Below are 114,093 nucleotides of genomic sequence, written 5' to 3' on the forward strand. Positions count from 1 at the left end.
GGCAAGCCATGCGCTCGCGACATCAGATAGAGTTCGAGTGCGACCAGCTCGGGCGTGCCGAAATCATAGGCCTGGGCGCGGACACCCGTCATGCAACTGCGTAGCCGCCGCTCCAGCGATCCCAGCGTCTGCCATTCCAGGCGATAAAGCGGATAGCCGGTCGGCTGTCCCTGCGTGATCGGCGCGCCGGCAAGCCGCTTGTTGAAATTGTCGTCGTGGCAATTGGTGCAGGCAAGGTTGAGCTGGCCCTGGCGCTGCATGAAGAGGTCGCGGCCCTGTTCGACGAATGGCTTCAGTTGCGGATCGTCGCCGGCCGTGATCGCGACCCCGCGCGATTGGTGCGCGACGAAGGCGGACAGGGCCAGCAGGTCGCGGCTCTCGTAGGGGAGCGCCGTTGCCTGCTGATGATTGCTGCGGCACAGATTGATGCGCTGGTCGAGCGTGACCGGGCGCGCCAGCGCCTTGTCGAAGGCCGGATAGCGCGCCGCGACGCCTTTCATGCTGCCGCGTGCATCGCCATGGCAATCCGCGCAGGCCTTGTCGGCACCGCCGGTCCTCTTCGTCCACAACGCCTCACCGTCGAGCACGAACAGCATGCCGGGATTTGAGCTGTCGTCATCCTGCATCGCGCGCGTGTCGGGCCCCATGAATGAATAGCCGGAGCGGCGCGCGTCCGGCGGAATCTCGCCGGCGAGCAGGGCAGGGGCCGTGGCGAGGAGCGCCGCGGCCGATATCGCGCGCCAAAAACTCATTCGACCGTGATCGACGCCGAGGCGCTGGACGAATAGCCGTTGTCGCCGATCCATTCGAACTCGAACTTGCCGCTCTCCTTCGCGAGCGTGAAGAACGACAGATAGGGATTGGCTGCTATCGCCGGAAAGAGATCGGCGCGAAAAATTTCGGTGCCGTTGTAGCGGCACGTGAAGCTCGTGATGATGTCGCGCGGTACCAGCGCGCCGTCCGCGGTGTGGCGGAAGCCGGTCTCCATGATGTGCGAGGTCAACGTGCGGATCTCGATGATTTCGCCGCGTCTGGCTTTCGCCGGGACGTTGATGAGTGCGGCCATCAATTCATCTCCTCGGTGCAGGCGGCCAGCGTCACGACGATTTCGGTCGTGACCTGCCAGAACGTGTCGTCGGAAAGGCGCGCGATCGCCACCACCTTCTGGGTGTCGGCGAGCCGGATCCGCGTCGAGACCTGGGCGCGGCCGGAGGAGGGGCCGAGATGGAAGTTGCCGATGTTCGGCTGCGGGTTCTTCTCGTTGAAGACGTGGATGCTCTTGACGTAGTCGTTCGCCGTCATCGGGCTCGCGACGCTCACGGTCAACGGCACCGTGTTGCCGTTCTCGACCAGCGGCGGAATGTCGAGCTTCACCTTGCCAGTGCGTACAGGTGCTTCGCCGACGACGTTACGGATCGCGGCGGTGAGCGTCGCCGGTGTCGCCTCGAGCGGCCGCAGCGTGACGATCGGGATCGTCCCGGCGACCGTCACGCTTCCGGCAAGGTTCAGGAATTGTCGTCGCGTGGTCGGCATGAACAGTCCTAGTCCCGAAGTGTTGCGAGAAAAGCCACGATGTCCTCGATCTCGGCGGCGGACAAGATCGGTTTGCCGACGAAATTTCGCCCGACCCGCACGAGGTGATCGGTCCGATAATAGGACGGCATGATGGTCTCCGGGTTGAAGCGCGCCGCATCGACCAGTCGAAGCCGCAACTGGCTCACCGTCCAGCGGTTCCCCGCACCCGAGAGGTCAGGCGCGAGGTTGCCCTGGAATCGGGTCTCCGGGAAGGGGCCGGAATGGCAGAGAATGCAGGTCGTCGTGCGCGCGAGCACGAGCGCGCGCCCGCGCGCGGCATCGCCGGGCGCGCCGGTGAGCGACTCCGCAATGCCGTCGCCGGCGATGTTGTAGGGCCGGAGTTGCTCGGCTCCCGCATGGCAGGCGAAGGCGACAATGGCGGCGATCAGCGCTGCGATATGGACCGATGTTCTAGCCAAAGGTATCTGCCGTGATGGTTTGAAACCAGCGCTCGGCTTCAGTCGCCTCGCGGGCGCGCAATTCGCGCGGCGCATCGACGGGGCTGGTCGCTCCGCCCTCGACCTCGGCGAAGATGTCGCCCCTGGGCTGGTAATTGCCCGCGAGTGAAAAGCCGTAGCCGGGTGCGACAATGTTGTAGCAGACGCCTGTCAATCGCGGCGTTTCTGGCGCGCGGCCACCAAGGAGGTTCACGATGGCGGCGGCGCAGGCCTTGCCCTGTGCGCTTGCCGCGGATGCCGATTTGGGAATGCCTCCGCCGAGGCAGGCATCGCCGATAACGTGGATGTTCTGGACAAGTTTCGATTCGAAGGTGACGGGATTGATCGGGCACCAGCCGGTCGCATCCGCAGCGCCCGCGATCTGGGCAATGCGCGCGGCGCGTTGCGGCGGAATGACGTTGGCGACGTCAGGCGTGTAGTTGCCAAATTCGGTGACGATGGTTCTTGTCGCGGGATCGACCCAGGTCACGCGGCCCCCTTGCGACAGAGCGATGCGTTCGATCATGTCGCCGTAAAGCTCCTTCCACGCCCTCTCGAACAGTCGCTGCTGGGAGAAATTGTCCTTGGCGTCGAGGATCAGGACCTTTGAGCGCGGCTTCTTCGTTTTCAGGTAATGCGCGATCAGGCTTGCGCGCTCGTAAGGCGCCGGCGGACAGCGCGAGGGATTGGCGGGGATCGCAATGGCGACAGTGCCGCCGTCCGGCATGGCCTCCAGCTGCCGACGCAGCAGCAGCGTCTGTGCGCCCGCCTTCCAGGCGTGCGGCATTTTTTCTGATGCCGCGTCGTCGTAGCCGGGCAGAGCCTCGAAATGGAAGTCGATGCCGGGAGAGAGGACGAGACGATCATAGGGCAGCGCAACGCCATCGGCCGTCACGACGCTGCGCAGCTGCGGCTCGATTGTGGTTGCGGCCTGGTTGATCACCGTGACGCCCTCGGCGGCGACCTTGTCATAGCCAAACTGCTGCGTGTCGATCTCGCGCAGACCTGCGATCACCTCGTTGCTGAACGGACAGGAGGTGAAGACGGTACTGGGTTCAATCAGGATGACTTGCAAGTTTGCCTGCGCGCGCTTCAGCGCGCGGGCGCACGCCGCACCGCCAAAACCGCCGCCGACCACGACGACGCGGCCCGCCGATTGCGCGCGCAGGATCGAAGGAACGGCGAATGATGTAGCCGCGGCGGCGATGCCGAGGACGGCATCCCGCCGTGTCACCGACGCATTCATGAGTCTTGTCCGGAAAGTGTACCGCGGCGAGCGTTACGACCGCCGCGGCGTTTCTCAGGCGAAGGTGATGTTCTGATCGCGTAGCGGCACCGAGCGGATGCGTTTGCCCGTCGCCGCGAAGTACGCATTGAGCACCGCCGGCGCCGCAACGCCGATGGTCGGCTCGCCGACACCGCCCCAGAACCCGCCGCTCGGCACCATCACCGATTCGACCTTCGGCATCTCGTTGATGCGCATCGAATTGTAGGTGTCGAAGTTGGTCTGCTCGATCTTGCCGTCCTTGACGGTGCAGCCGCCGTAGAACAGCGCGGAGAGGCCATAGACGAAGGAGCCCGCGATCTGCCGCTCCACCTGTGCCGGATTGACGACGTAGCCGGGATCGGTGGAGGCGACGATGCGGTGCACCTTGATCTTGTTGCCATCGGTCACCGAGATTTCGGCGGCGCCGGCGACATAGCTGCCATAGCCCATCACCTGCGCGATGCCGCGATAGATGCCCTGCGGCGCCGGGGTGCTCCAGCCGATCTTCTCGGCCACGGCATTGAGCACCGCCAGATGCTTGGGGTGATTGCCCATCAGCTTGCGGCGGAATTCGAGCGGGTCCTGGCCTGCGGCCTGGGCCAGCTCGTCCATGAAGCATTCCATGTAGATCGCGTTGTGATTGACGTTGACGCCGCGCCAGAAGCCGGGCGGAACGTGCGGGTTGCGCATCGCATGCTCGACCAGGAGGTTCGGCACGGAGTAACCGAACGCGGCTTCGCCGGACTGGGCGACGCCCTGGAATGCGGCCGGATCCATGCCGTTCTGCAGCGCTTCGGGACGCAGCGAGAACAGGATCGATTGCCCGGACAGGCGGTAGTGCAGCGCGACCAGATTGTTGTCCGCATCGAACGCGCCGGTCATCTTGCACTGGGTGATCGGATGATATCGGCCGTGCGCCATGTCCTCTTCGCGCGACCACAACAGCTTGATCGGCGTGCCAGGCATCTCCTTGGCGATCAAGACGGCCTGTCGGACATAGTCGGTCTGGCCGCGCCGGCCGAAGCCGCCGCCGGGCATCACCTTGTGCACGTCGCACTTCTCCGCCGGCAGGCCCGACGCTTCCAACGTGGCCGCGAAGGCCGCCTCGCCGTTCTGCGTGCCGCACCAGACCTCGCACTTGTCCGCCGTGTAGAGCGCCGTGGCGTTCATCGGCTCCATGGTGGCGTGGTTCTGGTAGGGATAGCTGTAGACCGCCTCGATCTTCTTGGCGGCGCCGGCAATCGCCGCCTTCGCGTCGCCGTTCTTGTTGCCGACATAGGCCGGCTGCGCGTTGTCGAGGCCCTCCGTCAACCATTTCGCGATCGACTCGCTGGAGACCTTGGTGTTGTCGCCCTCGTCCCAGACGATCGGCAGCGCCTCCAGCGCGGTCTTGGCGTGCCACCAAGTGTCGGCAACGACCGCGACCGCGGTATCGCCGACCTTGACGACCTTCTTGACGCCCTTCATGCCGGTGATCTTGGCTTCGTCATAGCTCTTCAGCTTGCCGCCGAACACCGGGCAGTCCTTGATCGCGGCGTTCAGCATGCCAGGCAGCTTGACGTCGATGCCGTAGATCATGGTGCCGGTGGTCTTATCGGCGGTGTCCAGCCGCTTCACGCCCTTGCCGATCAGCTTCCAGTCCTTGGGGTCCTTCAGCTTGACGTCGGCCGGTGGCGTCAGCTTGGCCGCAGCCTCGGCGACCTTGCCATAGGTCGTGGTCTTGCCGGACGGCGTGTGGGTGATGACGCTGTTGGCGGCCGCGCATTCGGACGCCGGCACTTTCCACGCCTCGGCGGCGGCCTGGATCAGCATCACGCGTGCGGTGGCACCGCCCTTGCGGACATAGTCTTGCGAAGACCGGATGCCGCGGCTGCCGCCGGTCGAGAAATCGCCCCAGACGCGCTTGCGGGCGACGCTCTGGCCCGGTGTCGGATATTCGGTCGAGACCTTCGACCAGTCGCATTCGAGTTCCTCGGCGACGAGCTGGGCGAGGCCGGTGAGCGAGCCCTGGCCCATTTCGGAGCGGGCGATGCGGATGACGACCGTGTCGTCGGGCCTGACCACGACCCAGGCGCCGATCTCGGGGGAGCCGTCGGCCGCGCGGACCATTGCGGGGCCGCCGAAGGGGATATCGAGGCCGATGGCGAGACCTGCGCCGACCGCGGCGGTGCCGATGACGAAGGCACGGCGGTTCATCTTGGGAGAGACATGCTTGTTCATGGGGCGGCTCCTTACGCGCTTGCGATCGTGTGGATCGCTTCGCGCACCTGCTGGAAGGTGCCGCAGCGGCAGATATTGGTGATGGCCTCGTCGATGTCGGCGTCGGTCGGCTTCGGCTTCTCGCTCAGCAGCGCCGCCACCGCCATGATCATGCCGCTCTGGCAATAGCCGCATTGCGGCACGTCCTGAGCGATCCAGGCTTCCTGCACCTTGTGCAGTGCATTGCCGGAGGCGAGCCCTTCGATGGTCGTGATCTTCTTGCCTGCGGCCTCGCCGACTGAAACGCCGCAGGAGCGGGTGGCGACGCCGTCGATGTGAACGGTGCAGGCGCCGCATTGTGCAATGCCGCAGCCATATTTCGTACCGGTCAGGCCGGCATTCTCGCGGATCGCCCACAGCAGGGGCGTATCCGGCTCGACGTCGAGCGTGAAGGTTTTTCCGTTGATTGTTAGGTTTGCCATCGCAGTCCCCTGATTGGCCCAATCCACCGATTGGACTCAGCGGCGCAATGTGTCCGGCAAATTGGAAACGTTCAAATCAATAGTCCGAGGGGTAGCCGCCGGTGAGACCCTTCCTGGCGCTCGGCGGCACGGCTTGGGGCGACGTCTACCGGCTTCCGCGCCGATGGCCCTGGAACCGAGAGCGACAGTTTGTCCCTTTTGCCGGGGTGCAAGTCGACAATGCTCTGCTACAGTGGAATCAGCCAAAAAGAGGTTCCATGAACGTACCGCAGCCTTGCAAAGTCCTGATGCTCTATCCGCTGTTCTCGGCAGAGTCCTTCTGGAGCTTTGGCGAATCCTGCAAAGTGTTGGGCGTGAAGCGCCCCGCGGCCCCTTTGGGGCTGATCACGGTTGCCGCGATGTTGCCCGAGAGCTGGACGGTCCGGCTGATCGATTGCAACACGGATTCCTTCAGCGACGAGGATCTTTCCTGGGCCGATGTCGTCTTCACCGGCGGAATGATGCCGCAGCAGGCCGACACGCTGCGCCTGATCGAAATTTGCCGCGCCGCGGGCAAGCCAGTGGTCGTCGGCGGTCCCGATCCCACCTCGAGCCCCCATATCTATGGGAGGGCCGACTTCCAGGTGCTCGGCGAGGCCGAAAGCGTTCTCCACGAATTCGTCGCGGCCTGGGACCGCGGCGCACGCTCCGGCGTCTTCATCGCGCCGAAATTCCAGGCCGACGTCACCAAGACGCCGGTGCCGCGTTTCGACCTGCTGAAGTTCGAGGACTACCTTTATCTCGGCGTGCAGTATTCCCGCGGCTGCCCGTTCACCTGCGAGTTCTGCGACATCATCGAGCTCTATGGCCGGGTGCCGCGAACCAAGACGAATGAGCAAATGCTGGTCGAGCTCGACAGGCTCTACGCCATGGGTTACCGCGGCCATCTCGACTTCGTCGACGACAATTTCATCGGCAACAAGAAGTCGCTGCGGCTGTTCCTGCCCCAGCTCGCCGAATGGCAGCGCGCCCACGGCTATCCCTTCGAATTGTCGACCGAAGCCTCGGTCAATCTGGCCGATGATCCCGAGCTATTGGAGCTGATGGGAGCGGCGAATTTCTTCGCCATCTTCGTCGGCATCGAAAGTCCGGATCCGGCGACGCTGGTCGCGATGCGGAAGAAGCAGAACACGCGGCGCAACATCGCCGAGAGCATCCACAAGATCTACGCCGCGGGCATGCTCGTCACCGCGGGTTTCATCGTCGGCTTCGACAATGAGAAGCTCTCGATGGCGGATGCCATGATCGACTTCATCGAAGAGGCGGCGATCCCGGTCAGCATGGTCGGCCTGCTCTATGCCTTGCCAAACACGCAGCTGACGCGCCGCCTGGAGCGCGAAGGCCGGCTGCATCCGGGCCACGATTTGGCGCCGACCATCGGCGCCGATCAGTGCACCGCCGGGATCAACTTCGATCCGGTGCGCCCGTTGCGCGACATCCTGACGGACTACAAGCGCGTGCTGGAGCACATCTACAGCCCGGCCGCCTATGCAAGGCGTATCGACCGCCTGATGACGCTGCTCGACCGCTCTCGCCAGCGCCAGGAGCTCGCGGAAGGCGATATCCGCGCCCGGATCGGCGCGATGGAAACGGTGCACAAGGTGGTCACAGCCCTTCCCGAGGCGCGCGGGCCGCTGTGGCAGACTTTCATGAACTGCGCCAAGCGCGACACTACATCGGCGCGGATCGCCGTGCAGATGATCGCGGCCTATGCGCATCTCGGCCCGTTCTCGCGCAAGGTCATCGCTGCCATCGATGCGCGCCTCGCAGCACTCGACGAGAAGACGGTCATTCCGGTCGCGACTGTCGAGGTGACGGCAGCCCAACATCTGGCTTGACGGTCTACTTCACCGCCAGTCGCAAAAAGCTCATCACGCTGCCGAGCGCGGCAAAGCCGGCGCCAAGTGCCAATGCCACGACTGCGCCGTCGTGACCGGCCAGCGAGAAGCAGAGCGCGGCGAGCGCCGCCCCTGTCGTCTGCCCCGTCAGGCGTGCGGTGGCAACGATGCCGGAGGCGCTGCCGCTGCGATGTGGCGGTGCGCTCGACATCACCGCCTTCATGTTCGGCGCCTGGAAGAAGCCGAATCCCATGCCGCAGATCACCATCCGCCAGATGATGTCGGGGATCGCAGGATTGGCCGGCAGCATCGCGAGCAGCGCCATGCCGAGACCGAGCAGCACGAGGCCGATGCCGCCGAGCAATCCGGCCGCATGCCGGTCGGAGAGGCGTCCGGCGATCGGCGCCATGATGCCGACCACCAGCGGCCACGGGGTCATGAAGAAGCCGGTCTCGACCTGCGAACGCCCCAGCACGTCCTCGAAATAGAACGGCAGCGAGACGAAGGCCAAGCCCTGCACGGCAAAGGAGCACACGGCCGTCGCCGCCGACAGCGCGAACATCGGCCGGCTGAACAGGTCGATCGGCAGCATCGGCGCCGGATGGTCGGCATGGCGGCGCGTCAGGATGAAGCCGAGCGCGAGAGCCGTGACCAGCTCGATGCCCACGACCACCGGTGAGAGATTGTGCGCGGCACTGCCGATGCCCGTGATGAACAACCCGAGACAGGCCGACGCGAGGGCCGCGCCGAGAAAGTCAAAGCCGTGATCGGCGCGCGGCGTCTTCGGCAGCATCGCAAATCCGATGCTGATCGCGACGAGGCCGAACGGAATGTTGACGGCGAACAGCCATGGCCACGGCCCGAGCGCAAGGATTGCCGAGGCGATCGAGGGACCGAAGGTGAAGGCGGTCGCGACCACCAGCGCGTTATGACCGAAGCCGCGGCCGAGCATCCGGCCCGGATAGACGAAGCGCACCAGCGCTGTGTTGACGCTCATGATGCCGCTCGCACCCAGCCCTTGCAGCGTGCGCGCAACGAGCAGGCTCTCCAGCGACCAGGCCACCGCGCAGAACAGCGAGGCGATGGTGAACAGGATCAGGCCGCCGAGATAGATACGCTGGTGCCCGACGATCTCGCCGAGTGCTCCGAGCGGCAGCAGCGTCGCCACCAGCGCGATCTGATAGACATTGACCACCCAGACCGACTGCTCCGGGCTGACATGCAAGTCGCCGGCTATTGCGGGCAGCGCGATGTTGGCGATCGCGGTGTCGAGCGAGGCCATCGCCAGCGCGGTGAAGATCGCGGCGATGGCCCAGCGCCGCTGTGCGGCCGGAAGTCCGTCGGACAGGGTGTGGTCGGGCTTGCGCGCGCCGGCAGGTAACGTGATTGTCATTGCGTTAGCGCGTTGCTCCGACGGCCGGCTCCAGGGGGACTTGGCATGTACTACGGCGCGGCCGCCTTCCACAGGCATATGCTTGCATGCAGTGTATGCGCGAAGGCTGGGCGATGATTCCGGGCGCCGGCGTATGATCGCACGAACTGCTGCAATGTCAGGGGAGCGCCATGCACATCGTCGTTTTGCCCGGTGACGGCATCGGGCCCGAGATCACGACCGCGACATCAGGCGTGCTGCGCGCGGCCTCCGAGCGCTTCCAGCTCAATCTGCGCCTGGAGGAGCACGCAGTTGGCCATGCGAGTCTCAAGCAGTTCGGCACGACGGTGCGCCCCGCACTGCTCGGTATCGTCCGCGCCGCCGACGGCCTCATCCTCGGGCCGACCGCGACTTTCGACTTCAAGGACGAGGCCCATGGCGAGATCAACCCCTCGCGGCATTTTCGCAAGAACCTCGACCTCTACGCCAATGTCAGGCCCGCACGCACCTATGCGGGGCTGTCCGGCCGGGTCGGCGATTTCGACCTCGTCGTGGTGCGCGAGAACACGGAAGGGTTTTACGCCGACCGCAACATGGAGCAAGGCAATGGCGAGATGCTGGTCACATCGGATGTCGTGATCTCGCTGCGCCGGATCACGCGCCTTTGCTGCGAGCGCATCGCGCATGCGGCGTGCCGGCTGGCGATGAAGCGGCGCAAGCATCTCACCATCGTGCACAAAGCCAATGTGCTCAAGCTCGGCGACGGCATGTTCCTCGACATCTGCCGCGAGGTGGCGAAGGCCTATCCCGGCCTTGGGATCGATGACATCCTCGTCGACGCCATGATGGCGCATGTGGTGCGCAACCCCGACCGCTTCGACGTCATCGTCGCCACCAACATGTTCGGCGACATCCTGTCCGATCTCACCGCGGAGCTCTCCGGCAGCCTCGGTCTCGGCGGCTCGCTCAATGTCGGCGACAGCTTCACCATGGCGCAGGCCGCGCACGGCTCGGCGCCTGACATCGCTGGACAGGACGTCGCCAATCCGGTCTCGCTGATCCTGTCGACGGCCCTGCTGCTCGGATGGCACGGCGAGAACAGCGGCGCGCTGCGCTACGAGGAAGCCGCACGTGCGATCGAGGCTGCGGTAGCGAAGGCGATCGGCAAGGGCCGAGCGACGCGCGATGTCGGCGGTAAGCTCGGCACGATCGCGGCGGGGGCGGCGATTGCGGAGATCTTGCAGGCCGGGTGAGTGGTCGTGTGCATGTTTTTTTTAGGGGCTCAAAACAAAAAACGCGAAAACAACCCCATGCACAGTAGAAGGCCCCTTGATAAATAAGGGATTTCCGAAACGCGCAGCGACGACATCCGCCGCGGCCATGACGTTGACGCGTCGGGCAAAACACTGGCAGGATGCCAGGATTGCACCGGTCGGCAAAAGACCATGTGTGCTTCCCGTGAGTCAGCGATGTCCGCTTCCTGTGGTGAAGCAGATCTAGGCGTGCAGCTCCGGCATTCCGCTTTCGAAGTGCTAAGTTTCTTTTTCTTTTTCGCTGATTTTGCTCGATACATTTGCAGAGGTTTATTGCCATGAAAATGTCTGTGCCGATTTTGTGGGCAGCCGTGATCTTCACCGCGACCGCCGCCTTGGCGCAGAATGGGCTTCCGGCCTGGGCGTTCTTGTGGGACCCGACCGTCAAGGTGCCCCCGGCTGACGACAAGCCCAATCAACTCGCCGGTAGCAACGCCGCGTTCAGCTGGAAGCAGGCGCGCGATCTTTTCTTTGCGCCTGATTGGCATCCGGACGACCACCCGGCCATGCCGGAAATCGTTGCCAACGGACGAAAGCCGGATGTCCGCGCTTGCGGATCGTGCCATCGCGTCGAGGGCACCGGCGGTCCTGAAAATGCGAGTCTCGCGGGCTTGCCGGCGAGCTATCTCGTTCAGCAGCTGGCTGATTTCAAAAGCGGCGCGCGAAAGATGTCGGGGCCGGAGAGGCCCTCCACACAATTGATGATGGCGTCAGTCAAAGCCATGACCGACGCCGAGGTGCGCGCTGCGGCAGATTATTTCTCTGCGCAGAAGCCCAAGCAGATCATCAAGGTCGTCGAAACCGAAAGCATTCCAAAGACGGGGCCGTCCCGCTTGTTCTACGTCAAAAGCCCGGAGGGCGGCTCCGAAACCCTCGGCCCGCGCATCGTCGAGGTACCGGACGATGTAGATCAGTTCGAGCTTCGAGACTCCCGGGCGACCTTCACAGCCTATGTTCCGGTTGGAAGTCTGGCGAAGGGAGAAACACTCGCCAAGACGGGCGGATCGGGAATAACCGTTGCCTGCGGGAGCTGCCACGGTCCGGAGTTGAAAGGCGTCGGTGATATTCCGCCAATTGCCGGGCGCTCGCCGACCTACATCGTGCGCCAGCTTCATGAGTTTCAAAGCGGGGGCCGTGTGGCAAGCGCAAGCTCGCTGATGCAACAGACTGTCGAAAAGCTGTCGCAGAACGACATGGTCGCGCTGGCTGCCTACGTGGCGTCGCTCTCGCCATGATCCAAGCCGCTGCTGCGGCGAATGACGTCGCTCCCTGGCGTGGAGCGTCGGTTTGCGTGGGCATCGGCAGGTCCGGAGTCTGAGTAGAGCAGAAGTCATCGCTCCGGTGCAGACTGCCGCCTTTGCCTCGACCCGGTTATTGGTTCGCTTGGACCAACGTAGAACAAGCCTGTTCTGGGCCGGGCTGTATGAGATTGGATTGGTAATGAAACGACGAAAATTCCTGACTCTGGTTGGCGGTGCGTCTGCGTTGCCGCTGGCAGCGCGAGCACAGCAAGCGAAGCGAATGCCGCGAATTGGCCTTCTCCTCCCCCCACCGCGGAATTTGGAAGTCGACGCGTTCCTCAAGGGGCTCAGCGATCTCGGTTGGGTTGACGGCGTGAACGTTCATGTCGAATACCGCGACGCCGGTGGCGACGACGCCAGGCTGCCGGCGCTTGCGAATGAACTTGTCGCTCTTGATGTTGACGTTCTCGTCACAGCCACATTTCCCGGGATTCTTGCCGCTCACAACGCGACAACAAAAATTCCGATCGTGATGATCGTGGGCCCCGATCTGGTGACCATAGGGCTTGCAGCCAGCATGGCTCATCCTGGCGGCAACATCACGGGGCAAACCTTTTTCCTGACAGAACTGGCTGCAAAGCGCTTGGAGATTCTCGCAGGCTTGGCTCCCTCGACGAGACGCGTAGGGGTGCTCATGCAGCGAGGAAATCCACTGAACAACGCCACAATGAGCACCATGAGGAACGCAGCGCAGGGATTGAAGATGGAGCTACTAGCCATCGAGGTCGACGTCCCCGGCGATCTCGAAAGCGCGCTGTCACTTGTCGGCTCTAACCCGATGGACGGCCTCGTGATCACGGACGCAAACGCGTTTGTCACCAATACGTCCATGGTCGCCGCGATTGTGGACAAGTGCCGGGTGCCATCGGTTGCCGCACCCATTGTCGCCTCCCGCGGCGCGGCCCTGATGGGTTACGGGGTGGACTTCACCGCAATGTTCCGCCACGCGGCTGTTTTCGTCGACAAGATATTGAAGGGTGCCAACCCCGCCGAGATTCCCATCGAGCAGCCGACGCAGTTCAAGACCGTCATCAACCACAAGACCGCAAAGGCGCTCGGCGTGGAGATACCTCCGTCGTTGCTGGTGCGCGCAGACGACGTGATCGAATAACAGCGGCGATCTCTTCGGCAAGCGGGCGAGCCAATTCGCCCCTAAAACTGATACCTCCTCAGCCCCCCATCCACCGGGATCACCGTGCCCGTGATGTATCTTGCCACGGGCGACGCCAGAAACACCGCGAGCGCGGCGAGGTCTTCCGGCTCGCCCCAATAGCCGACGGGAATCTCTTCCTCCGCGAAGCGCTCGCGATAATCAGGCGCGTAGTTGCGGCGGATCTGTTCGCTCATGATGCGGCCGGGCGGGATGCAGTTGATGGTGATGCCGTGCTCGCCAATCTCGCGGGACAGGCCCTTGGCCCAGGCGTGCACGGCGGCTTTGGCGGCGAACGCGGCGTTGAGGCCTTCCGGCTCGGACTTGCCGGTGATGTTGACGATGCGGCCCCATTTGCGTTCGATCATCTGCGGCAGCAGCGCATGCGCGATGCGGCGGTAGCTCGTGAAATTCAGCGCGATCGCCTCGTCCCATTGGCTGTCGGGCGCATCGACGGGGAGGGGACGGCTGCCGCCGGCATTGTTGATGAGGATGTCGACATGGCCGAGTTCTTTGAGCGCGAACGCCGAAATCTTCTCGGCCGCGTCCTTGGCCATCACGTCCTGCTCGAATGGCGTGATCAGACCGGAGCCGACTTCGCTCACCAGCTCGGCGAGCAGGTCGGTTCGCCGTGCCACGCCGACGACGCGCACGCCTTCGGCAGCCAAGCCCTTGGCGATGGCACGGCCGATGCCGACGCTCGCTCCGGTGACGACGGCGGTTTTCGATGTGAGCCCGAGATCCATGGTGACACGCCCTCTTGTTTGCTTTTCTGCTTGTCGCTGTTCGCTTGGCTGTTCGTTTTTCTGTTCGTTTCCTGCCCTGGCCCCGTCGGCCTGATTTGCCCGACCGGGACGAGCAGTGGTAACCAAGAGCCGCGTTGAAGGAAACACGAAAAAGAAAAGGCGCCGAGCGATGGTCTGGGATCCGCAGCAATATCTGAAATTCTCCGGCCACCGGCTCCGGCCCGCCGTCGATCTCTTGATGCGGATTCCGGATGCTGGTCCGGGTGCGGTTGCCGATCTTGGCGCCGGTGCCGGCAACGTCACCAAGCTGATCAAGGAGCGTTGGCCGGACGCGACGGTGACCGGTGTCGAGGGTTCGGCCGAGATGGTCGCCGCCGGCCGCAAGGCGGCGCCGGACGTGGAATGGTCACACGAGGACCTCGGCCACTGGCGCCCGACGAAGCAATATGACGTCGTCTACTCCAATGCCGCGCTGCACTGGCTGCCCAATCATGGGGCCCTGTTTCCGTCGCTCATGGAGAAGGTGACGCCCGGCGGAATGCTCGCGGTGCAGATGCCGCGCAACTTTCTGGCGCCCTCGCATGTGCTGATCGGCGAGACCGCGTTGAACGGTCCCTGGCGGTCCAAGGTCGAGCATCTCGTCACGCCGCCGCCGGTCGAAGCGCCGGCCTATTATCACGGGCTTCTTGCTCCGATGTCGGCCAATATAGACATCTGGGAGACCGAATATCTGCAGGTGCTGGAAGGCGAGAATCCCGTGAAGGAATGGACCAAGGGGACCTGGCTGACGCGATATCTCGACATCTTGCAGGGCGACGAGAAGGCCGCGTTCGAAGCCGCTTACGGGATGCGGGTCGCGAAAGCCTATCCGAAGAACGCCGCGGGACAGACGCTGTTTCCGTTCCGGCGTCTGTTCATGGTCGCCCAGCGCAACGGCTGACCGCACTGCCGCAATGCGACATAAGCGCTCGCTTCCGGGAACGGCAGCAGGAGCCGGGTTGCGCAAGATAGCTTGGCTGCGGCAAATTGGGCTTAGGTCTAGTTGTTCGGGTGGCGGATTGCTGTCAGTACTGAAATCGGAAAACAAAAAAGACCCGGTTTTAGAGGTCGTTGGGAGGTTCGTTCATGCGCAAGCTGCTTCTTGCGGTCGCCGCCGCAGCTGTTCTCGTGGGTCCCGCCGTTGTCGAGGCCCAGAGCCCGATCGTCATCAAATTCAGCCACGTCGTTGCCAACGACACTCCCAAGGGCAAGGGCGCCCTGAAGTTCAAGGAATTTGCGGAGAAGTACACCGACGGCAAGGTCAAGGTCGAAATCTACCCGAACTCCACGCTGTACAAGGACAAGGAGGAGATCGAGGCGCTGCAGCTCGGCTCCGTGCAGATGCTAGCGCCCTCGACCGCGAAGTTCGCACCGCTCGGTATCAAGGAGTTCGAGGCGCTCGACCTGCCCTGGCTGTTCAAGGACGACCAGACCTATTCCAACGCGATGAAGGGCACGCTCGGCAAGTGGCTGTTCGAGAGGCTCGAGACCAAGGGCATCACCGGGCTCGCTTATTGGGACAACGGCTTCCACATGCTCTCCGCCAACCGTCCCCTGATGAAGCCGGCCGATTTCCAGGGGCTCAAATTCCGCATCTCCGGATCGAAGGTCGCGGACCAATATCTCCGGATCATGGGCTCGATTCCCCAGATCATGGCGTTTTCCGAAGTCTACCAGGCTTTGCAGACGGGCGTGGTCGACGGCTGCGAGAACACCGCGTCCAACTACCTGACGCAGAAGTTCTACGAGGTGCAGAAGGACATCACGGTGTCCTATCACGCGCACCTGCAGTATGCCGTCATCGTCAATTCGAAATTCTGGTCGGGCCTGCCGCCCGACATCCGCGCCCAGCTCGAGAAGGCAATGAACGAGGCGACCGACTACACCAACTCGATCGCTCGCCAGGAAAACGAGGATGCGCTGGCCGAGATCAAGAAGACGGGCAAGACCACGCTGCATTATCTGACTGACGCGGATCGCAAGGCGTGGCAAGAAGCGATGCAGCCGACCTACAAATGGGCGAAGGGGCGGGTCGGGCAGGAGGTGCTCGATCTCGTCGCCAAGGAGCTCGACGTCAAGATGAACTGACGCCGGCGCGCTTTGAGAACAACCATGAACGGTCGGGGGTGATCGCACTCCCGGCCGTTGCTCTTGAATGATGAGCCAAGCTGAGGGGACCAAGTTGCTGCGTGCATTGAATCGTGTGCTCAATCATCTCGAGGAATGGCTGATCGCGACGATGATCGCGGCCGCGACATCGCTCATCTTCGTTGCCGTGCTGCACCGGTATGGCGCCGGGCTGTCGATCGACATCGCCAAATGGGCGGAGGCGCGCAACCTGGCCTTCCTGGCCGTCCCCATGCGAGCCGCGTTCGTCTGGCTTGCCGCTCTCGACCTGTCCTGGGCGCAGGAACTCTGCATCTACATGTTCATCTGGATGGCGAAGTTCGGTGCGGCCTACGGGGTGCGCACCGGCATCCATGTCGGCGTCGACGTCCTGGTCAATATTCTTCCCGGCGGATCGCGCCGCCGCGTCATCACGTTCGGCCTGATGTGCGGCGCCCTTTTTACTGCCATCGTGTGCTATTTCGGGGCCGCGTTCGTCGGCCAGATGTGGCAGACCGGCCAGCAATCCAACGATTTGGAAGCGCCGATGTGGCTGGTGTATCTCACCATCCCGCTCGGCTCCGGGCTGATGTGCTTCCGCTTCCTGCAGGTCGCCTGGTCGTTCTATCACACCGGCGAGCTGCCGCATCATGACGTGGCCGGCGTCGAAGGCGTCGAAATAGACCCGGTCCATCCGGCCCCGGTCACGCGCAGTCAGGTCGTCCGCGACGAACGCAGTCCGCTCGGCTGGGTCCTGATGCTGTTGCCGGTCCTGATCGTCGCCGTGTGCTTCGCCCATTCCGCGCATGTGATCACGCTGCCGCAGGGCCTGCGTGTCGCCGTGGTTTTCGGCCTTCTGCTGTCGTTGATGCTCACGGGCATGCCGATCTCGATCGCGCTCGGCCTGACCGTGCTCAGCTTCATGTTCACGCTGACCGACGTGCGAACGGAATCGGTGGCGCTGAAGCTGTTTACCGGCATCGAGAGCTTCGAGATCATGGCGATCCCGTTCTTCATCCTTGCCGGCAACTTCCTGACCCATGGCGGCGTGGCGCGCCGGATGATCACGTTCGCGACGTCGCTGGTCGGCCATTGGTACGGCGGCCTTGCGCTCTCGGGCGTGGTCGCCTGCGCGCTGTTCGCCGCGATTTCCGGCTCCTCGCCGGCCACCGTGGTGGCGATCGGATCGGTGATCCTGCCCGCGATGGTCGCGCAGGGATTCCCGAAGAGGTTCGGGGCGGGCGTGATCACGACCTCGGGCTCGCTGGGAATTCTCATTCCACCCTCGATTCCCATGGTGCTTTTTGCCGTCTCCACCAACACCTCCGTCGGCAAGCTGTTCATCGCCGGCATCGTGCCGGGAATGGTGCTCGCCATGCTGCTCGGCGCCACGACATTCTATCGGGCCTGGCGTAACGACTATCCGAGGATGCCGAAAGCAACCCTCTACGAGCGCTTCGATGCGTTCCGAAAGTCGATCTGGGGTATCCTGCTGATCGTGATCGTGATCGGCGGCATCTACAGCGGCCTGTTCACGCCGACCGAAGCTGCGGCCGTCAGCGCGGTGTACGCCTTCATCGTCGCCGTGTTCATCTACAAGGATCTGAAGCTGCGAGACGTGCCGCGCGTGCTGCTGTCGTCGGCAAATCTTTCGGCGATGCTGCTCTACATCATCACCAACGCCGTCTTGTTCTCGTTCCTGATGACTTACGAGAACGTGCCGCAAGCGCTGGCGCAGTGGATGATTGACCAGGGCCTCGGCTGGATCGGCTTCCTCCTGGTCGTCAATCTCCTGCTGCTATTGGCCGGCAACGTGATGGAGCCGTCCTCGATCATCCTGATCATGGCGCCGATCCTGTTTCCGGTGGCGATCAAGCTCGGCATCGATCCGATCCATTTCGGCATCCTGATGACGGTCAACATGGAGGTCGGGCTGTGCCATCCGCCGGTCGGCCTCAATCTCTACGTGGCCTCAGGCATCGCCAAGATGGGTATCACCGAGCTCACAGTCGCGGTGTGGCCATGGCTGCTGACGATGCTGGCGTTCCTGGTGGTCGTGACCTACTGGCCGGGCCTGTCGCTGTGGTTGCCGAGATTGCTGGGCATGTAGCTGCGAACACGCTGCTTCTCTCCACCTGTGGGCGCGGGGCTACGCATTGCTGCGTCCTCCCGCCATGGCAATCGGCCGCGAGATGCGGTTAGATGCCGCGCAACAGGCGGGGAGGAGATCAAGATGACGGACACGTCCAGCAACGAGCCGAAGGGCGCAACGCCGTCCGTCATCGCGCAGCAAACGGCGATGCTGAATGCGTTGCCGTTCTCCGACACCCGGGATTTCGACGATTCCGCGCGCGGCTTTCTCGGCACGATCGAGAATGCGGCGATCACCAATCCGCAAGGGCGGACGGTCTGGAGCCTCGAGCCTTACGGCTTCCTGTCGACTGAAGAGGCGCCGGCCACGGTCAATCCGAGCCTGTGGCGGCAGTCGCGGCTCAACATGCAGCACGGACTGTTCGAGGTCGTGCCCGGAATCTACCAGGTGCGTGGGCTCGACATCGCCAACATGACGCTGATCGAAGGCGACAGCGGCGTCATCGTCGTCGACACCCTGACCTCGATCGAGGGCGCACGCGCCGCGCTTGATCTCTACTACAGGCATCGCGGCCAGCGACCGGTCGCGGCCGTGATTTTCACCCACACCCACACCGACCATTGGGGCGGCGCGCGCGGCGTGCTGGAGGAGGATGCGCTCGCGAGCGGCCGCGTACCGATCATCGCGCCGAACTTGTTCATGGAGCATGCCGTCTCCGAGAACATCATCGCGGGACCTGCGATGCTGCGCCGGGCGCAGTACCAGTTCGGGCCTCTCCTCGCCAAGGGCGCGCGCGGGCAGGTCGATTGCGGCCTCGGCAAGTCGATGGCAGCAGGTTCGGTGGCGCTGCTGCGGCCGACCGATCTAGTCATGGCGACCGGCGACCGGCGCGTGATCGACGGCGTCGAGTTCGAATTCCAGATGGCGCCGAACAGCGAAGCGCCGGCGGAAATGCATTTCTTCATCCCGCGCTACAAGCTGTTGAACCTCGCCGAGAACTGCACCCACAATTTCCACAATCTGCTGCCGTTCCGCGGAGCCGACGTGCGCGACGCGCTGGCCTGGTCGAAATATCTGGGCGAGGCCTTGCAGCTCTGGGATGGCAAGGCGGAGGCGATGTGCGGCCAGCATCACTGGCCGGTGTGGGGACACGAACGCATCGGCACGATGATCCGGCAGCAGCGCGACCTCTATAAGTTCGCGCATGACCAGACCATCCGCCTGATGAACCACGGCCTCACCGCGGCCGAGATTGCCGAAACGATCCAGCTGCCCAAGAGCCTCGAGGGCGCCTGGCACGGCCGCGGCTATTACGGCCACATCCGGCACAATGTGAAGGCGATCTATCAAAAGTACCTGGGCTGGTACGACGCCAATCCGGTCAATCTCGATCCGCTGCCGCCGGTGGAGTCGGGCAAGAAATATGTGGAGTACATGGGCGGCGCCGGCGCCATCCTCGCGCGGGCGCGTGTTGATTTCGACAAGGGCGAATTCCGCTTCGTGGCGCAGGCGCTCGGCCATCTCGTCTTTGCCGAGCCGGACAATCAGGCTGCGCGTGCGTTGCTGGCGGATACGCTGGAGCAGCTCGGCTACGCCGCGGAAAGCGCGACCTGGCGTAATGCCTATCTGTTCGGCGCGCAGGAATTGCGCCAGGGCATGCCGAAAGTGCCGGCACGCCCGCCGATGCCGCGCGAGACATTGGCGGCGCTGCGCACCTCACAGCTCTGGGACGTGCTCGGCATCCGCCTCAACGGACCGAAGGCGGAAGGAAAGCACATCGTGCTGAACTGGAGCTTTTCCGACACCGGCGAGACCTTCGTGCTCAATCTGGAGAACTGCGCGCTCACCTACACAGAGGGCATGCAGGCGGAAAGCGCCGATGCCAGCTTCACGCTCGCGCGGTCGACGCTCGACGAGGTGATCGCGAAACTGACCAGCTTCCCGGAGGCCGTGGCCGCCGGCAAGGTCAAATTCGCCGGCAACCCGATGCGCCTCGCCGAGCTGATGGGCCTGATGGACGAATTCCCGCGCATGTTCGAGATCGTCGAGCCGAAGCGGGCGGTGGTAAGGTAGGGCAGCCGTCACCGCGTTCCCACTGTCATCGTCCGGCTTGACCGGACATCCAGTACTCCGCGGCGGGAGTTGCGTGAACAAACTGCTGCCGCGGCGTACTGGATGCCCCGCCTGCGCGGGGCATGGCAGTCGCTACTCCGCGCTGCTCACCAGCTTGATCCGCGGCGCCTGTTCCTCGCCAAGGCTGCGATAGGCCGCGAGATAATCCAGCGCCATGCGCCGCGCCGTGAAGCGCGTCTCGAACTGCTTGCGGATGACGGAGCGGTCGAGTTGCGGCAGGCGACCGACGACGCCGGCTGCGCTGAGGACGTCCTCGACGACGAAGCCGGTGAGGCCCTCGTCGATGATCTCCGGCACCGAGCCGCGGTTGAAGGCGATGACCGGCGTTCCGCAGGCCATCGCTTCGATCATCACGAGGCCAAACGGCTCCGGCCAGTCGATTGGCAGCAACAAGCCCAGCGCGCCGCTCAAGAAGTCCGACTTCTCGTGATCGCTGATCTCGCCGATGAATTCCACCAGCGGATTGTTCTCGATCATGGGCCGGATCAGCTCGTCATAGTAATCCTGGTCGGCACGATCGACCTTGGCGGCGATCTTGAGCGGAATGCCGCAATGCGTCGCGATCTTGATGGCGCGATCGACGCCCTTTTCCGGCGCGATGCGGCCGAGCACGGCGAGGTATTCCTGTTTCGCCGGCTTCGGGGTCAGCAAATTCTCCGGCAGGCCGTGGTGGATCGTCCTCACCCAGTTCGCCTGCGGTACCGGCCGGCGCTGCGCATTCGAGATCGAGATGACGGGGACCTTCGAGAAGGTGTTGAAGACCGGTTGATGCTCCGGCAGGTCGAGCCGGCCGTGCAGCGTGGTCAGGAACGGCGTCGGCTGCCGGTAGAACAGCGACCAGGGATAATAATCGAGATGGAAGTGGAGGAAGTCGAACTCCTCGTCGTCGCATTTCTGCCGCACCCGCTCCAGCATCACCATGTGCAGCGCATTGGGATCGCGCACGGAACCGTCGAGGCGGAGCGCCCGCGGCCATAACGCGTCCAGCTTTGCCGAGGTTTGCGAGTCGCCGCTCGCGAACAGCGTCACATCGTGCCCAAGGGCCACCAGCTCTTCCGTCAACCAATGCACCACCCGCTCGGTGCCGCCATACAGCTTGGGTGGAACAGCCTCCGTCAACGGAGCTACCTGCGCGATGCGCATCTCACCATCTCCTCTGTGCGATCATGATTGTAGAAAGCCCCCGCCTGTTCAGCACCGGCACGCCAGACAAGGGAACGTTCCCGCACTTGCGAAGTTCCTCCTTCCGAACGTTACTTATTCGACACGTCGAATGCCCGTCGCGATGCTGCCATCACATCATCGCAGAACGCCCGCATCCGCATGTCGTGATGAGTGTGCCCGGGAACCGAGGCGAAGTGGTCGATGTTCAGTCGACTAACAGAAAAATTGAAAACATCACGACGGGGTCGATAGTCACATGGATCATCTTTCTGGGTATGCGCACCGGCCGTTTGCCTTTGTTTTGCGCTATCTCCGGCGTCGGCTCGCGTCGCATCTCGTGATTCTAACCGCAGTCGTCGCGGCCGTTGCCTGCTCCGTAGGCACTCAGTATGGCGTCAAATCCCTCGTCGACAGCTTGTCGGCCGGCGCTTCGCATGGTGGAAGCGTATGGCTGGCATTCATTTTCCTCATGACGCTAATCGCCGCCGACAATTTCCTTTGGCGGATCGCGAGCTGGACGGCCAGCTTCACCTTCGTCCGTGTCACGGGTGATTTACGCCGTGACATATTTCGTCATCTGACCGGCCACGCGCCGAGCTACTTCTCCGATCGCATGCCCGGCATGCTGACCAGCCGCATCACGGCGACGTCGAATGCGGTGTTCACGGTCGAGAACATGTTCGTCTGGAATGTGCTGCCGCCGTGCATCGCAACGGTTGCGGCAATCGCGCTGATTGGAACCGTCAGTCCCTGTATGGCACTGGGCCTGATGGTGATCGCCGGCGGCATGGTGCTTGCGATGTTCCGCCTCGCGGCCGCGGGAAAACCGCTGCATGACGACTTCGCCGACAAGGCCGCCGTCGTCGACGGCGAGATGATCGACGTCATCAGCAACATGCCGCTGGTGCGCGCCTTCTGCGGCATCGGACACGAACATGAGCGGTTCGATGCGACCGTGAACCGGGAGCTCACCGCACGCGGCCGCAGCCTGCGCTATCTGGAGAAGCTGCGGCTTATCCATGCCGGCGTCACTGTCGTGCTCACGATCGCCCTGATGGCCTGGGCGATCATGCTCTGGCAGGATGGCCGGGCGACCACGGGCGACGTTGTGCTGGTCTGCACCCTCGGTCTCTCCATTCTGAACGCGACGCGCGATCTCGCGGTGGCGTTGGTCGACGTCACCCAGCACGTTGCGCGGTTGACCGAGGCAATCGCCACGCTGCTGGTGCCGCATGAATTGCGCGACCACCCCGAGGCCGAGCCGCTGGTGAAGAGCGGCGCCGCGATCGCGTTCAACAATGTCACCTTCGGCTATCCCGGGGCTGAAAAGATCTTCGAGCGCTTCAGCCTGCGCCTGCAACCCGGCCAGCGCGTCGGCCTGGTCGGCCAGTCCGGTGGCGGCAAGTCGACGCTGTTCACGCTGTTGCAGCGCTTCTACGATACCGACGAGGGCAGTATCACCATCGACGGCCAGGACATTTCCAAGGTGACGCAGCAGAGCCTGCGCGAGGCGATCTCCGTCGTGCCGCAGGACATCTCGCTGTTCCACCGCTCGATTCGCGAGAACATCCGCTATGGTCGCCCGAACGCGACCGACGACGAGGTGCTGCGTGCCGCGATTGCGGCGCGCTGCGATTTCGTCGAAAGCCTGCCTGGTGGTCTCGACACCATGGTCGGCGACCGCGGCGTCAAGATGTCCGGCGGCCAGCGCCAGCGCATCGCGATTGCGCGCGCCTTCCTGAAGGACGCGCCGATCCTGCTGCTGGACGAGGCGACCGCCGCGCTCGACAGCGAATCCGAGGAGGCGATCCGCGAGGCGTTGTCGCGGCTGATGCGCGGCCGCACGGTCATCGCGATCGCGCATCGCCTCGCGACCCTGCGCAATTTCGATCGCGTGGTCGTGTTGAGGGGTGGTAAGATCATCGAGGACGGGTCGCCCGAGCGTCTGATGCAGGGCCACGGGCCCTATCGTGAGCTGGTCACGCAGGAAATGAGCCGGCTCGCCCAGGCCGCCGCGTAAACCAACAGTCGCGTTCGAGTCGGTTGCGTGTCGAAACAAGCGCAGGGGAGCTGCTGATGTCGGCTGAAGCCGTTACCCAATTCGTCTCCGTGACGCGGACCGTGGACCAGGTCGCGGAGCAGCCTTTCTATATCCCGATGACGGGACCGTCGGCGCGGCCGCGGCGTTCGCTCAAGCACGACGACACCTTTATCGTGCTCGACAGCCATGGCGACATCGGCGCTTCGGCCGGCGGGCCCGACGGCCTGTTCCATCACGACACGCGCTACCTCGCGAGGCTCGAGCTCGTGCTCGACGATCTCCAGCCATTGCTGCTGGGCTCGAACCTGCGCGACGACAATTCAGCCCTGACCGTTGATCTCACCAATCCGGACATCTACCGGCAGGGCAGCCTCGTGCTGCAAAAGGACCTGCTGCACATCGTGCGCACGATTTTCCTGTGGCGCGGCACCGCCTATCAGCGCATCGGCGTGCAGAACCACGGCGACCGCCCGGCCGGCTTCGCGCTGACGCTGTTGTTCGACAACGATTTCGCCGATCTGTTCGAGGTCCGCGGCGAGCGGCGCCCGCGCCGCGGCATCGGCTCGAGCCGGCTGTTGGGACCGACCGACGTGTTGTTCGACTACCGCGGTCTCGATGACGCCGAGCGCACCACGGGCCTGCATTTCGATCCGCGCCCGACGAAGCTGTCGGTGAATGCCGCGACCTGGCAGCTCGAACTCGACCCGCATGAGTCGAAATCCCTGTTCGTGGCCGTGTCCTGCAATCGGCCGATCGCGGAGAAGCCGGCGCGCTTTTTCCAGAGTTTGCTCGCCCATCGCCGCGAGATGCGGCAATCGACGATGGGGGCCGCCAGCATCGAGACCTCCAACAACATCTTCAACGAGGTGCTGTGCCAGGCCATGGCCGACCTCAACATGTTGATGACGGAGACGCCGCAGGGCCGCTATCCCTATGCGGGGATTCCCTGGTACTCGACGACGTTCGGCCGCGACGGGCTGATCACCGCGTTGCAGATGCTGTGGGTCGATCCGCGGATCGCCAAGGGCGTGCTGCGGCGGCTCGCCCATTTCCAGGCCAAGGCGGTCGATCCGCTCGCCGACGCCGCGCCGGGAAAGATCCTGCATGAGATGCGCGGCGGCGAGATGGCGGCGCTGGGGGAGGTGCCGTTCGCGCAATATTACGGCAGCGTCGATTCCACGGCCTTGTTCGTCCTGCTGGCGGGAAGCTATTTCGAGCGCACCGGCGACGAGAAGACGTTGACCGAGCTGTGGCCGGCCATCGAGGCGGGGTTGGCCTGGATCGACGGCCCCGGTGATCCCGACAAGGACGGCTTCGTCGAATATCAGCGCGCCACGGAAAAGGGCCTCGCCAACCAGGGCTGGAAGGATTCCTACGACGCGATCTTCCATGCCGATGGCCAGCTTGCGGAAGGCAATCTCGCGCTGGCCGAGGTGCAGGGTTACGTCTTTGCCGCCAAGCGGCTCGCCGCGCGCTGCGCGCTCCGGCTCGGCAAGCCTGATCTCGCCAGGAAGCTCGAGGCCGAGGCCAAGACGCTGGCCGAGCGTTTCGAGGCCGCGTTCTGGTGCGAGGAGCTCGGCACCTATGCGCTTGCGCTCGATGGCAAGAAGCGGCCCTGCAAGGTGCGGACCTCGAACGCCGGCCAGGTCCTGTTCAGCGGCATGATCCGCGAGGATCGCGCTCGCCTCGTCGCCGCCGATTTGATGCGGCCGCACTTCTTCTCGGGCTGGGGCATCCGCACCGTCGCTGTCGGCGAAGTGCGTTATAATCCGATGTCCTATCATGACGGGTCGATCTGGCCGCACGACAATGCGCTGATCGCGCTCGGGCTCGCGCGCTACGGGCTCAAGCATTCGGTCGCGCATGTGTTCAAGGGACTGTTCGAGGCCGCGACCTACATGGACCTGCGCCGGTTGCCCGAATTGTTCTGCGGATTCCGGCGCGAAAAGCGGCGCGGCCCGACGCTCTATCCGGTCGCCTGCGCGCCGCAGGCCTGGGCCAGCGCCACGGCGTTCACGCTATTGGAGGCGGCGCTGGGCATCGAGTTCGACGTGGCGCGCGGCGAGATCCGGCTGCGCAATCCGCATCTGCCGGCGTTCCTGCACGAGGTGATCTTGCGCGATCTGCGTCTGGGCGAGTCCAGCGTGGACCTGCGCGTCAGCCGCCATGGCGACGACGTGGCGCTGGAGGTGTTGCGCACGCGTGGCCAGATCCAGGTCTCGATCGTGCTGGCGCGCTAGCGGCGCGCCGGAAGGAGGGTGCATGCGTACCGCCGGATGGTTGGCCTTGGGCGTCGTGATCGTCTGCGGAATGACGCTCGCCGTGTCACGCGCCGCGGAGGAGGCGCCCGCACCCTCGACCGAAGCCAATGCACCGCCGACGGTGCAGCCGCCGGCGTCATCGGTCCCCGTCACGCCAAAGAATGCCGCGCCACCGCCGTCGGTCACGATCATCGGCGCGAGCGATGCGCACGGTGTGCTTGGCCGTGACGTGCTCAGCGCGGCGAACGAGGACATGGGCCGCATCGTCGACATCATCGTCGACCGGAGCGGGCACGTGCGCGCCGCCGTGATCGATTTCGGCGGCTTCCTCGGCGTCGGCAGCCGCAAGATCGTAGTGGACTGGAACGCGCTTCGATTCGGCAAGATCACCAACAAGAAGGACAGCATCACGCTGGAATTGACCAAGGCACAGGTCGCAGCTGCGCCGGAGTACAAGGAGGACACGCCGATGGTGGTGCTCGGCGCGTCTGGCAGCCTGCAGCCGCTGCAAGCTGTTCAGTGAGGCGCGGGGAGGGATGGCCGCCGGTGCTGTTGTCGAGGAAGCCGAATCGTGCGGATCGCGAGGACCCCGTTGAGCAGGACAAATTTGCGGCGCCGTCGCCTGCCGGCATTCCGGCGCCGTCGCGCCAGAGCCTGCGCGGCCTCGACTGGTTCATCTTCTTCCTCGCCGACGTGCAGACTGGATTCGGGCCGTTCATCGCGGTCTATCTGACGACCCAGAAATGGACCCAGGTCGAGATCGGCCTCGTGCTGTCGATCGGCGGCATCGTTGCCCTGATCGGCCAGATGCCGGGCGGCGCCATCATCGATGCCGCGAAATCCGAGCGGCTGGTCGCCGGCCTCGCGATCGCCACCATCGGCTGCTGCGCGCTCGCCTATGCGGCGATGCCGATCTTCCCCGTGGTGGTGGCTGCGGCCACCTTGCACGCGGCGGCGAGCTGCGTACTGGGACCGGCGATCGCGGCGATCAGCCTCGGTCTGGTCGGCCCGTTCGCGATCGGCGAGCGTCTCGGTCGCAACGCGCGCTTTGCCTCGCTCGGCAACGGCGTTGCGGCCGCCGTGATGGGTACTGCCGGCTATCTGCTGTCGAGCCGCTCGGTGTTTCTGGTCACCTTCCTGCTCGCAATTCCCACTTTGATCGCACTCTCTCGCATCCGCGAGCACGAGGTCGACATCGCGCGCTGTCACGGCGAGATGCCGCGCGAGGCGGAGGATCGGGGCGACACCAATATCTGGCATTTGATCCGGCAGCGCCCGCTCATCGTCTTTGCGCTCAGCGTGCTCTTGTTGCAGCTCGCGAACGCCTCGATGATGCCGCTGATGGCAAGCGCGGTGACGGCGCGATCGAGCGAGTGGGCGACGGTGCTCGTCGCCTTTTGCATCGTCGTGCCGCAGGCGATCGTGGCGTTGCTGTCGCCGGGCGTCGGGCGCAAGGCGCAAGCGTGGGGCCGCCGGCCACTGCTGCTGATCGGATTCGCGGCGCTGACGATTCGCGGTCTGCTGTTCGCGACCGTGCGCGATCCGTATCTGCTGGTGCTGGTGCAGGTGTTCGACGGCCTGACCGCGGCGGTGTTCGCGGTGATGATCCCGCTGATCGTGGCCGACGTCGCCTTCGGCAGCGGCCATTTCAACCTCGCGCAGGGCATCGTCGGCACGGCAATGGGCATCGGCGCGTCACTGAGCACCGCGCTCGGCGGCTATGTCAGCGATAAATTCGGCAATGCCATGGCGTTCACCGGACTGTCCGGCGTCGCGGCGACGGGACTTCTGCTGATTCTGCTTGTGATGCCGGAGACGCGGCGCAAGGGCATGATCGCAGCAAAAGAAATGGCCGGCTGAACCAATTCAGCCGGCCATAAGTGGGTGGGGAGAGGGGAGATCAGGCGTCGAGATTGTGCAGGCGTGCCCGGTTGCGCAGCACGATCTGGCGGGCGCCCGAGAAGCCGAGAATGCCCTGGGCGTGAAGCTGCGACAGCGCGCGCGAGACGGTCTCGAGCGTGAGACCGAGGTAGTCGCCGATGTCGCGGCGGCACATCGGCAGCGCCATCATGCCGGCAACCGCGAGGCGGCGGTCCATTTCGAGCAGAAAAGTTGCGACGCGCTCCATCGCGGTCTTGCGGCCCAGCAGCAGCATGTGGTCTTCGGCGTGGCGAAGCTCACCGGCGGTCATGGCCCAGAGCTTGCGAGCGACCTGCACGTCGGTGGCTGCGGCCTTCTCGAGGCTCGCGCGCTTCACGAGGCGCACCGTGGTGTCGATGATGGCTTCGGCAGCGAGGCGGTGGGTGGTGCCGGATTCGAGGCCGAATACGTCGCCGGCAAGGTGGAAGGAGCCGATCTGGCGGCGGCCGTCGGAGAGAAGCTTGTAGCTGCGCACGGCACCGGTGACGACCTGATAGACATACTCGGCCGGCTCGTCCTCACCATAGATCTCCTCTTCCTTGCGGTAGGAGAATTCGGTGGCAACAAGGCCGACATGGCCGGCAATCGCGCCGAACTGGTCCGAGACAGGATGGGCGGGTGCGATCTTGCCACCGATCGGGGTGTTGATCGCCGGGGTGTTGAAGGTCTGGGTCAGCATCTGCGCCATCTCCGTTGTGATGACGCTTTGGTACGCGGTATCGGGTGCCTCGAAAATTTCGCGAGATATCTTAAGGGGGGGGCCTTACGTAGAATCCCGTAGGTCAGCTATGGACCCGGTTCTGGATGGCGTGGCGGATGCGTTTGACCAGGTTTTCGTCCAGAAGCGGCTTCAGAATCACTTCATTCACGCCTGCGGCCGCCGCCCGGGCCGCGATATTCGTGTCGGGATAGCCGGTGATCAGGATTACCGGGGTATCGCCCCGGGACTGGCGCAGTCGCCCGGCCAGCTCGATGCCGTTGATGTCGGGCATTTTGTAGTCGATCACGTAACAGTCTGCACCGGACGGGCTCGCCGCATTGAGCAGCGCCGTGGCGTTCCTGAAGGTCCGCACGGCAAAACCGTCGGTTTCCAGCAAAAACTTCAGCGAGCCGAGCACAGCGGCGTCGTCGTCGACCACATAGACGGTTGGCTTTGCAGGTGACGACATCGGGAGCCGCTCAGGATGGGAGCTGATCGCAATCATTCCGATCTGGTAGCACAGGGCGAGCGACCGGTTTTGACTTGCCTCAATCCTGGTGACTTCAATCGTTGAGCATTCCAGCCCGCATGGCCAGCCGCACCAGTTCCGACAGGCTGTTGGCCTGCATCTTGGTCATCACATTGGCCCGGTAGACCTCGATGGTGCGTGGGCTGATGTCGTACTCGCGGGCGATCAGCTTGTTGGAGAGGCCCGCGATCAGCCCCTCCATGACCTGGCGTTCCCTGGGGCTCAGGGAAGCGACGCGAGCGGCGACGTCCTGCGCGATGGCGTCGTTCTTGGCCGCCGGCTCGCCCTCGCGGATCGCGGATTCGATCATGGCGACGAGGCGGTCATCTTCGAACGGCTTTTCCAGGAAATCCATGGCACCGAGCTTCATCGCCTCGACCGCGAGCGGCACGTCGCCATGGCCGGTCATGATCAGGATTGGAAACCGGCTGCGCTGCGCCTTCAGGCGCTTGAGAAGCTCGATGCCGTCGATGCCGGGCATCCGCACGTCGGAGACGACGCAGCCGAAGGCGAGGCCGGGTAGGGCGTCGAGAAAACTCTGCGCGTTGTCGAACAGTGTGACGCCGAAGCCAGCCGAATCCAGCAGGAAATTCAGCGAGTCCCGCATCGCCTCGTCGTCGTCAATGACGTAGATGATTCCCTTGGTCGTCATGGATCAGTTCTCGTCGGCTGCCGGCAACGTGAAGCGGAATGTCGCTCCACCCGATGCGTTGCTCTCGGCCCACATCCGGCCGCCGTGAGCCTCGATGATCGAGCGGCTGATGGATAGTCCCACGCCCATGCCGGTGTCCTTGGTGGTGAAAAAAGTCTGAAACAGGTTTGGCATGACGTCGTCCTGGAAGCCGGAGCCGGTATCGGAGACCTCGATCTCGATCATGTCGTCGGCGACGCGGGTGTTGGTGACGACGAGCTCGCGCCGAGGTGACTGCGCCATCGCTTCCAGCGCGTTGCGGAACAGATTGACCAGCACCTGCTGGATTTGCACCCGGTCGGCGAGCACGAGATCGGCATTGGGATTGAGGCTGAAGCGAAGCTGCACGTCCTGCTCGCGCGCGCCTGCCAGCCCGAGGGCGCCGGCCTCTTCGATCAGCTTGGACAGGCTCTCGATCCTTTTCTCCGACTCGCCGCGGGAGACGAAGTCGCGCAAGCGGCGGATGATCTGGCCGGCGCGCAGCGCCTGCTCGGCGGCGCGGTCCAGCGCGCTCTCGATCTTCGGCGTATTCGGATCCTGGCTTCCGGCGAGCAGCCGCCGCGACCCCTTCATGTAATTGCTGATCGCTGCCAGCGGCTGGTTGAGCTCGTGAGCGAGGGCGGACGCCATTTCGCCCATCGCGCTCAGCCGCGAGACGTGGACAAGTTCAGACTGTAGTTCCTGGAGCCGCGCCTGGGTTTTCTGATGCTCGGTCAGATCGCGCACGAAACCGGTATAATAGGGCTCGCCGCCCGACTGCATCTCGCCGATCGACAGGTGCATCGGGAAGGTGGTGCCGTCGCGGCGCTTGCCGGTCACGATCCGGCCGATGCCGATGATGTGCGGGTCGCCGGTGGTGCGGTAGCGCGCGATGTAGCCGTCGTGACGTGAGCTGTCGGGCTCCGGCATCAGGATGCGGACGTTCTGGCCGATCGCCTCCGACTCGACCCAGCCGAACAGGCGCTCGGCCGCCGCGCTGAAGAGCTGGATGATGCCATGGCCGTCGATGACGATCATGGCATCGGGAATCGTCTGGAGAATCGAGCGGAGGTGACTCTCGCGGGTGCGCAGGGTCTGCTCGACCTGCTTCTCCTCGTCGACGTCAAGAAAGATGCCGCTGAGATGTCGAGCGGCGCCGGCGTCGTCCCGAATCAGCCCCGCGCGGGCGCGGATCCACTGCGCTCTGCCCGACGCCCCCGTGACCCTGAAGGACACGTCGAAGCTGCCGCCCCGTTCGGAGACGCGCCGGATCGCGATCTCGACCCGCTCGCGGTCGTTCGGCTCCAGCCGGGACAGGAACAGCGCGTAACTCACCGATTGGCCGGATTCGATTCCGAACAGGATTCTGGCCGTCTCCGACCACTCCAATTCCAGTGTCTTGAGATCGAGATCCCAGGTCCCGACGCCAAATCCCTCGATTCGAACCCGGAAATGTTCGCCCCGGCCGTCATCTTGCGGATGAATCACACGGGTCGGCGCCACACGATCACTCCCATTCTGATGCGGGGAACCGCACAGCGTTACCATCGGCAATGTACCCAAGGAGGGGCCAGAGGCAAGTTCCGATGTCTTATACCATTGGCAGATTTCGGGCCCGCGCGGTGATCCCAGGTTTTGATCTATCTCATCCTGCCAGGCGGCGGCGGGCTTACGATCGGATCAAAGCTCATTGCCCCGGAGACTCCGATGACATACGCGACCGTGATGGTCAGCCTGGCGCTCGATCAGCCCAATGAGGCGCGGCTTCAGGTGGCGGGCGAGCTTGCCGAACGATTTGAGGCGTCGATCATCGGCGTTGCTGCGGCGCAGTTCGCCCCGCCGCTCTACTTCAGCGACGGCGCCGCAGCGCAGGGACTGATCGATGAGGGAGAAGCCTCGGTCAAGCGACGCCTGGGCGAACTCGAGGCGCAATTCCGCGCCGCGATCAGGAATCGCGGCGGACATGTGGAATGGCGCAGCGCCATGGATTTCCCGGCGCGCTTTATGTTCACCCAGGCGCGTTGCGCCGACATCATCGTCACCGGCGGGCAGAGCCCGGCCTTCTCCGACGCCTTCGCGCTCGCGAGCCCCAAGGATTTGGTGATGCAGGCCGGCCGTCCGATCCTGGTCGTGCCCGACGCCGTCAACTGGCTCGACCTGCGCAGCGTCCTGGTGGCGTGGAAGGATACGCCGGAAGCGCGGCGGGCGCTCGCCGATGCGCTGCCGATCCTACGCAAGGCCAGGGATGTCACCGTCCTCGCAATTCCCGAAGGCGACGACGACCGGCCCGCCGCGGTCGCTGGCGTGACCGACGTAACGGCGTGGCTTGCCCGCCACGGCGTGACCGCGATCGCGCGCGTTTCCGAAGCGGCCCGGAACGAAACCGTCGCCGGGCAACTGGAGAAAATTGCCGGCGATGTCGGCGCCAGCCTGATCGTCGCCGGTGCCTACGGTCATTCGCGCTTCCGCGAGCTGATCCTCGGCGGCGTCACCCAATATCTGGTCACTCAATCTGCCCGCTGCGTGCTGCTGTCGCACTGACGCGGGAGCGATGCAAGACGAATCAAAGAGGACGCGCCGTGTACAGATTTCTTGAACAGACCGTCGACGGCCACATGACGCACGACGTCAGGACGGTAAGGCGCGACCTCGACCTGCTCGCGCTGAGCGAGATGTTCGAACGCGACGATTTCAATTCCTATCCCGTCGAGGACGACGGACAGGTCGTCGGCATCGTCACCAAATTCGACATCCTGAAGTGTTTCGCCTTCACGCCGAGCCAGATGCTGCCGCGCTATCGCGACCTGATGAGCCGCAAAATCGGCGACGTCATGACGCCCGACTTTATCTATGTCAGCCCGGACACGCGGCTGACGCGCGTGCTCCAGATCATGGTCGAGCACCGCATCAGGAGCATCATCGTGCTCAACGGCGCGCAGAAGCTGGTCGGAATCGTCGCCCGCGAGGACGTCATCGCAGCGCTCAAGGCGACGGCGCGGGAGTGATTGCTTTCCCTTCTCCCCTTGCGGGAGAAGGTGGCGCAAAGCGCCGGATGAGGGGTATGTCTCGGCATATCCAACTGCGAGAGTTGTGGTTGCGGAGAGATACCCCTCACCCAAAAGAGATTGCCGTACCGCCCTCGCTGCCCTCTCCCACAAGGGGAGAGGGCACTGCAACTGGCGCCGCATCACCCACATTAACAGAAATCCACCTAGCTTGATTTCAATCAATTCGCCGCGAGGGTGAATGTGGTTTCTGGCCCTGTGTTCTTTCAGAGAGAATCCGCATGAGCCAGCCCTCCATCTCCAAGTCCATGACATCAGGTGAAAGCGGCCTGGCTGTCGTGTTCGCGGTCACCGCCTTCCTCTGCGTGATTGCCTCGGCCAAGGCGCTCGATGCGCCCTTCGCCTTCCATGCCGCGCTGAGCGCGGCGGCTAGCCTCGCGGCGGTCTTCTGCATCATCAACCGTTACCTCGACCGGCCGGCGGCGCTGCCGCCTGCGGAGATCAACGGCCGGCCCAATTACAACATGGGCCCCATCAAGTTCTCCTCCGTCATGGCGATGTTCTGGGGCATTGCCGGCTTTCTCGTCGGCCTCATCATCGCCTCGCAACTGGCGTGGCCGGCGCTGAACTTCGATCTGCCCTGGACCAGCTTCGGCCGCCTGCGTCCGCTGCACACGTCCGCGGTGATCTTCGCTTTCGGCGGCAACGTCCTGATCGCGACCTCCTTCTACGTCGTCCAGAAGAGCTGCCGCGTTCGCCTCGCAGGCGATCTCGCGCCATGGTTCGTCGTCGTCGGCTACAATTTCTTCATCCTGATCGCCGGCACCGGCTATCTGCTCGGCGTCACCCAGTCGAAGGAATATGCCGAGCCGGAATGGTACGCCGATCTGTGGCTGACCATCGTCTGGGTCACCTATCTGCTGGTCTTTCTTGCCACGATCATCAAGCGCAAGGAACCGCACATCTTCGTCGCGAACTGGTTCTATCTCGCTTTCATCGTGACGATTGCGGTCCTGCATCTCGGCAACAACCCGGCGCTGCCGGTCTCGGTGTTCGGCTCGAAATCCTACATCGCCTGGGGCGGCATCCAGGACGCCATGTTCCAGTGGTGGTACGGCCACAACGCGGTCGGCTTCTTCCTGACCGCCGGCTTCCTCGCCATCATGTACTACTTCATCCCCAAGCGCGCCGAGCGGCCGATCTATTCCTACCGTCTCTCGATCATCCACTTCTGGGCGCTGATTTTCCTCTACATCTGGGCCGGCCCGCACCATCTGCACTACACGGCGCTGCCGGACTGGACCCAGACGCTCGGCATGACCTTCTCCATCATGCTGTGGATGCCGTCCTGGGGCGGCATGATCAACGGCCTGATGACGCTGTCGGGCGCCTGGGACAAGCTGCGCACCGATCCCGTGCTGCGCATGCTCGTGGTCTCCGTCGCCTTCTACGGCATGTCGACCTTCGAAGGCCCGATGATGTCGATCAAGGTGGTCAACTCGCTCAGCCACTACACCGACTGGACCATCGGCCACGTGCACTCCGGCGCGCTCGGCTGGGTCGGCTTCGTTTCCTTTGGCGCGCTCTACTGCCTGGTGCCCTGGATCTGGAATCGCAAGGGTCTCTACAGCCTCAAGCTCGTCAACTGGCACTTCTGGATCGCGACGCTTGGCATCGTCCTCTACATCTCGGCAATGTGGGTGTCCGGCATCCTCCAGGGCCTGATGTGGCGCGCTTACACCTCGCTCGGCTTCCTCGAATATTCCTTCATCGAGACCGTCGAGGCGATGCATCCCTTCTACATCATCCGCGCAGCCGGCGGCGGGCTGTTCCTGATCGGCGCGTTGATCATGGCCTATAATCTCTGGATGACGATTCGCGTCGGCGAGCAGGAAGTCCAGATGCCCGTCGCTCTTCAGCCGGCGGAATGAGGAGTTTTCCATGTCGTTCTGGACACGCCACCAAATCTTCGAAAAGAACTCGATCATTCTGATCGTTGGCATCCTGCTGGTGATCGCGATCGGCGGCCTCGTCGAGATCACTCCGCTGTTCTACCTCAAGAGCACGATCGAGGCGGTCGACGGGATCAGGCCGTATACGCCGTTGGAGCTCGCCGGGCGCAACGTCTACATCCGCGAGGGCTGCTATCTCTGCCATTCGCAGATGATCCGCCCCTTGCGCGACGAGGTCGAGCGCTACGGCCATTTCTCGCTGGCCGCCGAGAGCATGTACGACCATCCGTTCCAGTGGGGCTCGAAGCGCACCGGTCCCGATCTTGCCCGCGTCGGCGCCAAATATTCCGACGACTGGCACGTCACCCATCTGACCAACCCGCGCGCAATCGTGCCGCAGTCGGTCATGCCTGGCTATCCGTTCCTCAGCAAGACCGAGGTCGATCCGGACACGATCGCCGACCACATGCGCACGCTGCGGACCGTCGGTACGCCCTACACCGACGACCAGATCGCCAATGCGAGCGCCGACATGAAGGCCCAGGCCGATCCGGACAATGCCGGCTCCGACGCTTTCACCAAGCGCTACGCCAAGGCCGTGGTGCGCAACTTCGACGGCAAGGCCGGCACGCCGACCGAGATGGACGCGCTGATCGCCTATCTCCAGATGCTCGGCACGCTGGTCGACTTCAAGATCTACAACGAGAAAGCCAATCTTCGCTGAGAAGGCACCAACGATGAAAGCCATCCTGACCCTCGACAATCTCGCGTCCGGTCTCGTGACCACGATCTGGACGCCGGTGTTCGTCGCGATCTTTCTCGCGATCATCGCCTACGCATTATGGCCCCGTAACAAGGCAGCTTTCGACGAAGCGGCACACCTGCCGTTGCGGGAGGAGTAAGAGATCATGACCGATCATCATAGCGACATCGATCCCGTCTCCGGCAGGTCCACGACCGGACATGAGTGGGACGGCATCAAGGAGCTCAACACGCCGCTGCCGCGCTGGTGGGTAATCACCTTCTACCTCACCATCGTCTGGGCGATCGGCTACTGGATCGTGTATCCGGCATGGCCGCTGATCTCCAGCAATACCACGGGCCTGTTCGGCTACTCGACGCGCGCCGACGTCGCGGTCGAGCTCGCCAACCTCGAGAAGATCCGCGGGGCCAAGATGGTTGCGCTGGGCGCGGCCTCGCTTGCCGACATCGAGAAGGATCCGGCGCTGCTCGCGCTCGCGCGCGCCAAGGGCAAAACCGTGTTCGGCGACAATTGCGCACCATGCCACGGTTCAGGCGGCGCGGGTGCCAAGGGCTATCCGAACCTGAACGACGACGACTGGCTGTGGGGCGGATCGCTCGACCAGATCATGCAGACCATCCAGTTCGGCGCACGTTCCGGCCACGCTAAGGCGCACGAAGGCCAGATGCTCGCCTTCGGCAAGGACGGCGTGCTGAAACCGGACGAAATCGTCACGGCCGCCAACTATGTCCGGGCACTGTCGGGCCTTCCGACCCGCAAGGGCTATGACGCGGCCAAGGGCGAGAAGATCTTCGCGGAGAATTGCGTCGCCTGCCATGGCGACGGCGGCAAGGGCAATCCGGAGATGGGCGCTCCCAATTTGACCGACAAGATCTGGCTCTATGGTTCGGACGAGGCGTCGCTGATCGAGACCATCAGCCAGGGCCGCGCGGGTGTGATGCCGGCCTGGGAAGGGCGGCTCGATCCCGCCACGATCAAGGCGATGGCAGTTTACGTCCACTCGCTCGGCGGCGGAAAATAGCCAATTCGGAACAAGCGGGGGCGAACAAAAAACGCCCCCGCTTGCGCTGGATCAACTGACGCGGCGGCGTCGGGTCTAGGTTTTATCGCACCTCTCGAAAGCTGCAGGCGATGAACAGGCCCGTGAACCCAAAAGACCTCCCAATAGACGATGACAACGGGCCGCTCTATGTGGCCCAGAAGAAAGTCTATCCCCAAAGCATCTCCGGCACCTTCCGCCGGATCAAATGGGGCCTGATGGCGTTCTGCCTCGGCGTCTATTACTTCCTGCCGTTCGTGCGCTGGAACCGCGGCCTCGGTGCTCCGAGCCAGGCGGTGCTGATCGATCTTCCCAACAGCCGCTTCTATTTCTTCTTCATCGAGCTGTGGCCGCAGGAGGTCTACTACTTCACCGGCCTGCTGATCGTTGCCGCGGTGGCGCTATTCCTGATGAACTCGGTCGGCGGCCGCATCTGGTGCGGCTATCTCTGTCCGCAGACGGTGTGGACGGACCTGTTCTATGCCGTCGAGCGTCTGGTCGAGGGCGACCGGCGCGAGCGGATGAAGAAGGACAAATCGTCCGACCCGATGAAGCTGGAGCGCATCTCCGAGATCGTGCTCAAGCATTCGATCTGGCTCTTGATCGGGTGGTGGACCGGCGGCGCCTGGGTGCTCTATTTCAACGACGCACCGACGCTGGTCAGGGAACTCGTCACCTTCCAGGCGCCGATGATCGCCTATATCTGGATCGGCATCCTGACGGCTACGACCTACGTGCTCGCCGGCTTCATGCGCGAGCAGGTCTGCACCTATATGTGCCCGTGGCCGCGGATCCAGGCCGCGCTCACCGACGAATGGGCGCTCAACGTGACCTATCGTTACGATCGCGGCGAGAAGCGTACGTCGGTGAAGAAGGCGGCCGAGCTGCGCGCGCTCGGCGAGCAAGTCGGCGACTGCGTCGACTGCTATCAATGCGTTGCCGTGTGCCCGACCGGCATCGACATCCGCAACGGACCGCAGCTCGAATGCATCCAGTGCGGGCTCTGCATCGATGCCTGCGACAACGTGATGGCGAAAATCGGCCGGCCGAAGCGGCTGATCGGCTATGACAACGACGTCAACATCCAGCGCCGCCAGGAAGGCAAGGCGCCGATCTACCGCATCGTCCGGGCTCGCACCGTCGCCTACAGCGCGATCATCGCGGCGGTCGGCGGCATCATGATCTATACGCTGGCGACCCGCAGCCTGCTCGACGTCAACGTGCTGCACGACCGCAACCCGGTCGCGGTCAGGCTTAGCGATGGCTCGATCCGCAACGCTTATACGGTGCGGTTGCTCAACAAGAGCGGCTACGACCGGGTCATCGCGATCGACGCGAACGGTCCGGTCAATGCGACGATCCATGTCATCGGGGTCGATTCCGTGACGCCGGACCGGCCGATGATCGTGGTTCCGCGCGACTCCACCAGCGAGCTGCGGCTACTCGTGACCGCGCCGGCGGAGGGCAATCCGGAAAAGTCGATCCCGGTTCGCTTTCACGTCACCGATATCGGCCTCGGCGAAGTCGCCAGCGCCACCGACAATTTCGTCGCGCCGTAGGATCAGGAGCCCGCCATGGCAACCAAGCCGCTGACTGGAACCAAGGTGTTTCTGATGCTGGTCGCCTTCTTCGGCGTCGTGATCGGCGTCAACGTGACCATGATGAAGCTCGCGATCGCGACCCTGCCGGGCACGGACGTCGACAGTCCCTATGCCGCGGGGCTCGCCTATGACCGCGAGATCTCGGCGGCCCAGGACCAGACCGCGCGCAAATGGAAGGTCAACGCCCATGTCGAGCGCCGCGCCGATGGCGGCGCCGTGCTTCAGGTCGAGGCGCGCGACGCGAGCGGCCAGCCGATCACCGGACTGAAATTCGGCGGCCGCCTGGAGCGGCCGACCGACAAGCGCGCCGATCTCGCAATCGAGCTCTCCGAGGCCGGTATCGGCCTCTATCGCGGCAATGCTGCATCGGTCGCGCCGGGGCAGTGGGACCTGGTGATCGAGGGTGAGGCGCGGGGGACGCGCGTGTTCATGTCGCGCAACCGCGTGATCCTGAACTGAAGGATTTTGCCATGCACGTCTCGCGGGATTTTTCGCATTACGTTCGGACTGCGGGCGAGGGCGTCCAGCACATCGATCTCGCGGTCGAGGGCGTTCACTGCGCCGGCTGCATGGCCAAGATCGAGCGCGGGCTGTCCGCGATTCCCGACGTCACGCTGGCGCGCGTGAACCTCACCGACCGGCGCGTTGCGCTGGAATGGAAGGCGGGCACGCTCGATCCGACCCGCTTCATCGATCGCCTCGAGGAGCTCGGCTACAAGGCCTATCCTTACGAGACCGAGAGCGCGGAGGCGAGTGAGGTCGCCGAATCACGCTTCCTGCTGCGCTGCCTCGGCGTCGCCGCGTTCGCCACCATGAACGTGATGATGCTGTCGATCCCGGTGTGGTCCGGCAACGTCTCGGACATGCTGCCGGAGCAGCGCGACTTCTTCCATTGGCTGTCGGCGCTGATCGCATTGCCGGCGGCGGCCTATGCCGGCCAGCCGTTCTTCCGCTCGGCCTGGCGCGCGCTGTCGGCCAGGACCACCAACATGGATGTGCCGATCTCGATCGGCGTGACGCTGGCGCTCGGCATGTCCGTGGTCGAGACCATCAACCACGCCGAGCACGCCTATTTCGACGCGGCGATCATGCTGCTCACTTTCCTCCTGGTCGGCCGCTTCCTCGACCAGAACATGCGGCGGCGCACCCGCGCGGTCGCGGGCAATCTCGCCGCACTCAAAGCGGAGACCGCGGCCAAGTTTGTCGGGCCTGACGAGATATCCCAAGTGCCGGTGGCCGCGATCTATCCCGGCGACATCGTGCTGCTGCGACCCGGCGAGCGCTGTGCGGTCGACGGCACCGTGATCGAGGGCCGTTCCGAAATCGACCAGAGCCTGATCACCGGCGAGACGCTCTATGTCACCGCCGAACAGGGCACGCCGGTCTATGCGGGATCGATGAACATCTCAGGGACCTTGCGGGTGCGGGTCTCGGCGGCCTCCGAGGCGACGCTGCTCGCCGAGATCACGCGGCTGCTCGACAATGCGCTGCAGGCGCGCTCGCGATACATGCGGCTCGCCGACCGCGCCTCGCGTCTCTACGCGCCCGTGGTGCATGCCACCGCGCTCGTCACCATCCTCGGCTGGGTCATCGCCGGCGCCGGCTGGCATGATGCGATCGTGACCGGCGTCGCGGTGCTGATCATCACCTGTCCCTGCGCCCTCGGGCTCGCTATTCCGACGGTGCAGACGGTGGCTTCGGGCGCGATGTTCAAGGCGGGTGTCCTGCTGAATTCCGGCGATGCCATCGAGCGTCTCGCGGAAGCCGATCACGTCATCTTCGACAAGACCGGCACGCTGACGCTGCCCGATCTCGAAGTGATGAATGCGGCCGATATCCCCGCTGATATCTTCGAGCTTGCCGGGCGGCTTGCGCTGTCGAGCCATCATCCGGTCGCCGCTGCCGTCGCGCAGGCCTCCGACGCCAGATCGCCGATCGTCGGCGCGGTGGAGGAGGCCGGACAGGGCGTGCGCGCCGTGGTCGATGGCATCGAGATTCGCCTCGGCCGTCCGTCCTTCTGCGGCGCCGAGACGCTGGTCTCCGACGTGACAAATCTCGATCCTGAAGCCTCCGTCGTGGCTTTCAGCAAGGGCAGCGAAAAATTCCTGCTCTCTGTGCGCCAGGGCCTCCGCCCTGATGCGCAAGCTGTGATCGCAGCGCTGAAGGCGCGCAATATCGGCATCGAGATTCTCTCCGGCGACCGTGAACCGGCGGTGATCGCGGCGGCCCATGCGCTGGGCATCTCCGAATGGTGGGCTGGGGTGACCCCGGCCGACAAGATCGCGCGGATCGAGGTCTTGAAGCAGCGGGGCATGAAGGTCCTGATGGTCGGCGACGGCATGAACGATGCGCCTTCGCTGGCGGCCGCCCACGTCTCGATGTCGCCGATCTCGGCCGCGCATTTGAGCCAGGCGACCGCCGATCTCGTCTTCCTCGGCCGGCCGCTGGCCCCGGTCGTCGCTGCCATCGACGCGTCGCGCAAGGCGCTGCATTTGATGCGGCAAAATCTCTGGCTTGCGATCGGCTACAATGTCCTCGCGGTGCCGGTCGCGATCAGCGGCGTCGTGACACCCCTGATCGCGGCTGCCGCCATGAGCGGATCATCGATCCTGGTGATGCTGAATTCGGTGCGTGCGCGCAGCGCCTCGCGGGAGATCAAGTGATGGAAATCCTGGTCATCCTGGTGCCGCTGGCGCTGATGCTCGGTCTCGCCGGTCTCGTCGCCTTCCTCTGGTCGCTCCGCAGCGGCCAGTATGACGATCTCGACGGCGCCGCCTGGCGCGCCATCGCCGACGACGAGCCGCCGCAGGAGGCACCGGCCAAGCGCTAGCGCTTCAAGGCGAGCGTCAGCAGGGCCGCGATCGCGAGCGCCAGGCCCACTCCGGCCACGCAGGCATGCCAGCCATACGCGTCGAACAGCCGGCCGAGGACGGCGGTGCCGATGAGGCCGCCGCAGAAATAGCAGGCGAGATAGGTGCCGCTGGCGATGCCGCGGTTTTCAGCCGCAGCCTGTCCGACGAATCCTGTCGCAGCCGCTTGCGCGGAAAAGGTGCCGATTCCGACCAGAACCATCCCGGCGAGGACCGCGCCCAGGTATGGAGCCAGCATCAGCGGTAGGCCGATCCCTGCGATGGCGAGCGAGCCCCAGATCGTCGGACGCGTTCCGAGGCGCGACGCCACTTTGCCGGCCAGCAACGTCGTGACCACCGACGGCAGGAAGACGAAGTAAACGAAGCCGAGGTCCATCATGCCCAGCGACAGCGGCGAGCGAACCAGAACGAAATTGACGAATGTGAAGGTGCCGATGAATGCGAACAGGATGCAGAAGCCGATGACGTAGGCGGCACGCAGCCGTGAATCCCGCCACTGCGCGATCGTCGCGGCAAGCGCCGATGCCGCAGGCGCCGTTGCGCGCGTCGGCTGTACACGCGCAATGGTGAAATAGACCAGGGCGGCGCCGGCGAGATTGAGGGCCGCGAAGAAATAGAAATTCCATGCCAGGCCAAGGCTATCGGCGATCGCGGCCGAGACCAGCCGGCCGACGAGATTGCTGGCGACGTTGCCCGTGATGTAAGCGGCAAACGCGCCGCCAGATTCGATTGCGCTGCATTGCTCGCCGAGATGAGCCAATGTCAACGCGAAGGCGGATGCCATGCAGAGGCCCTGCGCGACCCGCAGGCCGGTGAAGACGGCAAGATTGGGCGCAGTCGCCAGCAGGCTCGTCGGAATCGCGAGAAGGGTCAGGCTAAGCAGGATGCCGGTCCGCCTGTCGATGTGCGGGCTGAGAAAGCCGACGACGAGGCCTGCGACGGCCATGCCGAACGTGCTGGCGTTGACCGCCAAGCTCATCGCCGCCGGCGTGACGCCGTAGTGACGTGTCAGCGAGGGCAGGATTGCCTGTGTCGCGAACAGGTCGACGACGGTGAGGAAGGCAGTGAGGCCGATGACGAGAGAGCGAAGCGCGAGACCTGGTGAATGCGCGTCCATCGTCATCGCGGTCGGCTTGATCGGCGCGGAAAGATCGGTCATGGCAGGCCTCCCTTGTGATGAATGTGGCGCCCGCATGCGGGGCAGCATGGGGATCGCGGGCGCCACATTCCGTCACGCGTGCGCTGGGGTCGCGCGCCCGTTACATGTTGTGGTCGTGCGGGTCCTTGCGGACGTCGCCGACATAGAGAATGACCGTTTCCTTGCCGAGGTTCTTCCACCAGTGCGAGGTGCCGGACACCTCCGGACGGATGTCGCCGGCCTTGTGCACGATCGGATCGACGCAGTTGGAGGCGTGTTCGACGATCTCGCCCTGCTGCACGAAGATCAGGGCAGGGCGGTCGTCATGGCTGTGCCAGGGCACGATACCGCCGGGCTCAATGGTCAGCTTGCGGAAGCGCAACTCGCGGCCCTCGATGTGTGCTGGCTGCTTGCTGAGGTCGATGGCGCCGAGCGTGACGTCGGTGACGCCGACCGGCTTGTAGTCGACCATCTGCTGCGCGTTCGGCTTGATCTTGTCGGCCGGACATTCGCCGGCGGAGACTGGCTGCACCGAGAGCGTCAATACGCCGAGGATGGCGAGGCCGGGCCAGACCGCGCGCGACAATGTGTGATGCTTGAACATCGGGACGTCTCCTGTGTTGGCCGCAACCGCAATGGTCGCCGGCTATGTCGGGACTTTCGTCGAGAGAGCGCTCGTTCTGAAATGCTCTTTCGCTCTCGCTGCGATAGACCGGCGCTATCGGCCCCGATACGCGCTCGCTATCGAACCGATTGGGGATCGGCATTTCCGCTTCCCGAGCGTGTGGTGTTCGATGGCAGGGCGCCCGATTGGCGGGCGTTCACGTCGATCCGGAGGAGCATCTCATGACGAAATTGTCCAAGACCTTGATTGCCACGGCTGCGTTCGCGGTCATCGCCACATCGGCCTTCTCGGAGGCCACATGGGACTTCAAAGCCGGCATGGCCTACATGTATGGCGGACCCGGCAAGATGTCGGCGATGGCCATGGCCCCGGCGGAGAAGAACCACGAGGCCATGATGAAGAGCGCCAAGAAGGTCCCCGACAAAACCGTCTTCTTCATGAACAACGGATCGCTGTATTCCACCTCGGGGCGGCTGGATCCGACCGGCAATTTCTACGTCAACTGATCGCGCGCGCATGACGGCCGCCCCTTGCGGGCGGCCGGATCGGGCACCTAATATTCGTCCCCTGAACGCTGGAGCGCAAGATGACCTCTCTCTCGTCGGCCGATGCCGAGCGGCTCAAACTCGCCTTCCAGCGCTGCCGTGACATGGATGGCACGCTGAACGAGCAGCTCCGCGCTTATGCCGCCGCCAGCCGCGAGGTGTTCCCGGCCTATGGCGACGCCGTCGACCATCTGGTGACCAGGTTGAATGGAAACGGCGGCGGCGAGACCGCGCCGCGTCCGGGCGACGCAATGCCGCCGTTCATGTTGCCCGACGAGAACGGGCGTCTCGTCGCGCTGTCCTCACTGCTGGAGAGCGGCCCGGTCGCCGTGATGTTTTTCCGCGGCCATTGGTGCCCCTATTGCCGGCTCAATGTCCGCGCGGTGGTCCAGGCGCTGGATCGCATCGAGTCCTTGGGTGCGCGCATCGTCGCGGTCATGCCGGAGACGCAGGAATACACCCGGCATCTCAAGGCGGAATCTGGTGCGCCATTTCCGATTCTGACCGACCTCGACAACGGCTATGCGCTGTCGCTCAATCTCGCGATCTGGCTCGGTGCCGAGATCCAGAGCCTGTTGTCCTATCAGGACATGGCGAAATTCCACGGCAATGATGGCTGGATGCTGCCGATCCCGGCCGTGTTCGTCGTCGGTCGCGACGGTCTCGTGAAAGCCCGCTTCGTCGATCCGGATTTTCGCAAGCGAATGGAGATCGATGATCTGCTCGAGGCGTTGGAAGGCGCGAGCAGGGAGGCCAAAAAGGGTTAGCAGCGGCGTCGCTGCTAGCCCGCAATCTCCCGCCAATCCGCACCGCGCAGCATGCGCATCACGGCATTGGCCACCGCCGTGCGCTGCCGGCCGGCCACCCCGTACAGACTGACGGTGCGACGGGCGTCCAGCCCAGCGACCGCAGCGCGCGTCAGTGTCTCCGGAACGGGCGAGGTGTGCGGCACCATGGCGACGCCGATGTCGGCCTCGACCAGCTCGATCAGGTCGCGCTCGTTCGAGATTTCGTGCCCCTGTTCGACCGCGATGCCGTGCTCGCGCAGGCTCGCCGAGATACGGGCGGAATGCTCGCAAAACGTCCGGCTCAGCAGTTGCTCCGCGCGCAAATCGTCCAATTCGATGCTACTGCGGCCGGCCAGGCGGTGTCCGTCGCTGACCACGAGCTCGAAGCTCTCGGTGAACAGCGGCCAGACATCGAGCCGCTCCCAGGCCTCGTCGATGTCGGCGGCAATCCCGAGCTCGGCCTCGCCCTTCTTCAGGAAATCGGCCACTTCACGACTCGAGCCGCGCAGGAAGCGGAATTCGAGCCGGTTGAACTGTCGTTTGATCTGGTTGAGATGTGGGATGAGGAGCGACAGGTCGATCGAATGCGTCAGCGCGACGCGGAGCGCGCCGATCTCGCCGCTCCGGAACGAGGAGGCCAGCGAGCGTGCGCCGGTGGCCGCATCAAAACACTGCTTCAGCAGCGGATGCATGCGCTGGCCAAGCTCGGTCAATTGCGCCGCGGGCCGTTCGCGGCGAAACAGATCGCCGCCTAACTCGGCTTCGAGCTGTTTGATCGCGCGCGTCAGCGAAGGCTGCGTCACGTTGCAGTCCTCGGCGGCACGCGTGAAGTTCAAGAGCTGCGCCACCGCGAGGAAATAGCGGACCTGGTGCATTTCCATTGGATCGGCTCTCCAGCAAGACCAGGCGGAGGCTAGCCGATCGGAGCGGAGAATGACATCCCGGCCGCAATAGCGCACGGGCATGGTTTCGGAAGCCAACGGGCATTTCCGTCAAACCGGGGGATGCTTCACAGTCGGCTCAACACCAGTCGTCATGTCGGAGGATTTTGCCAGTGAATATGTCCGTCAAGCCGCAGACCTCCGCCGCCCGGGCGCTCGCGGGCAAGGTTGCGCTGGTCACGGGCTCAACCAGTGGCATCGGCCTCGGGATCGCGCGGGCACTTGCCGCGGCCGGCGCCGACATCGTGCTGAACGGCCTTGGTGTGGCGGCCGAGCTCGACCGGACGCGCGAGCAGATCGCGGCGGAGTTCGGCGTCAAGACAAGCTTTTCGCCGGCCGACATGACCAGGCCGAATTCGATCGCCGAGATGATCGCGGCCACGGTTGCGCAGGGCGGCCGGCTGGATATCCTGATCAACAATGCCGGCATCCAGCACGTCGCGCCGCTGGAGCAGTTTCCGGTCGAGAAATGGGACCAGATCCTCGCGATCAATCTGTCGTCGGCCTTCCACACCACGCGGCTCGCGCTGCCCGCAATGCGACAGAACGGGTTCGGCCGGATCATCAACATCGCCTCCGCGCACGGCCTGGTCGGCTCGCCGTTCAAGGCGGCCTACGTCGCCGCCAAGCACGGCATCGTCGGGCTCACCAAGGTGACCGCGCTGGAGACGGCAGAAGAGGGCATTACCTGCAACGCGATCTGTCCCGGCTATGTCTATACGCCGCTGGTCGAGGCGCAGATCGATGGGCAGGCCAAGGCGCATGGAATCTCGCGTGACCAGGTGATCCGCAACGTGCTGCTGGCGCAACAGCCCAACAAGCGCTTCTCGACCGTCGAGGAGCTCGGCGCGCTCAGCGTATTTCTGTCGACCGACGCAGCGGCCACGATCACCGGGATTGCGCTGCCCGTCGACGGAGGCTGGACCGCGCATTGAAGGGGAGCGCGCAACAAAACATCGCGAGGAGCGAACATGGCAAGGATACGGGCTCTCAGGGAGCAGGATATGAACGGTGTGAAGCGCGATACCAACGTGTCGAAGGATTTGCCCGGACAGGTGGTGCTGGTGCTTCAGGGTGGCGGTGCGCTCGGCTCCTATCAGGCCGGGGTGTACCAGGCGCTGCACGAAGCCGGCATCGAGCCGGACTGGATCATCGGCACCTCGATCGGCGCCATCAATGCCTGCCTCATTGCGGGCAACGCGCCCGACCAGCGGCTGCAGCGCCTGAAGGAGTTCTGGAAACGGATGGAGCAGAATCCGGTCTGGAATCTGCGCACCGCGTTTCCCGGCTTCAATGACAAGCTCGCCTATTGGTCGACCGTGACCCATGGCATTCCCGGCTTCTTCCGTCCCAATCCATTGGCGCATGCGGGCGATTCCTATCCGCTCGGAGCCGATCACGCCGGCTTCTATTCGACGGCGCCGCTTGAGCGGACGCTGCTCGAGCTCGTCGATTTCGGTCGGATCAACCGCTGCGCGCCACGGTTGACGGTCGGCGCCGCTCACGTCCGCAGCAGCCAGATGCGCTATTTCGACAGCCGCGACGGCGAGCTGACGGTGAAGCATGTCATGGCGTCGGGCGCGCTGCCGCCGGCGTTTCCGGCGGTACGCATCGATGGCGAGCTCTATTGGGACGGCGGCATTCTGTCGAACACGCCGACGGAAGCGGTCTTCGACGACAATCCGCGCAAAAATTCGCTGATCCTCGCCGTGCATTTGTGGAATCCCGCCGGCGCCGAGCCGACCACGATGGCGGAGGTGCTGAACCGGCACAAGGATGTGCAATATTCCAGCCGGATCGCGAGCCAGATCACGCGCCAGCAGCAAACCCATCGCCTGCGCCACGTCATCAACCAGCTCGCCGCACGACTGCCCGAGAGCGAGCGCAGCGATCCGGCGGTGAGGGAATTGGCCAGCTATGGCTGCCCGACCAGGATGCATGTCGTGCGCCTGCTGGCGCCGCAGCTCGACCGCGAGAGCCACACCAAGGATATCGACTTCAGTCCGTCCGGCATCATGCGGCGCTGGGATGCCGGCTATTCGCACACAAAGTCAGTGCTGGAGCGAAGGCCGTGGGTCGGCGAGTTCGATCCGCTCGCGGGCGTGGTGCTGCACGAACATATGGACGTCATGCCGATTGCGGCGGAGTGAGGGCTTCGTCCGTCATTGTTTCTCGCAGTGACGATTTCACGGGAAGGCGGTCCAGGTTATTGTTGCCCGCTGTCGTCGTCGTGGGGGCCTTGCAATTGGTCGCTGAGAGAGATCTGGAACTGGCGCTCGATCAGGTTCATGCTGATATGGCGGGACCGGTTGCCGGCGTGTTCGGTCCTGACACGGTGACCTGGCGGATCGACCGCGAGGCCGTGATCTTCCTCGGTGCGGGCCGGGCGCTGCTCCTTCAACTCGCGCATCCCTGGGTCGCCGCCGCCATCGCCGAGCATTCGAAAACCTTTGCTGATCCGATCGGACGATTTCACCGCACCTTCGACATCGTCTTCGCCATGGTGTTCGGCTCGCTTGACCGCGCGCTGTTGTCGTCGCGGCAATTGCACCGGCGCCACAGCATGATCGTCGGCGAGATGCCGGAGACCGTCGGTCCGTTCGCGGCAGGCTCGCGCTACCGTGCCAACGACATCCCGTCGCTGCGCTGGGTTCACGCCACGCTGGTCGAGACCGCGCTGATGGCGCATGATCTGATCTTGCCGCCGCTCTCGGTGGAGGAGCGCGAACGCTACTGGATCGAGAGTCGGTTGTTCGGTGCGTTGTTCGGGTTGACGGCGCACGATCTGCCCGCGGACTGGTCGCACTTTGCGGCCTACACCGCGACAATGACGCAATCGGATACGCTGACTGTCAGTCCGGCCGCGCGCGAGATCGCCGCGCAGATCTTTGGTGGAGCGCGCCCGTGGTTGCGTCCGCCGCGCTGGTATCGCGCGCTTACGGCATGCCTGCTGCCGGAACGCCTGCGGGTGGGATTCGGGTTCGAGCTTGACGAACGCGACAAGAGGGCAGCCGACAATGCGCTACGATGGATAAAACGCGTCTATCCGAAATTGCCGGATCGCTTGCGCTATGTCGGTCCCTACCAGGAAGCGCAAGCGCGGCTGCGCGGCGAGCCGCAGCCGGACTGGATGACGCGGTGCCTCAACCGTGCCTGGATCGGCCGCCCGCAGATGGATCAGCGCGGGAGGGGGTGAAGTCCTCCGCCATTGCCACAAACCACCGCCATTGCGAGGAGCCCTTGCGACCAAGCAATCCAGGCTGCTGCCACGGAAACAGTCCGGATTGCTTCGCTACGCTCGCAATGACGAGGAAACGCAGGCCTCACACCGCCGCCAGCTTCCGGTACAGCGCGTTGTAGCTGCCGGCCGGGATGCTCCAGGAGAACGAGCGTCCCATCGCACTGCGACGCATGGTGTCGAGCTGGTCCTGTGCCACGAAGGCGGAGAACGCCCGGCGGATGCCGCCGAGGAAGGATTCGTGGGAAGGTTTTGAGAACAGGAAGCCGGTTTCGCCGTCGGTGATGGTCTCGGCGAGGCCGCCGGTCTGGTGGCCGATCGGCAGCGAGCCGAAGCGTTGGGCGTACATCTGGCTGAGCCCGCAGGGCTCGAAGCGTGACGGCATCAATGTGAAGTCGCTACCGGCGAAGATGCGGCGCGCCTGGGCCTCGTTGAAGCCGATCACGACCCCGATCGCGTCAGGGCGCCGGCGATGCGCGTCGATCAGCGCCTGCTCAAGCGCCGGCTCGCCGGAGCCGGTGACCACGATCTGCCCGCCGGCATCGACGATCTCATCGGCCGCCGCCAGCACGAGGTCGATGCCCTTCTGGTGCACCAGCCGGGCGACGATGCCGAACATCGGGCCGCGCGATACCGCAAGCCCGAACTGCTTGCGCACATAGTCTGCATTGGCCTTCTTGCCGACCCAGTCGCCGGCGCCGAATTGCTGGGCAAGCTGGGCGCAGGAACGGGGGTCCCAGCTCTCGTCGATGCCGTTGAGGATGCCGGTGAGCTCGGCCGCGTCGGAGCGGACTCGAAGCAGGCCTTCGAGACCGCAGCCGAATTCATCCGTGGTGATCTCCCGCGCATAGGTGCCGCTGACGGTCGTGAGATGCGATGCGTAGACCAGCCCGGCCTTGAGGAAGGAGAGCTGGTCGTAGAACTCGACGCCGTCGATATGGAAGGAGCTCTCCGGTGCGCCGATCCGCCGTAGCGAGTCCTTCGGGAAGAGGCCCTGATAGGCAAGGTTGTGAATGGTCAGGATCGACGGCAGCTTGGAGCCGCGCCAGGCGAGGTAGGCCGGCACGAGCGAAGCCTGCCAGTCATTGGCATGGATCAGGTCTGCTGCCCAATCCTTGTCCAGCGTGCCCATCGCGAGCTCAGCGGCTGCTGAGGCAAAGCGCGCGAAACGGATGTCGTTGTCGGGCCAGTCGCGCCCGGACTCGTCGCCATAGGGGTTGCCGGGCCGGTCGTAGAGTTGCGAGCACAGCAGGACATAGACCGGCAGGCCGTCCTTGGTCGCGGCCCGGCCGAGGGAGCAGGCCGGCATCTCCGCGAACGCCGGACAGCGGCCAACGATCTGAATATGCGTGAGTTGTTCGATGATGTCGCGATAGCCGGGCAGCATGACCCGGATGTCGGCGAAAGGACGGAGGGCTCGGGGGAGTGCAGCGGAAACGGCTCCGAGTCCGCCGACGCGGACAAAGTCGTCCATCTCTGTCGTAACGAACAAGACCCTCAAGAACTGCTGCCCTCTGCCGGAGCCCGATTGCTGCTATGCAAGAACGGGTCCAGTTGCCCCGGAATTCCCAAGGCCGCCCGCCAGACGCGTCCGTTCGGTAAAGACTTTCCTACTCAGCCGCCGCCCTCTAGGGTCGGCGCACGAACAACAAAGAACTTCGATAGTTCCTAACTGACCCGAGGACGCAAGCAGGCATGCAGCTATCAGATAAGCATGAGGGAACGACGACAAAGGCCTTCGCCGGCCTCAGGGTCCTGGATTTTTCAACCACCATTGCCGGTCCCCATTGTGCGCGGATGCTCGCCGACATGGGCGCCGAGGTCATCAAGATCGAGACCGACGGCGGCGAGACGATGCGGACACGGCCGCCACTGCGCAAGGGCTGCAGCACTGTATTCGGCCAGCTCAATGTCGGCAAGAAGAGCGTCGTGCTCGACCTCAAGTCCGAGCACGGCAAGGAGGCGGTCTGCCGGCTGGCCGCGACGGCCGACATCCTGGTCGAGAACTTTCGCCCCGGCGTGATGCACCGGCTGCGGCTCGACTATGACAGAATGCGCGCCGTCAACCCGAAGCTGATCTACTGCTCGATCTCCGGCTACGGCCAGAGCGGCCCGTCGGCCGAGCTGCCGGCTTACGCGCCGGTGATCCATGCGGCGTCCGGCTACGACATGGCGCATCTCGCCTACCAGCCCGGCCGCAGCCGCCCGGATTACTGCGGCATCTACCATGCCGACGTCGTCACCGGCACCTACGGGTTTGGCGCGATCGCGTCGGCGCTCTACCAGCGCACGGTCACCGGCCTCGGCCAGCACATCGACGTCTCCATGCTGGAATCGATGTTGACGCTGACATTGATCGAGTTACAGAACTCGCAGTTCACCGTGAAGCCGCCGCCGCGCCCGATGTTCGGGCCGACCGAGACGGCGAGCGGTTATGTCATGATCACGGTCGCCAGCGAGAAGACGTTTCAGGGACTGATGGGCGTGATCGGCCGCCGCGAATGGATCTCCGATCCGCGCTTTGCCACCTACGCCGCGCGTCGCGACAATTGGGCCGACTTGATGGACGGTGTCGAGGCCTGGTCGCGGCAGCTCTCGACCGATGTCTGTCTTGTCGCGCTAGGTGCGGCCGGCGTGCCGGCCTCGGCCTACCGCACTGTGTCCGAGGCACTGGCCGATCCGCAGCTCGCGCATCGTCAGGCCCTCTCGTCTGTGGAGGACGAAGGCGGTTCGTTCCAGGTCCTCAATCTGCCGTTCCGGATGACGGGTGCCGATACGACACCGGCCAAGACGATGGCCGTGCTTGGCGAGCACACCGACCGGTTGCGCGCGGAGATCGGGCTCACCGACGGTGGACCAATTCCGTCAGGCAAAACAGCCGCGCAAACCTGACGGCAAGGTTGACGGACAGCTTCGTGCAGCGAGCAATGCGGCTTTGCGCGTGGCCGGCTTGCCATCATCCGTCGGCCTCAACTAGACAGGTCCGAGTTTGTCTCGTCCTGCCGCCCATGCCATGGTGGCGACGACAAGAAAAGTATCCGGGAGGACGCCAATGAAAAGTTTCAAGGTCGCCGATTTCAAGGCGCCGCTGCAGGAGTTCGACGAGGCCACGCCGCAGCCGTCCGGCACGCAGGTGTTGATCAAGGTGAAGGCCGCCGGCGTCTGCCACAGCGACCTCCACATCTGGGAAGGTGGCTACGATCTCGGCCACGGTCGCAAGCCGTTGTCGCTGAAGGACCGCGGCATCAACTTGCCGCTGACGATGGGGCACGAGACCGTCGGTGAAATCCTCGCCTTCGGCCCCGACGTGAAGTCGTCGGACCAGGGCGACGTGAAGATCGGCGATGTCGGGCTGGTCTATCCCTGGATCGGTTGCGGCAAATGCGCGACCTGTCTCGCCGGCGACGAGAACATGTGCCTGACGCCGCGCTCGCTCGGCGTCTATTGCGACGGGGGTTATGCCGACCACATGCTGGTGCCGCATCCGCGCTATTTGCTCAATCTGAGAGGCCTCGATCCCGCGTCGGCCGCACCCTACGCCTGCTCGGGCGTCACGACCTACAGCGCGCTGAAGAAGCTCGAGCAGCACTTCGACACGCCGATCGTGATGTTCGGTGCCGGCGGACTTGGCCTGATGGCGCTGTCGCTGCTGAAGGCGATGGGCGGCAAGGGCGCGATCATGGTCGACATCGACGCGAAGAAGCGCGAAGCCGCGGAGCAAGCCGGCGCGCTCGCGACCGTCGATCCCAAGGCGCCCGACGCGCTGGAGCAGCTTGCCAAGAAAGCCGGTGGTCCCATCCGCGCCGTGCTCGATCTGGTCGGCAACGCCGCCACCACGCAACTCGGCTTCGACTGCCTGACCAAGGGAGGCAAGCTCGTCATCGTCGGCCTGTTCGGCGGCGGGGCGACCTGGGCGCTGCCGCTGATTCCGATCAAGGCGGTGACGATCCAGGGTAGCTATGTCGGCAATTTGCGCGAGACGCAGGAGCTGCTCGACCTGGTGCGAGCGAAAAACATAGCGCCGATCCCGGTGACGCGGCAGCCGCTCGCCAAAGCCAACGACGCGCTGGTGCAGTTGCAGCAGGGCGCGGTGGTCGGCCGCACGGTGCTGACGCCGTAACCAACGCTCTATCCTCCGTCATTGCGAGCGTAGCGAAGCAATCCAGAAATCCCTCCGCGGATACAGTCTGGATTGCTTCGTCGCAAGAGCTCCTCGCAATGATGAGTCTCTCTCCTTCATTCGGAAGCCCCATGTCCGCAAATAACGCCTTCCACATTGCCGTGCTCGCCGGTGACGGCATCGGCCCCGAAGTCATGGCGCCGGCCATCGAAGTCCTGCGCAAGATCGAGACGAAATCCGGCTTGAGCTTCCGCTTCACCGAGGCGCCGGCGGGCGCCAATCATTATCTCGCCGCCGGCAAGTCGATGCCCGATACCACCATCAAGCTGTGCGAGGAGGCGGACGCGATCCTGCTTGGCGCCTGCGGCCTGCCGTCGGTGCGCTATCCCGACAACACCGAGATCGCGCCGCAGATCGAGCTGCGCTTCATCTTCGATCTCTATGCCGGTGTGCGCCCCGCGCGGCTCATTCCGGGCGTGCCGAGCCCGATCGTCGGCGCCGACCAGCGCGGCATCGATCTGGTCGTGATCAGGGAGTCCACCGAAGGCCTGTTCGCCTCGATGGGCAAGGGCGTCGTCACCCATGAGGAGGCGCGCGAGACCATGGTGATCACGCGCAAGACGTCAGAGCGCCTGTTCGAGTTCTCGTTTCGCCTCGCCGAGCGGCGCAAGGCGCGCGGCAAGCCGGGGATGCTGGCCTGCGTCGACAAGGCGAACGTGTTCAAGGCCTTTGCGTTCTTCCGCGGCATCTTCGACGAGATCGCCAAGCGTCATCCGGAGGTGAAGACCGACCGGCTCTATGTCGATGCCTGCTCGGCGATGCTGGTGAAGCGTCCCTGGGATTTCGATGTGATGGTGATGGAGAACATGTTCGGAGACATCGTCTCCGACATCACCGCGAGCCTGATCGGCGGCCTCGGCATGGCGCCGTCGGCCGACATCGGCGACAAGTACGCGGTGTTTCAGCCGTGCCACGGCACCGCGCCCGACATCATGGGGCAGGGCAAGGCCAATCCCACCGGGATGATCTTGTCTGCTGCAATGATGCTGGACTGGCTCGCCGACAAGCACGGTGTCGAGGGCGCCGCCGAGGCCGGCGAGCAAATCGAGCGCGCTGTGGACAAGGTCTACGCCGGCGGCCTCAAGCCGATGGAGTTCGGCGGCAGCAATGGCACCGCCGACATCACGAAGGCAGTGCTCGCGGCGCTGTAGTCAAGGAAGAGGGGCCTCGCGGCCCCTCGCAATTCACCAGCGACGCCAGTGGTGGCGGTGGCCCCAGCCCCACGGACGCGGACCGTAGAAGCGTCGTGGGCCGCCGTAAAAGCCGTAGGCGCCATAATAGTTCGGACGCCAGAAGCAGCGACCCCAGGGGTTGCAGACCCAGCGCACCTGATCGACGTTCGCTGCCGGGCCGCTCGCGATACGGTCGGCCTGCGGAATGCCGTTCGGCATCGCCGCCAGTGCCTGTCCCGACATGAGCGCTGCGCCGCCCAGGGCAGCCAGACCAACAACAGCAAATTTGAGTTTCATCGCAATCTCCCTCTTTTGATGGCGAGAGAACTTCCAGCAAATCAGCTGGTTGCTATGGTGTTGCAGCGGCGTGGGAATTTAATCTTCCTGAATGCATGTTCACGTTGGCTGCCGTCGTCGCGAAGAGCCAGGCGGGGAAGCAGGCAGAGGCACTCTGGATTGTTTCATTTTGCTCGCTGGCGACGGAATCACCGTCCCTGGAACTGCGGCTTGCGCTTCTCCATGAAGGCCTGCCGGCCCTCGCGAAAATCCGCGCTGTCCATGCAGGCCGTGCCGGCTGCCCTGATCGCGTCCATGTCGCGCCCGCTTTCGTCCTTGAGGACCTGAGCAATGGTGAGCTTGGCGGCCTTGAGCGCGAGTGGCGCATTTTGCGAGATCGTCTCGGCGATGCCCATGGTCTCGCCCCAGAGCTGATCCTCCGGAACCACGCGCTCGACCAACCCGATGCGCAGCGCTTCCGACGCATCGATGCGCATGCCGGTGTACATCAGCAGCCGCGCCCATGACGGGCCGACCAGCGACACCAGATGCTTCAAGCCGTCGTAGCCATAGGCAATGCCGAGCTTCGCCGCGGGAATGCCGAACTGGCTGTCATGGGAGGCGATGCGGATGTCGGCAAGCATCGCCACCTGCATGCCGCCGCCAAGACAAAAGCCCTGGATGCAGGCAATGGTCGGCTTTGGATAATCGGCGAGCAGCGCGCGCTGGGCGGCGCTGCGTTTTGCGTATTCCTCGGAAGCGGCGGCGTTATGGCGGGTCTTCTCGAACTGGCTGATGTCGGCGCCCGACACGAACGCCTTGCCGCCGGCGCCGCGCAGGATCACGACGCGCACCGCATCGTCGTCGCGTAAGGCCGTCAACGCCTCGCCAAATCCCTCCCACATCTCCAGTGACATCGCGTTGCGCTTGTCGGGATTGTTGAAGGTGATCACGCCGACGCCACCGGCGGTGTGCTTGAGGATCTTGCCGTCGGCGTAGGGAATTTCGGTCGTGCTGGACATATCGGACATCGCGCTCATTTTCGTTGGCGAGGCGCAATGTTCGGCCGGGGCGAGGCCAGGGTCAACCGCGGCAACGGACGTGGCTTTGCAGTCACCTGTGCCGCGATTGCATGGCGCCGTCTATCTCGTCATGTGCGCGGTCAGCGGATGGCTGCCGGCATTGCTGAAGAAGGCCGCCTCTTCGGCGGTCGCCTCCAGCAGCTGCTCGTCCTGGTGGTAGACGTCGTTGCGGAACTGGACGGTCTGATCCTTGGTCATCCACGCCGTGAGATAGATCCAGGCCACCGGGACCTTCTTCACCATGGCGACGTCGAGATGCTGGCCGCTAGCGATTTCCGCGTCGATCGCGGCGCGGCTCCATTTCGGCTGGTCCTTCAAGAGCCAGGCGGCGAGATCGCGCACATTGTCGACGCGCGAGCAGCCATGGGAATCGAAGCGGTAATCATCGCTGAACAGATTGCGCTGGTTGGTGTCGTGCATGTAGACCGAATAGGAATTCGGCATGTCGATCTTGACCGCGCCGAGCGCGTTGAACGTGCCGTTGTGCTGGCGCACGGTGAAATTCGGCGTATGCGTGCCCGACCAGTCGACTGAATTCGGGTCGATCGGATTATCGTGGGCGTCGAGCACCTCCATGTGCATGCGCGACAGATAGCTGGGATCCTTGCGCATATGCGCGGAGATCTCGGTCTTGGCGATCGAGGAGGGCACCGTCCAAGTCGGATTGAGAACGACACTGCTGATCTGGGCCGTCAGCGTCGGCGAGGGCTTTTCGGTCTTGCCGACGATCACGCGATAACGCCTTACCACGACGTCGTTCTCGACCGCTTCGGCGAAGGCGGCGGGGATGTTGACGACGACATAGCGCTGGCCGAAGCCGAAATTCATGTTCTCGAGCCGCTGGAGCGAAGCCTCCAGCTGCCGGATGCGCTTCTGCACCGGCACGTTCATCGCCGCAATCGTGCGCGGCGTCACCGTTCCGGTCGGCGCGAGGCCGTGGCGGGCCTGGAAGCGTTTCACGGCGTCGGCGAGATCCTGGTCGAAGGCGCCGCTCGCCTTGTCGGCGGCAAGATCGCCGGAGACGATCAGCCGCTTGCGCAGGATATCGTCGTTGGCGCCCTGGGCGCCGGGCGCGAATTTGGCGTCTGCCGGGATCGCCGGCCAGCCGCCGCGCACGGCAAGATCGGAATAGCTCAGCGCCGCATCCTTGATGCGCTGGGCGGAGCCCTCGTCATAGGTCGGCTCGTGCGTCAGCGCGAGCGCCGCGGCCGAGCGGCTCTCTGCCGTCGAAGCGGACACTGGCGCGGCAGTTTTCGGTGCGGCTGCGTGGGCCGGATTGGCGGTGGCCGGCACCGTGCCAACCGCAGTCGCCGGCTTGGGCCCGGCCTGTCCAATCGTCTCGGTCTGAGCAAGCGCAGAGGCGCTCGCAAGCATGCCGACGGCAATGATCATCGCATGGCGTTTCGACATGTGTCCCATCTTCCCCCTGAGAGCGAGGCCCGGGCGGGCGCTCGCATCGGCAATTCCCCGGTTCGTCGTGCTGATTCGAGCAATCGGCGGGAGGCTAGCGCCTCCCGGTTGCGGCTACCTTAAGCACGGCGCATCGCGAGCCCGGCACGTCGGACGGCGGTCTCTGGATTGGGTCGCGACAGGGCTGGAATGGGTTCGCGAAAACCGCGGGCGACGGCGGGAAAAATGGTCAACAAAAAGGGGCGGTCATGCCGCCCCGAGAAGTCCGCGCACGCGCGGGCCGGATATATCTCGTCCGGTCTCGTTCAATCCAGCCGCGCCCCGTGACGCGGCGGATTGAACATCGGGCGGAAAGGCGCGAACGCCGACGGCTCAGGCTTCGTTCGCTGCGATCGATTCCATCAGCGAGACGAGCTGACGCTGCACCGTCTGGTCCTTGATCTTGCTGTAGGCGCGCAGCAGGCGGAGGCTGAAGGCCGAGTCCAGGAAGAGCAGGCTCTCGACTTCGCGCGCCTTGTTGTCGCCGTCATAGAAGAAGGTCACGGGCACATCGAGGGCGGTGGCGATCTGCTGAAGCCGGGCCGCGCCGACGCGATTGACGCCCTTCTCGTACTTCTGGACCTGCTGGAAACTGACGCCGAGCTTCTCGCCGAGCTCGGCCTGCGAGACCTTCATCTCGACGCGCCGCAGACGGATTCGCTTGCCCAGCTCAATGTCCGGCTTGCCGGCACTGCGCTGCTTCATTCTCTTCGCCGCTGTCTTCATCTTTTTTCTCATCGGTCTTCGGTTGAAAACCCCCCGAAGAGCTGGGTCAGGGGTTCGCCCATATACTCGTCCTTGAATTCATGCGGGTGCACGAACTCTTCCTTAAACCACGGGAAACGCGCCGGATTGAAGGCTTCGATCAGCCAGTCAATCATGTGCCGCACGCGCGGAATCCGGCCGCTACCAGGATGGTAGGACAACCAGATATCCAGCGATCTGTTCAGCTCGACTTCCAGTGGAATCAACTTCCCGCCAAGCGCAACGGCGTAGCTCGGGAACACGCCGATTCCGGCGCCATTCGCGACCGCCCAGTAATTGGCGCTCGAGACGTTGGTCTTCATGACCAGAAGGTCACGCTCCGGAACGCCGGGGAAGAAGCTCTCGAAAGTTTGCTTGGCGTCGAGTTGGTCGGCGAACTGCAGCACCAGGCGGTGCTTGATCAACTCCATCGCCGAACGCGGCGCGCCATGTTTTGAAATGTACTTCTCGGAGGCCCAGAACATCAGATGCATGCGGCCGAGCCGCACCAGCTTGACGTCGAGCGCCGAAGGCCGCGACAGGTGAATGGCGACGTCGGCCTCATGGCGAGAGACGTCGGCTGAACGCATCGCGCAATGCAGATCCACCAGGATCTTCGGATAGGCCTGCTGGAATTCGACCAGTCGCGGGGCGAGCCAGAATGTGCCAAGTCCCTCGGTGATGGCGACGCGGACCTCGCCGGACAGGGCGTTCGCCGTCGAATCGCTGGTGCGCAGCACGTCGAACGCCGCCGCCTCCATTTGCTCGACGGCGGAGACCACCAGCGCGCCTTCGTCGGTCAGGCGGGTGCCGTGGACGTCGCGGGTGAACAGGGTCGTGCCGGTCTGGCGTTCGAAATCATCGATCCGGCGGCGGACGGCGTTGATCGACAGCGACAGGCGCTCGGCCGCCGAGCGGAAACTTCCGCATCGGACGACTTCCAGGAAAATGCGCGCCGCATCCCAGTCCGACAGGCCGGTGATGTTTGTCTTTGGGCGTTCTTCCAGTGGAACGCCCCTTTCCGCCAAGGAGTGCATACAAGTCCCTTCGGGTCGCTAAACTGGCAGAATCTGGCGCAAACCACAACCACGGCGGGTTGGGGAACGACGAGTTTTGAACGTCATCCTTACTACGTCGCAGGTGGTATTGGGGTGCTGCCAGGGCGGGAACAAGGGCTGGGAATCGGGCAAACCATCGCCCGTGTGAGGGGTGTGGCGTGAGTTCCGTTGCGAGCCGTGACATGGCTGCGGGATCGTCGGCGCTGTCCGCAATAAAGGTCCTTGCGCGAAAGCCGGTGCCGCCTTCCGCGATGGATCAATTGCAGCACGCTAGGCGTTTTAAGATTGAGCGTTTTGCGACCGAGCGAGTCGACGCTGGCCCGCGGCGCGCAGCAATACTCGCCGGAACCGCGGTTTCAAGGCACCAACACACTGAAATCATATTCGGGGGCGCAGCGGCCTCGTGTTATCCTCGACGCTCCATGGGGGCCAAAGAGGTCGTCACAACCACGTCTCACAGGCCGAATTAGCGGGAAGAACGCCGGTGTCGCATTCAGACGAACAGTTGCAGTCGGTGCTGGAAACGCTCGAAGAGTGCCGCAGGGTGCTCAACGAGAGCAACAGCCGCGAGTCGGCAGAGCTGCTGTCCATTGTCATCCTGGACGTGCGGATGAAACTCAAAGGAATTGACAGTGCCGACCTCAAGGCACTGTGCGACGAAATGCTGCGGACGGCCACGAGCGAACCGCAGCCCCCCTCCAAGCAGACGCAGGACCAGCCCCGGCGTCCGCTGCTCCGCGTGGTGAAGTAGCCGCGCCGCCAAGTCTCGCTTTTTGGCGAGATTTGTGCGTGTCCCGATGCCGCATCTGTGATCACAGACGGCATCGGGAGGAGCCCTGGTTTTGTGCGCCTCTGTTGCGCATTCGCTGGCATCGGCTACACCAGAGCCGGTTCGGCTCCGGGCCGCGCGCACTCCCCGCGCGCCGCGCCGGCGCCTGAGATGGCTCCGACTGCATCATGCAAAATGTTTCGATCCCGGCGGCGCTGATTGCCGGCCTCGTCAGCTTCCTCTCCCCTTGCGTCCTGCCGCTGGTCCCGCCCTACCTGATCTATCTGACGGGCGCGACGATCGAGCATGTCGAAAGCAACGAGCCCGCATCAGTCTCCAAACGCGCGATCATGATGTCGGCGCTCCTGTTCGTGCTCGGCTTCTCCACGGTGTTCGTGGCGCTCGGCGCCAGCGCCTCGCTGATCGGTGGGCTGATCCGCGCCTGGTCGGCCGAACTCTCGATCCTCGCCGGCGTCGTCATCATCGTCATGGGCCTGCATTTCCTCGGCCTGACGCGCATTGGCCTGTTGATGCGCGAGGGACGCTTGACCGCGCCCAAGCCCGTCGGCCTCTGGGGGGCTTATGTGATGGGGCTCGCCTTTGCCTTTGGCTGGACGCCCTGCATCGGCCCGATCCTTGCCGCGATCCTCTCGGTCGCCGCGGCCGAGGCGACGGTGACGAAGGGCGCCGGCCTGCTAGCGGTCTATTCGGCCGGCCTCGGCATCCCCTTCCTGATCGCCGCCCTGATGATCGAGCAATTTTCGACCCTGTTCGCGCGCATGAAGGGCCATCTCGTCAATGTCGAGCGCGCCATGGGCGTCCTGATGGTGATCACCGGCATCGGCTTCCTCACCGGCGCGGTCTCGAATGTGAGCATCTGGCTGCTCGAGACGTTTCCGGCGTTGCAGACGATCGGCTAGGCGTCCGCCGCAAACCGCGCCAGCGCCTCGCGGTCGATCTCGATGCCGAGGCCCGGCCCCTCGGGCACCCGCACGACGCCCCTCGCATGCTCGATCGGCTCCTTCAAAATCGCCTGCCGGATCGGATGTTCGGTGCGATCGAACTCGAGCATCGGTTCGAGCGGGGCCAGCGAGGTCGGCGTGTGCGAGGGCAGCACGGCGAGCAGCTGGAGCGAGGCGGCGATCGCGATGCCGGTGCCCCAGACGTGCGGATTGTAGCGGATGCCGAACGCCTCGCTCATGTCGGCGATCTTCTTGCATTCGGAAAGACCACCTGCCGCGCAGGTGTCGGGCTGGGCGATGTCAAGCGCGTGCGAGACGAACAGCTCACGGAAGCCGAAGCGCGTGAATTCGCACTCGCCGCCGGCGACCGGAATCGTAAGCGCGGATTTCACCGCGCGATAGCCCGCGATGTCCTCCGGCGGCACCGGCTCCTCGAACCATCCGATGTCATGGCGCTCGATCAGGTGGCCGAGCCGGATCGCCGCGACCGCGTCATAGGCGTGGTTCGCATCGACCATCAGCGCGACATCGGGGCCGATCGCCTCGCGCACCGCGCGGGTGACCGCGGCATCCTCCGCGATGCCGAAACCGACCTTCAGCTTCACGGCGCGGAATCCTTCGGCGGCATAACCCGCCGCTTCCTCCGCCAGATAGTTCAGCGGATCGCCTGACTTGCGCCGGTAAAGACCGGTCGCATAGGCCGCAACCTGCTTGCGCGCGCCGCCGCCGAGAAGCTGATGCACGGGTACGCCAAAATGCTTGCCCTTGATGTCCCATAGCGCGATGTCAATGCCGCTCATCCCCTGGATCACGACGCCCTTCTGGCCGTGATCCCGCAGGCGCGCATAGACCATCTGCCACAGCACGTCGGTACCCAACGGATCCTCGCCGATCAGCCACGGAGCGATACTCTGCACCACCGCCGCCGTGATGCGCGCCGGGCCATAGCATTCACCCCATCCGACAAGACCATTGTCGGTCTCGATCTCGACCAGCATCGCGGTGCGCGTGTCGTACCAGGCGCGCGAATAGGCAAAGGGCTGCGACAGCTTTGCTTCGAGAATGTGCGTGCGAACCCTAGTGATCATCATTGCCGGCCTCCGTTCATCGCGCCTCGTCCAGCGCGCAAATCACCGTGCAGACCACGCCGCGGGGCAGGAAGTCGACGGTGGCCTCGCCGCCGAGCTGGTCGCGCGCACTGCGCTCGATCAGGCGCGAGCCGAAGCCGCGTTGCACCGGCGCCGTCACCGGCGGTCCGCCGATCTCGGTCCAGATCAGGCGCAGCCGCGGCTTCGGCGCCTCGGCAAGAACCTCCCACTCCAGCGTCACCCGGCCGGTCTCGTTGGACAGCGCGCCGTATTTCGCGGCGTTGGTGGCGATCTCGTGCACGATCATCGACAGCACCACGGCGAGCCGCGGCGACAGCGGCACCGCGGGGCCGGCCATGCGGATGCGCTCCGGATTATTCAGCAGGAACGGCCGAAGCGCGCGGGCGATCACGTCCCGCAGCTCGGAGCCCGCCCATTTCTCCTGGCTCAGCAAATTATGCGCCTCGGCCAGCGCGCCGAGCCGACCCTCGAATTTTACCCGCTCGTCCCGGCTGGCGCTGCGGAAGGTCTGCACCGCGATCGCCTGCATCAAGGCGAGCGTGTTCTTGACGCGATGGTTGAGCTCGTCGATCAGGAGATCGTGCAGCATCTCGCCGCGCGCGATCGTGGTCGCCATCCTGACCGCGAAGGTCAGGCCTGTCAGCAGCAGGATGCCGCCGATAAAACTGGTGATCGCGATGTTGCGCCAGAGCGGAGCGATCAGCGAGCTCTCGGCGACGCCGGCCACGATGGTCCAGCCGGTCAGCCGCGACCTTGTATAGACGGTGGACAACGCGACACCGTCGAGCGAAACCGTCGAGAGTGCGGCTTCCGACGTGCGCAACATACTCTCGTACAGCGTGCCGGTAGCCCGCTTGCCGAAGATCTCCGTAGGGCTCGGCGTGCGCGCGAACACGATGGCCTTGGTGTCGAGCAGGGAAACCGTCCAATCCCGATCGGGCCGCTGCTTCTCGACCAGGTGCTGAAAGGTGCTGATCGGCGGGCTGAAGCAGAGGTCGTAGATCACTTCGCCGTCGCGGAGCACCGGAACCTCGACCGTAAGCACCTGCCGGCCGTTGACCGCGCCGGTGAACAGGTCGGAATATTGCGGCGACCTGGTCGCAAACACCTTTTCGATGATCTCCAGGTGGCCGCGTGGCGGCAGGCTTGCGGTGTCCTCCGTCGCGGAGGAGAACAGCAGTCGGCCCTTGCGATCGGAGATCAGCACCAGGCCGCCCTTGCCATACTGATCGACGAAGCCGAGGGCGATGCGGCGAAAATTCTGGAAGTCGTCGTCGCGCAGCGAATTCGTCAGCGCCAGCACTTGCAGGCCGCCGGTCATCCGCTGCACCTCGGAGTCCAGCACGAGGCGCATGCTGCGCACGTTCTCCAGCACGCGGCGGGTCGCGTCATTGCGATCCTGCTTGTAATTGTAAACGGCAATACCGACCGCGAAGACGATCAGCGGCAACATCGTTCCCGTGACCAGAAGAGCGAGCCGGACCGGCAAAGTGAGCTTTGACAAACGCGGGCGTCCCGGTTCCAGCGCAAGCGAGCGCCGGATTTATGATTTTGGGAGACCATAGGGGCGGGATTTGCGGCGCGCCATAATTTTTCGCATCCGGACGAGCCGCCCAGGGACAAGATTTCTGCAGCGCAGTCCGCGGCAGCGCCTCAGCTCATGCTGATTGCGGTCAGCAGCAGGCACATGGCGTAGACGGCAGCCAGGCTGAGCCCGGCGATCCGGGCTTCTCGATACGATTTCATAATTTCAACTCCCAGAGTGGGAGGCCGCCTTCGAGGCGGCCCCCCTTACACCTGGATCAATCAATTTCCTGAACTACCGTGCGCGAGCCGGGATCGACGAGCATCACGCGATCGCCGGAGTAGACGTAGCGATACTTGGTCAGCGACGGACCCCAGTCTGCGGGAACGGCCTCGAGCTCGACGTCGCTCGGCACGGCCGCGCCGACAACGATCTTTTCCTTCGTCGTCACCGGGCGAATGCGGTGCTCGGTGACGTAGGATTTGATCTTGGTTCGGTATTGCGGCTCGATCTGAACGGTCGCCGCGTGACCGGTTCCGGTCGTCGTCACGACGGTCGATTGCGCGAAAGCACCGGTCGAAACCAGGACCGCCGCGGCGGAAAGCAGGAACAACTTCTTCATCTCGTTCTCCTCGGTTGAATATGCGCCGCAACAACCCCTCATCGCCGACAGCGTTCCCGGCCCAGGGAACTAATTGCCGCTTTTTCCCGTTTGTAGATGACCGGGCTGACCGGCTCGGGCTCTGGAGGAGGACGACAAATGAAGTTGAAGATCGTAACTGCAACACTGATGCTTACCGCAATATCCCTGCCGGCGTTCGCGGCGGACGAGTTCTACGTCGTGCAGGACGTCAAGACCAAGAAGTGCACCATCGTCGACAAGAAGCCGACGGACACGTCGATGACCGTCGTCAGCCCGTCGGGCACCATCTACAAGTCGCGCACCGAAGCTGAAACCGGCATGAAGACCGTCAAGGTCTGCACGTCGAACTAAGGAGGATGACAAATGCCAGTTCTGATTCTCTGGGCCGTGCCGGCCGTGCTTGTGCTCGGCGGCGGCATCTATCTGATCGGCCACATGCACTAAGCGGGAGCGAAGGCGAGCGGGTCTGTGCGTGCAGCGCACAGGCCCGCAAGCCGTCTGTCGCCTGTGGAAAGCCGCCCCGCAGCTGCCACGCACCGGCAGGAGCGCAAGTTGCAGTGCAGCAGTTCGCGAAAAGGGTGGCCCTGCGACGAAGAGGACCTCCCGCGCACGCGAAATGACTTCCGTCCCGCCGACGTTTTCCATACGCTTCCCCCTCGCAAGCCGCATACCGGCTGCGCTCACGGCCCGGCGACAGGGCCGGAGCATCAAAAGGGAGGGGAGACGATGAAGCGAAGATCATTTCTCGCTGGGCTCGGTGCGACCACTACAGCGGCTGCGATTGGCATGCCGTCGATCATCCGGGCGCAGTCGCCGATCACGCTGAACGGCGCGGTCCAGTTCAATGACGACCACGCCTTCAACCGGGCACTGCTCAGGTTCGAAGAGCTGGTGAAGAAGTATTACGGCAAGCCCGTCAACTTCACGCTGCACAGGAATTCCTCGCTCGGCCTCGAAAAGCAGTATTTCGAGTACATGTCGCAGGGCAAAGCCGTCGATTACGGCATCGTCTCGCCGGCTCACATGTCGACCTTCGCCAAGGCGGCCCCGTTCATCGACGCGCCCTTCGTGTTCAAGGGCATCGAGCACATGAACAAGGTCGTCGAAGCCAATATCCTGGCGCCGATCGCTGACGAAGTCGCGGCCAAGGCCGAGGTCGTTCTGATCGGCTATTCCGGCGGTGGCATCCGCAACATTTTTGCCAACAAGCCGCTCAAGACTCTTGCCGACCTTAGGGGACTCAAGGTGCGCGTGCAGGGCGCGCCGATCTGGTCGAAGACCTTTGCGGCCGTGGGCATGAGCCCGACGGTGATCGCCTATAACGAGATCTACAACGCGATCCAGAACGGCGTGATATCGGCCGGCGAGAACGAGGCGGCCGGCGTCGAGGCGATGAAGTTCTACGAAGTGGCCCCGCATCTCAACCTGACCCAGCACGCCGTGTCGATCCGGCCGATCTGCTTCTCGGTGAAGACGCTGAAGACCTTACCCAAGGACTTGCAGGACGCGATCATGAAGGCCGGCAAGGAGGCCGGCGATTATGGCCGACAACTGGAGTCGAGCGAGGAGGTCGTCAAGCTCGACACGCTGGAGAAGGCCGGCAAGCTCAAGCGCGTTCCCTTCGAGGAGCGGGACGCCATGAAGAAGCTCGCCGACCCCGTGATGGCCACCTACGCCAAGGAAATCGGCGCGGAAGGCATTTTCGAGAAGATCAACGTCGTCTGAGAACTGTCGCCGCCCACGCGACAGGACGTCGGGGCAAGCCGGGCGGCTTGCCCCATTGCGTGATTGTGATCCCCCGGAGTCGTAATGACCGAAATAACGATGCCACCGAACCCGTCGCTATGGCGCCGAGCAACGGCGGCTTATGCAAAACTGTTGGAAATCCTGCTCGCCGCCTCTGTCGGCCTTCTGGTCATTCCGGTCACGTTGCAGATCATCTCGCGCTACACGCCTTTGATTCCGTCCTACATCTGGACCGAGGAAATGGCACGGTTCATGTTCATCTGGACGATCATGATCGGCGCCATGGTCGGCATCAGAGAGTCGCAGCATTTTGAAGTCGACGTCTGGCCTGACCTGTCACGCCGAAGCGAAGCCATGGTGCGGATTCTCGCGCGGCTCGGCGTGCTGGCGCTGGCGCTCGTGTTCGTATCCGCCGGCACCGAGTTTACCCGTTTTGCCTGGAACAGAACTTCGGAGCTCGCCGACCTGCCGCTTTGGCTGATCCACGTCGCCTGGCCGGTTGCCGGCGTGACCTGGATCGTGTTCGCCGGTGAACAGATCGTCGACGAGATGCGGATTCTGGTTGGGGCAAATCAATGAGCGGCAATGTTCTTTCTGCCGGACAGGCCGCGATGGTCCTGTTCGGGACTTTCGTTGGCCTGCTCATCATACGCGTGCCGGTCGCCTTCGCCCTCGGCCTTGCCTGCGTGCCGATCCTGCTGATCGAGCCGCATCTGTCGCTGATGACGCTGGGGCAGGAAACCTTCAACGCCTACAATTCGTTCATCCTGCTGGCGGTGCCGTTCTTCCTGCTCACCGCCAATTTGATGAGCATCGGCGGCATCACCGACCGGCTGGTGGCGCTGTCGCGCTCGATGGTCGGGCACTGGCCGGGGTCGCTGGCGCAGATCAACGTCGTGCTGTCGGTGTTCTTTGCCGGCATCTCCGGCTCCTCCACCGCGGACGCGGCGAGCCAGTCCAAGATCTTCATCGATGCCCAGACTAAGGAGGGCTACGACCTCTCGTTCTCCATCGCCATCACCGCGGTCTCGGCCGTGCTCGCGGTCATCATCCCGCCCTCGATCCTGATGATCGTGTGGGGTGGACTGATCTCGACCTCGATCGCCGCGATGTATCTCGCGGGCATCGTGCCGGGATTGCTGATCGCCGGAGCGCAGATGGCGACAGTGCATATCTATGCCGTGCGACGAGGTTACCCGACCTATCCGAAGGACACCTGGAGGGAGATGTGCTGCGCCATCTGGCGCTCGATACCGGCGCTGCTGACGCCGTTCATCATCGTCGGCGGCATCCTGCTGGGGTGGTTCACCGCAACCGAGTCCGCCTGCGTCGCGGTGCTTTATTCCGTGGCGCTATCGACATTCTTTTACCGTGAAACCGGCGCGCGCGAACTCTACAAGGCTTTGCTCGACACCGGCCGTCTCGCGGGTGTCGCGCTGTTCTGCGTGGGCACCGCGAGCGCGTTCGGCTGGCTGCTGGCTTATTACAGGATCCCGCAGGAGCTGCTGGCCAACGTCTCGACGTGGGGCATGGGCGCGATCGGGGCCGGCTTCTTCATCGCGTTCTGCTTTCTGGTGGTGGGCTGCTTCCTCGACGCCATCCCGGCGATCATCATCGTCGGCACCGTCCTCGAACCGCTGGCGAAATCGGTCGACCTCCATCCGGTGCAGTTTGCGATCATCTCGATCGTTTCGCTGGCCTTCGGGTTGGTGACGCCGCCCTATGGTCTCTGCTTGATGATCGCCTGCTCGATCGCCGGGGTGCGGCTGCGCTATGCGCTGAAGGACACGGTGATCATGCTGATCCCCATGCTGCTCGTGCTGGCGGCGCTCATCATTTGGCCCAGCGTTTCGCTGTTCCTGCCGCGCCTGATCGTGCCGGAGATGTTGAAATGAGCGGGGCTTGATCCCGCGGCTCTGACGCCGCGGGATCGGTGCATTTTTCTCAGAGATTGCTCTCGGTGATCGCGGCATAGACCATGCTGCGCAGCTCGCGCCGGAGCGGGTAGGCGCTCGACGGCAGCACCTGCGTCATGAAGATGGTGATCAATTCCTCGGCCGGGTCGATCCAGAACGACGTCGTGGCCGCGCCGCCCCAATTGTATTCACCGGGGCTGCCGGCGACCAGCGTCTCGGCCGGGCGCATGGTCACGGCGAAGCCGAGGCCGAAGCCGATGCCGTTGTAGGCGGCTTCCGCAAACAGCGAGCGCGACACTTCCGGGAGCGAGCGTCCACCCGGAATGTGGTTGGCCGTCATCAGTGCCAGCGTCTTCGGCCCGATCAGCCTGACGCCGCCGAGCTCGCCGCCGTTGAGCAGCGCACGGCAGAAGGTGAGATAGTCGGCCGTCGTCGAGCACAGCCCGCCGCCGCCCGAAATCAAGGACGGCGGCGACAGGAACGAGCTCTTGGTTGGATCATCCTGCAACGTCAGGCCCTCGCGGCGCTGGCCGGCATGGAAGGTCATGCCGCCACCCGGATCGGCCGAGTAACAGGCGGCGAACCGGTGGGCCTTGGAAGCCGGCACGTGGAAATCAGTGTCGGTCATGCCGAGTGGATCGAGAATGCGTTGTTTCAGGAACTGCTCGAAGGGAATCCCGGAGATCTTGCCAATGAGGTAGCCGAGCACGTCGGTCGAAACCGAGTAGTTCCAGGCCTCGCCCGGCGAGAACTCCAGCGGGATTTTGGCAAGGCTCTCGATCATGGTCTGGAGCGTGCCGGATTTCTCGACCTCGCCGATCTTTTCGGCGCGGTAGGCGGCATCGACATTCGAGCGCTGCTGGAAGCCGTAGGTGAGGCCGGAGGTGTGACGCAGGAGATCGACGATCAGCATCGGCCGCAACGGCGGCCGGGTCAGGAAGGAAGGCGCAGTGCCGGCGACGAACACGCCGAGATCCTTCCATTCCGGAATGTACTTGGCGACGGGCTCATCGATCGCGACGAGGCCTTGCTCGACCAGCATCATGAAGGCGACGCTGGTGAGCGGCTTGGTCATGGAATAGATGCGATAGATCGTGTCGTCCTTGACGGGCAGCTTGCGCTCGACATCGGCAAAACCCTGCACCGTACTGTGGGCGATCTTGCCACGGCGATAGACCAGGAGATGCGTGCCCGGGAAGCGGCCGGCATCGATGTACCGGCTCTTCAGATGCGCATCGACGCGGTCGAGCGCGGCCTTGGACATGCCGACGGATTCGGGCGAGGCGGGGGTGGGGGCGAGCATCAGTTCCTCCGGGCAGTTTGGTCCGACGTTGATAGCCGATATGGCGGTCTCATTCCAAGCCGGTCTCGCTTAACGCCGGCCGTCTGTTTGGTGTAGGCTCCAGCGAGGAACGCCTCCAAGCAGCCCAAGAGATCCCCAACGGGCCAATGAGAAACGCAGGCAAACGCACCATGACCCAGTTCAACGAGACCGAACTCACCGAAGCCGTCGTCCGGAGCTTTGACCGGACACCCGACCCGCGCGCGAAATTCCTGCTCCAGGAATTGGTGAAGTCGCTGCACGATTACGTGAGCAAGACCGGACTCACCTTCGAGGAGTGGGAATACGCCATCGATTTCCTGACCCGCACCGGCCAGAAATGCACGGACACCCGGCAGGAATTCATCCTTCTCTCCGACGTGCTCGGCGTCTCCATGCTGGTCGACGCGGTCAACCACCGCGAGCGCGAGGGCGCCACCCAGACCACCGTGCTCGGGCCGTTCTATGTCGGCGAGCACAAGGTCACGGCGCACGGCACCGACATCTCTCCGAACAATCAAACCGGCGAACGGATGTTCGTGCAGAGCCGTGTCACCGATCTCAAGGGCAAGCCGCTCGCGAATGTCCCCGTCGATGTCTGGCATGCCGATGATGACGGCTTCTACGACTCGCAGAAGCCGAACTATGACGAGGTCGGCGCCTCGGCGCGGGCGCGCTTCATCACCGATAGCGATGGCCGCTTCTTCTTCCGCACCATCCTGCCGTGCAGCTATCCGATCCCGACCGACGGCCCGGTCGGCGAGATGATCGTGCAGACCAACCGCCACCCGATGCGCCCGGCGCATGTGCACTTCCTGGTCAATGCCAAGGGCTACGAGCCGCTGATCACCCACGTCTTCATGGACGGCGACAAATATCTTGATTCCGACGTGGTGTTCGGCGTGAAGGACGACCTCGTCGCCAAGGTCGAGCCGCGCAAAGATGCGGCGATGCCCGACGGCACTAAGGCGAACGGGCAGTGGCACCTGATGAGCTACGAATTCCACCTCAAGCCGGGCGGCGGCATGGCGCCGAAGCCGCTGGGGACAAAGACGGAGGAGCCCGCCTGACCGTCAGGCGCGAGCAGCGCGCGCCGCCCTCTCATCTCCCGATAAAGGCCGCCAGCTCGTCAGGCGTCCCCATCGGAAAGGCTTCTTTCATGTAGTCGAGAAAGGCGGATACGCGCGCGCTTAGGAGCCGGCGCGATGGATAGAGCGTCCACAATGCGATCTCCGGTCCCGCGATATCGCCCCAAAGCACCAGCGTGCCGGCAGCGAGGTCGTGACTGACCAGTGACACCGGAAGGCGTGCGGCGCCGACGCCGGCCCGGACAGCGTCGCGGACCATGATGAGCGATGCCAGGCGAAGGACCGGATCAATCGCGATGCGCGATTGTCCGCCTGGCACCGTCACGTCCCAGCTTGTTTTCCGGTCGCCCGCTCCGCGCATGACAGCCGGCACAGCGACGCCGTACCTCGGTCGTTTCAGGTTCGGGCTCGCCACCACCACCAGCCGATCGCGCAGAAAGATTCGTCCGACAAGGCTGTCATCCGGATCGGGATTGACTCGAATGACGAGGTCGTAGCCTTCCTCCACCATGTCGACGGAGCGATCTTCCGTCGTGACCTCAAGACGGACCTCGGGATATCTGAGTGCGAACCCGGCCGCGAGGTTTCCCATCGCAGTCTGCGAGAACAGCATAGGCGCGCTGATCCGCAAGCGCCCCCGCGGCCTGTCCCCACCCGACGCGATCGCTGTCGCGGTCTCGTCGAGCTCAGTGAGCAAGGCTCCCGTCCGCTCGTAAAGGGCGCGTCCTTCCTGCGTGAGTTTCAGGGTGCGCGCTCCCCGTTCGAACAGGCGCAGGTCGAGCGCGGCTTCCAGCTCCGCGACCCGCCGGGACAGGGTGGCTTTCGGGCGGCCGGCGGCCCGTGCGGCCCGTCCGAACCCGCCGTGCCGGGCAACGAGATTGAAATCGGCGAGTGCGAGCAGGTCCATTGTTCCACCAGTGAGACAGTCTGTCCAAATATAGCGGCTATCGGTTCTTTTGTGGATCACTAATTTCCCGGATGTCTTCTGACCCAACCCGGAGTGATCCCCATGACCATCCTCGTTACCGGTGCAACCGGCACCATCGGCCGCCACGTCGTCGAGCAGCTCGTCAAGCGCGGCGCCGATGTCCGTGCTCTCGCCCGCGATCCTGGCAAGGCAAACCTCCCGGCAGGCGTCACCGTCGTGCAGGGCGACCTGCTCGACGTCGACTCGATCCGTAGCGCATTCAAGGGCGTCTCGACCCTGTTCCTGCTCAACGCAGTGGTGCCGGATGAATTCACGCAGGCGCTGATCGCGCTCAACGTCGCCCGCGAGGCGGGCGTCGAGCGGGTCGTCTACCTCTCGGTGATCCACAGCGATCGCTACGTCAACGTCCCGCACTTTGCCGGCAAGTTCGGCGTCGAGCGGATGATCGAGCAGATGGGCTTCAACGCCACCATCCTGCGCCCCGCCTATTTCATGAACAACGATGTCACGATCAAGGACGTGGTGACCGGATACGGCATCTACCCGATGCCGATCGGCAGCAAGGGGCTCGCCATGATCGATGCGCGCGACATCGGCGAGATCGCGGCCGTCGAGCTCATCCGTCGTGAGCGCGCCGCAGCGCCGCTGGCGCTCACGCGCATCAATCTCGTCGGCCCTGATACGCTCACCGGCGCGAAAGCCGCCGCCGTCTGGTCGGAGGTGCTGGGTCGCACGATCGCCTATCCCGGTGACGATACCGCCGGCTTCGAGAAGAACCTCCGGCAGTTCATGCCGAGCTGGATGGCCTACGACATGCGGCTGATGAGCGAGCGTTTCCTCACTGAGGGAATGGTCCCGGAGGCCGGCGACGTCGAGCGGCTGACCGCGCTGTTGGGCCGTCCGCTGCGCTCCTATCGCGACTTCGTCTCCGAGATCACGGCCACTGCCTGACGGCAGGAGCACGTCCCCATCACGACAACGAGGAATGCTAACATGATCTCTTCAACCGCCACTTCTCCGGTGAATCCGGAAGGCGCAACGAAGATGTTGGTGCTTGGAGCGACCGGTGCCACCGGTCGCCTGATCGTCAACCAGGCGGTGGCGCGGGGCTACGACGTTACCGTGCTGGTGCGTTCCGCCGAGAAGGCACGTGACATCACGGGGGCGAAGCTCATCGTCGGAGATGCCCGCGATGAAGCAGCCCTGCGCGAAGCCCTCAAAGGCCGCGACGCCGTGGTCAGCGCGCTGGGTACACCGGTAAGCCCGTTCCGCGAGGTGACGCTTCTCTCGACCGCGACGCGCGCGCTCGTGAGCGCGATGAAGGCCGAGCAGATCTCGCGGCTGGTTTGCATCACGGGAATGGGCGCTGGCGACAGTGCCGGGCACGGCGGCTTTGTCGCCGACAATGTGATCTTTCCGCTTCTCCTGAAGAAGGTGTACGCCGACAAGAACCGGCAGGAAGCCATCGTCAGAGAGAGCGGGCTGGACTGGGTCCTGGTTCGCCCCTCGATCCTGAATAACAAGCCCGGCCGCGGCTCGGTCCGGGCCCTGACGGATCTTTCGGGCTTCTATGGCGGTAGCATCGCGCGCGAAGACGTTGCGACATTCGTGCTCGATCAGGTGCGCGCCGATACCTGGCTGCATCGTTCTCCACTCATCACGTGGTGACGCTTTGCGTGGCTACACCCCTGATCAGCGCGCGTGCAACATCGCAAGCAGGACCACGACGACGCAGGCGAGCGCCGCCGTGGTCAATTTCCAGAACATCAGCGGGCTGCGCTCCAAGAGCGGGGTGATCCGCGTGTCGAGATAGGCCGGATTGGGCGTCCGAAGCTCGAACACGAATTCAGACAGATCCTCGTGCCGCTTGTAGGGATCCGGATGCAGCGCACGTCTGAGCGCGCCGTCGACCCAGGCAGGCACGTTGCTGTCGTCGTCGGCCGGGCGATATGTGAGCCTCCGCACGTCCGCCTTGCGCCGGATCCTCGCGATTTGAGTGCCATAGGGAAGCTTTCCCGTCAGCATCTGGTAACAGATCACGGCGAGTGAAAACATGTCCGAGCGCGGCGAGCCGCCTTGCCCAAGAAAATATTCCGGCGCCGTGTACTGGACCGTTCCCAGAATTTCATCGGTCTCGTCCTGTGGCGCGGCCTCCGCGACGCCTGCCACTTTGACTGATCCAAAGTCGATGATCTTCGCGGTGCCGGTCTTGTCGATCAGGATGTTGTCGGGCCTGAGGTCCTGATGCAGCATTTCCATGCGGTGGAAGGCGCGCAGGCCCGCGGCGATCTGCTCGACCAGTCCGCGGACGGTTTCGAGATCGGGGCGTGGATTGTCCGTCATCCATTGCCGCAAGGTCTGACCTTCGACGAATTCGGTCGCGACATAGAGATAGCCACGCCGTTTCGACTGCGACAACGGCTTCAGCACATGCGGGCTGTCGATCCGGCGCGCGATCCACTCTTCCATCAGGAAGCGCTTCAGGTATGCGGCATTGTCGCGCAGATCGATCGACGGAAGCTTCAGCGCGACCGGCTCCTCGGTCACCGCGTCGACGGCAAGGTAGATGTGGCTGCGGCTGCTGGCGTGGATTTCGCGGACGATCCTGTAGCCGTCGAAGAGTGCCCGCGGCTCCGGCAGCGGGGGAAGCGGCAGCTGGGAGGTCTGGTTGAAGATGCCGGCCGGCTCGCGCTGCGGCACCGCATCGATGCGGAGGATCTGGACCGTGATGTTGTCGTCGCTGCCGCGCCGATAGGCTTCCTCGACGATCGCCTTCGCCGCTCCGTCGAGCTCGGCTGCATGGTCGCTGAGCGCGCTGGTGACGAAACGCGCGTCCACGAATTCATAGGCGCCGTCGGTCGCCAGCAGGAAAGTGTCTCCAGTCTCGATCTCGAAACTCTGATAGTCGATCTCGAGCTGCGGATTGATGCCGAGCGCACGGCCGAGATAGGTCTGCTCCGAGGATACGATGATCCGGTGATCGTCGGTCAGCTGCTCGAGCGCCTTGCCCGCCACGCGGTAGACGCGACAGTCGCCGACGTGGAAGATGTGCGCGGTGGTTGCCTTGATGACCATGGCGCTCAGCGTGCAGACATAACCCTTGTCGCGGTCATAGGCATATTGGCTCTTGCGCGTCTGGGCGTGGAGCCAGGAATTGGTCGCGTCCAGCACACGACGGGCGGAGGTCTTCACCGTCCAGGATTCCGACGTGCAGTAATAGTCCATCAGGAAGCTCTTGACCGCCGACTCGCTGGCGATCTGGCTCACCGTGCTGCTGGAGATGCCGTCGGCGAGGACGGCCGCAATACCCTTCAGGCTGAGCATCGGCTCGTCCGGAACGAGGACGCCGTGAAAATCCTGATTGATGGGCTTGCGACCCTTGTCGGAGTGCTGGCCGACCGAAATCTGAAGTCCGCGGGTCATCGTCATCACCGGCAAAGGAGAGCCTCACCCTGATCGGGCGAGGCTCTCCTGTCGAGACGTATCAGGCTGCGACGCGGGGCGAGGTGGCCTTGCCGGCCTGGCGCTTCGGCTTGGTCATGACGTGCGTGGCGTAGAGGGTCATGCCGGTGAAGGCGAGGCCGCCGACGAGGTTGCCGAGCACGGTCGGGATCTCGTTCCAGATCAAGTAATCCATGATCGAGAACTTGGCGTGCAGCATCAGGCCCGAGGGGAACAGGAACATGTTCACGACGGAATGCTCGAACACCATGTAGAAGAACACCAGGATCGGCATCCACATCGCGATGACCTTACCGGGGACCGAGGTCGAGATCATGGCGCCGACGACGCCGGTCGAGACCATCCAGTTGCAGAGCATCCCGCGCAGGAACAGCGTCGCCATGCCGGCCGCGCCATGCGCAGCGTAGCCCAGCGTTCGGCCTTCGCCGATGTTTCCGATGGCGGCGCCGACCTTGTCGGGATCTTGTGTGAAGCCGAAGGTCGTGACGAAGGCCATCATGAAGGCCACGGTGAAGGCGCCAGCGAAATTGCCGACGAAGACCAGACCCCAGTTGCGCAGCACGCCGCCGAAGGTGACGCCAGGGCGCTTGTCGATCAGGGCGAGCGGGGAGAGCACGAACACGCCGGTCAGGAGGTCGAAGCCCAGCAGATAGAGCATGACGAAGCCGACCGGGAACAGCAGCGCGCCGATCAGCGGCTGCCCCGTGTTCACGTTGATCGTGACGGCGAACCATGCCGCGAGCGCCAGGATAGCGCCGGCCATGTAGGCCCGGATGATGGTATCCCGGGTGGACATGAAGACTTTGGACTCGCCCGCATCCACCATCTTGGTGACGAATTCCGAAGGCGCGAGATACGACATCAATGGTTCCTTTTGCTTCGTAAGAGAGAGATCACGCCCTCCTGCGAGAGCGATTGAACGTCACTGGCCGTGCGGGCTGGCCCTGCCGCGCACGAGGCGATGGAGAGTTGGAAGCCTTTGGATTGCGTCACGACGGCCGAGCCGAGGAGGGCCGCGAAGCAGTTGAGCTTCCGGGATGCAGCCGCCAGCGCCTGCATCAATGCGGCAAGGCCGCAGTCTTCGTTGACGTAAATGGAGAAGCAAATTGCGTGCCGTGTGCTAGGCTCATAAAAAGCGAGCAACATCAATCTGATAGAACTTTGGCTGACCCGGCTTTTGCGCGTGGTACGGCCTTTTCCTTAAGCTGCTGCACAACTGTTGTGCGCCGCACAATTATTGTGCAAGCCGCAAATTTCGCGAGCGGAGCGGGCCTGCGACAGACTGGCGCGCTGCCTGTAGCATATTGATCTTTCAAGGTTTTCTGCGTTGTGGCGCTTGGCACGAAGCTTGAATAGTTCCAGGCCGACGCCATTGAAGCCGTCCCGCGAGACTTCTCATCCGAATTGCCGACGCCACCAGACGGGGGTCTCCCCGTCGCGCGTTCGCATGCGCTGCTTCAGGCGTCGGACGGACGGGCTGCTCGTGTGCACTGACGCAATCATTCTGCAACGACGCAAAGGACGATACCGCCTATGACCAAGCGCACCCGCCGGCCGTCGGACACTGGCCTCAGCCGCCGTCAATTGTTGAGGGCCGCCGGCTCGACCGCCGCACTCTTGGCCGCCGTAAAACTGAATTTCCCCGCCGGCGCTTTCGCGCAGGACGCCGGCCCGGAGGTCAAGGGCGCCAAGCTCGGCTTCATCGCGCTGAGCGATGCCGGTCCGTTGTTCGTCGCCAAGGACAAGGGCCTGTTCGCCAAATACGGCATGCCTGACACCGACGTGCAGAAGCAGGCCTCCTGGGGCACCACGCGGGACAATCTCGTGCTCGGCTCCGAAGGCAACGGCATCGACGGGGCGCATATCCTGACCCCGATGCCGTATCTGATCTCGGCCGGCAAGGTGACGCAGAACAATCAGCCGACGCCGATGTACATCCTGGCGCGGCTCAATCTGGACAGCCAGTGCATCTCCGTCGCCAGTGAATATGCCGACCTGAAGCTCGGCGTCGACGCCACGCCCTTCAAGGCGGCGCTGGAGAAGAAGAAGGCCTCGGGCAAGCCCGTGAAAGCTGCGATGACCTTCCCCGGCGGCACGCATGACCTCTGGATCCGCTACTGGCTCGCCGCAGGCGGCATCGATCCCGACAAGGACATCGAGACCATCGTGGTGCCGCCGGCGCAGATGGTGGCCAACATGAAGGTCGGCACGATGGACTGCTTCTGCGTCGGCGAGCCCTGGAACCTGCAGCTGATCCACCAGAACATCGGCTACACCGCGATCACGACCGGCGAGCTCTGGAACAAGCACCCGGAAAAATCCTTCGGCATGCGCGCCGCCTTCGTCGACAAATATCCGAAGGCCGCGAAGGCGCTGCTGATGGCGGTGATGGAAGCGCAGCAATGGTCCGACAAGGCCGAGAACAAGGCCGAGCTTGCCGCCATCATGGGCAAGCGGCAGTGGATGAACTGCCCCGTCGAAGACGTGCTCGACCGCACCGCCGGCAAGTTCGACTACGGCCTTCCCGGCAAGGTGGTCGAGAATTCGCCCCATATCATGAAGTACTGGCGCGACTTCGCCTCTTATCCGTTCCAGAGCCACGACCTCTGGTTCCTCACCGAGGATATCCGCTGGGGCAAGTATGAGGCGAATTTCGACACCAAGGCGCTGATCGCCAAGGTCAACCGCGAAGACATGTGGCGCGACGCGGCCAAGACGCTCGGCATCGCAAGCGCGGAGATCCCGACCTCCACCTCGCGCGGCAAGGAGACCTTCTTCGACGGCAAGGTGTTCGATCCGGAAAATCCGGCTGCCTATCTGAAGTCGCTCGCGATCAAGCGCGTCGAAGTCTGATGGAGCCAGCGGCCGCCTCCGGGCGGCCGCATCGCCTTTTGCAGCCGGAGAGATATTGCGATGAACATGCCCGCCACGAAGATCGAGGTTGAGACCGCGAAGCCCGCGAGCGCTGCCGCGCCGGTCGTCGCGATGACACCGAAGCGGCCGCCGCGTTCGGAGACTTACGCGCGGATGGCGAGGGAGACCGCCGTGCGCGTGATCCCGCCGCTGGTCGTGATCGCGCTCTTGCTTCTGGTGTGGGAGCTGGTCTGCCGCCGCGCCGGCTCGGCGCTGCCACCACCGTCGAAGGTGTTCAAGGATACGAAGGAATTGATCCTCGATCCGTTCTTCGATCATGGTGGCATCGACAAGGGGCTGTTCTGGCACCTCTCCGCCAGCCTGCAGCGCGTCGCCTTCGGCTATTCGCTCTCGGCGATTGCCGGCATCGCGCTCGGCGTGCTGGTCGGGCAATCGGTCTGGGCGATGCGCGGGCTCGATCCGCTGTTCCAGGTCTTGCGCACAATTCCGCCGCTGGCCTGGCTGCCGCTGTCGCTCGCCGCGTTCCGCGACGGCCAGCCGTCCGCGATCTTCGTCATCTTCATCACCTCGATCTGGCCGATCATCATCAACACCGCGGTTGGCATCCGCAACATCCCGCAGGATTATCGCAATGTCGCCGCGGTGGTGCAGCTCAACCCGCTCGAATTCTTCGCCAAGATCATGATTCCGGCCGCCGCGCCCTACATCTTCACAGGGCTTCGCATCGGCATCGGCCTGTCCTGGCTCGCCATCGTTGCGGCCGAGATGCTGATCGGCGGCGTCGGCATCGGCTTCTTCATCTGGGACGCCTGGAATTCCTCGCATATCAGCGAGATCATTCTGGCACTGTTCTATGTCGGCATCATCGGCTTCGTGCTCGACCGCCTGATTGCGGGCGCCGGCAAGATCGTAACCCGCGGCACCGCGCTGAACTGAGGGGGAAGCACATGACCGCTTATCTGAAGCTCGACCACATCGACAAGATTTTTATCCGCGGCGCCGCCTCCACGGAGGTGCTGAAGGATATCAATCTTACCATCGAGAAGGGCGAATACGTCTCGATCATCGGCCATTCCGGTTGCGGCAAGTCGACCCTGCTCAACATCATCGCAGGCCTGACCAACGCCACCACCGGCGGCGTGCTGCTGGAGAACCGCGAGGTGAACTCGCCGGGGCCGGATCGCGCGGTGGTGTTTCAGAACCACAGCCTGCTGCCCTGGCTGACCGTGTACGAGAACGTCAGGCTCGGCGTCGACAAGGTCTTTGCCAAAACGAAGAAGCGGGCCGAACGCGACGCCTGGGTCATGCACAATCTCAACCTCGTGCAGATGGCCCATGCCAAGGACAAGCGGCCCTCGGAAATCTCCGGCGGCATGAAGCAGCGCGTCGGCATTGCCCGCGCGCTTGCCATGGAGCCGAAAGTGTTGCTGCTCGACGAGCCTTTCGGCGCGCTCGACGCACTGACCCGCGCGCATTTGCAGGATTCGGTGATGGCGCTGCATCAGAAGCTCGGCAACACCATTTTGATGATCACCCACGACGTCGACGAGGCGGTGCTGCTGTCCGATCGCATCGTCATGATGACGAACGGCCCGAGCGCGCGCATCGGCGAGGTGCTGGAGGTGCCGCTGGCGCGCCCGCGCAAGCGGCTCGAGCTCGCGACCAACACCACTTACCTGAAGTGCCGGCAGCGCGTGCTCGAATTCCTCTACGAGCGGCATCGCTTCGTCGAGGCCGCGTAAGCGCGTCACCAACAGGTGCTCACGCAGCGCCTAATTTTGAATCATCAAGCTCAATCCTTGTGCGCCGCACAGGGATTGAGCGAATCGCAAAATATGCGTGCGAAATAGTCCTGCAAGAATTTGGAGCACTCCAAACAAGCTCCTGAATTTCCTGCGTTTCCGGAATGCGCGCAGTTGGCACGGAAATTGAAACACCAACCGCGACGCCAACGACGACGTCCCTCAACATCATCAATCAGCATCGTAACTCGCCACCGGGGTGAAGCCTCGGAGCGCGCCTCCGTGGCCGGAGGCTGAGCCTGCAACGACGCAGCGGTGAGCCTGGAAGGGATACTCAATGACGAAGAATCCAACTTGGATTTCAGACTGGCGCCCCGAAGATGAGGCGTTCTGGAATGCGACTGGCAAGACTATCGCGCGACGCAACCTGATCTGGTCGATCGTGGCCGAACATATCGGCTTCTCGGTCTGGCTGATCTGGAGCATCGTCACCACCAAGCTGCCGCAGGCGGGCTTCCACTACACCACCGACCAGCTGTTCCAGCTCGTCGCGGTGCCCGGGCTGATCGGCGCGTTGATGCGCTTTCCCTACACCTTCGCGGTGACGACCTTCGGCGGTCGCAACTGGACCATCTTCAGTGCGGCGATCCTGTTCATTCCGACGCTCTCGCTCGCCTATTTCGTCGGCCAGCCCGACACGCCGTTCTGGCTGATGCTGCTGATTGCCTCGACCGCCGGTCTCGGCGGCGGCAATTTTGCCTCCAGTATGACCAACATCTCGTTCTTCTTCCCCGACCGGATGAAAGGGTGGGCGCTCGGACTGAATGCGGCCGGTGGCAATATCGGCGTCTCCAGCGTGCAGCTGTTGACCCCGATCCTGATGACGCTCGCCGTCATCAACCTGTTCCAGGCAACCCCTGTCGACGGCGTTTTCCTGCAAAACGCCGGCCTGATGTGGGTGCTGCCGATCGCGATCGCGGTGTTCGGGGCAGTGTTCTTCATGAACAACCTGACCACGGCCAAGTCGTCGATCAAGAACCAGCTCGCCGTGGTCAAGCGCAAGCACACCTGGATCATGGCGTATCTCTATATCGGCACGTTCGGCTCCTTCATCGGCTACTCGGCGGCATTTCCGCTGCTGATCAAGACCCAGTTCCCGCAAGTCACGATTGCGATCGCGTTCCTGGGACCGCTGGTCGGCTCGCTGTCGCGGCCGCTCGGCGGCTGGCTTGCCGACAGGATCGGCGGCTCGGTCATCACGTTCTGGAATTTCATCGTGATGGCAGGCGCGACGATCGGCGTGCTCTACTTCGTCGGGCACAAGGATTTCATCGGCTTCCTGTCGATGTTCCTGGTCCTGTTCGTGACGACGGGCATCGGCAACGGCTCGACCTATCGCATGATCCCCTCGATCTTCCGCGAGCAGAACTTGTTCAGGGTGCGCGGCAAGGGCGATGCAGAGCGCGCGGTCGCCTTGAAGACGGCGAGCATCGAAAGCGGTGCTGCGGTCGGCTTCATCGGCGCGGTCGGCGCCGTCGGCGGCTATCTGATCCCGACCGGGTTCGGCAAGTCGATCGCGCTGACCGGCGGGCCGCAGCTCGCGCTCGCGATTTATCTCGGTTTCTACGCCTCCTGCCTCGCGCTGACCTGGTGGTTCTATCTGCGTCGCAGCCCGCAGGGTGAAGGCGCGTCAAGCCTCGCCGGAGCGCGTGTCTAATACTTGGTACGAATCTCGCTTCTCCCCGTACGCGGGGAGAAGCATTGCCCGACAGTTTGACAATGAACCTGGTTCGCAATGGCGCGCACCAAGGCAAACCCAACAGGCAGGAGAACATCATGACGCCAGAACAGATCACCCTCGTCCAACAGAGCTTTGCCAAGGTCGCGCCGATTTCCGCGCAGGCCGCGGTGCTGTTCTACGATCGCCTGTTCGAGGTCGCGCCATCCGTGCGCGCGATGTTTCCCGAGGACATGACCGAGCAGCGCAAGAAGCTGATGGGCATGCTCGCCGCCGTCGTCGGCGGTCTGTCGAACCTGGACTCGATTCTTCCCGCGGCCTCGGCGCTTGCGAAGCGTCACGTCGGCTATGGCGCCAAGGCCGAGCACTACCCCGTGGTCGGCGCGACCTTGCTGTGGACCCTGGAGAAGGGCCTTGGCGAAGCCTGGACGCCGGAACTCGCTACCGCCTGGACCGACGCCTACGGCGTGTTGTCCGGCTACATGATTTCCGAGGCCTACGGCGCACAGCCGCAGGCCGCCGAATAGGAGATGCGTTGTGAGTGAACCGCTGGTCATCGTCGGTAACGGTATGGCGGCCGCGCGTCTGGTCGACGAACTCGCCAAGACCTCGCTCGGCCGCTACGCGGTCGCCGTGATCGGCGAAGAGCCGCGGCTCGCTTACAACCGCGTTCTGCTCTCCTCCGTGCTGGCCGGCGAGACCGGCTCGCACGAGATCGAGCTCCGGCCTGCCGACTGGTGGCGCCATCGCGGCGTCACGGTGCGCTACGGCTATCGCGTCAGCGAGATCGACACCGGCCGACGCGAGCTCAAGATCGAAGGCGAAGAGAGCATGGAATATTCCAAGCTCGTGCTCGCCGTCGGCTCGACGCCGCTGCGGCTCAACGTGCCGGGCGCCGATCTCGTCGGCGTGCACACCTTTCGCGACACCCGCGACGTCGATCTGCTGCTGACGCTTGCCGCGGCTAAGAAGCGCGTCGTCGTGGTCGGCGGCGGTCTGCTCGGACTCGAAGCGGCTTACGGCCTCGCCAAGGCCGGAGCGCCCGTGACGCTGCTGCACCTGATGGATCGGCTGATGGAGCGCCAGCTCGATGCACCCGCTGCCGACCTGCTCAAGACGCTGGTCGAGCGCAAGGGCATTCGTATTCTGCTCAATGCATCCACAGCCCGCATCCACGGCGAGGGCCATGTCGAAGCGGTCGAGCTTGCCGACGGCAGCCGCATCGAGGCCGATGCGGTGATCTTCGCCGCCGGCATCAGGCCCAACATTGCGCTGGCAAAGGACGCCGGCATCGCAGTCAACCGCGGCATCGTCGTCAACGACGAGATGCAGACGGCGTCACCTGATATCTACGCGCTCGGCGAATGCGCCGAGCATCGCGGCACCTGCTACGGTCTCGTCGAGCCTGCCTACGAGCAGGCGCGCGTGCTGGCGCGGCATCTCTCCGGTCGTCCCGCGGCCTATCAAGGCAGCGTGGTCTCGACCAATCTGAAGGTGTCGGGGGTCAGCGTGTTCTCCGCCGGCGACTTCATGGGCGGGGAGGGCAGCGAGAGCCTCGTGCTGTCAGACCGCAGGCGCGGCACCTACAAGAAGCTCGTCATCGCCGAGGGCCGGCTCACCGGCGCCCTGCTGATCGGCGATACCGTCGATGCGCTCTGGTATCTCGAACTGATCCGCAACCGCGAAAAGGTGGCGGCGATCCGCGCCGACATGATGTTCGGCCGCGCACTCGCGCGTCCTTCCAAAGCGGCTTGATTGAGGCGGCTTGATATGACGGCGATCGATCCCACGCTCCGCGCCACCAAGACGACCTGTCCGTATTGCGGCGTCGGCTGCGGCGTGCTTGCGACGCCAGACGGCAAGGGCGGCGCGGCGATCGCGGGCGACCCCGATCATCCTGCCAATTTCGGCCGGCTGTGCTCCAAGGGCTCGGCGCTCGGCGAGACCGTCGGGCTGGAAAGCCGGCTGCTCTATCCGATGATCCGCTGCAAGGGCGCGCTCGAACGCGTGGCCTGGAGCGATGCGCTCGATCACGTCGCCCACCGCATGCAGCACATCGTCGCGCGCGACGGCGCCGACGCGGTCGCATTCTATCTCTCGGGCCAACTGCTGACCGAGGACTATTACGTTGCCAACAAGCTGATGAAGGGCTTTGTCGGCACGGCCAACGTCGACACCAATTCGCGGCTGTGCATGTCGTCCTCGGTCGCCGGTCACCGCCGCGCCTTCGGCGCCGACACCGTGCCCGGTTGCTACGAGGATCTCGACCAGGCCGATCTGCTCGTCTTCGTCGGCTCGAATGCCGCCTGGTGCCATCCCGTGCTGTTCCAGCGCATGCTGAAGAACCGTGGGGAGCGCGGCGCGCGCATGATCGTGGTCGATCCGCGCCGCACCGACACCGCGACCGACGCAGATCTGTTCCTGGGCCTCAAGCCCGGCACCGACACGGCACTGTTCTCCGGCCTGTTCGTCCACCTCGCCGACAATGGTGCGCTGGATCAGGATTACATCGCGCAAAACACGTCTGGCTTTGACGACGCGCTGGCGCGCGCACGCAGCATTGCCGGCGGCGTCGCCGCGACCGCACTGGCGACCGGCCTCTCCGAGCAGGACGTTGCGACCTTCTTCAAGATGTTCCGTGACACGCCCCGCGTCGTCACGCTGTACTCGCAAGGTGTCAACCAGTCGGCGCAGGGCACCGACAAGGTCAACGCGATCCTGAACTGCCATCTTGCCACGGGCCGCATCGGCAAGCCCGGCGCCTCGCCGTTCTCGCTCACCGGCCAGCCCAACGCGATGGGCGGCCGTGAGGTCGGCGGCCTCGCCAACCAGCTCGCCGCACACATGAACTTCACGCCGCCGGACATCGATCGCGTGCGGCGGTTCTGGAAGGCGCCGCGCATCGCCACCCATGAAGGGTTGAAGGCGGTGCAGCTGTTCGAAGCCATCAACCGCGGCGAGGTCAAGGCGCTGTGGGTGATGGGCACCAACCCCGCAGTGTCGTTGCCCGACGCGGACTTCGTGCGCGAGGCACTGAAGAAGCTCGAACTGTTCGTGGTCTCCGAGAACGTGCTCTCCAACGACACGGTCGATGCAGGCCCGCACGTGCTGCTGCCCGCGCTCGCCTGGGGCGAGAAGTCGGGCACCGTGACCAATTCTGAGCGCCGCATCTCGCGCCAGCGTTCGTTCCTGCCGGCGCCCGGCGAGGCACGGCCGGACTGGTGGATCCTGAGCGAAACCGCAAAACGCCTCGGCTTCGGCGACAGTTTCAGTTACAAATCCGCAGCCGACATCTTTCGCGAGCACGCCGCGCTCTCGGCGTTCGAGAACGATGGCAGCCGCGACTTCGATATCGGCACGCTGACCTCGCTGTCCGACGAAGCCTTCGACGCCTTGAAGCCCGTGCAGTGGCCCACACGTGAAGGTGAGGCGCCCGGCGAGCGCTTCTTCGCGGCCGGCGGCTTCTTCACCAACGACGGCAAGGGCCGTTTCGTCGCGCCGGAAGTCCCGGCGCTGCGCGGCGAGACCGGACCGTCGCGGCCGCTGCGGCTCAATACCGGGCGCATCCGCGACCAGTGGCACACCATGACGCGCACGGGCCTCAGCCAGCGGCTCGGTGCGCATCTGCCCGAGCCGTTCGTCGAGATTCATCCCGATGACGCCGGCAAATACGGCATCGTCCATGACGGCTATGCCCGCATCACCACCGACTATGGCCAGTGCACCCTCAAGGTCGTCGTCAGCGACCGCCAGCAGCGCGGCACGCTGTTCGCGCCGATCCACTGGAGTGCGATGAACGCCTCGCACGGTCGCGTTGGGGCGCTGGTTGCACCGTTCACCGATCCGTTCTCGGGGCAGCCGGAGTCCAAGGCGACACCAGCTGCGATCGTGCCTTATGAATACGTCTTCCGCGGCTTTGCGTTGTCGCGCAAGCAGCTGGAGCTGCCGCCGAACCTGATGTGGACCCGCGTCACTGTTACCGGCGGCTTCGGCTATCTCTTCGCCGACAATGCGGACCTGTCGCGCTGGCCGGCCTGGCTCGGTGGCGTTGCCGGCGAGGATGTCGCCGACTATCGCGACTTCGGCGGCGGCGTTTATCGCGCGGCGTCGTTTGCCGGCGACCGCATCGAAACCTGCCTGTTCGTCGGCCCCGCGCATGATGCCGGCGACTGGGACGTGGTGAAGAGCCTGTTCGTGGCCGACCACGTCACCGACGAGCAGCGGCGCATGCTGTTGTCCGGTAAGTCAAGCGAGGGCGCGGCTTCGACCGGACCGGTCGTCTGCGCCTGCTTCGGTGTCGGCCGCGGCACCATTTGCGACACCATCGTCGCAGGCGCGCGCACGGCCGCCGAGATCGGCGCAAAGCTCAAGGCCGGCACCAATTGCGGCTCCTGCATCCCCGAGCTGAAGCGCCTGATCGCGACGACGGAGGTGGCGCCAGCGAAGCAGACCAAGCGCGCGGGCGCGGCGGGGTAGGGGCGACTTTCTCGGTCGTCGCTGCATACTCCGCCGTCATCGCCCGGCTTGACCGGGCGATCCAGTACGCCGAGATGCCTGTGATCAAGCGGTAAGGCCACGGCGTACTGGATTCCCCGCTTGACGCCTACGCTAAAGCTTCGGCGCCCCTGGACCTCAACCCCGGCGAAGCCTTGGCGTAGCCGGGTCGCGGGGAATGACAGCGAGGGCGGGGCGCTATGCCTCAGCCCAATCGACGCACGCCCCATTGTGCCCTATGGTGCCGCGCTCTCGCCCTCAACGCGCAAAACAATAATGATGTACCTGGAAACGCCGCCGCGCCTGATCGAGACCAGGCTCTTCTCCGCCATGCCCGACAAATTCCGCCGCAAAGGCGAGCGGACGGATTGGGCCGATGCCAACCGGCCGGGCGTGCCGACAGACTCCTTCATCGAAGGCCCGTCGTTCGACAAAGATGGCAATCTCTACATCGTCGACATTCCCTTCGGCCGCATCTTCCGCATTGCGCCCGACGGCGAGTGGTCGCTGGCGATCGAATATGAGGGCTGGCCGAACGGGCTGAAGATCGCGGCCGACGGCCGCATCCTGGTCGCCGATTACATGCACGGCATCATGGAGTTCGACGCCAAGGCAAGCCGCATCAAGCCGGTGCTGACTTCGCGCAATTCGGAATCCTTCCGCGGCTGCAACGATTTGCATCTCGCTTCCAACGGCGACATCTATTTCACCGACCAGGGTCAGACCGGCCTGCATGACCCCAGCGGACGTGTCTATCGCCTGGCGCCAAGCGGGCGGCTGGATTGCCTTGTTAACACCGGCATCAGTCCGAATGGTCTGGTGCTCGATCCAACCGAGACCGTGCTGTTCGTCGCGATGACGCGCGACAACGCGGTGTGGCGGTTGCCGTTCATGAAGGACGGCAGCGTCTCGAAGGTCGGGCGCTTCTGCTCGCTGTTCGGCACCAGCGGCCCCGATGGCTTGACCATGGATGCCAGGGGCCGGCTGTTCGTCGGTCACGCCTCGCTCGGTCATGTCTTCGTGTTCGCGCCCAACGGCGAATTGATCGCGCGGGTGAAATCGTGTGCCGGACCGAATTGCACCAATGTCGCGATTGGTGGCGCGAACAAAGATCGGCTCTATATCACGGAGTCTGCCACCGGTAGCGTATTGGTCGCAGACATCGGCGTATTGAACTCTTGAGCTTGATGGCGGTTGCCCGAGCGAACGAGCGGTATCGGAGCAAATATGAACACGAAACCCTTCGGCAAAACCGGCGCCAGCGTCGCAGTCATCGGGCAGGGCACCTGGTATCTCGACCATGGCGATCGCAAGCGCGCGATCGCGGCGCTTCAGCGCGGGCTCGATCTCGGCATGACCCACATCGATACCGCCGAGATGTATGGCGATGCCGAGCTCGTCATTGCCGATGCGATCGTGGGACGGCGCGACCAGGTGTTCCTCGTGTCAAAGGTGCTGCCGAGCAACGCCTCCCGCCGCGGAACCATCACCGCGTGTGAGCGCTCGCTGAAGCGGCTGAAGACAGACCGGCTCGACTGCTATCTGCTGCATTGGCGCGGCTCGTATCCGCTGGAGGACACTGTGGCCGCGTTCGAGGAGTTGGTGGAGGCCGGCAAGATCAAATCCTGGGGTGTCTCCAATTTCGATGCCGATGATCTCGACGAGATGCTTGACGCCGCCGGCGAAGGCCGCATCGCCTGCAATCAGGTGCTCTATCATCTGAGGGAACGCGCGATCGAGCATGCGGTGATCCCGTGGTGCGAGCAGCATGGTGTTGCCGTGGTCGCCTATTCGCCGTTCGGCCACGACGATTTCCCTGCGAGCAGCAGCAAGGGCGGTGCGGTGCTGGTGCGCATCGCGGAGGCGCGTCGCGCGACGCCGCGCCAGGTCGCGCTGAGCTTCCTCACCCGTGCGACTACGGTGTTCGCGATCCCGAAGGCGTCGTCCGCGGAACATGCAGGCGAAAATGCCGCGGCCGGCGATCTCGTGCTGACGAAAGACGAGATTGCGGCGCTCGATGCGGCGTTTCCGCGCGGTCCGAAGCCGCGCGGGCTGCCCATGCTGTAGTGCACAAACGCCCATTATTAATGGAGTCTTGACGCGCGCGGACGTGAGCGCATATCGGCATCCTGTTTTCGGAAGTTGTGAAAGCGGCGCAATTATCGTTTTTTACGATCATTCCCGATTCGCATTCCTAGGTTCCAGCCGTGACCCCGCCGCCCGCCGCAGCCGCAAGGCTCGACAGTATTCCCATGCCTATGCCGGAAAAGAAGCCGCAGGCGCGCCGCGCGCCCGCGCGCGTCGATCATCCTTTCAAGGGCATCGCGCTGGTGCTGCTGTCGACGATCTTTCTCGGTTGCTCCGATGTCACCGCGAAATATTTGTCGTCGAGCCTGCCGTCGATCGAGATCACCTGGATCCGCTTCGTGACGTTTGCGCTGATGTTCACGCCGGTGATGCTGCCGGGCTCGCCGCTTCATGCCATGCGCACCGAGCGCCTCGGCCTGCAGCTGATGCGCGGCGCGGCATTGCTCGGCTCTTCGCTGTTCTTCATCACCGGCCTGAGCTTCCTGCCGATCGCGGAAGCGTCCGCGACCGGCTTCGTGTCGCCGCTGTTCGTCACCGCGCTCTCAATCATCTTCCTGAGCGAGAAGGTCGGCATGCGCCGCTGGATCGCCACCGCGATCGGCTTGACCGGCGTGATCATCATCCTGCGTCCGGGCTCCAGCGCGTTTCACGCCGCCGCGTTCTTCCCGATCGTCTCGGCGTTCTGCTGGGCTGCGGCGCTGATCCTGACGCGCATGATGAGCGGGCGCGAAGCCGTCCTCACCACGATGGCCTATTCGGCGCTGACGGGCGTTGCGATCCTCTCCCTGATGGTACCGTTCGTCTGGGTCACGCCGACCTGGACCGCGATCGGGCTTGGCATCGTGATAGGCGTGGCCTCCACCGTCGGCCAGTGGATCATCGTGCTGGCCTATCGCTACGGCGATGCCTCGGTGCTGGCGCCGTTCTCCTACACGCAGTTGCTGTGGGTCAGCATTTTGGGCTTCTTCCTGTTCGGCGAAGTGCCTGATGTCTGGACCGTCACCGGTGCAGCCTTCATCGTCGCCAGCGGCCTCTACATCGCCCATCGCGAGCGCATCCGTCGCGCCCAGCTCCTGATCATGGAAGAGCGTTCCCCGAACCCCTGACGCAAGTTCACGCGTCCGCTTCGTGCTATCAATGGCTCCAACAAGCCGGGAGGAGCCGAATGCGCGCTGCGATTTTCAGGAACGGTGAGATTGTCGTCGACCGGATGGCGGAGCCGAAGCCCGGCCCCGGCCAGGTGCTGGTCAAGACGCTCGCCTGCGGCATCTGCGGCTCCGATCTGCACGCGCGCCAGCACGCCCACCGCATGGTGGAGATGGCGCGAAAGACCGGACGCAAGCCGATGGATCTCGCCCGCGACGTCGTGTTCGGCCAAGAGTTCTGCTGCGAGATCGTCGACTTCGGCCCGGGGACCGTGCGCAAGCTCAAGCCGGGCACGCGCGTCTGCTCGCTGCCGGCTCTTGTGACGCCACAGGGCATCGAAGGCATCGGCTATTCCAACGACAACGTCGGCGGCTACGCCGAGGCGATGCTGCTGAGCGAAGCGCTGCTGCTCGAGGTGCCCAACGGTCTCGCGCCGGAGCATGCCGCGCTCACCGAACCGCTCGCGGTCGGCGTGCACGCCGTCGCCAAGGCCAACATCCGAGGCGGCGAGGTGCCGCTCGTGATCGGCTGCGGACCGGTGGGGCTCGCGGTGATTGCGGCGCTGAAGCTCAAGGGCCTGCATCCGATCATCGCGGCCGACTATTCGCCGGCGCGGCGCGCGCTTGCGGCAAAACTCGGCGCCGATATCGTCGTGGATCCAAGAGTGTCGCAGCCATATGCGACCTGGGCCGAGCACGCGCAGATGTCGGACGCGGAGAAGGCGGCGCGACCGCCGTTGCAGGCGATGCTGCCCGCCCTGAAGCCCGCGATCATCTTCGAATGCGTCGGTGTGCCCGGCCTGCTGCAGCAGGTGTTCGAAGGCGCGCCGCGCGATGCCAGGATCGTCGTGGTCGGCGTCTGCATGGAGACCGACAGGAGCGAGCCGATGCTCGGCATCATGAAGGAGCTCAACGTCCAGTATGTGCTCGGCTACACGCCGGACGAATTCGCAGCCTCGCTGCGCCTGATCGCGGAAGGGCAGGTGGATGCAGCGGCGATGGTGACGGCGGAAGTCGGCATCGATGGCGTCGTAAAGGCCTTCGCCGATCTCGCCAATCCTGAAGTCCACACCAAGATCATCGTGCAGCCGTGGCGGTGAGCCGTCACACCGGCAGTGCGATCGAATACTTCACCTGGCTGAGCGCAAAGCTGGACTCGATCGAGGCGATGCCGTCGAGCCGGGTCAGCTTGGTCTTCAGGAAAGTCTCGTAGGAAGCGAGGTCGGCCGCGACGACGCGCAGGAGGTAGTCGCGGTTGCCGGTCATCAGATAGCACTCCAGCACCTCGTCCCATTTCGAGATCGCCCGCGCGAAGCGGTTGAGATCCTCCTCCTTCTGCCGCGCCAGCTTGATCGAGATGAAAACGCTGACATGCAGCCCCAGCGCCTTCTGGTCCACGGTCGCGATGTAGCGCGAGATGACGCCGCGTTCCTCCAGCAGCTTGACCCGGCGATGGCAGGGCGACACCGACAGCCCGACCTTGTCGGCCAGCTCCTGCATGGTCAGCCGGCTGTCGTTCTGGAGCAAGGCGAGGATTTTTCGGTCGATGGCGTCGAGGCCGGGCATTGGGATGAACCTGTCGTTTTTACCGATCGATTGGTAATCTATCCCAATATTGGCTGGCACTGCGCGAAAAATTGAGAAGTTTGGTGCTTCCCGCAGGGGTATCATCGCGCACCTGTTTTCCGGGAGCATTGCCATGCCCGTTGATACCGCCCGCCTCGACACATTGACCGCGCTTGCCCGCAAGGCGCTGTGGCTGTCGTCATGGACCATCCATCACGCCAACCACATCCGCGCGAATGCGGACGGCCTCAAGGTCGGCGGACATCAGGCTTCGTCGGCCTCGCTCGCCACCATCATGTCGGCGCTGTATTTCCACGTGCTGAAACCCGAGGACCGCGTCGCGGTGAAGCCGCATGCGAGCCCGGTGTTCCACGCTATTCAATATCTGTTCGGCCGGCAGAGCCGCGAGAAGCTGGAGAATTTTCGTGGCTTCAAGGGCGCGCAGTCCTATCCCTCGCGCACCAAGGACGTCGACGACGTCGATTTCTCGACCGGCTCGGTCGGCCTCGGTGTCGCGCAGACGCTGTTCGCCTCGCTGGTGCAGGACTACGTCAAGGCGCATGGCTGGATGAAGGATCGCCGCGAGGGGCGGATGATCGCGCTGGTCGGCGATGCCGAGATGGACGAGGGCAACATCTTCGAGGCGCTGGCGGAAGGCTGGAAGCACGGCTTGCGCAACACCTGGTGGGTGGTCGACTACAACCGCCAGTCACTGGACGCCGTGGTCCGCGAAGGCCTCTGGGAAAAGTTCGAGACCGTGTTCCGCAATTTCGGCTGGGACGTGGTGATCGTGAAATACGGCCGGCTGATGCGCGAGGCCTTCGCGGAAGCCGGCGGCGAGGCGTTGAAGCGCTGGATCGACAATTGCCCGAACGCGCTCTACGCCGCACTGTGTTTCCAGGGCGGCGCGGCGTTCCGCAAACATCTTCACGACGAGATTGGCGACCAGGGCCCCATCACCAAGCTGATCGACAAGCGCAGCGACGACGAGCTATTGGCGCTGATGTCGAACCTCGGCGGCCATGACATGGCGAGCATGCTGGACGCCTTCGAATCCGTCGACCACGATCGCCCGGTCTGCTTCATCGCCTACACCATCAAGGGCGTCGGTCTGCCGTTCCAGGGCCACAAGGACAATCACGCCGGCCTGATGACGGTTGCGCAGATGGAGAAATATCGCGACAGCCAGAACATCCGGCCCGGACACGAATGGGACAGATACGAGGGCCTCGCGCAAAGTGCCGCCGAGCTCGACGCCTTTCTCGCGGGCGTGCCGTTCAACCAGGACGGCCGCCGGCTCACCGCGCCTGTGATCGAGGTGCCGTCGCAGCTCGCCTTCAAGCCGGCGCCGCAGATGTCGACCCAGCAGGGGTTTGGGCTGGTGCTGAACGAGATCGCGCGCGGCGACAGCGAGCTTGCCAGGCGCATCGTCACGACATCGCCTGACGTCACCGTCTCGACCAATCTTGGTCCGTGGGTGAACCGGCGCGGCCTGTTCGCGCGCGGCGAGAAGGCGGACTTATTCCGCAGTGAGAAAATTCCCTCCACCTTCAACTGGGACTTCTCGCCCAAGGGCCAGCATCTCGAGCTCGGCATCGCCGAGATGAACCTGTTTATCATGCTCTCAGCACTCGGCCTGTCGCACCAGATCAACGGCGAGCGGCTGCTGCCGGTCGGCACGCTCTACGATCCCTTCATCGAGCGCGGTCTCGATGCGCTGAATTATGCTTGCTACCAGGATGCCCGCTTCATGGTGGCGGCGACGCCGTCGGGCATCACGCTGGCGCCTGAAGGCGGCGCGCATCAGTCGATCGCAACGCCTTTGATCGGCATGGCGCAGGACGGCCTTTCCTCGTTCGAACCGGCCTTCGTCGACGAGCTCGCCGTGATCATGGGGTGGGGCTTCAATCACATGCAGCGCGATCCGGGCGAGGGCGGCTCGGTCTATTTGCGGCTCTCGACGCGCAGCATCGAGCAGGCGCAGCGGATCATGACGCCGGAGCTTGCAGAGGGCATCACCGACGGCGCTTATTGGCTGCGCAAGCCGGGCCCCAATGCCGAAGCCGTTATCGCCTATACCGGCGCCGTGGCGCCGGAAGCGATCGAGGCGACCGGCTTCATCGGCGAGAGCCGGCGCGACATCGGCCTGCTCGCGATCACGTCCGCGGATCGTCTGCATGCGGGGTGGACCGCCGCACGGAAATTGCGCCGTGATCGGCGCGGCGTGCAGCATCTCAGCCACATCGAAAAACTGCTCGCGCCGCTGCCGCGCGACTGCGGCATCGTGACCGTGATCGACGGCCATCCGGCGGCGCTCGGCTGGCTCGGCAGCGTCCGCGGCCATCGCGTCGAGGCGCTCGGCGTCGAGCAGTTCGGCCAGACCGGCACCATCGCCGATCTCTACCGCCACCACGGCATCGACGCCAACGCCATCATCGATGCGGCCGAAAGCCTCACCACCGGCGCGCCGGTGCTGCATCGGAAGATGGCGGTTTAGTTCTCCGTCGTCGTCCTGGCGAAAGCCAGGACCCATACGCCGCGGCGGTTGTTGCAAGCGACAGGCGGTAGACGTCTGAGCAAGCCAACCAACGTTGGTGGTAATGGGTCCTGGCCTTCGCCAGGACGACGTCCAGGACGGCCTTGCCACCCCTCCGCCATCGGCTCATATAACCTCCGTCCGCCGCAATGCTGGCCCGGCATATGGCGGGTTCAATTGCCGGCGCTTTCGTGCAAGGATGGCTGCCGAAACGCCCCCCAAGCCCCCAAGAAGAGGTTCACTATGGTCAATCGCATGCAGTTCTACATCGACGGCGCCTGGGTCGATCCCGCCGTCAAGAAGTCCACCGCCGTGGTCAATCCGGCGACGGAAGAGGCGATGTACGAGGTTGCGCTGGGCTCCAAGGCCGACGTTGATAAAGCCGTCGCTGCCGCCAAGCGCGCGTTCGTGACGTTCTCCCAGACCAGCCGTGACGAGCGCGTCGCGCTGCTCACCAAGGTCATCGAGATCTACAAGGGCCGCCTCAAGGAGATCGGCGCCGCCGTCTCCGACGAAATGGGTGCGCCGCTGCCGATGGCCGAAAAGCTGCAGGCCGGCGCCGGCCTTGGCCACCTCATGACCACGCTCGACGTGCTCAAGAACTATCATTTCGAGGAACCGGTCGGCACCGCCATGGTGCTGCGCGAGCCGGTCGGCGTGGTCGGCATGATCACGCCCTGGAACTGGCCGCTCAACCAGATCGCCTGCAAGGTCGCGCCCGCGCTCGCCGCCGGCTGCACCATGATCCTGAAGCCGTCGGAGTTCACCCCGACCTCGGCCTTGATCTTTGCGGAAATCCTCCATGAAGCCGGCGTGCCGAAGGGCGTGTTCAACCTCGTCAACGGTCTCGGCCCCGAGGTCGGCGCCGCCATGAGCGAGCACCCCGACATCGACATGATCTCGTTCACCGGCTCCACTCGCGCCGGCATCGACGTGGCCAAGCGCGCGGCACCGACCGTGAAGCGCGTCAGCCAGGAGCTCGGCGGCAAGTCGCCGAACGTCATCCTCGAAGGCGCCGACCTCACGAAGGCGGTGACCGGCGGCGTGATGCACATGTTCAACAACTCCGGCCAGTCCTGCAACGCGCCCTCGCGCATGATCGTGCCGGCCTCGAAGATGAAGGAAGTCGCCGCGATCGCGAAGGCCGTCGCCGACAAGACCAAGGCTGGCGATCCCCGCGCCGAAGGCACCACCATCGGTCCGGTCGTCAACCGCGGCCAGTGGGACAAGATCCAGGGCCTGATCAAGAAGGGCATCGACGAGGGCGCAACGCTCGTCGCCGGCGGCCCCGGCCTGCCCGAAGGTGTCAACAAGGGCTTCTATGTCCGTCCGACCATCTTTGCCGACGTCACCCCCGACATGACGATTGCGCGTGAAGAGATCTTCGGACCGGTGCTGACCATCATCGGCGCCAAGGACGAAGCCGAAGCGGTGCACATCGCCAACGACACGCCCTATGGGCTTGCCGGCTACGTCTCAGGCGCTTCGGTCGAGGACGCCAAGCGAGTCGGCCGCCAGATCCGCGCCGGCAACGTCAACCTGCAGGGCGTGCCCAACGATCGCAGCGCGCCGTTCGGCGGCTACAAGCAATCCGGCAACGGCCGTGAGTGGGGCAAGTACGGCCTCGAGGACTTCCTCGAAGTGAAGGCCGTCGCCGGCTTCAACGCGGCGTAGGCTTTACCGCCTGGCTCAACATGACGCCGGAGCGGGCAACCGCTCCGGCGTTTTTCGTTCCGTCATTGCGAGCGAAGCGAAGCAATCCAGAGTCTTTCCCAAGGTGCAGTCTGGATTGCTTCCTCGCAAGAGCTCCTCGCAATGACGAGGAGAGAGTTGGGAAGACTATCCCCCGACCGCACCTTGCGTGTTCACATACAGCGCGTAGATCGACTGGCTCGCGGCCATGAACAGGCGGTTGCGCTTGACGCCGCCGAAGCAGAGATTGGCGCAGCGCTCGGGCAGCGCGATGCGGCCGATCATGACGCCGTCGGGCGCGAACACCACGACGCCGTCGAGCTCGGGATCGCCCATACCCCATCCGCACCAGAGATTGCCGTCGATGTCACAGCGCATGCCGTCCGGCGTGCCCGGACCTGCGTCGATGTGGACGCGCTTGTTCGAGATCGTGGTGCCATCCGCCGAGACGTCATAGGCGAGGATCTTGCGGTTCGGCACGCCGCGTGATTCCACGACGTAGAGGATTTTCTCGTCCGGCGAGAAGCAGAGGCCGTTGGGCCCGAGCACGCCTTCGGCAACGACGGTTGCCTTGCCGGTCGCGGGATCGAGCCGATAGACGTTCGGCTCGATCTCGGGCTCGGCCTTGTAGCCCTCGTAATTGCCGAGCAGACCGAAGGTGGGATCGGTGAACCAGACTGCGCCGTCGGACTTCACCACGACGTCGTTCGGCGAGTTGAGCTTCTTGCCGCCGAACGAGTCCATCAGCACGGTAATGCTGCCGTCATATTCGGTGCGGGTGACGCGACGGCCGCCATGTTCGCAGGTGACGAGCCGGCCCTGCCGGTCGCGCGTATTACCATTGGCGAAATTCGAAGGCTTGCGGAACACGCTGACCGCCCCGGTCTCCTCCTCCCATTTGACGATGCGTTGGTTCGGGATGTCGCTGCACAGGAGATAGCGCCCGTCGCCGAACCACACCGGCCCCTCGGCCCAGCGAAGGCCTGTCGTCAGCCGCTCCACCGCCGAGAGTTTCAGCCAGTATTTTTCGAAGCGGGGATCGAGTGCCTTTATCGCCGGATCGGGATAGTAGCTCGCCGGCCGCCAGCCTGGCCGCTCCTGCGGATGGGACGATGCCTCATTCATGTCGGTTCTCTCGTTTCGTTCCCTCTGGACAATCCTGCTATCATTAGAGACATGTGACCGCAAATTGGTTGCCAAAGGCGAGGAAAGACATGCCGCGTATCTTGATGACGGGAGCTTCGGGCGGGATCGGAACGCGTCTGCGACAACTGCTGCCGCCGATCTATCCAGACCTGCTGCTCAGCGACATCCGCCCGCCGGCCGATCTCGGCCCGAACGAGCAATTCAAGGCGGCGGACCTCTCTGACCTGGCGCAGTGCGAGGCGATCTGCGAGGGCGTCGACGGCATCATCCATTTCGGCGGCTATTCGGTCGAAGGTCCCTGGAACGACATTCTCCAGGCCAACATCATCGGCGGCTACAATCTGTTCGAGGCCGCGTATCGCAAGGGCGTCAAGCGCGTGGTGTTCGCCTCCTCGAACCATGCCGTCGGATTCTATCCGCGGCACCACAAGATCGGCACCGACGTGACCCCGCGCCCCGACGGCCGCTATGGCGTCAGCAAGGTGTTCGGCGAAGCGGTCGGCGCGCTCTATGCCGACAAGCATGGCCTGAAGGTGACTTGCCTTCGCATTGGCAATTTCGGCGACGTGCCGCTGGACCTTCGCCGCATCTCGATCTGGCTGAAGCCGGAAGATCTGGTGCAACTCTGCCAGATCGGGCTCGAGCATCCCGACATTCATTTCGAGATCTTCTACGGCGTGTCGCTGAACGAGCGCGCCTGGTGGGACAATCACCGCGCCTACGAGTTCGGCTACCGCCCCACCGGGCGCTCCGAGGACCACGTGGCGCACGCGATGGCGGAGCAGGCCAAGTTGAAGCCTGATCCGATCGGCGATCACTATCAGGGCGGCGCGTTCTGCAGCAACGAGTTCGACGGCGACACAAGCCGCATCATCGATTGGACCAAGCGGTAAGGCGCATTCGCAAAACCGGGGCGTCGGGATCGACGCCCTAGACCACGCGTTTGCCGGCCTGCGCCGCGATAGGCCTCTGCACGAAATACATCAGGATCAGCGAGATCACCGCCGTCGTCACGACGACGTATCCCAGCCGGTCGAAATGCCGGAGCGTACCGTCGGCCTCTTGCGCAATGAGCGCGGCGGCGAGCACGGAGCCGAGCCCGCCCGAGAGCTGCTGCAGGGACGCGCCGACAGCGCTGAAGGAGCCGCGTTGTGCCGGCTCGGGGATCGCGGAAATCAGCGCCTGTGACGGAATCATGCGGGAGAAGATGCCGACGAACATCAGGACGTTGACCAGGATCGCGACCGTCAGGCTCACCTCGCCGAGATGGGTGTAGATCAGCACCATGACGATGGACATGGCGCTGCCGAAGACGAAGGTGGGATATTTGCCGAACGCATCGCTCGCGCGTCCCACCAGCGGACCGATGACAATACTGAACAGGCCGGAGACGAGATAGATCGTCGGCAGATGCACGATGTCGATGCCGAGATTGTGCACGGTGTAGGCGCTGCCGAACGGCATCAGCATGTAGCCGCCGGTCGCCAGCAGGGTCGTCACCGAGAACGCCATCCAATAACGCGGCTGCGAAACCGTTGCGATCAGATGCCGGAACGGATTTCGATCCTGCTTCAGCCCGAGATGAGCGTTCACCGGCTTCATCAGGAACATCACGGCGGCCATCCCGATCACCGACAGGCCGACCAGTGCGCCGAACGCGACATGCCAGTTCCACTGGTTGGCGAGGAAAAGACCGGCCGGGATGCCCAGCACCTGGCTCGCGGCGAAGGCGGTTTGCACGAAACCCATGACGCGGCCGCGCAATTGCAGCGTAAACAGATCGGTGACGATGGCGAGCACGACCGAGCCGATCACGCCGCCGAACAGGCCGGTCACGATCCGCCCCAGCAGCAACAGATGATAGTTGGGCGCGATCGCGCACAGCGCCGTGCCAAGGGTGAAGCCGGCGTAGAAGAACAACAGCAGCCGCTTGCGGTCGAACCGGTCGGCAAAGCCGGCCGCCAGGATGCCGGAAATTCCCGCGCTGAACGCATAGGCCGAGACCGCCACGCCGAACTGGGCGGCCGAAATATCAAGCGCCGGCATCATGATGGCGCCGAGCGGCGACATGATCATGAAATCGATGATGATCGTGAACTGGACCAACGCCAGCAGCGCAACGAGGATCGCCTGGTAGCGCGTAAAGCCGCGGGATCGCTCCTGCGACTCGACGATCGGCTCGGTCAGGGTTTGTTCGGTCATGGCATTTCATTCGGGAGGGAATACGGGGAAGGATGTACGATTCGCGGCTGGGCGCCGGTCCTATCTATTTCCGACGGCGCGCTATTTCGATGGGTTGACAAAAGGTTTTGATGCCAATCTCGACGCGGTGCCTCGGTCATCGAGAACGAGCGCATGCGAGGGCCGAGCTTTGGCTTGGCGTCCTGCCCATTGATCCAGGTCAACCATGCCTTCGGCATTTGGTTCTCGATCTGCACGATCGCATTTCGGGAACCGGTGCCGCGATCACGGTTCGATTGCGGCAGTGTGCGAGTCAGGACAATGAAAATCAAATTGCCAGCCGTCGTACTGCTCGCGCTGATCATGTCCGACCCGGCGCGAGCCGCGACGCTCAGCGACGCCGAGGCGACGTTCCTCGACCAACTCGTCACCGCATCCGCGGTGCTCGAACAACGATGCGTCGGCTACGAGATCAATGGTGCCGGCAGTGTTCAGCTCGGCGCCCGACTTCTCGGCAGCACGGATGCCGCGATGGCGATGATTGATGCCTATGCGGCGGCTATCAAGGCCCGTGATGGCGAAGCCTCCGATCCCGGTAAATTCCGGATCGAGGTGTCCGACGCGGCCGCCAAAACGTTCAGGCGTATCCGGACGGACCTGGTCAGAGATCCGAAAGGTGCCTGCGCTGGTTATGGCGATACCAGCGTGGAGCGCGGCCTGCTGAGGCGGTATTGAACGCGCGTTCTGGCCTGCCGCGGCCTGACGGGAATCGGCGCGAGAGTGGGCCCGTGGGAGCGACATCTGGGTATGACGGCGGGGCGCAACGTAGCCCGTTGCGCAGAACCGGTGCGCTCTCGCTGGCTAGCCGTCCAGCACCTCTCGCACCTTCACTGCAAGTTCCTCGACGGTGAAAGGCTTGCTGAGCACAGCCAGGCCGGGTCTTACCACACGATTTTGGAGCATCGCGTTGGGCGTATAGCCGGTCGTGAAAAGAACCTTCAGATCCGCTCGGCGTCGAAGGGCCTCTTCAGAGAGCTTCGCGCCATTGGTGTCCGGCATGACGATGTCTGTGAATAGCAGGCTGACTTCCGGGGTGTCGTCCAAAAGCTGCAGCGCCGCTTCCGCGCTTTCAGCCTCCATCACGCGGTAGCCCAATTCCGTCAACGCGTCGACACTATACTGGCGCACTGCGGGCTCGTCCTCGACCACAAGGATAAGCTCGTGATTGTCGTCGGTAGGCAGGAACGCGGCTGCTTTTTCCGTGAAAACGGGCTCGGTCGCATCCACGAGCCTCGGCAGGTAGACCTTGAATGTTGTCCCTTCGCCGGGCTCCGAGTAGATCTTGACGTGGCCGCCCGACTGTTTGACGAAGCCGTATACCTGGCTGAGACCTAGGCCAGTGCCTTTGCCGACAGCCTTGGTGGTGAAGAAGGGGTCGAAGGCTTTGGCCATTACGTCCGCAGGCATGCCGGAGCCGGTGTCCGTCACCGCGATCAACACATATTGCCCTGCCAACACGCCTGGTTCGCTTGCCAGATAGCGGTCGTCCAAATCAGCGTTGTGAGTTTCGATGGTGAGCCGGCCGCCTTCCGGCATTGCGTCGCGGGCATTCACTGCAAGGTTCAGGAGGACATTTTCAAGTTGGTTTGCGTCGGCTGAGATGCGCCAGACATTTGAATCCAGCACAGTCTCCAACCTGACATCACTGCCGAGTGAGCCGCGTATGAACCCCGACATCCCCGAGACGAGCTTGTTGATATCGATCGGCTGGGGGTTCAACGGCTGTTGCCGGGAGAACGCAAGGAGGCGCTGCGTAAGCAAGGCAGCGCGGCGCGCTCCATCCATGGCAGCTTCGAGATAGCGCTTGGCGCGGGGGTCGATCTCGACCGTTCGGCGCTTCAGAAGATCGAGTGAGCCCATCACGATCGACAACATGTTGTTGAAGTCGTGCGCGATGCCGCCCGTGAGATGCCCGACGGCTTCCATTTTTTGCGCTTGGCGGAGGGCCTCTTCGGCGGCTCTCAGAGCTTCGGCCTGCTCTTTCTGACGATGGATGTCACGACCGATACAGTGAAATGCGCCCTTGCTAGCGGTGACCGACCAGGCGATCCAACGATAGGCTCCGTCTTTGCATAGGTAGCGGTTCTCGAATTCGCCGGACTCATCGTTAGCCGCGAGTTCGTCGGCCCAGAGGCGCGATCCTTCGATGTCGTCGGGGTGGATGAACTGCGTATAGGGTCGTCCCACGATCTCAGCTTGCGACCAGCCGAGCAGCGCTGGCCAGGCCGGATTGACCTCTCGGATGGTCGAGTCGAAAGCGACCACCGCGACCAAGAGGTTGGTCCCACTCCAGAGCTGATTGCGCTCCTCCGTGCGCTCCTGAACCAGGCGTTCGAGCTGTTCGCGCGATCGGGCTAGGATCTCCCGAGCGGCGACCATGTCCTCAATGTCTGTACAGGTCCCGTACCAACGCAAGATCACGCCATCTGCGTCGCGCACTGGCTGCGCACGTCCAAGCACCCATCGGTACTGCCCGGATCGATGACGGAGACGATACTCGATCTGATACGGTTCGCCGGTCTCCAGGGAGTGACGCCAAGCGGACCATGCGGCCTCTCGATCTTCCGGGTGGAACATTCCGTTCCAAGCTTCGCCGTCTGTGGAACCTTGCGGTACGCCGGTGAACTCGTACCAACGCTGATTGTAAAAGTCGTGGAACCCATCAGGTCGCGTTGACCAGATCATCTGGTCGATGGAGTTCGTGATCGCCGCGGCCCTGGCTTCGCTTTCGCGCAGCGCCGCTTCTGCAAGCACCTGGCCGGTGGTCTCCGCGACGGCGCAGAACATGCCCATCACTTCGCCCGTGGGCTCGCGAACCGCCGAATAGGAGAAGGTAAACCAGGTCTGCTCGTCGTAGCCGCGCCGGTTCATGATGAGCGGCAGGTTCTCCTGCCAAGTTGCCTCGCCAGCCATGGCTTTTTGGATCAGAGGCCAGATATCGTCCCAGATCTCGGCCCAAATGTCATGGAAGCGAGCGCCGAAAGCAGCCGGATGCTTGTCGGCGAGGATCTCAGCGTAGGCGTCGTTGTAAATGAAACCGAGTTCCGGGCCCCAAGCCACGAACATCGGAAACTTCGAGTCCATCGCCAGACTCACGACTGACCGAAGCGTCGGTGACCACCCCTGCGGTGGGCCGAGCGGTGACTTGGTCCAATCGCAGCTGTGCAAGAGCGCCTGGACCGGCGGGCCTCTCTCCGGCTGCTGCGCGCTAGGCAGGTCAACCATCGATGTTCTCGCAGCTCTGCGCCGCCGTACCGTCGATCATGGGCATGAGCAACTCAACCAGTGCGCCAGCTGTTTGTTGCCAACATACAGTTGAAACCGTCTCGGCCAAAGGTGCAAGATCGGGTTCGGAACGCGAGGCGGAAGCCGAAACCGCGGCTTTGTCCGAACGAATCTCAGCGCTGTAAGTGGACGTCTTTCACTTGTTCGGCGCGTCCCGACGTTCGACCTCGCCACCCGCAATCCGCGCCAGGTAATCCTTCTTGCTGAACTGCATATGATCCACGCAGAGCTGGGCCAGCGCCCAGCTGTCACGGCCCTTTAATAGCTCGATCATGAGCTCGTGCTGGCGCCGTGATTGTGCCAGCCCGTCGCTGTCGGCGAGATTCTTGGCGCGCATCGGCAGCGTCAGGTTCATGTAGTCCTGCAGCGAGCGCACCAGATAGGGATTGCCGCAGGCCGAGAACAGCGCGAGGTGGAAGGCGTCGTTGGTCTCGTGGATGCCGCGCAGGTCCTGCAAATCCGCTCTCGCGCAATATTGCCGTTGCAATGCGGAGAGCTCGTCGGTCAGATTTTGCGGAGCGGGCAGGGGGATCATCAGCGCCGCCTGCCGCGTCAGCATCTCCCGGACCTCGTAGATCTGCCGGACCTCTTCGGCCGAGTAGAATCGCACGGTGGCGCCGACATTCTTCTCGCGGCGGACGATGCCGCGGCGCTCCGCATCCACCAGCGCCTGGCGCACGAAGTGGCGCGAGGTGCCGTAAGCCGACATCAGCGCGTCTTCCGTGAGGCGCGCGCCTGGCGCGAGTCGGCCGAAGATGATGTCCTCCTCGAGCCGCGCGACGATGTCGTCCGGATCGTCGCGCCGGACCGTCATGGCGTCTGCGGTGTGAGTGTCGGACATGCCCTCGGCCTCCCGGCGCCTGGCCGGTCCGTCCTGTGGAGCAGGGAAGGCTAGGATTGTCAATAATCCGGTCGTTTACCAGTATGACAATCCGGAAAATGCCAGGATTGACGTCTGTCTTATTGACAATCAAGGGGCAGGCTGTACGACAATGACCCGGTGATGGGAGTAGTATGATGACGAGTGGGTTGCGCAAAGGGCTGACGAGCTATGGCGATGCCGGCTTCTCGCTGTTCCTGCGCAAGGCGTTCATCAAGGCCATGGGCTATTCCGACGACGCGCTCGAGCGCCCGATCGTCGGCATCACCAACACCTATAGCGACTACAATCCCTGCCACGGCAACGTCCCGCAGATCATCGAGGCCGCGAAGCGCGGCGTGATGCTGTCGGGCGCGATGCCGTTCGTGTTCCCGACCATCTCGATCGCGGAAAGCTTTGCGCATCCGACCTCGATGTATCTGCGCAATCTGATGGCGATGGATACCGAGGAGATGATCCGGGCCCAGCCGATGGATTCGGTGATCGTCATCGGCGGCTGCGACAAGACACTGCCGGCGCAGGTGATGGCCGCAATCAGCGCCGATCTGCCGACGGTGGTCATTCCCGTTGGCCCCATGGTGGTTGGTCATCACAAGGGCGAGGTGCTGGGCGCCTGCACCGATTGCCGCCGTCTCTGGGGCAAGTATCGCGCCGGCGAAATGGATGACGTCGAGATCGAAGCCGTCAACGGCCGTCTCGCGCCGTCGGTCGGCACCTGCATGGTGATGGGCACGGCGTCCACCATGGCCTGCATGATCGAGGCCATGGGCCTGTCGCTGCCGATGAGCGCAACGATTCCCGCCCCGCATGCGGAGCGCTTTCGGCTCGCCGAAGCGAGCGGGAGGGTGGCCGCCGAGATGGCCAAGACCAAAGGTCCGAAGCCGAGCGAGGTGCTGACGCCTGCATCTTTTAGGAATGCCCAGGTCGTGCTCCAGGCGATCGGCGGCTCGACCAACGGCCTGATTCATTTGACCGCGATGGCGCATCGTTCGCCACACCGACTCGACCTCGAGATGTTCGACCAGATCGGCCGCGAGGTGCCCGTGCTGATCGATCTCAAGCCGTCGGGCGAGCATTACATGGAGCATTTCCATCACGCCGGCGGCGTGCCGAAATTGCTGGCGCAGCTTGGCGACCTCGTTGATCTCGATGCGAAGACGATCACGGGCGAGAGCCTGCGCGATATCGCGGCAAACGCGGAAGACGTGCCCGGCCAGGACGCGATCCGCCCGCGCGACAATCCGATCAAGAAGGAAGGCGGCCTCGCCGTCCTGCACGGTAACCTCGCCCCGCGCGGCGCGGTGATCAAGCAATCCGCCGCGAGCCCAAAACTGTTGCAGCACACGGGCCGTGCCGTGGTGTTCGAATCCGTCGAAGACATGACCTTGCGGGTTGACGATCCCGATCTCGACGTCACCGCCGATGACGTGCTGGTGCTGCGCAATGCCGGGCCGAAGGGCGCGCCCGGCATGCCCGAGGCGGGCTATCTGCCGATCCCGAAGAAGCTCGCGCGTGGCGGCACCAAGGACATGGTGCGCATTTCCGATGCGCGAATGAGCGGCACCGCGTTCGGCACCATCGTGCTGCACATCACGCCGGAATCAGCTGTGGGCGGGCCGCTGGCGCTGGTGCAGAACGGCGACATGATCCGCCTCGACGTCGCCAAGCGCAGCATCGAGCTTCTGGTCGATGCGGCCGAGCTGGAACGGCGGCATACGGCATTGAAGCCCGCGGCTGCGCCGGACGAAGCGCGGCGCGGCTATGCCTGGCTGTTCAACGAGACCATCATGCAGGCCGACGAGGGCTGCGATTTCGATTTCATGCAGAGGACTGGGAAGAAGACTGAGCAGAAAACTAAGTAGAGGGTGACCAACCACCCGAACGAACGCTCAGACCGCTAAAGCGGCGAGCGAAAACAGGGGGAAACGATGATTGCACGATCCATGCTTGGGCTGGCGGCAACGGCCGCTGTTCTCTTCGTAACGAGCGCGTCGGCACAGGAGGTGAAGCATTATCGCTTTGCCTACGATCAGCCGCGCAACACCGGCTATTCCATCGCGGGCGACCTCTTTGCCGAAAAGCTCAAGGAATTGAGCAAAGGCACAATGATCATCGATCAATATCCGGGCGCGCAGCTCGGGCAGGAGCCGCAGGTGCTCCAGCTCGTGAAGGCGGGCGACGTCGAATTTGCGATCATCTCCTCGGCCAACACCGCGACGATCTCGCCGCAAGCGGGCGTGATGTCGTTGCACTTCCTGTTCCGCGACGAGAACCATGTGGTCAAAGGTCTGGCCGATCCAAAAGTGTTCGCGGCGCTCAAGACCATGATCGACGAGACCACGCAGGGCCTGCATGTGATCGCGACCGGCTCACAGGGCGTGCGCCACATGTACTCCAAGAAGGAAATCCACAATGTCGGCGACATCAAGGGCCTGAAGATCCGGGTGCAGGCGACTGCGACCGAGGACACCATGTTCCCGGCCTACGGCGCCCAGACCGTGCACATGCCGTTCGGCAGCGTCTACACGAGCTTGCAAACCGGCGTGGTCGACGTCGCCGAGAACAGCATCAACGTCTACCTCGTCAACAAGCATTACGAGGTCGCGCCGGTCCTGAACATCACCGAGCACGAGGCCAACAACGCGCTGGTGTTCATCTCCGACAAGCTCTGGCAGAGCCTGTCGGCCGAGCAGAAAGGCTGGGTGCAGGCGGCGGGGAACGAGGTCAGCTCCAAGGAGCCGCAGAAGGCCTTCGATCTCGAACGCACCGCGGCAGAGAAGCTGAAGAAGATGGGCGTGAAGATCGTCGACAACGTCGACAAGAAGACCTTCACGGCGATCGCCGACCCCTATCTCGACAAGCTCGCCAAGGAGCTCGGCCCGCACGCCGAGAAGATCAAGGATTTGATCCGCTCGATCAACTAGGCCGCTTGCGGAAATGTCCGTGCCTCCACGAGTCGTCCCGGCGAAGGCCGGGACCCATACGCCGCGGCGGAGCTTGGGGCAGGATAGCCGCCAGCTTGCTTTGGCCACACGCAGCTGGGGCTATGGGTCCCGGCCTTCGCCGGGACGATATTAATGGCCATCGCCGAAAAACTGCTGGTGCAACGCCAACGCCACCTCAAATGGCGCGGGCTGGACTGGCTCGAGCTTGCGCTGATGATCCTCTGCGGCGTGCTCTGCTTCGGGTTCTCGCTGTCGGTGACCGCCGACATCGTCACCCGCACCATCGGCCATCCCTGGCTGTGGCTCCAGGAAGTGACCTCGACGCTGTTCATCTACGCGATCTTCGTCGGCACCGCGGCTGCGACCCGGCGCAACGACCACCTCTATCTCACCGCAATCTCCGAGGCGATGCACGGCACGCCGCGTCTGATCGTCGAAATCATCATCCGCATTGTGGTGCTCGGCGTCGCCTTCTGCCTGATCTTGTACGGCTATCAGAACTATCTTCGCGGCTTCGGCAGTTTTCGCCTGCCGTCGGGCACGCCGATCGCCTCGCTCTACGCGATTATTCCGCTCTCCGGCGTGCTGGTCGGCCTGTTCACCATCGAGCAGCTCGTCAACGGCCTGCGCAACGGCTTTGACCATCCCGAGCCGCCCGAAGAGGACGGCGGGGCGCCTGTCATCACCGACGCACAGATGAGGGCGCAGCCGTGAGCGCACCCATTGTTCTGGCGTTGATGACGGTCTGCTTCCTGTCCTTCGGCTATCTCGGCGTGCCCGTGCCGTTCTCGCTGATGGCCGGCGTCTTCATCGGCGCGCTGCTGTCGGACGTCTCGCTCGCCGCGATCATCCAGAAAGTCTTCGACGGCGTCGATTCCGAGGCGCTGCTGGCGATCCCCTTTTTCCTGCTGGTCGGCGAGCTCATGAGCTCGGCCAATGTGGTGGTCCGAATAGCCAACCTCTCGGTGTCCCTCGTTGGTCACATCAGAGGCGGCCTGTCGCAGGTCGTGGTGGTCTTCAGCATGTTCTTCTCGGAAATGTCGGGCTCGACCACCGCCGACGTCGCCGTGATGAGCCGCGCGCTGGGCGGCCCGATGAAGCGCGAGGGCTACGAGCCCGCCTTCATCGCCGCGATCATCGCATCCGCCTCGACGATTGCGGCGCTGGTGCCGCCGAGCATCACCGCGGTGGTCTATGGCGCGGTCGGCAACGTCTCGATCGCCGGCCTGTTCATGGCAGGCGTCGTGCCGGGCCTGATGATCGGCTTCGGGTTGATGATCTATTGCTATTTCTTCGGCCCGTCCGGCCTGCGCAAGCCGCGCGCGCCGCTGCGGCAGGTGGTGTTCGCGGCCGGCGATGCGGCGCTACCGCTGATGATCCCCGTGATTCTGCTCGGCGGCATTCTGACCGGCTGGTTCACGCCGACGGAAGCCGGCGTCGTTGCCGTGGTCTGGATTGTCGTGGTCGTGATCCCCGCGCTCAACCGCGGGCATATCAGGAAGATTCCGTACGATTTCTGCCTTGCGGGCCTGATCTTCTCGCTGCCGCTGATCACGATCGGCGCCGCCAATGCGTTCGGCTGGATGCTCGCCTATCTGCGCGGTGCAAGCTACATCGCCGAAGTCATCACGTCGCTCGCCGGCAACGATCCGCATCTCATCATGCTGCTGATGGTGCTGTTGTTCACGGTCGTCGGTGATTTCATCGAGCCGGTGCCGACCATCATCATCTTCATGCCGCTGGTTAACACGCTGACGGAAGCCGGCGACATCAACGCCGTGCATATGGGCGTGGTGCTGATCGCCACGCTGGCCTTTGGCCTGATCACGCCGCCTTATGGGCTAGTGCTGCTGATGGCCTCGAAATTCGTCGGCGTCAGTTTCGCAAAAGCGCTACGTGCCGCGTTGCCGATCTATCTGGTCTTCCTCGGGACGATCGCGTTCGCGATCTATTTCCCGAGCGTGGTGCTGTGGCTGCCGCGGCAGGTGCTCCCCGAGTCCGTCGGCTGCTTCAAGTCGCCAGCGGGCACAGGCTATATCTGTCCCAAGTAAACCTGCTGGACTGAACGCTACTTGCCCTTGCTGGTGAATTTCTTCACGGCGGTTCGGAACTCCTCCGTGTTCATCGCCATGATGATCTTGTGCTCCTCGGCGTCGAGCTGCTGCTTCACCGGCGTGGTGGCGGCCTGGTAGATCAGCGATTTGGTGCCTGCAATCGCGGCGGGCGGGTTCTGCGCCAGCCGCTCGGCGAGGGTTCGCGTTGCCGCCTTCAACTCGGCGGAGGGAACGACCCTCGCAACCAGGCCCCATTCATGGGCTTGCTGCGCGGTGAAATTGTCCTCGGCGAGGAAAATCTGGAGCGCGCGGCGCGGGCCGACCGTGTTGACGATGCCGACCGTGGAGCCGCCATCCGGCGAGACGCCGATCTTGGCATAGGCTGGCGTGAATTTGGCATCCTCCGCAGCGATGCAGAGGTCGGTGACGAAGGCGAGGCCCATGCCGGCGCCGGCCGCCGAGCCGTGCACGCTCGACAGCGAGATTTTTGGCATGCGCCTGACGATCTCGATGAAGGCATGATAATGCTTCAACAGCTCACCGACGACAGGCGTCACGGTATTGGCCTCGGCCGCGGCACCGATCGTCTGCAGATCACCGCCCGCCGAGAAGGCTCGGCCTTCGCCTTCGAGGACCACGACCCTGATATCGTCGGCGCTCTCAATGTAAGCCGCGAGCTGTTCGAGCTTTTGTGCAATCGCCAGGTTGATCGAATTGAACGCGGCGGGTCGGTTGAGCGTGATGGTCGCGATCGGGCCGTCGATGCGCAGCAAGGCGGGATCGTCGGGTCGTGAGACGGGAGCGGTCATCGGAAATCCCCGGCATGAGGTCGAAGCACGAACTAAATCGCAGAAGGCGAGGGGTGACAATCCCCGCCAGCCGCCCTTGCGCAAGCCGGAACGATAGGCTCAAATGGACCTGCCTTCGTTTAGGGACGGACACGAGCGCCGGCTCCTCCTGGGCAAGCAAGCCAAAATCAGAGAGAGGAGACGACATGGGTGACGCTCGTGTCTTGCGGAAATGGGCTGTCCGATGACGGATGGTCCGGTGGTCATTATCGGTGCCGGCCATGGCGGCTACCAGGTCGCGGCATCGCTGCGTCAGGCGGGCTTTTCAGCTCCCATCTGCCTGGTCAATGACGAGGCGCATCTGCCCTATCAGCGGCCGCCGCTGTCCAAGGCCTATATCAAGGGCGCGGCCGGGCCGGAGAGCCTGATGTTCCGGCCGGAGAAATTCTACCAGGACCAGACCATCGAGCTCGTGGCGGGCCGCGCGGTGTCGATCGACCGCGCGGGGCGCAAGGTGCTGCTCGCCTCGGGCAGGACGCTGGCCTACGGCCACCTCGTGCTGGCGACCGGCGCGCGGAACCGGCTGCTCGATCTGCCCAATGCGAACCTTCCCGACGTGAAATATTTGCGCATCCTCGACGAGAGCGAGGCGCTACGAAAGATCATCCCGTCGAAGACGCGGGTGGTGGTGATCGGGGCCGGCTTCATCGGCCTCGAATTCGCGTCCACCGCGCGCATCAAGGGCCTCGAGGTCGATGTGCTCGAACTCGCCCCGCGCGTGATGGCGCGCGCGGTGACGGCGGAGGTCTCGGAGTATTTTCAGGCGCGGCATCGCGAGGCCGGCATCCGCATTCACCTCGGCGTGCAGGCAACGTCCATCGAGGCTGACGGCGGCAAGGTCACCGGCGTCTCCTTGAGCGACGGAAGGCACCTGCCGGCCGACCTCGTCGTGGTCGGCGTCGGCGTGCTGCCGAATATCGAGCTCGCGGCGGAGGCGGGGCTGCCGGTCGCGGCCGGTATCATCGTCGACGAATATCTCGCGACGGCCGATCCTGATATCTCCGCGATCGGCGATTGCGCGCTGTTCAACAGCCCGCGCTTCGGCGGTTCGCTGCGGGTGGAATCGGTGCAGAATGCCACCGATCACGCGCGCTGCCTCGCGGCGCGGCTGACTGGCGACCGCAAGGCCTATGACAGCCATCCCTGGTTCTGGAGCGACCAGGGCGAGGACAAGCTCCAGATCGCGGGCCTCACCACCGGCTACGACTGCGTCGTGCTGCGCGGCGATCCCGCCAAGAAGGCATTCTCGGCGTTCTGCTACAAGGGCGACAGTCTGCTCGGCATCGAATCGATCAACCGTGCCGGCGACCACATGTTCGGCCGCCGCCTGTTCGGCCTGGATCGCTCGATCACGCCGGAGCAGGCCGCCGATGAAAGTTTCGACCTGAAGGGCGCGTTGGCGTGATCAGTCGGCGTTGAGGACGGCGGCGACTTCCCCGGCCGTCGGCATCGACGGCCCGGCGCCCATGCGCTGCACGGAGATCGAGGCGGCGGCATTGGCGAAGGCGAGGGCGGCGCGCAAGTCGACGCCGTCGGCAAGTTGCGCCGCGAGCGCTCCCACAAAACAATCGCCCGCGCCTGTGGTGTCGATCGCCTTCACCACACGGCCTTGCACCGAAATCTCCTCGCGTCCGGCGAGCGCCAGCACGCCGCGCTTGCCCAGGGTCACACAGATGGTCTGGTCCCCGCGCGCCTGAAGTTTTCGCGCGACCTCGAGGATGCGCGCTGCCTCGTCACCGTCGGACAACTCCACGCCGGCGAGGAGGCCGAGCTCGGTCTCGTTCAGTACGAGAATGTCGACCAGCGCGAGCAATTCGCTCGACATCGCTTGTGCCGGAGCTGGATTGAGCAGGGTCGTAGCGCCGGTGTCGCGAGCCCGCCGGAAGAACGCGGCGATCGTCGGCAGCGGGATCTCGGATTGGCTGACCGCGACATCGCCCTTTGCCAGCGGGACGGCCGCGACGTCGTCGATGCCGACGAGCGCATTGCTGCCGGGAACGACGACGATGGTGTTGTCGGCCTCCGCCACCGTGATGATGGCCGTGCCGGTGTGCGCCTCGGCCGTTTCGCGGATCGCGCCGAGATCGATGCCTTGTGCGCCGAGGAAGGTCCTCAGCTCAGCGCCGAACAAATCCTTACCCAGCCGGCCGATCAGCGTGGTCCGCGCGCCAAGTCGCGACGCCGCCACCGCCTGGTTGGCGCCCTTGCCGCCCGGAAAATACAGCACCTGCTTGCCGGCGACGGTCTCGCCGACCTTCGGATGGCGATCGGCTGTCGCCACGACATCCATGTTGATGCTGCCGGCGACGAAGACCCGCCCCATGAGAAACCTCGGATGAGAGACCTCGGCGAACGCTAGACCCTGACCTCGAACTCGTGCCGGACCTTGGCGATGTCGACAAGCGTCGGCAGGCCGGCTTCGTTGCCAAGACGCTGGATCTTGAAGGTCGAAGCGGCCCGGGCAAAATCAAAATGCTCGCGCCAGCTTTTGCCCGGATGGGCAAGATAGGAATAGACGTAGGCGCCGTGAAAGACGTCGCCGGCGCCGTTGGTGTCGATCACGCGCTCGCGCGGAATCGGCATCGCCGGCATTACCTGCACCGTTCCGGTTTCGTCGTACCAGAGCAGGCCCTTCTCGCCCATGGTGATGCCGCCGATCTTGCAGCCGCGGCTCTTGAGGTAATCCAGCATCTTCTCCGGCGTCAGATCCATTTGCTCGCACAGGCGCTCGGCAACGATGGCGACGTCGATGAATTCCAATAGCTCATGCGTGTTGGTGCGAAGGCCGCCACCGTCGAGCGAGGTCAAGATGCCGGCCTCGCGGCAGACTTTCGCGTAGTGGATCGCGGCATCGGGTTGATGGCCGTCGACATGCAGCGCGCGGCAGCCGCCGAGATTGAGCATCGGGAACGGATGGATGTGGTCGTCGTCGCGGCAGCGGACGATGGCGCGCTTGCCATCCTTCGGCATGATGAAGGACAGCGAGGACTGGTTGACCTTCCGTCCATGCAGCGAGATCGCGTATTTCGCGCACATGTCCATGAACATGCGGCCGAGCCAGTCATTGGCCGCGGTGGCGATGAGATCGGGCACGATGCCGAGCTTGGCGCAGCAGAACGCCGCGGTCACCGCATTGCCGCCAAAGGAAACCGCGTAGTCGGAGGCAACGTGCTTCTCGTCGCCGGTCGGCATGTGGTCGGTGATGAAGACGACGTCGATATACGTCTGTCCGATGAAGAGAGCCTGCATTGCTTGTCCGTGATGCGCTTTGTGGTCCCGGCCGGCGTGCTTACTGTAACACCGGTTCCGCCGCGGGACCGCTGAAATTATTCGCAAAACCGCCGCTCGGAGTGCTTGAGGTCGGCATGCGGCCGGAATACGACCATCACCGGGTAATGCCAAGCCCGGACAAACGCCGTCTCTCGGTCCATGGTTCCGGGCCGGTCAACAGGGGGAAACATGATCACCGGCCTCGATCACGTCGTCGCACTGGTCAGGGATATCGGTGCCGCCAAGGCGGCCTATCAGACGCTGCTCGGGCGCGCGCCGGCCTGGGAGAATTCGGGCGAGGGCGCCGACCGTGTGCTGTTCACTCTTGCGAACATGACGATCGAATTGATGGCGCCGAACGGCTTCAGCGTGGCCGCCGATCGCATGCGCGCGCTGGTGGGCGACCAGGAAGGCGTGCTCGCCAGCCTGTGCTTTCGTGTCGCGGACATGAGCAAAACGCACCGGCGGCTGGAGCGGGTGGCACTCATGCCGGATCCGGTTGCCGAGGTCGAAAGCAGCGACGCGGAGAGCGGCGGGGTCCTGCACTGGAAGCGAACGCGCGCCGCCACGGAGCTCACGCGCGGCGTGCGCATGTTCTTCCTCGAACTGGCTGATGAGCGCCCGCTTTCGAAGACGACTGATATCGGGCCGATCGATGCGCTCGACCACGTCGTGATCACCACCGAGGATTCCGATCGCGCCGCCGCGCTCTATGGCGCGCGGCTCGGGCTCGATCTGGCGCTCGACCGCTCGCACCAGGATTGGGGCCAGCTGATGTTCTTCCGCTGCGGCGATCTCGTCGTCGAACTGGTGCGCCGCCCCGTTGCGGGCGGCGATTCCCTGCATGACCGCCTCTGGGGCCTGAGCTGGCGGGTGACCGACATCGACGCCACGCGCGCCCGCCTGATCGCTAGCGGACTCGACGTCAGCGACGTGCGCAACGGCCGCAAGCCGGGCACGCGGGTGATGACGGTCAGGACCGGCACCTGCGGCATCCAGACGGTCCTGCTGGAGCGCTCGCCGAAGCCGGTGGATTAGGTTAAGTCTCTCCCTCCGTCATTGCGAGCGCAGCCAAGCAATCCAGAATCCCTCCACGGAGACAGTCTGGATTGCTTCGTCGCAAGGGCTCCTCGCAATGACGGCGAGCCCGTGTTACACGGCATCCTGATAGCACCCAGCGAGCACCCGGTTTGGCGAAAGCAGCGGCAAAGCGAACTCTGAAATGGCAGCGCGATCCCGAGGGGATGCGGCTGCGCATTCTCGAAGCCGCCAAGCAGGAATTCTCGGCGCACGGGCTTGCCGGTGCGCGCGTCGACCGCATCGCGGCCAACGCCGGCGCCAACAAGCGGATGCTGTATTATCACGTCGGCAACAAGGATGAGCTCTATCTCGCGGTGCTCGAAGGCGCCTATGACAAGATCCGCAGCGAGGAGCGCGGGCTCGATCTCGAACATCTCGACCCGCCCGAGGCGATCAGGCGCCTGATCGAGTTCACCTGGAATTACTTCCTGCGCAATCCCGAATTCCTGTCGCTGCTCCAGACCGAGAATCTCGCGCGCGCAAAACATTTGAAGCGCTCGACCAAGGTCAAGTCGATGCACTCGCCCTTCGTCGAGATGATCGGCACCGTGGTGCGGCGCGGTGTGTCCGGCGGCGACTTCAAGGTCGCGGTCGATCCTGTCCAGCTCTACATCTCGATCGCGGGGCTGTGCTTCTTCTATCTGTCGAATTCGGCCACCTTGAGCGTGATCTTCGGTCGCGATTTGCTGGCCAAGGACGCCAAGGACGAGCGGCTGGACCACATGGTCGGCCTCGTGCTGGCAGCGCTGACGGGGCAGTCGGCTGCGCTGTTAGCTGTGACGAAGACGCCAAAGTCGCGCGCCGCGGTGGCGCAGACGGTTTAGAACGACTTCATCGTATCGCTGCTTGCGATAATGGAAATTGTGGAGTCGGACTGCTCCCCCAATGTCGTCCTGGCGAAGGCCAGGACCCATACCGCGTGATCCATCGATCGCGCGTGGTGCCAATCCCGAACGACCAGCCTTCGCCAAACTTCACCCTGTGGTTATGGGTCCTAGCCTTCGCCAGGACGACACCGAATGTTTGGAGGGACGGCACGTTCCGCCGCGATCCCCCGCCCAAAAGCCCCGGAACCCCCCGCCCAAAACGTCGCAGGAAAACCGCTGGACAGTATTTACCCAACGGGTTAATTTCTCGCCCAACAAGCAAGACGACCGGGAGTGAGACGTGGCTGAACTGAAGCCGCAGAGTGCGGTGTCCAAGATGCTGAATGCGGCCTGGATCCGGCCGTTTTTGTTCCTGGTGTTCATCGTCGTGGCCTGGGATCTCGCGATCCGGCTGTTCAAGATTCCCGCCTATCAGATCCCGTCACCGGGCGATGTCATTGCGGTGCTGCGCACCGACTGGCCGGAACTGCTGCGCCAGTCCTGGCCGACGACCTATGCCACCGTCTGCGGCTTCGCGCTCTCGGCGCTGTTCGGTATCCCTATTGCGATGCTGATCGCGGGATCCAAGACGGTGGAGAGCTACGTCTATCCGCTGCTGGTGTTCTCGCAATCCGTGCCGAAGATCGCGATCGCGCCGCTGTTCGTGGTGTGGTTCGGCTTCGGCATCATTCCAAAAGTGATCTCGGCGTTCCTGCTTGGGTTTTTCCCGGTGGTGGTCTCCGCCGTGCAAGGCTTCAAATCCGTCGATCCGGATATGGTCGATCTCGCACGCGCCATGCAAGGCAGCCGCTTCCAGGTGTTTTGCGCGGTGAACCTGCCGCATGCGCTGCCCGCGATCTTCTCCGGCCTCAAAGTATCGGTGACGCTCGCCGTGGTCGGTGCCGTCGTCGGCGAGTTCGTCGGCTCCAATTCCGGCATCGGCTATGTGATGCAGCGCTCGATCGGCACCTTCGACCTGCCGACGATGTTCGCGGCGCTCGTGATCCTCGCGTTGCTCGGCGTCATCCTGTTCTGGATCGTGGACCGGATCGAGAAGCTGGTCATTCCCTGGCATGTCAGCCAGCGCGAGGACGTGATTTTCGCCTCTTAACAACAACCAAAGCAACGAACGGCCGCCAACGGCCGACGCAAACAACGACAAGGGAGAGTGACGATGAAGCGGTGGATAGGAGCTGTCTCGGCGGCGCTGATGGTGTTCGCGGCCATGCCGGCGCAAGCAGCCGACAAGGTCGTGCTGATGCTCAACTGGTACGTCTATGGCGAGCACGCGCCGTTCTATTACGGCAAGGCCAAGGGCATTTACGCAGCCGAAGGCATCGACCTCGAGATCCAGGAAGGCCGCGGCTCGGCCGCGACCACGCAGGCGGTGGCCGCCAAGACCGCCGATTTCGGCTATGTCGACGTGCCCACCATGATGCGCGCCGCGATCAAGGGTGCGCCAGTGGTTGCGACTGGCGTTCTGCTCCAGACCAGCCCGATGTCTGCCATGGGTTTCGTCGACAAGAACATCAGGAAGCCCGAGGATATCAAGGGCAAGACGGTCGCGATCACGCCGGCCGATTCCATGACCCAGATCTGGCCGCTGTTCCTGAAGAAGACCGGCCTCAAGGAAAGCGACTTCCAGACGGTGGCGGGCGATGGCCAGACCAAGCTCAACGCGGTCATCAACGGCCAGGCCGATCTCTTGCTCGGCTACGTCATGGACCAGTCGATGAAGATCAAGGACGCCACCGGCAAGGACGTCTACCCGATCAAGTTCGCCGACTACGGCATCAACATGGTCTCCTCCGGCATCATCGCCAACACTGATTATGTGAAGGCCAATGCCGATCTCGTCCGCCGCTTCATGTCGGCCACGACCAAGGCGGTCGAGGCCGCTGAGAAGGAGCCGAAGGCCGCGGCGCAGTCGATCCTCGATGCCAACCCCAAGGGCGGCAAGATCGACACGCTGACGCAAGGATTTGAGCTGACCATTCCGCTCTACCGGACGCCCGAGACCAAGAGCAAGCGGCCGTTCCAGGTCACCGACCAGAACATGACGGACTCGGTCAATCTGATGGTCGAATATGGCGGGCTCGATGCCAAGGCCAAGGAGAACCCGAAGGCGTTCTACACCAACGACTATCTGCCGAAGAGCGGCTCGTGAAACCTGCGACGAACATGAGTGAAACCCTGCAGCCGGCCGCGCATCTGAGACTGGTGAGCGACCGGGCTGCCGGCGATGCGTCGGGCATCAAACTGTCCGGCGTGTCGAAGACCTATCGGACGCGCGA

General features: G+C 64.0%; 102 protein-coding genes and 1 pseudogene (2 of these 103 cut by a window edge). 65 read left to right on the forward strand and 38 right to left on the reverse strand.

Features of this window, described 5'->3' with window-relative positions; translation table 11 throughout:
- The 7 genes in view from soxA to BRA1417_RS0116090 are tightly spaced (at most 54 nt apart) and all read right to left on the reverse strand, a layout consistent with a single transcriptional unit that may run on beyond the window.
- Positions 1-752, reverse strand: partial view of a sulfur oxidation c-type cytochrome SoxA gene (gene soxA / locus BRA1417_RS0116060; protein WP_027516624.1) — the 5' portion only. The gene continues 28 nt to the left of window position 1, outside the view; the window shows 752 of its 780 coding nt (coding positions 1-752); it begins with the start codon at positions 750-752; its stop codon lies off the left edge, out of view.
- Complete coding sequence (soxZ, locus tag BRA1417_RS0116065; RefSeq protein WP_027516625.1) at positions 749-1,066, reverse strand: thiosulfate oxidation carrier complex protein SoxZ; 318 nt, start codon at positions 1,064-1,066, stop codon at positions 749-751. Before soxZ ends, soxA begins: the two co-directional genes overlap by 4 nt.
- Entirely contained in the window at positions 1,066-1,533 is a 468-nt protein-coding gene (locus BRA1417_RS0116070; protein WP_027516626.1) for a SoxY-related AACIE arm protein, read from the reverse strand. The genes soxZ and BRA1417_RS0116070 overlap by 1 nt, the downstream gene beginning before the upstream one ends.
- A gap of 8 nt (positions 1,534-1,541) precedes the next feature.
- Positions 1,542-1,994 carry a sulfur oxidation c-type cytochrome SoxX gene (soxX, locus tag BRA1417_RS0116075; RefSeq protein WP_027516627.1) on the reverse strand — a complete coding sequence of 151 codons (453 nt, stop codon included), beginning with the start codon at positions 1,992-1,994 and terminating at the stop codon, positions 1,542-1,544.
- Complete coding sequence (locus BRA1417_RS0116080; protein ID WP_027516628.1) at positions 1,987-3,258, reverse strand: NAD(P)/FAD-dependent oxidoreductase; 1,272 nt, start codon at positions 3,256-3,258, stop codon at positions 1,987-1,989. The genes soxX and BRA1417_RS0116080 overlap by 8 nt, the downstream gene beginning before the upstream one ends.
- Before the next feature lie 54 nt (positions 3,259-3,312).
- Positions 3,313-5,499 (reverse strand): molybdopterin cofactor-binding domain-containing protein, encoded by a 2,187-nt coding sequence (locus tag BRA1417_RS0116085; protein WP_027516629.1) that lies wholly within the window; start codon positions 5,497-5,499, stop codon positions 3,313-3,315.
- Positions 5,500-5,510: 11 nt separating this feature from the next.
- The gene (locus BRA1417_RS0116090; RefSeq protein ID WP_007594050.1) at positions 5,511-5,960 is read right to left on the reverse strand and encodes a (2Fe-2S)-binding protein; all 450 of its coding nucleotides are present in this window, start codon (positions 5,958-5,960) and stop codon (positions 5,511-5,513) included.
- A 257-nt stretch (positions 5,961-6,217) separates the two neighbouring features.
- Here BRA1417_RS0116090 and BRA1417_RS0116095 point away from each other — a divergent pair, with 257 nt between their 5' ends.
- Positions 6,218-7,837, forward strand: coding sequence for a B12-binding domain-containing radical SAM protein (locus tag BRA1417_RS0116095; protein WP_027516630.1), 1,620 nt, complete (start codon positions 6,218-6,220; stop codon positions 7,835-7,837).
- 4 nt (positions 7,838-7,841) lie between these two features.
- Here BRA1417_RS0116095 and BRA1417_RS0116100 read toward each other — a convergent pair whose 3' ends face one another.
- Positions 7,842-9,230, reverse strand: a complete 1,389-nt coding sequence (locus BRA1417_RS0116100; RefSeq protein WP_027516631.1) for an MFS transporter — start codon at positions 9,228-9,230, stop codon at positions 7,842-7,844.
- A 170-nt stretch (positions 9,231-9,400) separates the two neighbouring features.
- On the opposite strand from BRA1417_RS0116100, the gene BRA1417_RS0116105 reads away from it, so the two are divergent.
- The 3 genes from BRA1417_RS0116105 (at position 9,401) to BRA1417_RS0116115 (ending at position 12,934) form a co-directional block, all read left to right on the forward strand.
- Positions 9,401-10,462 carry an isocitrate/isopropylmalate dehydrogenase family protein gene (locus BRA1417_RS0116105; protein ID WP_027516632.1) on the forward strand — a complete coding sequence of 354 codons (1,062 nt, stop codon included), beginning with the start codon at positions 9,401-9,403 and terminating at the stop codon, positions 10,460-10,462.
- A 371-nt stretch (positions 10,463-10,833) separates the two neighbouring features.
- Entirely contained in the window at positions 10,834-11,757 is a 924-nt protein-coding gene (locus BRA1417_RS0116110) for a c-type cytochrome (RefSeq protein WP_245286240.1), read from the forward strand.
- A gap of 205 nt (positions 11,758-11,962) precedes the next feature.
- The gene (locus BRA1417_RS0116115) at positions 11,963-12,934 is read left to right on the forward strand and encodes an ABC transporter substrate-binding protein (protein WP_027516634.1); all 972 of its coding nucleotides are present in this window, start codon (positions 11,963-11,965) and stop codon (positions 12,932-12,934) included.
- A 41-nt stretch (positions 12,935-12,975) separates the two neighbouring features.
- On the opposite strand, the gene BRA1417_RS0116120 is transcribed toward BRA1417_RS0116115, so the two are convergent.
- Positions 12,976-13,719, reverse strand: coding sequence for an SDR family NAD(P)-dependent oxidoreductase (locus tag BRA1417_RS0116120; RefSeq protein WP_027516635.1), 744 nt, complete (start codon positions 13,717-13,719; stop codon positions 12,976-12,978).
- 169 nt (positions 13,720-13,888) lie between these two features.
- On the opposite strand from BRA1417_RS0116120, the gene BRA1417_RS0116125 reads away from it, so the two are divergent.
- From BRA1417_RS0116125 to BRA1417_RS0116140, 5 genes and pseudogenes are all read left to right on the forward strand, one after another.
- On the forward strand, positions 13,889-14,659 hold the full coding sequence (locus BRA1417_RS0116125; RefSeq protein ID WP_027516636.1) for a methyltransferase domain-containing protein: 771 nt from the start codon (positions 13,889-13,891) through the stop codon (positions 14,657-14,659).
- Positions 14,660-14,844: 185 nt separating this feature from the next.
- Positions 14,845-15,846: a DctP family TRAP transporter solute-binding subunit gene (locus BRA1417_RS0116130; RefSeq protein WP_027516637.1), complete on the forward strand. Its 1,002-nt coding sequence runs from the start codon at positions 14,845-14,847 to the stop codon at positions 15,844-15,846.
- A gap of 271 nt (positions 15,847-16,117) precedes the next feature.
- Positions 16,118-16,471, forward strand: a pseudogene (locus BRA1417_RS46300) (TRAP transporter small permease); the annotation flags it as partial.
- Between the two features lie 222 nt (positions 16,472-16,693).
- Positions 16,694-17,974: a TRAP transporter large permease subunit gene (locus BRA1417_RS46305; protein ID WP_245286365.1), complete on the forward strand. Its 1,281-nt coding sequence runs from the start codon at positions 16,694-16,696 to the stop codon at positions 17,972-17,974.
- A gap of 123 nt (positions 17,975-18,097) precedes the next feature.
- Positions 18,098-20,029, forward strand: a complete 1,932-nt coding sequence (locus tag BRA1417_RS0116140) for an alkyl/aryl-sulfatase (protein WP_027516639.1) — start codon at positions 18,098-18,100, stop codon at positions 20,027-20,029.
- Between the two features lie 132 nt (positions 20,030-20,161).
- Here the strand turns inward: BRA1417_RS0116140 and BRA1417_RS0116145 are convergent, their stop codons facing one another.
- The gene (locus BRA1417_RS0116145; RefSeq protein ID WP_027516640.1) at positions 20,162-21,232 is read right to left on the reverse strand and encodes a glycosyltransferase family 4 protein; all 1,071 of its coding nucleotides are present in this window, start codon (positions 21,230-21,232) and stop codon (positions 20,162-20,164) included.
- Positions 21,233-21,509: 277 nt separating this feature from the next.
- On the opposite strand from BRA1417_RS0116145, the gene BRA1417_RS0116150 reads away from it, so the two are divergent.
- From BRA1417_RS0116150 to BRA1417_RS0116165, 4 genes are read left to right on the forward strand one after another with little or no spacing between them, the layout of a single operon-like run.
- The gene (locus tag BRA1417_RS0116150) at positions 21,510-23,273 is read left to right on the forward strand and encodes an ABC transporter ATP-binding protein (protein ID WP_027516641.1); all 1,764 of its coding nucleotides are present in this window, start codon (positions 21,510-21,512) and stop codon (positions 23,271-23,273) included.
- A 56-nt stretch (positions 23,274-23,329) separates the two neighbouring features.
- Positions 23,330-25,534, forward strand: a complete 2,205-nt coding sequence (locus BRA1417_RS0116155; protein ID WP_027516642.1) for an amylo-alpha-1,6-glucosidase — start codon at positions 23,330-23,332, stop codon at positions 25,532-25,534.
- 22 nt (positions 25,535-25,556) lie between these two features.
- Positions 25,557-26,078 (forward strand): PRC-barrel domain-containing protein, encoded by a 522-nt coding sequence (locus tag BRA1417_RS0116160; RefSeq protein WP_027516643.1) that lies wholly within the window; start codon positions 25,557-25,559, stop codon positions 26,076-26,078.
- Positions 26,079-26,101: 23 nt separating this feature from the next.
- The gene (locus BRA1417_RS0116165) at positions 26,102-27,415 is read left to right on the forward strand and encodes an MFS transporter (RefSeq protein ID WP_027516644.1); all 1,314 of its coding nucleotides are present in this window, start codon (positions 26,102-26,104) and stop codon (positions 27,413-27,415) included.
- A 40-nt stretch (positions 27,416-27,455) separates the two neighbouring features.
- Here the strand turns inward: BRA1417_RS0116165 and BRA1417_RS0116170 are convergent, their stop codons facing one another.
- The 4 genes from BRA1417_RS0116170 to fixL all read right to left on the reverse strand — a co-directional run bounded on the left by BRA1417_RS0116170 (position 27,456) and on the right by fixL (position 30,877).
- Complete coding sequence (locus BRA1417_RS0116170) at positions 27,456-28,154, reverse strand: helix-turn-helix domain-containing protein (RefSeq protein WP_027516645.1); 699 nt, start codon at positions 28,152-28,154, stop codon at positions 27,456-27,458.
- Positions 28,155-28,257: 103 nt separating this feature from the next.
- Positions 28,258-28,680: a response regulator gene (locus tag BRA1417_RS0116175; RefSeq protein ID WP_027516646.1), complete on the reverse strand. Its 423-nt coding sequence runs from the start codon at positions 28,678-28,680 to the stop codon at positions 28,258-28,260.
- Positions 28,681-28,738: 58 nt separating this feature from the next.
- Complete coding sequence (gene fixJ / locus BRA1417_RS0116180; protein ID WP_027516647.1) at positions 28,739-29,356, reverse strand: response regulator FixJ; 618 nt, start codon at positions 29,354-29,356, stop codon at positions 28,739-28,741.
- Positions 29,357-29,359: 3 nt separating this feature from the next.
- Positions 29,360-30,877: a sensor protein FixL gene (fixL, locus tag BRA1417_RS0116185; RefSeq protein ID WP_027516648.1), complete on the reverse strand. Its 1,518-nt coding sequence runs from the start codon at positions 30,875-30,877 to the stop codon at positions 29,360-29,362.
- A gap of 204 nt (positions 30,878-31,081) precedes the next feature.
- On the opposite strand from fixL, the gene BRA1417_RS0116190 reads away from it, so the two are divergent.
- The 10 genes from BRA1417_RS0116190 to ccoS all read left to right on the forward strand — a co-directional run bounded on the left by BRA1417_RS0116190 (position 31,082) and on the right by ccoS (position 40,564).
- A complete protein-coding gene (locus BRA1417_RS0116190; protein WP_027516649.1) occupies positions 31,082-31,915 on the forward strand; it encodes a universal stress protein in 834 nt (277 codons plus the stop codon).
- Between the two features lie 38 nt (positions 31,916-31,953).
- A complete protein-coding gene (locus tag BRA1417_RS0116195; RefSeq protein ID WP_027516650.1) occupies positions 31,954-32,379 on the forward strand; it encodes an HPP family protein in 426 nt (141 codons plus the stop codon).
- 281 nt (positions 32,380-32,660) lie between these two features.
- A complete protein-coding gene (ccoN, locus tag BRA1417_RS0116200; RefSeq protein WP_035968576.1) occupies positions 32,661-34,310 on the forward strand; it encodes a cytochrome-c oxidase, cbb3-type subunit I in 1,650 nt (549 codons plus the stop codon).
- Between the two features lie 10 nt (positions 34,311-34,320).
- A complete protein-coding gene (gene ccoO, locus BRA1417_RS0116205) occupies positions 34,321-35,055 on the forward strand; it encodes a cytochrome-c oxidase, cbb3-type subunit II (protein ID WP_027516652.1) in 735 nt (244 codons plus the stop codon).
- A gap of 13 nt (positions 35,056-35,068) precedes the next feature.
- Positions 35,069-35,233, forward strand: coding sequence for a CcoQ/FixQ family Cbb3-type cytochrome c oxidase assembly chaperone (locus BRA1417_RS0116210; protein ID WP_018457132.1), 165 nt, complete (start codon positions 35,069-35,071; stop codon positions 35,231-35,233).
- A gap of 6 nt (positions 35,234-35,239) precedes the next feature.
- On the forward strand, positions 35,240-36,115 hold the full coding sequence (gene ccoP / locus BRA1417_RS0116215) for a cytochrome-c oxidase, cbb3-type subunit III (protein ID WP_027516653.1): 876 nt from the start codon (positions 35,240-35,242) through the stop codon (positions 36,113-36,115).
- A 110-nt stretch (positions 36,116-36,225) separates the two neighbouring features.
- Positions 36,226-37,692: a cytochrome c oxidase accessory protein CcoG gene (gene ccoG / locus BRA1417_RS0116220; RefSeq protein ID WP_027516654.1), complete on the forward strand. Its 1,467-nt coding sequence runs from the start codon at positions 36,226-36,228 to the stop codon at positions 37,690-37,692.
- A 15-nt stretch (positions 37,693-37,707) separates the two neighbouring features.
- Positions 37,708-38,193: a FixH family protein gene (locus BRA1417_RS0116225; protein ID WP_027516655.1), complete on the forward strand. Its 486-nt coding sequence runs from the start codon at positions 37,708-37,710 to the stop codon at positions 38,191-38,193.
- A gap of 11 nt (positions 38,194-38,204) precedes the next feature.
- Positions 38,205-40,397, forward strand: coding sequence for a cation-translocating P-type ATPase (locus tag BRA1417_RS0116230; protein WP_027516656.1), 2,193 nt, complete (start codon positions 38,205-38,207; stop codon positions 40,395-40,397).
- Positions 40,397-40,564: a cbb3-type cytochrome oxidase assembly protein CcoS gene (gene ccoS, locus BRA1417_RS0116235; RefSeq protein WP_007607689.1), complete on the forward strand. Its 168-nt coding sequence runs from the start codon at positions 40,397-40,399 to the stop codon at positions 40,562-40,564. Before BRA1417_RS0116230 ends, ccoS begins: the two co-directional genes overlap by 1 nt.
- Here the strand turns inward: ccoS and BRA1417_RS0116240 are convergent.
- Both BRA1417_RS0116240 and BRA1417_RS0116245 read right to left on the reverse strand, forming a co-directional pair.
- Positions 40,561-41,763: an MFS transporter gene (locus tag BRA1417_RS0116240; RefSeq protein WP_027516657.1), complete on the reverse strand. Its 1,203-nt coding sequence runs from the start codon at positions 41,761-41,763 to the stop codon at positions 40,561-40,563. The two genes, ccoS and BRA1417_RS0116240, sit on opposite strands and share 4 nt — an antisense overlap.
- 100 nt (positions 41,764-41,863) lie before the next feature.
- Complete coding sequence (locus BRA1417_RS0116245) at positions 41,864-42,346, reverse strand: cupin domain-containing protein (protein ID WP_027516658.1); 483 nt, start codon at positions 42,344-42,346, stop codon at positions 41,864-41,866.
- 242 nt (positions 42,347-42,588) lie between these two features.
- Here BRA1417_RS0116245 and BRA1417_RS0116250 point away from each other — a divergent pair, with 242 nt between their 5' ends.
- A complete protein-coding gene (locus BRA1417_RS0116250; RefSeq protein WP_027516659.1) occupies positions 42,589-42,873 on the forward strand; it encodes a hypothetical protein in 285 nt (94 codons plus the stop codon).
- Between the two features lie 80 nt (positions 42,874-42,953).
- Positions 42,954-43,679, forward strand: coding sequence for a peroxiredoxin-like family protein (locus BRA1417_RS0116255; protein WP_027516660.1), 726 nt, complete (start codon positions 42,954-42,956; stop codon positions 43,677-43,679).
- A gap of 14 nt (positions 43,680-43,693) precedes the next feature.
- Here the strand turns inward: BRA1417_RS0116255 and BRA1417_RS0116260 are convergent, their stop codons facing one another.
- The gene (locus BRA1417_RS0116260) at positions 43,694-44,581 is read right to left on the reverse strand and encodes a LysR family transcriptional regulator (protein WP_027516661.1); all 888 of its coding nucleotides are present in this window, start codon (positions 44,579-44,581) and stop codon (positions 43,694-43,696) included.
- A gap of 179 nt (positions 44,582-44,760) precedes the next feature.
- Between BRA1417_RS0116260 and BRA1417_RS0116265 the strand changes: the two genes are divergently transcribed.
- From BRA1417_RS0116265 to BRA1417_RS0116275, 3 genes are all read left to right on the forward strand, one after another.
- Entirely contained in the window at positions 44,761-45,576 is an 816-nt protein-coding gene (locus tag BRA1417_RS0116265; protein WP_156949190.1) for a 3-hydroxybutyrate dehydrogenase, read from the forward strand.
- 69 nt (positions 45,577-45,645) lie between these two features.
- The gene (locus tag BRA1417_RS0116270) at positions 45,646-46,791 is read left to right on the forward strand and encodes a patatin-like phospholipase family protein (RefSeq protein ID WP_027516663.1); all 1,146 of its coding nucleotides are present in this window, start codon (positions 45,646-45,648) and stop codon (positions 46,789-46,791) included.
- Positions 46,792-46,886: 95 nt separating this feature from the next.
- Positions 46,887-47,837, forward strand: coding sequence for an oxygenase MpaB family protein (locus BRA1417_RS0116275; protein WP_027516664.1), 951 nt, complete (start codon positions 46,887-46,889; stop codon positions 47,835-47,837).
- Between the two features lie 127 nt (positions 47,838-47,964).
- Here BRA1417_RS0116275 and glgA read toward each other — a convergent pair whose 3' ends face one another.
- Positions 47,965-49,380 (reverse strand): glycogen synthase GlgA, encoded by a 1,416-nt coding sequence (glgA, locus tag BRA1417_RS0116280; protein ID WP_035968581.1) that lies wholly within the window; start codon positions 49,378-49,380, stop codon positions 47,965-47,967.
- 194 nt (positions 49,381-49,574) lie between these two features.
- Between glgA and BRA1417_RS0116285 the strand changes: the two genes are divergently transcribed.
- The 3 genes from BRA1417_RS0116285 to BRA1417_RS0116295 all read left to right on the forward strand — a co-directional run bounded on the left by BRA1417_RS0116285 (position 49,575) and on the right by BRA1417_RS0116295 (position 53,210).
- Positions 49,575-50,771: a CaiB/BaiF CoA-transferase family protein gene (locus BRA1417_RS0116285; protein ID WP_027516666.1), complete on the forward strand. Its 1,197-nt coding sequence runs from the start codon at positions 49,575-49,577 to the stop codon at positions 50,769-50,771.
- 160 nt (positions 50,772-50,931) lie between these two features.
- Positions 50,932-51,999, forward strand: a complete 1,068-nt coding sequence (locus BRA1417_RS0116290; protein ID WP_027516667.1) for an alcohol dehydrogenase — start codon at positions 50,932-50,934, stop codon at positions 51,997-51,999.
- 131 nt (positions 52,000-52,130) lie between these two features.
- Complete coding sequence (locus BRA1417_RS0116295; RefSeq protein WP_027516668.1) at positions 52,131-53,210, forward strand: isocitrate/isopropylmalate dehydrogenase family protein; 1,080 nt, start codon at positions 52,131-52,133, stop codon at positions 53,208-53,210.
- A gap of 33 nt (positions 53,211-53,243) precedes the next feature.
- On the opposite strand, the gene BRA1417_RS0116300 is transcribed toward BRA1417_RS0116295, so the two are convergent.
- From BRA1417_RS0116300 to BRA1417_RS0116320, 5 genes are all read right to left on the reverse strand, one after another.
- Positions 53,244-53,528 carry a hypothetical protein gene (locus tag BRA1417_RS0116300; RefSeq protein WP_027516669.1) on the reverse strand — a complete coding sequence of 95 codons (285 nt, stop codon included), beginning with the start codon at positions 53,526-53,528 and terminating at the stop codon, positions 53,244-53,246.
- A gap of 188 nt (positions 53,529-53,716) precedes the next feature.
- Complete coding sequence (locus BRA1417_RS0116305; protein ID WP_027516670.1) at positions 53,717-54,538, reverse strand: enoyl-CoA hydratase; 822 nt, start codon at positions 54,536-54,538, stop codon at positions 53,717-53,719.
- A 111-nt stretch (positions 54,539-54,649) separates the two neighbouring features.
- Positions 54,650-55,999 carry a murein L,D-transpeptidase gene (locus tag BRA1417_RS0116310; protein ID WP_027516671.1) on the reverse strand — a complete coding sequence of 450 codons (1,350 nt, stop codon included), beginning with the start codon at positions 55,997-55,999 and terminating at the stop codon, positions 54,650-54,652.
- 372 nt (positions 56,000-56,371) lie between these two features.
- Positions 56,372-56,743, reverse strand: a complete 372-nt coding sequence (locus tag BRA1417_RS0116315) for a helix-turn-helix domain-containing protein (RefSeq protein WP_026233304.1) — start codon at positions 56,741-56,743, stop codon at positions 56,372-56,374.
- Between the two features lie 29 nt (positions 56,744-56,772).
- A complete protein-coding gene (locus BRA1417_RS0116320; protein WP_027516672.1) occupies positions 56,773-57,819 on the reverse strand; it encodes a LysR family transcriptional regulator in 1,047 nt (348 codons plus the stop codon).
- Positions 57,820-58,324: 505 nt separating this feature from the next.
- On the opposite strand from BRA1417_RS0116320, the gene BRA1417_RS0116325 reads away from it, so the two are divergent.
- Complete coding sequence (locus BRA1417_RS0116325) at positions 58,325-58,591, forward strand: hypothetical protein (RefSeq protein ID WP_018457109.1); 267 nt, start codon at positions 58,325-58,327, stop codon at positions 58,589-58,591.
- Between the two features lie 206 nt (positions 58,592-58,797).
- The gene (locus BRA1417_RS0116330) at positions 58,798-59,529 is read left to right on the forward strand and encodes a cytochrome c biogenesis CcdA family protein (protein ID WP_084462251.1); all 732 of its coding nucleotides are present in this window, start codon (positions 58,798-58,800) and stop codon (positions 59,527-59,529) included.
- Here the strand turns inward: BRA1417_RS0116330 and BRA1417_RS0116335 are convergent.
- The 3 genes from BRA1417_RS0116335 to BRA1417_RS0116350 all read right to left on the reverse strand — a co-directional run bounded on the left by BRA1417_RS0116335 (position 59,526) and on the right by BRA1417_RS0116350 (position 62,827).
- Positions 59,526-60,662 (reverse strand): mandelate racemase/muconate lactonizing enzyme family protein, encoded by a 1,137-nt coding sequence (locus BRA1417_RS0116335; protein ID WP_027516674.1) that lies wholly within the window; start codon positions 60,660-60,662, stop codon positions 59,526-59,528. The two genes, BRA1417_RS0116330 and BRA1417_RS0116335, sit on opposite strands and share 4 nt — an antisense overlap.
- A gap of 13 nt (positions 60,663-60,675) precedes the next feature.
- Positions 60,676-62,133, reverse strand: a complete 1,458-nt coding sequence (locus BRA1417_RS0116340; RefSeq protein ID WP_035968584.1) for a sensor histidine kinase — start codon at positions 62,131-62,133, stop codon at positions 60,676-60,678.
- 349 nt (positions 62,134-62,482) lie between these two features.
- Entirely contained in the window at positions 62,483-62,827 is a 345-nt protein-coding gene (locus tag BRA1417_RS0116350; protein WP_027516676.1) for a DUF1236 domain-containing protein, read from the reverse strand.
- A gap of 138 nt (positions 62,828-62,965) precedes the next feature.
- Between BRA1417_RS0116350 and BRA1417_RS0116355 the strand changes: the two genes are divergently transcribed.
- From BRA1417_RS0116355 to BRA1417_RS0116375, 4 genes are all read left to right on the forward strand, one after another.
- Positions 62,966-63,199: a hypothetical protein gene (locus BRA1417_RS0116355; RefSeq protein WP_027516677.1), complete on the forward strand. Its 234-nt coding sequence runs from the start codon at positions 62,966-62,968 to the stop codon at positions 63,197-63,199.
- A 375-nt stretch (positions 63,200-63,574) separates the two neighbouring features.
- Positions 63,575-64,573 carry a TRAP transporter substrate-binding protein gene (locus BRA1417_RS0116365; protein ID WP_027516678.1) on the forward strand — a complete coding sequence of 333 codons (999 nt, stop codon included), beginning with the start codon at positions 63,575-63,577 and terminating at the stop codon, positions 64,571-64,573.
- An 84-nt stretch (positions 64,574-64,657) separates the two neighbouring features.
- Positions 64,658-65,173, forward strand: a complete 516-nt coding sequence (locus BRA1417_RS0116370; RefSeq protein WP_027516679.1) for a TRAP transporter small permease — start codon at positions 64,658-64,660, stop codon at positions 65,171-65,173.
- The gene (locus BRA1417_RS0116375) at positions 65,170-66,489 is read left to right on the forward strand and encodes a TRAP transporter large permease (protein ID WP_027516680.1); all 1,320 of its coding nucleotides are present in this window, start codon (positions 65,170-65,172) and stop codon (positions 66,487-66,489) included. The genes BRA1417_RS0116370 and BRA1417_RS0116375 overlap by 4 nt, the downstream gene beginning before the upstream one ends.
- 49 nt (positions 66,490-66,538) lie before the next feature.
- Here BRA1417_RS0116375 and BRA1417_RS0116380 read toward each other — a convergent pair whose 3' ends face one another.
- On the reverse strand, positions 66,539-67,813 hold the full coding sequence (locus BRA1417_RS0116380) for a serine hydrolase (protein ID WP_027516681.1): 1,275 nt from the start codon (positions 67,811-67,813) through the stop codon (positions 66,539-66,541).
- Positions 67,814-67,983: 170 nt separating this feature from the next.
- Here BRA1417_RS0116380 and BRA1417_RS0116385 point away from each other — a divergent pair, with 170 nt between their 5' ends.
- Complete coding sequence (locus BRA1417_RS0116385; RefSeq protein WP_027516682.1) at positions 67,984-68,901, forward strand: intradiol ring-cleavage dioxygenase; 918 nt, start codon at positions 67,984-67,986, stop codon at positions 68,899-68,901.
- Positions 68,902-68,932: 31 nt separating this feature from the next.
- Here the strand turns inward: BRA1417_RS0116385 and BRA1417_RS0116390 are convergent, their stop codons facing one another.
- Positions 68,933-69,826: a LysR family transcriptional regulator gene (locus BRA1417_RS0116390; RefSeq protein ID WP_027516683.1), complete on the reverse strand. Its 894-nt coding sequence runs from the start codon at positions 69,824-69,826 to the stop codon at positions 68,933-68,935.
- A 102-nt stretch (positions 69,827-69,928) separates the two neighbouring features.
- Here BRA1417_RS0116390 and BRA1417_RS0116395 point away from each other — a divergent pair, with 102 nt between their 5' ends.
- Together BRA1417_RS0116395 and BRA1417_RS0116400 are read left to right on the forward strand one after the other, a co-directional pair.
- Positions 69,929-70,798 (forward strand): SDR family oxidoreductase, encoded by an 870-nt coding sequence (locus tag BRA1417_RS0116395; RefSeq protein ID WP_027516684.1) that lies wholly within the window; start codon positions 69,929-69,931, stop codon positions 70,796-70,798.
- 42 nt (positions 70,799-70,840) lie between these two features.
- The gene (locus BRA1417_RS0116400) at positions 70,841-71,515 is read left to right on the forward strand and encodes an NAD(P)-dependent oxidoreductase (protein ID WP_035968588.1); all 675 of its coding nucleotides are present in this window, start codon (positions 70,841-70,843) and stop codon (positions 71,513-71,515) included.
- Positions 71,516-71,539: 24 nt separating this feature from the next.
- On the opposite strand, the gene BRA1417_RS0116405 is transcribed toward BRA1417_RS0116400, so the two are convergent.
- Positions 71,540-73,276 carry a bifunctional protein-serine/threonine kinase/phosphatase gene (locus BRA1417_RS0116405; protein ID WP_035968591.1) on the reverse strand — a complete coding sequence of 579 codons (1,737 nt, stop codon included), beginning with the start codon at positions 73,274-73,276 and terminating at the stop codon, positions 71,540-71,542.
- Positions 73,277-73,331: 55 nt separating this feature from the next.
- Entirely contained in the window at positions 73,332-74,171 is an 840-nt protein-coding gene (locus tag BRA1417_RS0116410; RefSeq protein WP_027516687.1) for a formate/nitrite transporter family protein, read from the reverse strand.
- A gap of 671 nt (positions 74,172-74,842) precedes the next feature.
- Between BRA1417_RS0116410 and BRA1417_RS0116420 the strand changes: the two genes are divergently transcribed.
- The 11 genes from BRA1417_RS0116420 (at position 74,843) to BRA1417_RS0116470 (ending at position 88,490) form a co-directional block, all read left to right on the forward strand.
- Entirely contained in the window at positions 74,843-76,162 is a 1,320-nt protein-coding gene (locus BRA1417_RS0116420; RefSeq protein WP_027516689.1) for a CmpA/NrtA family ABC transporter substrate-binding protein, read from the forward strand.
- Positions 76,163-76,222: 60 nt separating this feature from the next.
- Positions 76,223-77,119: a nitrate ABC transporter permease gene (gene ntrB / locus BRA1417_RS0116425; RefSeq protein ID WP_007593954.1), complete on the forward strand. Its 897-nt coding sequence runs from the start codon at positions 76,223-76,225 to the stop codon at positions 77,117-77,119.
- A gap of 11 nt (positions 77,120-77,130) precedes the next feature.
- Entirely contained in the window at positions 77,131-77,925 is a 795-nt protein-coding gene (locus BRA1417_RS0116430; protein WP_027516690.1) for an ABC transporter ATP-binding protein, read from the forward strand.
- A 337-nt stretch (positions 77,926-78,262) separates the two neighbouring features.
- A complete protein-coding gene (locus BRA1417_RS0116435; protein ID WP_027516691.1) occupies positions 78,263-79,642 on the forward strand; it encodes an MFS transporter in 1,380 nt (459 codons plus the stop codon).
- A 119-nt stretch (positions 79,643-79,761) separates the two neighbouring features.
- Positions 79,762-80,190 (forward strand): globin family protein, encoded by a 429-nt coding sequence (locus BRA1417_RS0116440; protein ID WP_007593949.1) that lies wholly within the window; start codon positions 79,762-79,764, stop codon positions 80,188-80,190.
- A gap of 10 nt (positions 80,191-80,200) precedes the next feature.
- Positions 80,201-81,418, forward strand: coding sequence for an NAD(P)/FAD-dependent oxidoreductase (locus tag BRA1417_RS40540; protein ID WP_084462252.1), 1,218 nt, complete (start codon positions 80,201-80,203; stop codon positions 81,416-81,418).
- Positions 81,419-81,433: 15 nt separating this feature from the next.
- Positions 81,434-84,139 (forward strand): nitrate reductase, encoded by a 2,706-nt coding sequence (locus BRA1417_RS0116450; protein ID WP_027516692.1) that lies wholly within the window; start codon positions 81,434-81,436, stop codon positions 84,137-84,139.
- A 297-nt stretch (positions 84,140-84,436) separates the two neighbouring features.
- Positions 84,437-85,339, forward strand: coding sequence for an SMP-30/gluconolactonase/LRE family protein (locus BRA1417_RS0116455; RefSeq protein WP_035968593.1), 903 nt, complete (start codon positions 84,437-84,439; stop codon positions 85,337-85,339).
- A 45-nt stretch (positions 85,340-85,384) separates the two neighbouring features.
- A complete protein-coding gene (locus BRA1417_RS0116460) occupies positions 85,385-86,224 on the forward strand; it encodes an aldo/keto reductase (protein WP_027516694.1) in 840 nt (279 codons plus the stop codon).
- Positions 86,225-86,409: 185 nt separating this feature from the next.
- Entirely contained in the window at positions 86,410-87,351 is a 942-nt protein-coding gene (locus BRA1417_RS0116465) for a DMT family transporter (RefSeq protein WP_027516695.1), read from the forward strand.
- A gap of 59 nt (positions 87,352-87,410) precedes the next feature.
- Positions 87,411-88,490, forward strand: coding sequence for a zinc-binding dehydrogenase (locus tag BRA1417_RS0116470; protein ID WP_027516696.1), 1,080 nt, complete (start codon positions 87,411-87,413; stop codon positions 88,488-88,490).
- 4 nt (positions 88,491-88,494) lie between these two features.
- Here BRA1417_RS0116470 and BRA1417_RS0116475 read toward each other — a convergent pair whose 3' ends face one another.
- Positions 88,495-88,956 (reverse strand): Lrp/AsnC family transcriptional regulator, encoded by a 462-nt coding sequence (locus BRA1417_RS0116475; RefSeq protein ID WP_027516697.1) that lies wholly within the window; start codon positions 88,954-88,956, stop codon positions 88,495-88,497.
- A gap of 133 nt (positions 88,957-89,089) precedes the next feature.
- Between BRA1417_RS0116475 and BRA1417_RS0116480 the strand changes: the two genes are divergently transcribed.
- Entirely contained in the window at positions 89,090-91,453 is a 2,364-nt protein-coding gene (locus tag BRA1417_RS0116480) for a transketolase (protein WP_027516698.1), read from the forward strand.
- Between the two features lie 282 nt (positions 91,454-91,735).
- Positions 91,736-93,166: an aldehyde dehydrogenase family protein gene (locus tag BRA1417_RS0116485; RefSeq protein WP_027516699.1), complete on the forward strand. Its 1,431-nt coding sequence runs from the start codon at positions 91,736-91,738 to the stop codon at positions 93,164-93,166.
- Positions 93,167-93,331: 165 nt separating this feature from the next.
- Here BRA1417_RS0116485 and BRA1417_RS0116490 read toward each other — a convergent pair whose 3' ends face one another.
- The gene (locus BRA1417_RS0116490; RefSeq protein ID WP_027516700.1) at positions 93,332-94,309 is read right to left on the reverse strand and encodes an SMP-30/gluconolactonase/LRE family protein; all 978 of its coding nucleotides are present in this window, start codon (positions 94,307-94,309) and stop codon (positions 93,332-93,334) included.
- 89 nt (positions 94,310-94,398) lie between these two features.
- Between BRA1417_RS0116490 and BRA1417_RS0116495 the strand changes: the two genes are divergently transcribed.
- Positions 94,399-95,223: an NAD(P)-dependent oxidoreductase gene (locus BRA1417_RS0116495; RefSeq protein ID WP_027516701.1), complete on the forward strand. Its 825-nt coding sequence runs from the start codon at positions 94,399-94,401 to the stop codon at positions 95,221-95,223.
- A gap of 37 nt (positions 95,224-95,260) precedes the next feature.
- Here BRA1417_RS0116495 and BRA1417_RS0116500 read toward each other — a convergent pair whose 3' ends face one another.
- Positions 95,261-96,532 carry an MFS transporter gene (locus tag BRA1417_RS0116500; protein ID WP_027516702.1) on the reverse strand — a complete coding sequence of 424 codons (1,272 nt, stop codon included), beginning with the start codon at positions 96,530-96,532 and terminating at the stop codon, positions 95,261-95,263.
- A 300-nt stretch (positions 96,533-96,832) separates the two neighbouring features.
- Here BRA1417_RS0116500 and BRA1417_RS0116505 point away from each other — a divergent pair, with 300 nt between their 5' ends.
- A complete protein-coding gene (locus BRA1417_RS0116505) occupies positions 96,833-97,246 on the forward strand; it encodes a hypothetical protein (protein WP_027516703.1) in 414 nt (137 codons plus the stop codon).
- A 126-nt stretch (positions 97,247-97,372) separates the two neighbouring features.
- Here BRA1417_RS0116505 and BRA1417_RS0116510 read toward each other — a convergent pair whose 3' ends face one another.
- Positions 97,373-99,655 (reverse strand): hybrid sensor histidine kinase/response regulator, encoded by a 2,283-nt coding sequence (locus BRA1417_RS0116510; protein WP_245286241.1) that lies wholly within the window; start codon positions 99,653-99,655, stop codon positions 97,373-97,375.
- 337 nt (positions 99,656-99,992) lie between these two features.
- Entirely contained in the window at positions 99,993-100,697 is a 705-nt protein-coding gene (locus BRA1417_RS0116515) for a GntR family transcriptional regulator (RefSeq protein WP_027516705.1), read from the reverse strand.
- A gap of 176 nt (positions 100,698-100,873) precedes the next feature.
- Here BRA1417_RS0116515 and BRA1417_RS0116520 point away from each other — a divergent pair, with 176 nt between their 5' ends.
- From BRA1417_RS0116520 to BRA1417_RS0116535, 4 genes are all read left to right on the forward strand, one after another.
- Positions 100,874-102,598, forward strand: coding sequence for an IlvD/Edd family dehydratase (locus tag BRA1417_RS0116520; RefSeq protein WP_035969410.1), 1,725 nt, complete (start codon positions 100,874-100,876; stop codon positions 102,596-102,598).
- Between the two features lie 66 nt (positions 102,599-102,664).
- The gene (locus BRA1417_RS0116525) at positions 102,665-103,660 is read left to right on the forward strand and encodes a TRAP transporter substrate-binding protein (RefSeq protein WP_027516707.1); all 996 of its coding nucleotides are present in this window, start codon (positions 102,665-102,667) and stop codon (positions 103,658-103,660) included.
- Between the two features lie 153 nt (positions 103,661-103,813).
- Complete coding sequence (locus tag BRA1417_RS0116530) at positions 103,814-104,395, forward strand: TRAP transporter small permease (protein WP_027516708.1); 582 nt, start codon at positions 103,814-103,816, stop codon at positions 104,393-104,395.
- Positions 104,392-105,732, forward strand: a complete 1,341-nt coding sequence (locus BRA1417_RS0116535; protein WP_027516709.1) for a TRAP transporter large permease — start codon at positions 104,392-104,394, stop codon at positions 105,730-105,732. Before BRA1417_RS0116530 ends, BRA1417_RS0116535 begins: the two co-directional genes overlap by 4 nt.
- 17 nt (positions 105,733-105,749) lie before the next feature.
- Here the strand turns inward: BRA1417_RS0116535 and BRA1417_RS0116540 are convergent, their stop codons facing one another.
- Positions 105,750-106,544 carry an enoyl-CoA hydratase/isomerase family protein gene (locus BRA1417_RS0116540; RefSeq protein WP_027516710.1) on the reverse strand — a complete coding sequence of 265 codons (795 nt, stop codon included), beginning with the start codon at positions 106,542-106,544 and terminating at the stop codon, positions 105,750-105,752.
- A gap of 223 nt (positions 106,545-106,767) precedes the next feature.
- Between BRA1417_RS0116540 and BRA1417_RS0116545 the strand changes: the two genes are divergently transcribed.
- On the forward strand, positions 106,768-107,988 hold the full coding sequence (locus BRA1417_RS0116545) for an NAD(P)/FAD-dependent oxidoreductase (RefSeq protein WP_027516711.1): 1,221 nt from the start codon (positions 106,768-106,770) through the stop codon (positions 107,986-107,988).
- Here BRA1417_RS0116545 and rbsK read toward each other — a convergent pair whose 3' ends face one another.
- Both rbsK and BRA1417_RS0116555 read right to left on the reverse strand, forming a co-directional pair.
- On the reverse strand, positions 107,989-108,906 hold the full coding sequence (gene rbsK, locus BRA1417_RS0116550) for a ribokinase (RefSeq protein ID WP_027516712.1): 918 nt from the start codon (positions 108,904-108,906) through the stop codon (positions 107,989-107,991). It abuts the gene before it with no gap.
- Between the two features lie 32 nt (positions 108,907-108,938).
- Positions 108,939-109,832, reverse strand: coding sequence for a sugar kinase (locus BRA1417_RS0116555; RefSeq protein ID WP_007593904.1), 894 nt, complete (start codon positions 109,830-109,832; stop codon positions 108,939-108,941).
- 210 nt (positions 109,833-110,042) lie between these two features.
- Here BRA1417_RS0116555 and BRA1417_RS0116560 point away from each other — a divergent pair, with 210 nt between their 5' ends.
- From BRA1417_RS0116560 to BRA1417_RS0116585, 5 genes are all read left to right on the forward strand, one after another.
- Positions 110,043-110,891, forward strand: coding sequence for a VOC family protein (locus BRA1417_RS0116560; RefSeq protein WP_027516713.1), 849 nt, complete (start codon positions 110,043-110,045; stop codon positions 110,889-110,891).
- A gap of 206 nt (positions 110,892-111,097) precedes the next feature.
- Entirely contained in the window at positions 111,098-111,757 is a 660-nt protein-coding gene (locus BRA1417_RS0116565; RefSeq protein WP_027516714.1) for a TetR/AcrR family transcriptional regulator, read from the forward strand.
- Positions 111,758-112,100: 343 nt separating this feature from the next.
- Positions 112,101-112,910 carry an ABC transporter permease gene (locus BRA1417_RS0116575; protein ID WP_007593901.1) on the forward strand — a complete coding sequence of 270 codons (810 nt, stop codon included), beginning with the start codon at positions 112,101-112,103 and terminating at the stop codon, positions 112,908-112,910.
- A 63-nt stretch (positions 112,911-112,973) separates the two neighbouring features.
- Complete coding sequence (locus tag BRA1417_RS0116580; protein ID WP_026233291.1) at positions 112,974-113,966, forward strand: ABC transporter substrate-binding protein; 993 nt, start codon at positions 112,974-112,976, stop codon at positions 113,964-113,966.
- A 14-nt stretch (positions 113,967-113,980) separates the two neighbouring features.
- Positions 113,981-114,093, forward strand: the 5' end (the start) of a protein-coding gene (locus BRA1417_RS0116585; RefSeq protein ID WP_371260021.1) for an ABC transporter ATP-binding protein. The gene runs 718 nt beyond the window's last position; only the first 113 of its 831 coding nucleotides appear in the window; its start codon is at positions 113,981-113,983; its stop codon lies beyond the right edge, outside the window.

The sequence above is a fragment of the Bradyrhizobium sp. WSM1417 genome (assembly GCF_000515415.1).
GTDB lineage: Bacteria > Pseudomonadota > Alphaproteobacteria > Rhizobiales > Xanthobacteraceae > Bradyrhizobium.

Excerpts from the sequence above, each read along its gene's own strand:
- BRA1417_RS0116565 (WP_027516714.1), top strand. The coding sequence starts at position 111,098 with ATGCGGCTGCGCATTCTCGAAGCCGCCAAGCAGGAATTCTCGGCGCAC.
- BRA1417_RS0116190 (WP_027516649.1), top strand. The coding sequence starts at position 31,082 with ATGACATACGCGACCGTGATGGTCAGCCTGGCGCTCGATCAGCCCAAT.
- BRA1417_RS0116475 (WP_027516697.1), bottom strand. The coding sequence starts at position 88,956 with ATGCCCGGCCTCGACGCCATCGACCGAAAAATCCTCGCCTTGCTCCAG.
- BRA1417_RS0116385 (WP_027516682.1), top strand. The coding sequence starts at position 67,984 with ATGACCCAGTTCAACGAGACCGAACTCACCGAAGCCGTCGTCCGGAGC.
- BRA1417_RS0116465 (WP_027516695.1), top strand. The coding sequence starts at position 86,410 with ATGCCTATGCCGGAAAAGAAGCCGCAGGCGCGCCGCGCGCCCGCGCGC.
- ntrB (WP_007593954.1), top strand. The coding sequence starts at position 76,223 with ATGAACATGCCCGCCACGAAGATCGAGGTTGAGACCGCGAAGCCCGCG.
- BRA1417_RS0116150 (WP_027516641.1), top strand. The coding sequence starts at position 21,510 with ATGGATCATCTTTCTGGGTATGCGCACCGGCCGTTTGCCTTTGTTTTG.
- BRA1417_RS0116400 (WP_035968588.1), top strand. The coding sequence starts at position 70,841 with ATGATCTCTTCAACCGCCACTTCTCCGGTGAATCCGGAAGGCGCAACG.
- ccoS (WP_007607689.1), top strand. The coding sequence starts at position 40,397 with ATGGAAATCCTGGTCATCCTGGTGCCGCTGGCGCTGATGCTCGGTCTC.
- BRA1417_RS0116545 (WP_027516711.1), top strand. The coding sequence starts at position 106,768 with ATGACGGATGGTCCGGTGGTCATTATCGGTGCCGGCCATGGCGGCTAC.
- BRA1417_RS0116230 (WP_027516656.1), top strand. The coding sequence starts at position 38,205 with ATGCACGTCTCGCGGGATTTTTCGCATTACGTTCGGACTGCGGGCGAG.
- BRA1417_RS0116100 (WP_027516631.1), bottom strand. The coding sequence starts at position 9,230 with ATGACAATCACGTTACCTGCCGGCGCGCGCAAGCCCGACCACACCCTG.
- BRA1417_RS0116155 (WP_027516642.1), top strand. The coding sequence starts at position 23,330 with ATGTCGGCTGAAGCCGTTACCCAATTCGTCTCCGTGACGCGGACCGTG.
- BRA1417_RS0116295 (WP_027516668.1), top strand. The coding sequence starts at position 52,131 with ATGTCCGCAAATAACGCCTTCCACATTGCCGTGCTCGCCGGTGACGGC.
- BRA1417_RS0116355 (WP_027516677.1), top strand. The coding sequence starts at position 62,966 with ATGAAGTTGAAGATCGTAACTGCAACACTGATGCTTACCGCAATATCC.
- BRA1417_RS0116305 (WP_027516670.1), bottom strand. The coding sequence starts at position 54,538 with ATGTCCGATATGTCCAGCACGACCGAAATTCCCTACGCCGACGGCAAG.
- BRA1417_RS0116225 (WP_027516655.1), top strand. The coding sequence starts at position 37,708 with ATGGCAACCAAGCCGCTGACTGGAACCAAGGTGTTTCTGATGCTGGTC.
- BRA1417_RS0116145 (WP_027516640.1), bottom strand. The coding sequence starts at position 21,232 with ATGCGCATCGCGCAGGTAGCTCCGTTGACGGAGGCTGTTCCACCCAAG.
- BRA1417_RS0116080 (WP_027516628.1), bottom strand. The coding sequence starts at position 3,258 with ATGAATGCGTCGGTGACACGGCGGGATGCCGTCCTCGGCATCGCCGCC.
- BRA1417_RS0116410 (WP_027516687.1), bottom strand. The coding sequence starts at position 74,171 with ATGTCGTATCTCGCGCCTTCGGAATTCGTCACCAAGATGGTGGATGCG.
- BRA1417_RS0116525 (WP_027516707.1), top strand. The coding sequence starts at position 102,665 with ATGATTGCACGATCCATGCTTGGGCTGGCGGCAACGGCCGCTGTTCTC.
- BRA1417_RS0116335 (WP_027516674.1), bottom strand. The coding sequence starts at position 60,662 with ATGATGATCACTAGGGTTCGCACGCACATTCTCGAAGCAAAGCTGTCG.
- BRA1417_RS0116395 (WP_027516684.1), top strand. The coding sequence starts at position 69,929 with ATGACCATCCTCGTTACCGGTGCAACCGGCACCATCGGCCGCCACGTC.
- BRA1417_RS0116390 (WP_027516683.1), bottom strand. The coding sequence starts at position 69,826 with ATGGACCTGCTCGCACTCGCCGATTTCAATCTCGTTGCCCGGCACGGC.
- BRA1417_RS0116290 (WP_027516667.1), top strand. The coding sequence starts at position 50,932 with ATGAAAAGTTTCAAGGTCGCCGATTTCAAGGCGCCGCTGCAGGAGTTC.
- BRA1417_RS0116300 (WP_027516669.1), bottom strand. The coding sequence starts at position 53,528 with ATGAAACTCAAATTTGCTGTTGTTGGTCTGGCTGCCCTGGGCGGCGCA.
- BRA1417_RS0116370 (WP_027516679.1), top strand. The coding sequence starts at position 64,658 with ATGACCGAAATAACGATGCCACCGAACCCGTCGCTATGGCGCCGAGCA.
- BRA1417_RS0116485 (WP_027516699.1), top strand. The coding sequence starts at position 91,736 with ATGGTCAATCGCATGCAGTTCTACATCGACGGCGCCTGGGTCGATCCC.
- ccoG (WP_027516654.1), top strand. The coding sequence starts at position 36,226 with ATGAACAGGCCCGTGAACCCAAAAGACCTCCCAATAGACGATGACAAC.
- BRA1417_RS0116260 (WP_027516661.1), bottom strand. The coding sequence starts at position 44,581 with ATGGAAATGCACCAGGTCCGCTATTTCCTCGCGGTGGCGCAGCTCTTG.
- BRA1417_RS0116125 (WP_027516636.1), top strand. The coding sequence starts at position 13,889 with ATGGTCTGGGATCCGCAGCAATATCTGAAATTCTCCGGCCACCGGCTC.
- BRA1417_RS0116515 (WP_027516705.1), bottom strand. The coding sequence starts at position 100,697 with ATGTCCGACACTCACACCGCAGACGCCATGACGGTCCGGCGCGACGAT.
- BRA1417_RS0116170 (WP_027516645.1), bottom strand. The coding sequence starts at position 28,154 with ATGCTGACCCAGACCTTCAACACCCCGGCGATCAACACCCCGATCGGT.
- BRA1417_RS0116540 (WP_027516710.1), bottom strand. The coding sequence starts at position 106,544 with ATGACCGCTCCCGTCTCACGACCCGACGATCCCGCCTTGCTGCGCATC.
- BRA1417_RS0116240 (WP_027516657.1), bottom strand. The coding sequence starts at position 41,763 with ATGACCGATCTTTCCGCGCCGATCAAGCCGACCGCGATGACGATGGAC.
- BRA1417_RS0116520 (WP_035969410.1), top strand. The coding sequence starts at position 100,874 with ATGACGAGTGGGTTGCGCAAAGGGCTGACGAGCTATGGCGATGCCGGC.
- BRA1417_RS0116250 (WP_027516659.1), top strand. The coding sequence starts at position 42,589 with ATGACGAAATTGTCCAAGACCTTGATTGCCACGGCTGCGTTCGCGGTC.
- BRA1417_RS0116310 (WP_027516671.1), bottom strand. The coding sequence starts at position 55,999 with ATGTCGAAACGCCATGCGATGATCATTGCCGTCGGCATGCTTGCGAGC.
- BRA1417_RS0116255 (WP_027516660.1), top strand. The coding sequence starts at position 42,954 with ATGACCTCTCTCTCGTCGGCCGATGCCGAGCGGCTCAAACTCGCCTTC.
- BRA1417_RS0116270 (WP_027516663.1), top strand. The coding sequence starts at position 45,646 with ATGAACGGTGTGAAGCGCGATACCAACGTGTCGAAGGATTTGCCCGGA.
- BRA1417_RS0116130 (WP_027516637.1), top strand. The coding sequence starts at position 14,845 with ATGCGCAAGCTGCTTCTTGCGGTCGCCGCCGCAGCTGTTCTCGTGGGT.
- ccoO (WP_027516652.1), top strand. The coding sequence starts at position 34,321 with ATGTCGTTCTGGACACGCCACCAAATCTTCGAAAAGAACTCGATCATT.
- BRA1417_RS0116560 (WP_027516713.1), top strand. The coding sequence starts at position 110,043 with ATGATCACCGGCCTCGATCACGTCGTCGCACTGGTCAGGGATATCGGT.
- BRA1417_RS0116450 (WP_027516692.1), top strand. The coding sequence starts at position 81,434 with ATGACGGCGATCGATCCCACGCTCCGCGCCACCAAGACGACCTGTCCG.
- BRA1417_RS0116405 (WP_035968591.1), bottom strand. The coding sequence starts at position 73,276 with ATGACGATGACCCGCGGACTTCAGATTTCGGTCGGCCAGCACTCCGAC.
- BRA1417_RS0116440 (WP_007593949.1), top strand. The coding sequence starts at position 79,762 with ATGACGCCAGAACAGATCACCCTCGTCCAACAGAGCTTTGCCAAGGTC.
- BRA1417_RS0116430 (WP_027516690.1), top strand. The coding sequence starts at position 77,131 with ATGACCGCTTATCTGAAGCTCGACCACATCGACAAGATTTTTATCCGC.
- BRA1417_RS0116095 (WP_027516630.1), top strand. The coding sequence starts at position 6,218 with ATGAACGTACCGCAGCCTTGCAAAGTCCTGATGCTCTATCCGCTGTTC.
- fixJ (WP_027516647.1), bottom strand. The coding sequence starts at position 29,356 with ATGACGACCAAGGGAATCATCTACGTCATTGACGACGACGAGGCGATG.
- BRA1417_RS0116210 (WP_018457132.1), top strand. The coding sequence starts at position 35,069 with ATGAAAGCCATCCTGACCCTCGACAATCTCGCGTCCGGTCTCGTGACC.
- BRA1417_RS0116085 (WP_027516629.1), bottom strand. The coding sequence starts at position 5,499 with ATGAACAAGCATGTCTCTCCCAAGATGAACCGCCGTGCCTTCGTCATC.
- BRA1417_RS0116455 (WP_035968593.1), top strand. The coding sequence starts at position 84,437 with ATGTACCTGGAAACGCCGCCGCGCCTGATCGAGACCAGGCTCTTCTCC.
- BRA1417_RS0116365 (WP_027516678.1), top strand. The coding sequence starts at position 63,575 with ATGAAGCGAAGATCATTTCTCGCTGGGCTCGGTGCGACCACTACAGCG.
- BRA1417_RS0116580 (WP_026233291.1), top strand. The coding sequence starts at position 112,974 with ATGAAGCGGTGGATAGGAGCTGTCTCGGCGGCGCTGATGGTGTTCGCG.
- BRA1417_RS0116495 (WP_027516701.1), top strand. The coding sequence starts at position 94,399 with ATGCCGCGTATCTTGATGACGGGAGCTTCGGGCGGGATCGGAACGCGT.
- BRA1417_RS0116140 (WP_027516639.1), top strand. The coding sequence starts at position 18,098 with ATGACGGACACGTCCAGCAACGAGCCGAAGGGCGCAACGCCGTCCGTC.
- BRA1417_RS0116470 (WP_027516696.1), top strand. The coding sequence starts at position 87,411 with ATGCGCGCTGCGATTTTCAGGAACGGTGAGATTGTCGTCGACCGGATG.
- BRA1417_RS0116500 (WP_027516702.1), bottom strand. The coding sequence starts at position 96,532 with ATGACCGAACAAACCCTGACCGAGCCGATCGTCGAGTCGCAGGAGCGA.
- BRA1417_RS0116330 (WP_084462251.1), top strand. The coding sequence starts at position 58,798 with ATGCAAAATGTTTCGATCCCGGCGGCGCTGATTGCCGGCCTCGTCAGC.
- BRA1417_RS0116245 (WP_027516658.1), bottom strand. The coding sequence starts at position 42,346 with ATGTTCAAGCATCACACATTGTCGCGCGCGGTCTGGCCCGGCCTCGCC.
- BRA1417_RS0116420 (WP_027516689.1), top strand. The coding sequence starts at position 74,843 with ATGACCAAGCGCACCCGCCGGCCGTCGGACACTGGCCTCAGCCGCCGT.
- BRA1417_RS0116315 (WP_026233304.1), bottom strand. The coding sequence starts at position 56,743 with ATGAAGCAGCGCAGTGCCGGCAAGCCGGACATTGAGCTGGGCAAGCGA.
- BRA1417_RS0116460 (WP_027516694.1), top strand. The coding sequence starts at position 85,385 with ATGAACACGAAACCCTTCGGCAAAACCGGCGCCAGCGTCGCAGTCATC.
- BRA1417_RS0116530 (WP_027516708.1), top strand. The coding sequence starts at position 103,814 with ATGGCCATCGCCGAAAAACTGCTGGTGCAACGCCAACGCCACCTCAAA.
- BRA1417_RS0116070 (WP_027516626.1), bottom strand. The coding sequence starts at position 1,533 with ATGCCGACCACGCGACGACAATTCCTGAACCTTGCCGGAAGCGTGACG.
- BRA1417_RS0116265 (WP_156949190.1), top strand. The coding sequence starts at position 44,761 with ATGTCCGTCAAGCCGCAGACCTCCGCCGCCCGGGCGCTCGCGGGCAAG.
- BRA1417_RS0116380 (WP_027516681.1), bottom strand. The coding sequence starts at position 67,813 with ATGCTCGCCCCCACCCCCGCCTCGCCCGAATCCGTCGGCATGTCCAAG.
- BRA1417_RS0116350 (WP_027516676.1), bottom strand. The coding sequence starts at position 62,827 with ATGAAGAAGTTGTTCCTGCTTTCCGCCGCGGCGGTCCTGGTTTCGACC.
- BRA1417_RS0116510 (WP_245286241.1), bottom strand. The coding sequence starts at position 99,655 with ATGGACTCGAAGTTTCCGATGTTCGTGGCTTGGGGCCCGGAACTCGGT.
- BRA1417_RS0116375 (WP_027516680.1), top strand. The coding sequence starts at position 65,170 with ATGAGCGGCAATGTTCTTTCTGCCGGACAGGCCGCGATGGTCCTGTTC.
- BRA1417_RS0116555 (WP_007593904.1), bottom strand. The coding sequence starts at position 109,832 with ATGCAGGCTCTCTTCATCGGACAGACGTATATCGACGTCGTCTTCATC.
- BRA1417_RS0116105 (WP_027516632.1), top strand. The coding sequence starts at position 9,401 with ATGCACATCGTCGTTTTGCCCGGTGACGGCATCGGGCCCGAGATCACG.
- BRA1417_RS0116285 (WP_027516666.1), top strand. The coding sequence starts at position 49,575 with ATGCAGCTATCAGATAAGCATGAGGGAACGACGACAAAGGCCTTCGCC.
- BRA1417_RS0116120 (WP_027516635.1), bottom strand. The coding sequence starts at position 13,719 with ATGGATCTCGGGCTCACATCGAAAACCGCCGTCGTCACCGGAGCGAGC.
- BRA1417_RS0116160 (WP_027516643.1), top strand. The coding sequence starts at position 25,557 with ATGCGTACCGCCGGATGGTTGGCCTTGGGCGTCGTGATCGTCTGCGGA.
- BRA1417_RS0116490 (WP_027516700.1), bottom strand. The coding sequence starts at position 94,309 with ATGAATGAGGCATCGTCCCATCCGCAGGAGCGGCCAGGCTGGCGGCCG.
- ccoN (WP_035968576.1), top strand. The coding sequence starts at position 32,661 with ATGAGCCAGCCCTCCATCTCCAAGTCCATGACATCAGGTGAAAGCGGC.
- BRA1417_RS0116320 (WP_027516672.1), bottom strand. The coding sequence starts at position 57,819 with ATGCACTCCTTGGCGGAAAGGGGCGTTCCACTGGAAGAACGCCCAAAG.
- BRA1417_RS0116505 (WP_027516703.1), top strand. The coding sequence starts at position 96,833 with ATGAAAATCAAATTGCCAGCCGTCGTACTGCTCGCGCTGATCATGTCC.
- BRA1417_RS0116115 (WP_027516634.1), top strand. The coding sequence starts at position 11,963 with ATGAAACGACGAAAATTCCTGACTCTGGTTGGCGGTGCGTCTGCGTTG.
- soxZ (WP_027516625.1), bottom strand. The coding sequence starts at position 1,066 with ATGGCCGCACTCATCAACGTCCCGGCGAAAGCCAGACGCGGCGAAATC.
- ccoP (WP_027516653.1), top strand. The coding sequence starts at position 35,240 with ATGACCGATCATCATAGCGACATCGATCCCGTCTCCGGCAGGTCCACG.
- BRA1417_RS0116175 (WP_027516646.1), bottom strand. The coding sequence starts at position 28,680 with ATGATTGCGATCAGCTCCCATCCTGAGCGGCTCCCGATGTCGTCACCT.
- BRA1417_RS0116340 (WP_035968584.1), bottom strand. The coding sequence starts at position 62,133 with ATGTTGCCGCTGATCGTCTTCGCGGTCGGTATTGCCGTTTACAATTAC.
- rbsK (WP_027516712.1), bottom strand. The coding sequence starts at position 108,906 with ATGGGGCGGGTCTTCGTCGCCGGCAGCATCAACATGGATGTCGTGGCG.
- BRA1417_RS0116480 (WP_027516698.1), top strand. The coding sequence starts at position 89,090 with ATGCCCGTTGATACCGCCCGCCTCGACACATTGACCGCGCTTGCCCGC.
- BRA1417_RS0116435 (WP_027516691.1), top strand. The coding sequence starts at position 78,263 with ATGACGAAGAATCCAACTTGGATTTCAGACTGGCGCCCCGAAGATGAG.
- BRA1417_RS0116090 (WP_007594050.1), bottom strand. The coding sequence starts at position 5,960 with ATGGCAAACCTAACAATCAACGGAAAAACCTTCACGCTCGACGTCGAG.